At 46.2% G+C, this 96,773-nt stretch carries 105 protein-coding genes, 1 other RNA gene and 3 pseudogenes; 51 read left to right on the forward strand and 58 right to left on the reverse strand.

Annotated features, from left to right (window positions below):
- Positions 1–123: 123 nt before the first annotated feature.
- Positions 124–1,374 (forward strand): DEAD/DEAH box helicase, encoded by a 1,251-nt coding sequence (locus RJ32_RS08865; protein ID WP_011234788.1) that lies wholly within the window; start codon positions 124–126, stop codon positions 1,372–1,374.
- Positions 1,375–1,402: 28 nt separating this feature from the next.
- Here the strand turns inward: RJ32_RS08865 and RJ32_RS08870 are convergent, their stop codons facing one another.
- Together RJ32_RS08870 and RJ32_RS08875 are read right to left on the reverse strand one after the other, a co-directional pair.
- A complete protein-coding gene (locus RJ32_RS08870; RefSeq protein ID WP_011234789.1) occupies positions 1,403–2,314 on the reverse strand; it encodes a M14 family metallocarboxypeptidase in 912 nt (303 codons plus the stop codon).
- Between the two features lie 76 nt (positions 2,315–2,390).
- Positions 2,391–2,705: a YebG family protein gene (locus RJ32_RS08875; RefSeq protein ID WP_011234790.1), complete on the reverse strand. Its 315-nt coding sequence runs from the start codon at positions 2,703–2,705 to the stop codon at positions 2,391–2,393.
- Positions 2,706–2,840: 135 nt separating this feature from the next.
- Between RJ32_RS08875 and RJ32_RS08880 the strand changes: the two genes are divergently transcribed.
- Positions 2,841–4,022: an MFS transporter gene (locus tag RJ32_RS08880; protein WP_011234791.1), complete on the forward strand. Its 1,182-nt coding sequence runs from the start codon at positions 2,841–2,843 to the stop codon at positions 4,020–4,022.
- Here the strand turns inward: RJ32_RS08880 and RJ32_RS08885 are convergent.
- Positions 4,012–4,668, reverse strand: coding sequence for a flavin reductase family protein (locus RJ32_RS08885; RefSeq protein WP_011234792.1), 657 nt, complete (start codon positions 4,666–4,668; stop codon positions 4,012–4,014). The genes RJ32_RS08880 and RJ32_RS08885 overlap by 11 nt on opposite strands.
- A gap of 133 nt (positions 4,669–4,801) precedes the next feature.
- On the opposite strand from RJ32_RS08885, the gene RJ32_RS08890 reads away from it, so the two are divergent.
- A complete protein-coding gene (locus RJ32_RS08890) occupies positions 4,802–5,221 on the forward strand; it encodes a hypothetical protein (protein ID WP_011234793.1) in 420 nt (139 codons plus the stop codon).
- Positions 5,202–5,396 (forward strand): hypothetical protein, encoded by a 195-nt coding sequence (locus RJ32_RS08895; protein WP_011234794.1) that lies wholly within the window; start codon positions 5,202–5,204, stop codon positions 5,394–5,396. The genes RJ32_RS08890 and RJ32_RS08895 overlap by 20 nt, the downstream gene beginning before the upstream one ends.
- Here the strand turns inward: RJ32_RS08895 and arfB are convergent.
- From arfB to RJ32_RS08910, 3 genes are all read right to left on the reverse strand, one after another.
- Positions 5,393–5,803 (reverse strand): alternative ribosome rescue aminoacyl-tRNA hydrolase ArfB, encoded by a 411-nt coding sequence (gene arfB / locus RJ32_RS08900; RefSeq protein WP_011234795.1) that lies wholly within the window; start codon positions 5,801–5,803, stop codon positions 5,393–5,395. The two genes, RJ32_RS08895 and arfB, sit on opposite strands and share 4 nt — an antisense overlap.
- 42 nt (positions 5,804–5,845) lie before the next feature.
- Entirely contained in the window at positions 5,846–6,088 is a 243-nt protein-coding gene (locus RJ32_RS08905) for a hypothetical protein (protein WP_034821363.1), read from the reverse strand.
- Between the two features lie 70 nt (positions 6,089–6,158).
- Positions 6,159–7,541 (reverse strand): serine hydrolase, encoded by a 1,383-nt coding sequence (locus RJ32_RS08910; RefSeq protein ID WP_034821365.1) that lies wholly within the window; start codon positions 7,539–7,541, stop codon positions 6,159–6,161.
- Positions 7,542–7,680: 139 nt separating this feature from the next.
- On the opposite strand from RJ32_RS08910, the gene RJ32_RS08915 reads away from it, so the two are divergent.
- Positions 7,681–8,676, forward strand: a complete 996-nt coding sequence (locus RJ32_RS08915; RefSeq protein ID WP_034821367.1) for a branched-chain amino acid aminotransferase — start codon at positions 7,681–7,683, stop codon at positions 8,674–8,676.
- Here RJ32_RS08915 and RJ32_RS08920 read toward each other — a convergent pair.
- Complete coding sequence (locus RJ32_RS08920; protein ID WP_011234799.1) at positions 8,673–8,987, reverse strand: antibiotic biosynthesis monooxygenase; 315 nt, start codon at positions 8,985–8,987, stop codon at positions 8,673–8,675. The genes RJ32_RS08915 and RJ32_RS08920 overlap by 4 nt on opposite strands.
- Before the next feature lie 16 nt (positions 8,988–9,003).
- Positions 9,004–9,144 carry a DUF3149 domain-containing protein gene (locus RJ32_RS14530; protein ID WP_081423223.1) on the reverse strand — a complete coding sequence of 47 codons (141 nt, stop codon included), beginning with the start codon at positions 9,142–9,144 and terminating at the stop codon, positions 9,004–9,006.
- 234 nt (positions 9,145–9,378) lie between these two features.
- Here RJ32_RS14530 and RJ32_RS08925 point away from each other — a divergent pair, with 234 nt between their 5' ends.
- From RJ32_RS08925 to RJ32_RS08955, 7 genes are all read left to right on the forward strand, one after another.
- Entirely contained in the window at positions 9,379–9,636 is a 258-nt protein-coding gene (locus RJ32_RS08925) for a YqjD family protein (RefSeq protein WP_011234800.1), read from the forward strand.
- Positions 9,623–9,994, forward strand: a complete 372-nt coding sequence (locus RJ32_RS08930) for a phage holin family protein (protein ID WP_011234801.1) — start codon at positions 9,623–9,625, stop codon at positions 9,992–9,994. The genes RJ32_RS08925 and RJ32_RS08930 overlap by 14 nt, the downstream gene beginning before the upstream one ends.
- A gap of 11 nt (positions 9,995–10,005) precedes the next feature.
- The gene (locus tag RJ32_RS08935; RefSeq protein WP_034821375.1) at positions 10,006–10,302 is read left to right on the forward strand and encodes a hypothetical protein; all 297 of its coding nucleotides are present in this window, start codon (positions 10,006–10,008) and stop codon (positions 10,300–10,302) included.
- Positions 10,303–10,374: 72 nt separating this feature from the next.
- A complete protein-coding gene (locus tag RJ32_RS08940) occupies positions 10,375–10,815 on the forward strand; it encodes a BON domain-containing protein (protein ID WP_011234803.1) in 441 nt (146 codons plus the stop codon).
- Between the two features lie 124 nt (positions 10,816–10,939).
- Complete coding sequence (locus RJ32_RS08945) at positions 10,940–11,482, forward strand: PH domain-containing protein (protein WP_034821386.1); 543 nt, start codon at positions 10,940–10,942, stop codon at positions 11,480–11,482.
- On the forward strand, positions 11,475–12,983 hold the full coding sequence (locus RJ32_RS08950; protein ID WP_034821389.1) for a PH domain-containing protein: 1,509 nt from the start codon (positions 11,475–11,477) through the stop codon (positions 12,981–12,983). Before RJ32_RS08945 ends, RJ32_RS08950 begins: the two co-directional genes overlap by 8 nt.
- 1 nt (position 12,984) lies before the next feature.
- Positions 12,985–13,572 carry a DUF938 domain-containing protein gene (locus RJ32_RS08955; RefSeq protein WP_011234806.1) on the forward strand — a complete coding sequence of 196 codons (588 nt, stop codon included), beginning with the start codon at positions 12,985–12,987 and terminating at the stop codon, positions 13,570–13,572.
- 38 nt (positions 13,573–13,610) lie between these two features.
- Here RJ32_RS08955 and RJ32_RS08960 read toward each other — a convergent pair whose 3' ends face one another.
- Entirely contained in the window at positions 13,611–14,237 is a 627-nt protein-coding gene (locus tag RJ32_RS08960) for an OmpA family protein (protein ID WP_011234807.1), read from the reverse strand.
- Positions 14,238–14,395: 158 nt separating this feature from the next.
- Between RJ32_RS08960 and RJ32_RS08965 the strand changes: the two genes are divergently transcribed.
- Complete coding sequence (locus tag RJ32_RS08965) at positions 14,396–15,211, forward strand: NAD-dependent protein deacetylase (RefSeq protein WP_081423224.1); 816 nt, start codon at positions 14,396–14,398, stop codon at positions 15,209–15,211.
- 70 nt (positions 15,212–15,281) lie between these two features.
- Here the strand turns inward: RJ32_RS08965 and RJ32_RS08970 are convergent, their stop codons facing one another.
- Together RJ32_RS08970 and RJ32_RS08975 are read right to left on the reverse strand one after the other, a co-directional pair.
- Positions 15,282–15,851: a LemA family protein gene (locus RJ32_RS08970; protein ID WP_011234809.1), complete on the reverse strand. Its 570-nt coding sequence runs from the start codon at positions 15,849–15,851 to the stop codon at positions 15,282–15,284.
- A 10-nt stretch (positions 15,852–15,861) separates the two neighbouring features.
- Entirely contained in the window at positions 15,862–16,905 is a 1,044-nt protein-coding gene (locus RJ32_RS08975; RefSeq protein ID WP_011234810.1) for a hypothetical protein, read from the reverse strand.
- A 201-nt stretch (positions 16,906–17,106) separates the two neighbouring features.
- On the opposite strand from RJ32_RS08975, the gene RJ32_RS08980 reads away from it, so the two are divergent.
- Positions 17,107–18,042, forward strand: a complete 936-nt coding sequence (locus tag RJ32_RS08980; RefSeq protein WP_011234811.1) for a D-2-hydroxyacid dehydrogenase — start codon at positions 17,107–17,109, stop codon at positions 18,040–18,042.
- Between the two features lie 85 nt (positions 18,043–18,127).
- On the opposite strand, the gene RJ32_RS08985 is transcribed toward RJ32_RS08980, so the two are convergent.
- The 5 genes from RJ32_RS08985 to RJ32_RS09005 form a co-directional block, all read right to left on the reverse strand.
- Positions 18,128–19,852, reverse strand: coding sequence for a toxin-antitoxin system YwqK family antitoxin (locus RJ32_RS08985; RefSeq protein WP_011234812.1), 1,725 nt, complete (start codon positions 19,850–19,852; stop codon positions 18,128–18,130).
- Positions 19,852–22,170: a hypothetical protein gene (locus RJ32_RS08990; RefSeq protein ID WP_034821392.1), complete on the reverse strand. Its 2,319-nt coding sequence runs from the start codon at positions 22,168–22,170 to the stop codon at positions 19,852–19,854. The genes RJ32_RS08985 and RJ32_RS08990 overlap by 1 nt, the downstream gene beginning before the upstream one ends.
- A 126-nt stretch (positions 22,171–22,296) precedes the next feature.
- Positions 22,297–22,647 (reverse strand): hypothetical protein, encoded by a 351-nt coding sequence (locus RJ32_RS08995; RefSeq protein ID WP_011234814.1) that lies wholly within the window; start codon positions 22,645–22,647, stop codon positions 22,297–22,299.
- The gene (locus RJ32_RS09000) at positions 22,648–23,808 is read right to left on the reverse strand and encodes a benzoate/H(+) symporter BenE family transporter (RefSeq protein WP_034821395.1); all 1,161 of its coding nucleotides are present in this window, start codon (positions 23,806–23,808) and stop codon (positions 22,648–22,650) included.
- A gap of 21 nt (positions 23,809–23,829) precedes the next feature.
- On the reverse strand, positions 23,830–24,624 hold the full coding sequence (locus RJ32_RS09005) for a DUF817 domain-containing protein (protein WP_011234816.1): 795 nt from the start codon (positions 24,622–24,624) through the stop codon (positions 23,830–23,832).
- Between the two features lie 249 nt (positions 24,625–24,873).
- Here RJ32_RS09005 and RJ32_RS09010 point away from each other — a divergent pair, with 249 nt between their 5' ends.
- Positions 24,874–25,542, forward strand: a complete 669-nt coding sequence (locus RJ32_RS09010; protein ID WP_034821397.1) for a haloacid dehalogenase type II — start codon at positions 24,874–24,876, stop codon at positions 25,540–25,542.
- Between the two features lie 3 nt (positions 25,543–25,545).
- On the opposite strand, the gene RJ32_RS09015 is transcribed toward RJ32_RS09010, so the two are convergent.
- Both RJ32_RS09015 and RJ32_RS09020 read right to left on the reverse strand, forming a co-directional pair.
- Complete coding sequence (locus RJ32_RS09015) at positions 25,546–27,597, reverse strand: TonB-dependent receptor (protein ID WP_034821399.1); 2,052 nt, start codon at positions 27,595–27,597, stop codon at positions 25,546–25,548.
- A gap of 98 nt (positions 27,598–27,695) precedes the next feature.
- Positions 27,696–28,241: a DUF924 family protein gene (locus tag RJ32_RS09020; protein ID WP_034821400.1), complete on the reverse strand. Its 546-nt coding sequence runs from the start codon at positions 28,239–28,241 to the stop codon at positions 27,696–27,698.
- Positions 28,242–28,385: 144 nt separating this feature from the next.
- Between RJ32_RS09020 and RJ32_RS09025 the strand changes: the two genes are divergently transcribed.
- The 3 genes from RJ32_RS09025 to RJ32_RS09035 are packed head-to-tail and all read left to right on the forward strand — an operon-like array spanning position 28,386 to position 30,509.
- Positions 28,386–29,900: a PepSY domain-containing protein gene (locus RJ32_RS09025; RefSeq protein WP_034821540.1), complete on the forward strand. Its 1,515-nt coding sequence runs from the start codon at positions 28,386–28,388 to the stop codon at positions 29,898–29,900.
- On the forward strand, positions 29,884–30,228 hold the full coding sequence (locus RJ32_RS09030) for a hypothetical protein (RefSeq protein WP_034821402.1): 345 nt from the start codon (positions 29,884–29,886) through the stop codon (positions 30,226–30,228). The genes RJ32_RS09025 and RJ32_RS09030 overlap by 17 nt, the downstream gene beginning before the upstream one ends.
- Complete coding sequence (locus tag RJ32_RS09035) at positions 30,225–30,509, forward strand: DUF3325 family protein (protein WP_034821404.1); 285 nt, start codon at positions 30,225–30,227, stop codon at positions 30,507–30,509. Before RJ32_RS09030 ends, RJ32_RS09035 begins: the two co-directional genes overlap by 4 nt.
- A 51-nt stretch (positions 30,510–30,560) precedes the next feature.
- On the opposite strand, the gene RJ32_RS09040 is transcribed toward RJ32_RS09035, so the two are convergent.
- A complete protein-coding gene (locus RJ32_RS09040) occupies positions 30,561–32,747 on the reverse strand; it encodes a TonB-dependent siderophore receptor (RefSeq protein ID WP_011234821.1) in 2,187 nt (728 codons plus the stop codon).
- Positions 32,748–32,954: 207 nt separating this feature from the next.
- Here RJ32_RS09040 and RJ32_RS09045 point away from each other — a divergent pair, with 207 nt between their 5' ends.
- Positions 32,955–33,395 carry a histidine phosphatase family protein gene (locus tag RJ32_RS09045; RefSeq protein ID WP_011234822.1) on the forward strand — a complete coding sequence of 147 codons (441 nt, stop codon included), beginning with the start codon at positions 32,955–32,957 and terminating at the stop codon, positions 33,393–33,395.
- Between the two features lie 132 nt (positions 33,396–33,527).
- Here the strand turns inward: RJ32_RS09045 and RJ32_RS09050 are convergent, their stop codons facing one another.
- Positions 33,528–34,061 (reverse strand): DUF1543 domain-containing protein, encoded by a 534-nt coding sequence (locus RJ32_RS09050; RefSeq protein WP_034821406.1) that lies wholly within the window; start codon positions 34,059–34,061, stop codon positions 33,528–33,530.
- Between the two features lie 9 nt (positions 34,062–34,070).
- On the reverse strand, positions 34,071–34,286 hold the full coding sequence (locus tag RJ32_RS09055) for a DUF1653 domain-containing protein (RefSeq protein ID WP_011234824.1): 216 nt from the start codon (positions 34,284–34,286) through the stop codon (positions 34,071–34,073).
- Between the two features lie 221 nt (positions 34,287–34,507).
- On the opposite strand from RJ32_RS09055, the gene RJ32_RS09060 reads away from it, so the two are divergent.
- Together RJ32_RS09060 and RJ32_RS09065 are read left to right on the forward strand one after the other, a co-directional pair.
- Positions 34,508–35,311, forward strand: a complete 804-nt coding sequence (locus RJ32_RS09060; RefSeq protein WP_158511976.1) for a serine aminopeptidase domain-containing protein — start codon at positions 34,508–34,510, stop codon at positions 35,309–35,311.
- A gap of 20 nt (positions 35,312–35,331) precedes the next feature.
- Positions 35,332–35,547: a hypothetical protein gene (locus RJ32_RS09065; protein ID WP_016341356.1), complete on the forward strand. Its 216-nt coding sequence runs from the start codon at positions 35,332–35,334 to the stop codon at positions 35,545–35,547.
- 6 nt (positions 35,548–35,553) lie between these two features.
- Here the strand turns inward: RJ32_RS09065 and RJ32_RS09070 are convergent, their stop codons facing one another.
- From RJ32_RS09070 to RJ32_RS09085, 5 genes are all read right to left on the reverse strand, one after another.
- Positions 35,554–36,402, reverse strand: coding sequence for an MBL fold metallo-hydrolase (locus RJ32_RS09070; protein ID WP_034821409.1), 849 nt, complete (start codon positions 36,400–36,402; stop codon positions 35,554–35,556).
- Positions 36,403–36,481: 79 nt separating this feature from the next.
- Positions 36,482–37,846 (reverse strand): cytochrome c oxidase accessory protein CcoG, encoded by a 1,365-nt coding sequence (gene ccoG, locus RJ32_RS09075; protein WP_034821419.1) that lies wholly within the window; start codon positions 37,844–37,846, stop codon positions 36,482–36,484.
- Between the two features lie 81 nt (positions 37,847–37,927).
- Positions 37,928–39,349, reverse strand: coding sequence for a PLP-dependent aminotransferase family protein (locus tag RJ32_RS09080; RefSeq protein ID WP_034821420.1), 1,422 nt, complete (start codon positions 39,347–39,349; stop codon positions 37,928–37,930).
- A gap of 98 nt (positions 39,350–39,447) precedes the next feature.
- Positions 39,448–39,576, reverse strand: coding sequence for a cytochrome b/b6 domain-containing protein (locus RJ32_RS15225; protein WP_353850995.1), 129 nt, complete (start codon positions 39,574–39,576; stop codon positions 39,448–39,450).
- A gap of 4 nt (positions 39,577–39,580) precedes the next feature.
- Positions 39,581–40,600 carry an NAD(P)-dependent alcohol dehydrogenase gene (locus RJ32_RS09085; protein WP_082815453.1) on the reverse strand — a complete coding sequence of 340 codons (1,020 nt, stop codon included), beginning with the start codon at positions 40,598–40,600 and terminating at the stop codon, positions 39,581–39,583.
- A gap of 219 nt (positions 40,601–40,819) precedes the next feature.
- Between RJ32_RS09085 and RJ32_RS09090 the strand changes: the two genes are divergently transcribed.
- The 7 genes from RJ32_RS09090 (at position 40,820) to RJ32_RS09120 (ending at position 47,889) form a co-directional block, all read left to right on the forward strand.
- Positions 40,820–42,808: an oleate hydratase gene (locus tag RJ32_RS09090; RefSeq protein ID WP_034821421.1), complete on the forward strand. Its 1,989-nt coding sequence runs from the start codon at positions 40,820–40,822 to the stop codon at positions 42,806–42,808.
- A 51-nt stretch (positions 42,809–42,859) separates the two neighbouring features.
- Positions 42,860–43,477 (forward strand): TetR/AcrR family transcriptional regulator, encoded by a 618-nt coding sequence (locus RJ32_RS09095; RefSeq protein ID WP_034821432.1) that lies wholly within the window; start codon positions 42,860–42,862, stop codon positions 43,475–43,477.
- A 68-nt stretch (positions 43,478–43,545) separates the two neighbouring features.
- The gene (locus RJ32_RS09100; RefSeq protein WP_051018750.1) at positions 43,546–44,661 is read left to right on the forward strand and encodes an ABC transporter permease; all 1,116 of its coding nucleotides are present in this window, start codon (positions 43,546–43,548) and stop codon (positions 44,659–44,661) included.
- Positions 44,658–45,443 carry an ABC transporter ATP-binding protein gene (locus tag RJ32_RS09105; protein ID WP_034821433.1) on the forward strand — a complete coding sequence of 262 codons (786 nt, stop codon included), beginning with the start codon at positions 44,658–44,660 and terminating at the stop codon, positions 45,441–45,443. Before RJ32_RS09100 ends, RJ32_RS09105 begins: the two co-directional genes overlap by 4 nt.
- Complete coding sequence (locus RJ32_RS09110) at positions 45,433–46,371, forward strand: MlaD family protein (RefSeq protein WP_034821434.1); 939 nt, start codon at positions 45,433–45,435, stop codon at positions 46,369–46,371. The genes RJ32_RS09105 and RJ32_RS09110 overlap by 11 nt, the downstream gene beginning before the upstream one ends.
- The gene (locus tag RJ32_RS09115; RefSeq protein ID WP_034821435.1) at positions 46,368–46,985 is read left to right on the forward strand and encodes an ABC-type transport auxiliary lipoprotein family protein; all 618 of its coding nucleotides are present in this window, start codon (positions 46,368–46,370) and stop codon (positions 46,983–46,985) included. The genes RJ32_RS09110 and RJ32_RS09115 overlap by 4 nt, the downstream gene beginning before the upstream one ends.
- A gap of 214 nt (positions 46,986–47,199) precedes the next feature.
- Complete coding sequence (locus tag RJ32_RS09120; RefSeq protein WP_034821436.1) at positions 47,200–47,889, forward strand: inovirus-type Gp2 protein; 690 nt, start codon at positions 47,200–47,202, stop codon at positions 47,887–47,889.
- A 62-nt stretch (positions 47,890–47,951) separates the two neighbouring features.
- On the opposite strand, the gene radC is transcribed toward RJ32_RS09120, so the two are convergent.
- Positions 47,952–48,425 carry a DNA repair protein RadC gene (gene radC, locus RJ32_RS09125; protein ID WP_034821437.1) on the reverse strand — a complete coding sequence of 158 codons (474 nt, stop codon included), beginning with the start codon at positions 48,423–48,425 and terminating at the stop codon, positions 47,952–47,954.
- Positions 48,426–48,560: 135 nt separating this feature from the next.
- Between radC and RJ32_RS09130 the strand changes: the two genes are divergently transcribed.
- From RJ32_RS09130 to RJ32_RS09140, 3 genes are all read left to right on the forward strand, one after another.
- Positions 48,561–48,773: an AlpA family transcriptional regulator gene (locus RJ32_RS09130; protein ID WP_034821444.1), complete on the forward strand. Its 213-nt coding sequence runs from the start codon at positions 48,561–48,563 to the stop codon at positions 48,771–48,773.
- A complete protein-coding gene (locus RJ32_RS09135; RefSeq protein ID WP_034821447.1) occupies positions 48,763–49,437 on the forward strand; it encodes a hypothetical protein in 675 nt (224 codons plus the stop codon). The genes RJ32_RS09130 and RJ32_RS09135 overlap by 11 nt, the downstream gene beginning before the upstream one ends.
- A gap of 186 nt (positions 49,438–49,623) precedes the next feature.
- Positions 49,624–49,830, forward strand: a complete 207-nt coding sequence (locus RJ32_RS09140) for an AlpA family transcriptional regulator (RefSeq protein WP_034821449.1) — start codon at positions 49,624–49,626, stop codon at positions 49,828–49,830.
- A 194-nt stretch (positions 49,831–50,024) separates the two neighbouring features.
- Here RJ32_RS09140 and RJ32_RS09145 read toward each other — a convergent pair whose 3' ends face one another.
- A complete protein-coding gene (locus RJ32_RS09145; RefSeq protein ID WP_034821452.1) occupies positions 50,025–51,059 on the reverse strand; it encodes a phospholipase A in 1,035 nt (344 codons plus the stop codon).
- A gap of 64 nt (positions 51,060–51,123) precedes the next feature.
- Between RJ32_RS09145 and RJ32_RS09150 the strand changes: the two genes are divergently transcribed.
- The 6 genes from RJ32_RS09150 (at position 51,124) to RJ32_RS09175 (ending at position 59,376) form a co-directional block, all read left to right on the forward strand.
- Complete coding sequence (locus tag RJ32_RS09150; RefSeq protein ID WP_034821455.1) at positions 51,124–51,576, forward strand: GbsR/MarR family transcriptional regulator; 453 nt, start codon at positions 51,124–51,126, stop codon at positions 51,574–51,576.
- Between the two features lie 67 nt (positions 51,577–51,643).
- Complete coding sequence (locus RJ32_RS09155) at positions 51,644–52,762, forward strand: efflux RND transporter periplasmic adaptor subunit (RefSeq protein WP_034821459.1); 1,119 nt, start codon at positions 51,644–51,646, stop codon at positions 52,760–52,762.
- On the forward strand, positions 52,762–55,842 hold the full coding sequence (locus tag RJ32_RS09160) for an efflux RND transporter permease subunit (protein ID WP_034821462.1): 3,081 nt from the start codon (positions 52,762–52,764) through the stop codon (positions 55,840–55,842). Before RJ32_RS09155 ends, RJ32_RS09160 begins: the two co-directional genes overlap by 1 nt.
- Positions 55,843–56,038: 196 nt before the next feature.
- Positions 56,039–57,364 carry a phospholipase D family protein gene (locus tag RJ32_RS09165; RefSeq protein WP_235598938.1) on the forward strand — a complete coding sequence of 442 codons (1,326 nt, stop codon included), beginning with the start codon at positions 56,039–56,041 and terminating at the stop codon, positions 57,362–57,364.
- Positions 57,365–57,511: 147 nt separating this feature from the next.
- A complete protein-coding gene (locus RJ32_RS09170) occupies positions 57,512–57,988 on the forward strand; it encodes a potassium channel family protein (protein WP_235598939.1) in 477 nt (158 codons plus the stop codon).
- Positions 57,989–58,002: 14 nt separating this feature from the next.
- Positions 58,003–59,376, forward strand: coding sequence for a patatin-like phospholipase family protein (locus RJ32_RS09175; protein ID WP_051018756.1), 1,374 nt, complete (start codon positions 58,003–58,005; stop codon positions 59,374–59,376).
- 61 nt (positions 59,377–59,437) lie between these two features.
- Here RJ32_RS09175 and RJ32_RS14540 read toward each other — a convergent pair.
- The 3 genes and pseudogenes from RJ32_RS14540 to RJ32_RS09195 form a co-directional block, all read right to left on the reverse strand.
- Positions 59,438–59,713, reverse strand: a pseudogene (locus tag RJ32_RS14540) (LytR/AlgR family response regulator transcription factor); the annotation flags it as partial.
- A 21-nt stretch (positions 59,714–59,734) separates the two neighbouring features.
- Positions 59,735–60,887, reverse strand: a pseudogene (locus RJ32_RS09185) (IS3-like element ISIlo12 family transposase).
- Positions 60,888–61,006: 119 nt separating this feature from the next.
- On the reverse strand, positions 61,007–61,384 hold the full coding sequence (locus RJ32_RS09195) for a hypothetical protein (protein ID WP_034821469.1): 378 nt from the start codon (positions 61,382–61,384) through the stop codon (positions 61,007–61,009).
- Positions 61,385–61,461: 77 nt separating this feature from the next.
- Between RJ32_RS09195 and RJ32_RS09200 the strand changes: the two genes are divergently transcribed.
- The 4 genes from RJ32_RS09200 to RJ32_RS09215 are packed head-to-tail and all read left to right on the forward strand — an operon-like array spanning position 61,462 to position 64,324.
- On the forward strand, positions 61,462–62,040 hold the full coding sequence (locus RJ32_RS09200; RefSeq protein WP_201029211.1) for a GNAT family N-acetyltransferase: 579 nt from the start codon (positions 61,462–61,464) through the stop codon (positions 62,038–62,040).
- Positions 62,037–62,615, forward strand: coding sequence for a DarT ssDNA thymidine ADP-ribosyltransferase family protein (locus RJ32_RS09205; RefSeq protein ID WP_034821472.1), 579 nt, complete (start codon positions 62,037–62,039; stop codon positions 62,613–62,615). The genes RJ32_RS09200 and RJ32_RS09205 overlap by 4 nt, the downstream gene beginning before the upstream one ends.
- Positions 62,615–63,256 (forward strand): DUF4433 domain-containing protein, encoded by a 642-nt coding sequence (locus RJ32_RS09210; protein WP_034821475.1) that lies wholly within the window; start codon positions 62,615–62,617, stop codon positions 63,254–63,256. Before RJ32_RS09205 ends, RJ32_RS09210 begins: the two co-directional genes overlap by 1 nt.
- Complete coding sequence (locus RJ32_RS09215; RefSeq protein WP_034821479.1) at positions 63,257–64,324, forward strand: macro domain-containing protein; 1,068 nt, start codon at positions 63,257–63,259, stop codon at positions 64,322–64,324. It begins immediately after the preceding gene.
- A gap of 50 nt (positions 64,325–64,374) precedes the next feature.
- Here the strand turns inward: RJ32_RS09215 and RJ32_RS09220 are convergent.
- The 3 genes and pseudogenes from RJ32_RS09220 to RJ32_RS09230 all read right to left on the reverse strand — a co-directional run.
- Positions 64,375–64,560, reverse strand: a pseudogene (locus tag RJ32_RS09220) (tyrosine-type recombinase/integrase); the annotation flags it as partial.
- Positions 64,561–64,621: 61 nt separating this feature from the next.
- Positions 64,622–65,275: a hypothetical protein gene (locus tag RJ32_RS09225; RefSeq protein WP_034821482.1), complete on the reverse strand. Its 654-nt coding sequence runs from the start codon at positions 65,273–65,275 to the stop codon at positions 64,622–64,624.
- A 514-nt stretch (positions 65,276–65,789) separates the two neighbouring features.
- The gene (locus RJ32_RS09230) at positions 65,790–66,701 is read right to left on the reverse strand and encodes a LysR family transcriptional regulator (protein ID WP_034821484.1); all 912 of its coding nucleotides are present in this window, start codon (positions 66,699–66,701) and stop codon (positions 65,790–65,792) included.
- A gap of 118 nt (positions 66,702–66,819) precedes the next feature.
- Between RJ32_RS09230 and RJ32_RS09235 the strand changes: the two genes are divergently transcribed.
- The 5 genes from RJ32_RS09235 to RJ32_RS09255 all read left to right on the forward strand — a co-directional run bounded on the left by RJ32_RS09235 (position 66,820) and on the right by RJ32_RS09255 (position 71,350).
- A complete protein-coding gene (locus RJ32_RS09235; protein WP_007105035.1) occupies positions 66,820–67,641 on the forward strand; it encodes a class III extradiol ring-cleavage dioxygenase in 822 nt (273 codons plus the stop codon).
- Between the two features lie 42 nt (positions 67,642–67,683).
- Positions 67,684–68,481 (forward strand): SDR family NAD(P)-dependent oxidoreductase, encoded by a 798-nt coding sequence (locus tag RJ32_RS09240; protein WP_007105034.1) that lies wholly within the window; start codon positions 67,684–67,686, stop codon positions 68,479–68,481.
- A gap of 63 nt (positions 68,482–68,544) precedes the next feature.
- A complete protein-coding gene (locus RJ32_RS09245) occupies positions 68,545–69,495 on the forward strand; it encodes an aldo/keto reductase (protein WP_007105033.1) in 951 nt (316 codons plus the stop codon).
- A gap of 18 nt (positions 69,496–69,513) precedes the next feature.
- Positions 69,514–70,113, forward strand: coding sequence for a cytochrome b (locus tag RJ32_RS09250; RefSeq protein WP_013786621.1), 600 nt, complete (start codon positions 69,514–69,516; stop codon positions 70,111–70,113).
- Between the two features lie 130 nt (positions 70,114–70,243).
- Entirely contained in the window at positions 70,244–71,350 is a 1,107-nt protein-coding gene (locus tag RJ32_RS09255) for an FUSC family protein (protein WP_007105030.1), read from the forward strand.
- 401 nt (positions 71,351–71,751) lie between these two features.
- On the opposite strand, the gene RJ32_RS15525 is transcribed toward RJ32_RS09255, so the two are convergent.
- From RJ32_RS15525 to RJ32_RS09355, 23 genes are all read right to left on the reverse strand, one after another.
- Complete coding sequence (locus RJ32_RS15525; RefSeq protein ID WP_013786620.1) at positions 71,752–71,892, reverse strand: ATP-binding cassette domain-containing protein; 141 nt, start codon at positions 71,890–71,892, stop codon at positions 71,752–71,754.
- A 256-nt stretch (positions 71,893–72,148) separates the two neighbouring features.
- On the reverse strand, positions 72,149–72,541 hold the full coding sequence (locus RJ32_RS15125; protein ID WP_013786619.1) for a hypothetical protein: 393 nt from the start codon (positions 72,539–72,541) through the stop codon (positions 72,149–72,151).
- Positions 72,525–74,519, reverse strand: a complete 1,995-nt coding sequence (locus tag RJ32_RS09265) for a hypothetical protein (protein WP_013786618.1) — start codon at positions 74,517–74,519, stop codon at positions 72,525–72,527. Before RJ32_RS09265 ends, RJ32_RS15125 begins: the two co-directional genes overlap by 17 nt.
- Complete coding sequence (locus RJ32_RS09270) at positions 74,519–76,270, reverse strand: hypothetical protein (RefSeq protein WP_034821501.1); 1,752 nt, start codon at positions 76,268–76,270, stop codon at positions 74,519–74,521. Before RJ32_RS09270 ends, RJ32_RS09265 begins: the two co-directional genes overlap by 1 nt.
- Entirely contained in the window at positions 76,257–76,736 is a 480-nt protein-coding gene (locus tag RJ32_RS09275; protein ID WP_051018758.1) for a tyrosine-type recombinase/integrase, read from the reverse strand. Before RJ32_RS09275 ends, RJ32_RS09270 begins: the two co-directional genes overlap by 14 nt.
- A 64-nt stretch (positions 76,737–76,800) precedes the next feature.
- Positions 76,801–77,577, reverse strand: coding sequence for an IS21-like element helper ATPase IstB (istB, locus tag RJ32_RS09280; RefSeq protein WP_006954076.1), 777 nt, complete (start codon positions 77,575–77,577; stop codon positions 76,801–76,803).
- A complete protein-coding gene (istA, locus tag RJ32_RS09285; RefSeq protein ID WP_034821505.1) occupies positions 77,561–78,595 on the reverse strand; it encodes an IS21 family transposase in 1,035 nt (344 codons plus the stop codon). Before istA ends, istB begins: the two co-directional genes overlap by 17 nt.
- Before the next feature lie 75 nt (positions 78,596–78,670).
- Positions 78,671–79,510 carry a hypothetical protein gene (locus RJ32_RS09290; RefSeq protein ID WP_034821565.1) on the reverse strand — a complete coding sequence of 280 codons (840 nt, stop codon included), beginning with the start codon at positions 79,508–79,510 and terminating at the stop codon, positions 78,671–78,673.
- A 770-nt stretch (positions 79,511–80,280) separates the two neighbouring features.
- On the reverse strand, positions 80,281–80,637 hold the full coding sequence (locus tag RJ32_RS09295; RefSeq protein ID WP_034821508.1) for a hypothetical protein: 357 nt from the start codon (positions 80,635–80,637) through the stop codon (positions 80,281–80,283).
- A gap of 121 nt (positions 80,638–80,758) precedes the next feature.
- Complete coding sequence (locus tag RJ32_RS15530; RefSeq protein ID WP_370543299.1) at positions 80,759–81,442, reverse strand: tyrosine-type recombinase/integrase; 684 nt, start codon at positions 81,440–81,442, stop codon at positions 80,759–80,761.
- A 165-nt stretch (positions 81,443–81,607) separates the two neighbouring features.
- A complete protein-coding gene (locus RJ32_RS15535; RefSeq protein WP_370543300.1) occupies positions 81,608–81,985 on the reverse strand; it encodes an integrase arm-type DNA-binding domain-containing protein in 378 nt (125 codons plus the stop codon).
- A gap of 252 nt (positions 81,986–82,237) precedes the next feature.
- Positions 82,238–82,774 (reverse strand): hypothetical protein, encoded by a 537-nt coding sequence (locus tag RJ32_RS09305; RefSeq protein ID WP_034821511.1) that lies wholly within the window; start codon positions 82,772–82,774, stop codon positions 82,238–82,240.
- Positions 82,761–83,384, reverse strand: a complete 624-nt coding sequence (locus tag RJ32_RS09310; protein WP_051018759.1) for a type II toxin-antitoxin system MqsA family antitoxin — start codon at positions 83,382–83,384, stop codon at positions 82,761–82,763. Before RJ32_RS09310 ends, RJ32_RS09305 begins: the two co-directional genes overlap by 14 nt.
- An 18-nt stretch (positions 83,385–83,402) precedes the next feature.
- Positions 83,403–83,759: a type II toxin-antitoxin system MqsR family toxin gene (locus tag RJ32_RS09315; protein WP_034821514.1), complete on the reverse strand. Its 357-nt coding sequence runs from the start codon at positions 83,757–83,759 to the stop codon at positions 83,403–83,405.
- 15 nt (positions 83,760–83,774) lie between these two features.
- Positions 83,775–84,875 (reverse strand): site-specific integrase, encoded by a 1,101-nt coding sequence (locus RJ32_RS09320; RefSeq protein ID WP_051018760.1) that lies wholly within the window; start codon positions 84,873–84,875, stop codon positions 83,775–83,777.
- 11 nt (positions 84,876–84,886) lie between these two features.
- The gene (locus RJ32_RS09325) at positions 84,887–85,069 is read right to left on the reverse strand and encodes an excisionase family protein (protein ID WP_034821517.1); all 183 of its coding nucleotides are present in this window, start codon (positions 85,067–85,069) and stop codon (positions 84,887–84,889) included.
- Between the two features lie 3 nt (positions 85,070–85,072).
- The gene (locus RJ32_RS09330; RefSeq protein WP_051018761.1) at positions 85,073–85,414 is read right to left on the reverse strand and encodes a hypothetical protein; all 342 of its coding nucleotides are present in this window, start codon (positions 85,412–85,414) and stop codon (positions 85,073–85,075) included.
- A gap of 80 nt (positions 85,415–85,494) precedes the next feature.
- Positions 85,495–85,746, reverse strand: a complete 252-nt coding sequence (locus RJ32_RS09335; RefSeq protein WP_051018762.1) for a hypothetical protein — start codon at positions 85,744–85,746, stop codon at positions 85,495–85,497.
- Positions 85,747–85,768: 22 nt separating this feature from the next.
- Positions 85,769–87,289, reverse strand: coding sequence for a replication endonuclease (locus tag RJ32_RS14545; RefSeq protein ID WP_051018763.1), 1,521 nt, complete (start codon positions 87,287–87,289; stop codon positions 85,769–85,771).
- A 182-nt stretch (positions 87,290–87,471) separates the two neighbouring features.
- Positions 87,472–87,830, reverse strand: a transfer-messenger RNA (tmRNA) gene (gene ssrA / locus RJ32_RS09340).
- A 101-nt stretch (positions 87,831–87,931) separates the two neighbouring features.
- Complete coding sequence (elbB, locus tag RJ32_RS09345; protein ID WP_034821520.1) at positions 87,932–88,585, reverse strand: isoprenoid biosynthesis glyoxalase ElbB; 654 nt, start codon at positions 88,583–88,585, stop codon at positions 87,932–87,934.
- Positions 88,586–88,620: 35 nt separating this feature from the next.
- Entirely contained in the window at positions 88,621–89,739 is a 1,119-nt protein-coding gene (locus tag RJ32_RS09350; protein ID WP_034821523.1) for an NADH:flavin oxidoreductase, read from the reverse strand.
- A gap of 72 nt (positions 89,740–89,811) precedes the next feature.
- Complete coding sequence (locus tag RJ32_RS09355; protein ID WP_011234894.1) at positions 89,812–90,954, reverse strand: peptidase C39 family protein; 1,143 nt, start codon at positions 90,952–90,954, stop codon at positions 89,812–89,814.
- 121 nt (positions 90,955–91,075) lie between these two features.
- On the opposite strand from RJ32_RS09355, the gene RJ32_RS09360 reads away from it, so the two are divergent.
- From RJ32_RS09360 to purN, 5 genes are all read left to right on the forward strand, one after another.
- The gene (locus RJ32_RS09360) at positions 91,076–92,527 is read left to right on the forward strand and encodes a TrkH family potassium uptake protein (protein WP_034821526.1); all 1,452 of its coding nucleotides are present in this window, start codon (positions 91,076–91,078) and stop codon (positions 92,525–92,527) included.
- 16 nt (positions 92,528–92,543) lie between these two features.
- The gene (locus tag RJ32_RS09365; RefSeq protein ID WP_034821529.1) at positions 92,544–93,575 is read left to right on the forward strand and encodes a DUF4118 domain-containing protein; all 1,032 of its coding nucleotides are present in this window, start codon (positions 92,544–92,546) and stop codon (positions 93,573–93,575) included.
- Positions 93,572–94,285 carry a response regulator gene (locus RJ32_RS09370; RefSeq protein WP_034821531.1) on the forward strand — a complete coding sequence of 238 codons (714 nt, stop codon included), beginning with the start codon at positions 93,572–93,574 and terminating at the stop codon, positions 94,283–94,285. The genes RJ32_RS09365 and RJ32_RS09370 overlap by 4 nt, the downstream gene beginning before the upstream one ends.
- Positions 94,286–94,368: 83 nt before the next feature.
- Entirely contained in the window at positions 94,369–95,424 is a 1,056-nt protein-coding gene (purM, locus tag RJ32_RS09375; RefSeq protein ID WP_011234898.1) for a phosphoribosylformylglycinamidine cyclo-ligase, read from the forward strand.
- Entirely contained in the window at positions 95,424–96,062 is a 639-nt protein-coding gene (purN, locus tag RJ32_RS09380; protein ID WP_011234899.1) for a phosphoribosylglycinamide formyltransferase, read from the forward strand. Before purM ends, purN begins: the two co-directional genes overlap by 1 nt.
- Positions 96,063–96,173: 111 nt before the next feature.
- Here purN and RJ32_RS09385 read toward each other — a convergent pair.
- A partial coding sequence (locus RJ32_RS09385) for a DUF3108 domain-containing protein (RefSeq protein ID WP_034821533.1) occupies positions 96,174–96,773 on the reverse strand: 600 nt, incomplete at its 5' end.

A 96,773-nucleotide genomic window follows, 5' to 3' on the forward strand; every position in this document is an offset into this window, starting at 1 on the left:
GCGGATCAAGAAAAACTTCAGTTTCAGGGTACTTTTCTAAATAAAGGTTTAGTCTCGTTTGTGATACAATGTCGAAAAGCCGCTCATTAGCGCGGTATCTACTATCATAATTCCCGGAGCTTCATGTCCACAGAACAAAACCCATCCTCATTCCAGTCACTCGGATTGAGCGACGATATTTTACGAGCCGTTACTGAATGCGGTTACACCACCCCAACACCAATTCAACAGCAAGCCATTCCGACCGTTATGGCCGGCCACGACTTATTAGCCGCCGCGCAAACGGGTACCGGTAAGACAGCTGGTTTTACGCTACCTTTGCTGCACAAATTGTCGCAGACAAAGACCGACGGAAAGCCTGTTATTAAGGCGTTAATTCTTACGCCAACCAGAGAGCTGGCAGCACAGGTTGAAGACAATTTGAATACCTATGCAAAATATACCGGTCTTAAGTCCCTGGTGATTTTTGGTGGTGTTGGTATTAACCCACAAATTAGTGCCTTGCGTCGTGGTGTTGATATTCTTGTTGCAACACCCGGCCGTTTGCTGGATCACAGTCGTCAGGGAACCGTTGATTTAAGTAAAATTGACGTACTGATTCTGGACGAAGCTGACCGCATGCTGGATATGGGATTTATTCATGACATTAAAAAGGTCATGAAGCTCATTCCTGAAAAACGCCAGACACTGCTGTTTTCAGCGACTTTTTCTAGTGAAATTAAGGCACTGTCTCAGCAGTTTATGCAGCAACCCAAGCTGATTGAAGTAGCACGCCAAAATGCCGCAGCCGATACCATTGAGCAACGTGTTTATCCGGTGGATAAAAAACGTAAAAGAGAGCTACTCAGTTACTTAATTGGCAGCCGTAACTGGCGACAAGTGCTGGTCTTTACGCGTACCAAGCATGGTGCTAACAGACTGGCAACACAGTTAACTGATGATGGCCTCCCCGCTATGGCAATCCACGGTAACAAAAGTCAGGGCGCAAGAACCAAGGCTTTAGCACAGTTTAAAGCCGGTAAATTACGAGTATTGGTTGCAACGGATATCGCTGCACGCGGTATTGATATTGATGAATTGCCACACGTTATTAACTTTGAACTGCCTCAGGTCGCTGAAGACTATGTACACCGTATTGGCCGTACAGGTCGTGCAGGAAGTGAAGGTGAAGCGGCGTCTTTAGTCTGTGTTGATGAGCATAAATTGCTGCGCGATATAGAAAAGCTAACTAAAAATGAGATACCCAGGGAAGTTATTCCGGGTTTTGAACCAGACCCCAGCATAAAGCCGGAGCCGATTCAGAAGCCTCGTACGGGGCGTCCTCAAAACTCTCGTCGTGCGCCTCGCCAGAAGCGCCCGGACACACGACGTTAATTCTACCGCAGACCTGTAGGACCGGACTTTACTTTAAGAAGTCCAGTCCTCCGGTTACCGCAGCAACTTGTGCTTGAATACACTGTTCAGGCGTTGCTTTCGGGCTGTCGGGATACACTTCTGTAGTCGTCGCATACTCTGCTTTGCTAAAGCTAATGCACAAACCCATTTTCGCCGTTGGCAATAAAATAACGCCACGCTGAGCAATATCCTCGCCTATCAGTTTATTTTCGTCGTCGGCATCGGCAATATGAGTGACCTCTTCCACCGAATCTAACACCGCCTTCTGAAACTCAGGATAAGGCTTTTCTGAATTTCCAACCAAATAGAACCCATCCGGAATATTCCAGTTCGTATTCACTTTTCCATCCATCGCCGCTTTGGCCGGACGAAACTCGCTGTTATCCGTATCCGTTGTTTCGTGTAAATCTATGTGGGCCAGAATATCTACGCCTAAGCCAGCAACATAATTCATAATGTGCGCGCATTCCCCGGCAGGAGAATCAGCGACAAAAGAGCGATTAGGATCAATGGCCGCCGGATTCCAACGGTTGATGGTTTCATAGCCCCAGGGACTCAAACATGGCGCTACCACCACATTGAAGTGTGGCTGGTAATCTTTCGCTTTGGTTTCAATAAAGCGCAACGCACCATGGACACCACTGGTTTCATACCCATGTACTCCGCCGGTAACCAAAACCGTTGGCTTCGAGTCATCCCAGTTTTTTGTTCTGACCACAAATAAAGGATAAGTACCGCTGTCGTACGCAAGTTCACCATATTGGTCTACATCGAAATCGCTTTTAAAGGTTTCAATCTTACTAACCACATCATCGAAGTAAGAGCGCTTTTTCGTTTGCTCGGCCAGCCACTGAGCTTTTTCTGTCGCTCCCCATGGGGTGCCCGGTGTTCCGATATGGTAAATCGTTTGTTGCGTCATATTTTAATCCTATTCACTTAAAACAAGGCTGCTATATTAGCAAAGTCTTTGCCGGCACCAAATGAAATACCGGTAGCTAAGCCGCTTTGGTCGATTCCTTATCCGCAGGCTTGGACGCTTCCACTTTTTCTGTCGATGCTTTTTCAGTCTTAGGTTTTTTAGGCTTTTTAGCCCCTAAAGCAATGAGTATATTTTCACGCTCTTTCGCTAAAAACAGAGCCATATCCTCGAGTTGTTGCTCATCAGTGAACAGTTCGCTACTTTTAATTAATGGGTTCAGGGCTTCTGCCATATCCAGAATTTTATCGTGCGCATCGGCTTCGGCTTTTGAAGTGAAGGTCATTTTCTCGGCTCCGTCGCGAATAACTACATATTGGGTTACTACAGCCATGGTATGGTCCTTTGCTGATGTGTAAATATACTGTTTATTTGTACAGTAAAGTGACATAGATTGCAATAGTTGTAGCATTCGCTAAACTGCGCACTCCGAACAGGCCTTCGTTACGACAGGAAGTAAATCCGCCCTATGCAGTTCTCAAAAATACAAGTTCTACTGGCCATTTTTGCAATGGCAATTGGAAGCTTTGCCATTGGTATTGGTGAGTTTGTCATTATGGGGCTGCTGCCCGACGTCGCTGCAGACTTTAATACCGACACCCGGGAAACAGGCCACTTAATCAGTCTTTATGCGCTTGGTGTGGTTATCGGAGCTCCGCTTATTACCATTTTATTTGCCAGGCTGCCACGCAAACCTATGTTACTGGCACTAATGCTGGCATTTTCTCTGGGCAACTTCGCCAGTGCCTCAGCAGACAATTACACATTACTTCAGGTGTTACGTTTCTTAACTGGCCTGCCTCACGGTGCTTATTTCGGGATTGCCTGTTTGGTTGCGGCCGATATGGTTCGTAAAAATCAACGTGGTATGGCAGTAACTATGGTGATGATGGGACTCACGGTAGCTATCCTGGTCGGAAACCCTTTAGCCACCTGGTTAGGGCAGCTTATTGACTGGCGCACCGTATATCATACCGTGGGAGCTCTAGGCTTACTGGCCTTTGTCATGATTTTCATTGTGGTACCCAAACACCCGAATGAAAAGAAAACTTCTGCCCGTGGAGAGATGCAGGCATTACAAAACCCTCAAGTCTGGCTGACTTTAGCCATAGGGGCCATTGGCTTCGGCGGCATGTTTGCGGTACTGAGCTACATAGCTCCAACACTAATAAACGCCACCGGCTTGGATTCTCACTGGATACCTGTTGCTTTATTTATCTACGGACTGGGATCCTTGGCGGGTAGTTTGGTCGGCGGCTGGGCTGCCGACAGAAATCTGAAATTAACCATTGGCGGTTCTCTGGTATGGTCGGCAATTGTGCTGGCAATTTTTCCCTTAACACTGCAGAGTCTCTGGACGGTGATGCCTATGGTGTTATTACTTGGTAGTTCCGCCGCGCTGGTTCCGGCTCTGCAGGTACGTTTAATGGACGTTGCCGGAGAAGCCCAGACTTTAGCAGCATCGTTAAACCACTCCGCTTTTAATGCGGCTAACGCCTTAGGTGCCTGGCTGGGTGGTCTTGCTATTATTTCTCCACTTAGTTGGCAGGGAACCGGCTGGGTTGGGTGCGCGCTGTCGCTGGCCGGTCTGCTACTCTTTTGGGTTACTAAAAAGCACAGTCGCAGAACACCCAACATAGTTAGTCTTTAGGCTCGCCTTCTGCATCTAATTCACTAAGCTCCTCATCGGGTTTCGCATAAGACAAACGCGCAGCCCGCTGAGTGCGATGATACCCATCAAGGCCTGAAATTGTCATTGTGCCGAGCGATTCTATATCAATGAAACCATCGCTTTTCACCGCCTCTTCTTTAACTTCAACCCAACGAACTTCCCCAACAATTAATGCAGTGTCGTTATGTTGTATCGGAATAATTTCAACCTGCTGCATACCTATTCTGAGCGAACTTTCGGCCACATACGGCGCATGAAAACCGTCGACAAATTCGGGCGTCAGGCCACAAGCTTCAAACTCTGATGTTTCTCTGGGATACCGTGCTGAGGTCTGATGTGCTTGGCGAAAAAAATTTTCGTTAACTTGATTAATCGTATAAACACCACTCTCTTCAATGTTTTCCCAGGTGTGTCGGGTTACTGACTGAGGGCGCATAACAAACCCTAACAGAGGTGGGTTACTTCCCAGATGAACAACAGAACTTATCATGGCTAAATTATTTTGCTGATGCCGGTCTCGGGTACCAATGACATTGGCACTTTTAAACCCGGATAAACAATTCACAAAACGTGCGCGATCGCGGTCATTCATTTTCGCTAAATCTTGCTGTTTGTAGGTTTTCATTAAAGCTCCAGTTTATTTTTGTCGGCTATCTATACGTTTTATTTTGCAATTACGATCGTTTACAAATAACTTATTGCGAACTATTATCATTTGCGTTAGCTTGTTTAATCAAAGCCAGAATAAAGGATGCATAATGACTAACGCCTATCAAGAGTACTTTAACTCTCAGGAAAAGCTAAAAATAGCGAGCTCACTGCTCAACCAAAAAGATTATCGCGCTGCAACGACATTTCTCAGTCAGGCACGCGACTCAGCAAAACGGGCCTTCAGTGAACCTGTACTGGTGGGTAATGCCATCCAAAGCTTTACAACCTGTTCTATTTTGTTAATTGCTACCCATATTCGCTGCCAGCAAAAGCTACAGGCGTATGAGTTTCAACAAGAGAGTGTTGAGCAACTAACATCATGGCTTAATCAGGCTAAAACTCAGCCGCTAGAAGAGATATGTCGTTACTGCTATCAACTCCTAATTACCGGTTGTCAGCATTCTCGTTGCCTGGGGCACTGTATGCAACAATTAGAGGAATCCGGTTATGCGCATGAACAAACCTGAACGCTTGCAACTTTCAATGAGTAAAGAGCAACTTAAAAAACTGCTGCTTGAGCAAAAGTTAGTGGCCAGTGATATTCGTTGCAGTGATTACTGCAGTCAGTGCGAGCTTAAACAGCTGATACTTGAGTGCGCCAGAATAAACTGCTCCGGCTCTTTGCAGAACTTCGACGGTTAGAAGTCTTTTTTTCGAAGTGCTTTTTTCTGTCCCTGCTGCTTTTTAGTGGTTAGCCGTCTTTCTTTAGCCGAGCGGCTGGGTTTCGTCGGAATGCGTTTTTTCTGAACCTGAGATGCACTGCGGATTAAATCAATTAGTTGTTCAAGTGCCAGCTCTCTATTACGTGCCTGACTGCGAGTTTCCTGAGACTTAATAATCACCTTTCCGCTTTGAGTAATGCGGTGATCAGATTTTTTCAGTAATCGGCTTTTATAAAAGTCGGGAAGTGAAGAGGCCTGAATATCAAAAATGAGTTGAGCCGCAGTTGCTACTTTATTCACGTTTTGCCCACCCGCTCCACTGGAACGGATAAACTGCCATTCAATTTCGCTATCTGCTAACTCAACTCGTTGTGATATCTGAATCATTTTTCTCTTTATTACCAAAAAAATTAAACGATTTTACCCACATCACTCAGCAGGCTGAATAAAATTATCTATACCTTCTTCTTTCAAAGCGTCGAGGGCTTCAGCAAGCGCATCATCTTCGTTCTCAAACGCATCTTCCCAAAGCGTTGAATTATTATTTTCATCAACAATTTCCAGAATCCAGCCGCTGTCCTCGGTACGGTAAATATCTATCTCTACATTTTTACCGTCAGCGCTGTATTGTTGGGTATGTTTGCTTTGAGTTACTTGCTGTTCTTCGTTCATAATAGAGTCTCTGTATACGTCCGTATGGTGGCAACAGTCTATCACTGTTCGGCTTACTCTGAGGGGATTTTTATAGAGCTTTTAGTACATCCCGCACAAAGTCATGCTCGTTAAATCCTTGTTCACCAGCAATGTCATAACCACGACGAACCACCACTAAATTCTTTGAAGGAATAACGACCAAGAATTGCCCCCGGTTTCCACGGGCAGCAATAGTATCGTCAGGTAGTTCTGGAAAGCGCTCGTTATAAAGCCACCACTGCGCACCGTAGCCCGGAGCATCTTCCGGTGGCTGAGCCGGTGCTGGCATACTAATATAATCCAACCAGCCTTCCGGTAAAATTTGTTCTCCCTGCCATTGCCCTTCCTGTAAGTGCAAAACACCCAAACGAGCTAAGTCACGAGACGTCGTCCACACCTGAGACGATAAAATAAAGTCTCCACGCCAATCGGTTTCGACAAAAGTATGCTGCATTCCTATCTTTTCCAGCAAAGCTTTATACGGAAATTTTAAATACTCTTCAGTTGTATCAAAACGTTCATGCAGCGCCCTTAACGCCAGCATAGTGTCGTTATTTGCGTACTTCCAGCGACTGCCGGGAGCCACTTCAAGTGCCGTTTCTGTTGCCGTGTCACTTACAAGTCCACCGCCCATATACACCCGATCGGTGCGATTCCCCGCTTTATTACTGTCTAAACCAGACGCCATATGCAATAGGTTTTCTAAGGTAATGTGTCCTCGCGGGTCAAGCGGATGTGACCAGTTAGAAATACCGGCAGGAGCATCCAGCTCTATTTTATTTTGCTGAATAGCCGCACCAATAACGCTGGCACCTATGCTTTTTGCAACGGACCAGGTACGCTGTGCCGTCTCAGGGCTAAAGCCTTCAAGATAACGCTCAGCAATAATTTCATCCGGCGTCACAATTAATACTGCCGAGGTACGCGAGCCAGAGCCATACTTCTTGGTAAAGGCCTGCTTTAGTACGGATTCTAACTGAGCATTATCACTTGTTGCATTAACCTCTGCGCGTTTCCCCCAGGGAGCTCCACTGTCCTTATTCGCTGCTTTATCCCCGCGAAAAGGATCAGCAAGAAATTTAGCATCATCAACGGTAGCTCCTACCGGTAAATCGACGCAGCCAAGTTTTGATCGCCAAACTGAAATTCGCTCCCTACGCCCTTCATCATAAGGTACCCTGACCCAGTTATTTTCTTTATTAACTTCGGGGGTCATACCCTTTACGCGCTCAGCAATTAAAGAATAAATTCCACTAAGTTCATGCTCCCGAACTTGCGCCATAGACTTGTTAGCGTTAAGTACGGCACTACAGGTAAAACCCGCAGTATAACCAGCGGCGTAAGCATTTAAGGTTGTTTCAGTTTCTTCCGCCTGAGTGTACCCAGTTGCCAGCAACATGCTGGCCAGAGTTATTTTTAATGTCTTATTCATTTATCACATACCCGTTGCCTCTTTATCACAGTTCCTCAATGTAAGAGCATGATGCGAAAGAAGCAAACCGCCAGAGTCATCCGAATGTTAAAAATTATGGTATATTACTGCGCATTATTTTCTAGATCAGGACAACCCTATGGCAGCCTTTGGCACCGTATTTATGCCACAAATGACGATGGCAACTTTCGAGAATTCAGACTGGAATAAACCTGAATTAGTCTCTTCTGACGCAATACAGTTACACCCCGGAGCTCATGTTCTGCATTACGCCAGCACTTGCTTTGAAGGATTAAAGGCGTTTCGCCATGACGATGGCTCCATCAATCTATTTCGTATGAACCGCAACATTGAGCGCATGCAGCAAAGCAGCCGTTTGCTTTCCTTACCGGCATTTGATGCTGGCTTGCTGCAAAAAATGATTACAGATGTAGTGAAACACTTCAGCGACGAAGTTCCAAAACCACCGGGGTCAATGTATATACGCCCTACTCACATTGGTACCGAAGCGGCTATTGGCAAGGCAGCCTCGCCAACCAGTTCATCAATGCTCTATGTATTGCTATCGCCTGTCGGTGATTATTTTTCCGGCGGCGATAAAACCTTACGCTTATTGCTCGAGGAAGACGGTTCACGTTGCGCGGCTCATATGGGTATGGTTAAAAGCGGCGGCAACTACGCCAGTGCGTTACAACCCATTCTTCAGGCACGGGAATCCGTGAATGCAGATCAAGTTCTGTTCTGCCCTAATGGCGACGTACAGGAAACTGGAGCCGCCAACTTTTTGCTTATTGACGGCAACGAAATTATCACCAAAGCACTGGACAGTAGCTTTCTGCATGGCGTAACCCGAGACTCTATTCTCACCATTGCGCGTGATATGGGAATGACTGTATCTGAACGACAGCTTAGCGTAGATGAACTACTGGAGCGTGCTTCAAAACCTGATTGCGAAGCCGCTTTGTCTGGCACGGCAGCGGTACTTGCGCCAGTTGGTACTTTGATTCATAACGGAAAAGAATTTTCTGTCGGTAGTGGGAAATCAGGCGCTACCACACTGAAATTACGCAAAGCGCTGAACGATATTCAGTGGGGTAAGGCGGAAGATAAACACAGTTGGCTAACTAAAATCTAACCTTCCGGCGGCAACACCACCCATTCAGGATCTCTGAATTCACCTAAAGGTGTTATTTCACAAAATGGGGCAGCACTGCGAATAATCTTAGCCACTTCGGAGTTATGCTGCCCTTCCATAGCGTCGCGTTTTTCCTTGCTGTCCCACGACGCTATGGCTATTAACGTTTTGTCATCACCGATTTTGCGGTGTAACTCCGTACCTCGGGCTCCTGGTGCTTGCTGGATTATTTCACTGGCTTTTACCCAAGCCTCTGCATACTCCTCTGCCGTATGACCTTCTTTGATACGAACCTGAAAAATATACTTCATAGTTCCTCTTTTAGCGCTACTTACGTTTATTCTCTGATTTAACCATTTTTAAGTAAAAGAAAATAGCGTAAAAAACACACATTCCAATAACAATCGCTAAGCCTGTAAAAGAAAAAAAGATGACCGGATCTTTAAAAAACTCTTGCCATAAACTCATGGTTATTCCCCTGTTTGAATTCTTGATTTCAGTTTATTCAAACTTGACAATGACGATATTGATCCCAATCAATAACAAGAATAACACTGATTTTTTTAGGGGCTTTTTAGTTTATTCCCATCGAATACCGAAAAGTATTCATCTTTACAGTTTGTAAAGCAGTGTAAAAAATTTGCGTATATCCGAATTTGCGTCTTTCCTTAATAGGTACATTCAATAAAAACCGAGGGTATTATGAGTAACAATCAAGCAAAAGCAGAAGACGCGGTAAACAAGTCAGCAAATAAAGCTCACGACACCATCGATAAAGTGGCAGACGCAGCGAAACATGCATCTGACAACCTGGGTGAAAAAGGACATAATCTTAAAGAAACTCAGGAAAAATGGCTTTCGACTGCAACTGATTACGTTAAAGATAACCCGATTAAATCTTTAGGTATTGCGGCTGCAAGTGGTTATTTACTGAGTAGGTTGTTCAGTGACCGCTCATAAGCAACCTGAAGCGAACGAAACAGAAAGTTTGCTTGAGCAAGTTCAAGCACTGGAGAGTGAAGTTCGCGGCGTTGTAAAAACACAACTCCAGCTCGCGGGTATGGAAACCCGCAGAGCTGGGGAGAGTTTTGTGCGTATGGTCGCCTTCGCTGTGCTGGCCGCTTGCTTAGCTTTTACGGCGTGGGCTGTTTTAGTTACAGCTGCTGTAATAGCGATTGTAAATAGTAGTGTAATGTCTTTAACAACAGCATTAGTCATTGTTGCCGTCGCTCATTTGGCAGCGGCTTTTTATATTGTCAGATATATAAAACGAAGAAGTCGCGACCTACTGTTTGCAGAAACCAGTAGCAGTCTCTAAGTGGAGGGCTTATGGCATCAGACCTTGATTATCAAATAGCGCAAACGCAAAAAGACCTTCAGCTTCGCAAATTAGCTGTTAAGGTTCGTTCACAAAGCGTTATTTCGACAACTCATGACAAACTAGCCTCTCCCACGGCTCTTTGCGTTGCCGCAGGTGCAGGTTTCTTTATCGGAGAAATGACAAATCGGCCGAAAAAGCAGACAAAGTCTTCCGGTGGGAAAAAATCTGCCACAGATAGAGTTATTAAAGTATTAAGACTTATTGCTGGCGTACAAAGTGCCAGCACTTTTGCAAAACATCTGTAAAGATAACCGTAAACTCACGCAGTTCCAGTTATAGTGAGCGTGGTAATAATTTTTAATAACAGGAGGTTACCCATGAAGAACTTTAAAATGGCACTACCAGCAAGTTTAATCGCAATTTCAATGCTGACACTTTCGGGTTGCAGTGATGCTGAAACAGAAAAAGCAGAGTCGAAAGCTGAAAGCGCTATGCAGGAAGCTGAAGATAAAACTGAAAACGCGATGCAAGAAACTAAAGAAAAAGCTCAGGAAGCAAAAAGCTACACTGAGCAAAAGGCTGAAGACGCGGGTGAATATGTTGATGATGCTGTCATCACCACTAAAGTCAAAGCAGTTATATTCGAAGACGACAATCTGAGCAGCATGGATATCAATGTAGAAACGAACAACGGAATTGTTCAGTTGTCAGGTTTCGTTGAAAGCGATGCCGATATCGACACAGCAGAGAATCTAGCGGCTACCGTAAAAGGTGTTAAAGACATCGAAAACGATATTCAGGTTCGCGAAGAAAATTAATCATATTTTTTAATACTCCCTGATAAAAAGCGGCTTCTTAGCCGCTTTTTTTATATCCTCAGAACTAGAACATCAAGTAAATTACTGATAACTTTACGACATAACAAAAATAAGAATCTAAACTATGTCAAAAGATGAATTTAGCAATCACCCCATAACACCTGAAGAACTTCCTCAGATAAACTCTCAGTCCTTTACACCATTAAGTAATACCTATATTAAGGTCAACCTAATGTGTCGCTTAATTTTTTGGTTGATGGTGGTGAGCGCCTTATTAATTCTTTATTGGCAGCCCTGGGTTGCTCTTCCCAGGCTGCTAGAAGTTTATCTGCCCCAGATACAATTAACCGCAGGAGTTTTTGGCTTATTAAGTTCGGTTTATGGCATTTTAGCTGACAAAAACAAAGGGTACGCCATAAGGGAGCACGATTTTAGCTATCGTAGTGGTGTCATATTCCAGTCAGTAGTCAGCCAGCCTATTTTACGTATTCAGCATGTTGAATTAAAGCATGGCCCCATTGACCGCCACTTTGGACTGGCCAGTCTGGAGATTTTTAGCGCTGGCGGTGCCATGCACACTTTCGCAATACCGGGTTTACCAGAAAAGAAAGCTCGCGAAATCCGTTCCTACGTACTAACCCATAGCGATATTGCAGCAAATGACTAGTTACCAGAATCAATGGCTAAAGCTCTCACCTGTAGCGATTGTTTATTTCGCTGTTCAGTTCATCAAAACCATTGGTAACAACTTATTTTATTTACTGCCGGCTATTTTTGTTGGCTACAATCAGTTTTCAGAAAATGCCTTGATAATACTGTCAGGGCTTGGTGCTCTTTTAGTCTTTGTTGCCATCTCGGCTCTGCTCAAGTTTTATTTCTATCAATACCGGTTGAGCGAAGGTCGAGTTCAGATTCATTCTGGAGTACTCCAGAAAACGCATATCGACCTCCCCTTCGAGCGCATACAGAATGTCCGTTTTGAACAACCCATTTTTTACCGCCCGACGAATCATGTCTGCATGCTTCTGGACACGGCCGGTTCCAATAAACTCGAAGCAAAAATTATTGCTTTACCCAAAAACGTAGCCGAGTCTCTAAAACAAGAAATACTCGCTTATAAAACCGAAGATACTCATGAAACAACAGACCACCAACCTCAATCTAATGAGGAACGCCTGCTAAATTCCCGCTCCATGCGAGACTTAGTTATTCATGGCCTGGCCAGTAATCGTATCTGGATTGTACTGGGTGCGTTAGCCCCTTTCTTTAATTCTCTTTCAGACAGGGTTGTTGAAGGTATAGAAAGCTTCGGAGTGGATGTTGATGCGCTCATGGCCTCTTCACAATACGCATTCTGGCAGTACATATTATTTTTCTTTTCTATCGCCTTTGTTGTTATTGCCCTAATGGCATTAATTTCCGTCTTAGGCTCTGTAATCACCTTCTACGACTTTAAGTTAACCCGCAGCGACGATCGTTATATTCGTCGCAATGGACTTTTTACCCGTCACGAAGTTGTTATGAAACTGTCGCGGCTACAAATGATTGCTTTACAGCAAAACTGGCTTGATCGCGTACTGCAAAGAGTTAACTTGAAATTCGAGCAACTCAATGCCAACTTTGAGCGCCAATCCGCAGGAACTCCGGGCGGGAAAATTATTGTTCCATCAGTCACTCTCGAACAAGCACATAGCTTAGCAACGGAAACCTGGCCTAATAATCAATTAAGCAGCATAAGCTATAACCCGGTCAGCAAGCGACTCGCTATTAGAAACACGCTCATCGCCTTTTGGCTGTTTGTTCCTCTTGCCGCCGTGCTTACTTATTTTGCGAAAACGGAGCTGGCAACAGCTTCAATTGCTGCTTTTGTTCTGTCTACGGCCTTTATCGTTCTAAGCTGGAAACGCCGCGGCTATGCAATTGACAGTAACTTCATTTATCTCAGAAAAGGCCTTATTGGAGTGAATTACCGCTGCTTCCCTATTCATAAAGTTCAACAGACAACGTTCTCGCAAAGCTGGTTTATGCGCCGCTTTCAGTTATGCTCAGTAAAGTTTGTCCTGGCTTCTGGTGGTCAGACTCTGCCTTTTATTAATGCTAGAATTGGTGAAGAACTCATAGACTCCTGCCTTTATCAGGTGGAAGCATTAAAAAAGTCCTGGATGTAATATGGAATTACCTTTCTCGCAAGCCTGTGAAAACAACAAAGATCCAATACTCGAGGTTCTTAAAACGGCGTTTTCAGACTGCACTCGAGTTTTAGAAGTAGGCAGTGGCACAGGTCAACATGCCGTGTACTTTGCCAGCCAACTGCCTAATATTCATTGGCAAGCCAGTGATCAAAAAGAGTACCTGCCGGGAGTAACAGCGCGGATAAAACAGGAAGGCGTAACTAACCAGCCATTACCGGTTGAATTTGATGTATTTGCAGACGCACCGGGGGGAACATTCAACGCTCTTTTCACCGCAAACACCTGCCATATTATGCCCAAAGAGGGGGTTGAAAGGCTCTTCGAGCATTTGGAAGGTGACCTTAGCAGCGTAGAGCGTTTATGCATTTACGGACCCTTTAACGACAATGGCCACTTTACCAGCGACAGTAATCGTGGCTTTCACCAGTCGCTGCAGTCGCGTAACAGCGACATGGGAATACGCGATTGGCAATGGATTACAGAGCTGGCCAATCAGCAAGGCTTTGAGCTGAAAAAGATTCACCCTTTGCCGGCCAATAACCAGCTGCTGGAATTTCAACGTTAGCCCTTTATCAATCAAGGGCTAACGAAGACGAAAAACCGTTATTGAGTATTAGGAACAATACGTAACTCTACCCGACGGTTTAACTGACGTCCGCTTTCGGTATCGTTATCTGCAACAGGCATACTTTCTCCATAACCTTCGGTTGTTACCCTGCGCGAGTCCACGCCGTTACCCACTAAATTATTGCGTACGGCATTGGCTCGGTTTAACGACAGTTGCTGGTTGTATTCCGCAGAGCCGGTGCTATCGGTGTGCCCTTCTATCAGCATGGTAGTTTTTTCATACTTTTTCAGCACACGCGCAACATCATCTAATACTGGGTTGAAGCTTTGAGAAATATTCGCACTCCCGGTGGCAAACGTGATGTTACTGGGCAATTGTAAACGCAGGTTATCGCCGTCGCGTATCACTTTAACACCACTGTCAGCCAGTTCTTCCCTGAACTCTTCTTCCTGCTTATCCATATAAGAACCTATAGCACCTCCTGCTAAGGCACCAACCGCAGCGCCCCAAACATATCGGCTTTTATCATGATCGCCAGTGCCTTTACCAAGCAATGCCCCCGTCACAGCACCTATCGACGCCCCTTTTTGGGTATTGCTCATATTTTCACAACCAACAAGTGCTAACGAAGAAAACATCATAGTCAAAACTAACTTTTTCATACTCTAACTCCATCAAAACAATGAATGCCCTGAAAACTAGCACGCTTTAGTATAGTCACTGATGAGATTTTCGGATTTTTTACGTGACTTATTTTCTCTTAATGCCCAGCAGTGATACCTTATAAAAAGTAGTAGCTGACATACGCGTTTCCATCAATATGACAATAACTGACCCTACCGAGGCTCGTAAGGCTCTAATGACGTTCTTGCGGGACAATGCCCCCGTAACAGTCATTACCGGCGCGGGCATAAGTACAGACTCCGGAATCCCCGACTATCGTGATAATAAAGGCGAATGGAAGCGCACGCCTCCGGTTCAGCATCAGGATTACATGCGCAGCGAGGCGGTACGAAAAAGATACTGGGCCCGAAGCTTATTTGGCTGGCCGGTGCTTTATCACGCTAAGCCTAACTCAGCGCATTACGCGATAGCGGAATTCCAGCAGCAAGGGCTTATTGGCTGTGTTATCACGCAGAATGTGGACGGCCTGCACCAAAAAGCCGGAGCCACTCGTGTCATTAATTTGCACGGATACGCCAACGACATGGTCTGCATGAGCTGTAGGGAAATTACCCCACGGTTGGATATGCATGAGCGCAGTCTGAAATTGAACCCGGACTTTGCTGCTTTAGAGGCAACCGCCGCACCGGACGGTGATGCAGACCTTGAGGCCGACTTTGAACAATTCAAAGTCGCCGGCTGCAGAAGCTGCGGTGGTATTCTAAAACCCGATGTCGTGTACTTTGGCGACAATGTGCCACGCCCGCGGGTCGAAGAAGCTCAAAAGTCGCTAGAGAACAGTAACGCCCTACTCGCTATTGGCACCTCGCTTATGGTCTTTTCGGGTTATCGCTTTGCCCGCCAGGCTCACCAGAGCAATCAACCTGTTGCCCTGTTAACTCTGGGAAAAACACGAGCCGATGAGCTCGCAACGTTAAAACTGAACTGCTCTATAAAGGACGTACTGGCATGAACCAGAAGCAGTTATTCTTTCGAATTAAGTGCCCGTTATGAACTTAACGGGCTTTGGGGAAGCAAGAGTATTAAATATTCGGCTTATACTCAAAACCTTCTTCAGCCTGAGAGTCGGAGAAGGTTTTTATTTTCTCTTTATGGTTCAGCATAGAGTTAACCAATGAATTTGGGAACACTTCAATACCGTTGTTAAAGTCTTCTACGTTCTGGTTAAAGATACGAATTGCCGCACCAATGTTTTCTTGCTGGTCGGTAATTTCTCTCATCAATTTCTGATAAGTTTCTGAGGCCTTCAGTTCCGGGTAGTTCTCGACAGTAACGTTAAGGCTTTTAAGCAGTTCGCCAGTTCTGGCTTCCGCCTGCTCAAGCTTAGCCGTATCGACTTTACCACTATCCAGACCCTGCAGAGCACTACGCAGTTCGGTCACTTTGGTTAAAGTGCCCTGTTCGAACTCTTTATAATCTTTCACGACATCTTCTAAGTGCGGAATAATTTTATTTTTTTGACGCTCTTGTGTAATAACGTTAGCCCATGCTCTCTCGACAGCATTTGCGCGGCTAATAATGGCGTTATATATAGCAATAACGGCTATTACTAAAACAAGGGCTATGCCAATGGCTATCCATGTTCCTGTCATTGTTTTGCTCCTAAAAGTTACTGTCCAGTTTGGTCATTACATAGTGGATAAAATCAAGCGATGTCTTTAATTTTGCAAACTCCTGCTCGCCATCCAAGGCTTCAATAAATGCCTCATAGTCGCATATCTTAGCCTCTTTCGTTGTAGCAATAAGGTCTTTATCCGCAAACGAAAGACACAAGTCACCGGCGTCATTCACCTCGAAATTCACTTGCGATAATACCTCAGAGAACTCTTCAAAAGCGATAACCACGGTTGGTTTCATCGCTTTTGCAGCTTCTAATTCACTGGCTGCAACCACTTTAAATTCTTTGTTAAAACGGTTGGAAGCTGGCTTATAAGTGGCTTTTCCTGCCCCCGGAAGGCCAAAACCTACAACAGCAACATTGCGTAACAAGCCAAAAGGCAAAATAAGCCCGTAGCGATCATAATGATCGTACACTTTCTTTCTGCGTGTTCTTACCTCACCTTTGCTGTCCGTATAGGTTTCAGTGACAATCCGCTCATCAACATAGTGAAAGTGATAATACTGATACTGAAACGAATATTCGCTGCCACTGTAGCTTCCATCATAAAGCGCACGAATTTCACGTTTGTAATTCCCCCGATTAAAATCACTGAAGCGCTGCTGGAACTCATTTGATGCGGCTCTGCTTTCAAATACAGCGGGCGACAAGTCGTTGTCCAGTAAACCATCGCGTTGCAGTAAAGCATGCGACGCCTTTGCCATCAGCCTGCCCGGGTAAAAAGCAGTTATTCCGGCAACCAAAGTTAAAACACTACCTACGGCCAGAATAATCCAGGTACTTTGCTGAAAGCGTTGCCACTGAGACCAGTCCCAGTAAGTTAATGCGGCAGTTGCTAACAAAAACACGGCAAAAGCTATCCAGTAAGCTTTCATATTAAACTGGTAGCTTCCGGAAAAACCTTTCAAGTCATCAATAACCGCGTCGAGATTCTCTCGGGTACGGCTGTTATGCGCCTGCGTTTCAGTGCGCTTTAGCAATTCAATAAGGGCTTTGTTGTTTTTCTGATAGAGCACGGCAATCAACATAGGAATTAGTTAAAAATAGGTGTCCAGTTTAATGCTTCGGTCTTTTCGGTACCAGTTAATATTTGTAAAACCAGCCCTTAACAGACTCATTTTATGAGTGTAAATGGCGCTAAAAAATTAAGCTTAACTAAATGCGCTTTTATAATTTCTGCTAAGATGCTTAGCTCCTATGCAAATAAAGACGCCATTAAGAGGTAATTAATGAAAGCTGTCATACTCGATGCAGAAACCCTGGGCAAGGGAATTGATCTCTCCGCTATTGAAAAGTCCGTCGACGAACTGGTTTTATATGATTCAACAACGACCGAACAGCTTAATGAGCGAATTAACGATGCTGAAATTGTTATCACAAATAAAGTCGTTATTAATGAACAGGCCCTTGAGTCCGCTGAACAGTTAAAGCTAATTTGCGTGTTAGCCACGGGAATGAACAATATCGACTTAGCTGCAGCAGAAAAGCTGAATATTCCGGTTAGAAATGTTGAGGCTTACGGTACACAAAGCGTGGTTCAGCATACTTTGATGATGATGCTTTCGCTGGCGACTAAGCAACCCGTTATGCAAAAACGCGTTGCCGCCGGTGACTGGCAAAGTTCCTCCATGTTCTGCCTGTTAGACCCATCCATTATTCAACTGGCCGGCAAGAAGTTAGTTATTGTTGGTTCTGGTGAGCTCGGCCAGGAGGTTAAAACTATGGCAGAAGCTTTGGGGATGCACGTTGAGTTCTCAGCACGCCCCGGAAAGAAAGATGACCCGCGTCCATCACTAAATGAGCTACTACCTTCTGCAGACGTTATCTCTTTTCACTGTCCGTTAACGAATGACACCAAAAATTTGCTTAACGCAGATAATCTCGAACTTTGTAAAAAAGACGCTCTGATTATTAATAATGCCCGAGGTGGTGTTATCAATGAACAGGATGTAACCGAAGCGCTACGAGCGGGAAAAATTGGCGGTGTTGCCGCTGATGTTTTGCCTCAGGAACCACCTAAAGATGGCAACCCCTTGTTGGATGCGATGAACGAAGGATTAAACCTGATTGTCACGCCTCACAACGCCTGGACATCACCTGAAGCGCGGCAGCGTATTGTAGAGCTTACTGCCGAAAATATTCAGAGTACTCAGGGAAAGAACTAAAACTTGAGTTAACTTCGAATATTAATGTGTTGGCAGCTGTTTTCACGCTGCCAACACGTATTAATCAAGGTTAATAAGCTTTCGTTTAAGGGAATTCACTCAGTTCAAATTCATCCTCAAAGCGCTCCTCTTTCAACCGGCCATCCTCGTAAACCGAGATTGAAAACGGTTGCCCTGACTGAGTATAAGACCAGCTTTTTCCATGTCGCCTGTCTCTCTTATACTCGCTGATATTGTATAACGCGCCTTCATCAGTGAAGTTGACAACAATACCGTCCAGGTAGCCTTCACTATCGAATGACTCAACGCCACGCAAGTAACCTTGTGGAGAGTAAGTACGCCACTCCCCTACTTTAACGCCGTTTTCATAGCTTCCCCGGGATATTTCATAAGGCGCATAGCCAAGAGCAACTTGCCACTCTCCCTCGCGTTTCCCTTCGACATACTTGCCTTCAACAACGATTTCACCGTCGGCGTATTCCTGATAAGTCCCGTCTAACAAGTCGTCTTTATAGTGCTCGCGTAAACGCAAATCACCATTTTCACCATAGACTTCACGGACACCATCAAGCTTACCCTCTTGGTCGTAATGCTCGTTTATCTCACCGTAGCTGTCTTTTGAAACCCATTCACCGACTTTCTTACCATGGTCGTATTCACCGGACGTCGTAACCTTTCCGTCTTTATCCGTTATCGTATAAGGCCCATGCCGTTTACCTTCAACGAAACGAACTTTTTCCAGACCATTTCCATATCGGGAAATATAAAGGCCATGCAGATCGTAGCCTTTAAACTCGCGGCGGTCTCGCACGTTTCCATCTTCGTCATAGCTTTCGTTTAACCGCCAGCTATTATCAACAGCTTGACGATTTAAGCGAGTCAGTTGCTCCGAGTCGTTGTACCATTTTTTCTCTTCGACTAAACCATGCTCAGCGGTTTCAACATGTTCCATTGAGCGTGTTAACTGACCGCTTTCATCATAGCTACGGGATGTAAGCAGCTTTCCATCATCGTTACGCTTTTCATATTGCCTTAGCTCGCCGTTCTCGTAATACAGCTTAGTTTCGCCTACTCGTTTACGATTTTTATATTCTTGCGTTCGTTTAACCGAACCATCCTCATAATAGTCCGTTGACAAACCATTGAGCACACCGTCCTTATAAAAGGATTCTTTAACCAAATTCCCTTCAAAGTCCCAACGTTTTCCTATTCCTTGCTCAACATCATCTTTATATTCAGCTTCATACTTAACCTGACCATTTTCATAATAATGACGCATCAAACCATTACGTTCACCGTCTTTCATGGTTTTTTCGGTCAATAAGTAACCTGTCGACGCATAAGTTCTGTAAGGTCCATTGAGCTCACCATCTTTATAGGTCATCTCACGTTTTTTATGACCATTTTTGGAGTAAACGGTGGTTTCACCTTGCTGTTCACCATTAGTATCCCGCTGACCTTCCGATCTTAAAACACCAGATTCAAAGTAGGTTTTATACGGCCCAATCGCTATGGCCTCAGCAAAATTAAGGGAATCAGCACCGGTTTCATAATAAGGCCCGCCATCAATGTAGTTGATATACAGGCGAAAACCGTCGTCTGTTTTTTCTACTTTATCTAATAAATATTCGGCTTCACTTCTGTCATCTGTTGGCTGTAATTCATCATCCAGCCATTTAATTGACTTCTCAGCTTCAGCCACTGTTTTCGGCACTTCATTATTCTGACCATTTTGCTCGGCAGAAAATGCAAAGGCATTAGACACAATTAAACTGGAAGCGATAGCAAAAAGTACTTTACTGAAAGTCATTAATTGGCCTCCTGTAAAGATTCAAAATCAGGCATAGGGGGCAGTTGGTGAGTCCATTCTTTTGTTACCGGGTCACCTTTAGCAATAAGTTGCTCAACTTTGTCTACTCGCCCACCAATGCGTAAAAAACCGTCATCGGACACAAATTCACTAAACTCTGAATTTAAGTAGTCGACAGAATAGCCTCCATCGTTGTTCTGTGGCAAGACTGCTAACGCTTTCCCGCTATCGTTCAAAAAACGATACTTTCTTAAAAACTCACTCATAGCAACTTCAGCTTGCTGTTCGTCCCAGTCTTCCCCCAGCAAAGATTCAACCGGAATCATCCAGCTCTTTTCACCTAAGGCAATATCGACTGGCTGCCATTCCGGCTCCCCGTCACAACGAAGTTCTAAGGCAACTTCAGTATCATAAAAGAAACGCTGTACACCGTCGTCTGTCATTAATTGATAGACCACTTTTTTCGGCATTTTTAAATGCGAAACAACATTACGTCTATTCGGATCAGCGTTTTCTCTCATGACCAGCTTGTGTTTGTTTACCTTACTTTTGGCCTCGGCATCCAGTTCACAAACACCCGCCTGTTCAGGGCTTAGAGTTAAGTACAGCTGAGGGCGGTCAAAACTGGTAGGCTCTAATTCATCCAATGTCGATGTAGAGAACTGAAGATCACGATCATTAACTGAGACTGCCATCTCATCCGACTTGAACAAAGGAACGGTATCAACCGGGGCAATTGAGGTATCACTTCTAAGGGTTTCCTCATCATAAAAAACAATTTTCTTCTCAGAAGTTTTATTGTCTGTAACACGGTTGAATTTAAGTTCAATTGTCTCAGGCAATTCGTCCTCAAAAGCTATTCTCATAGTTACCGCATAGTCTCCTCGTTTGGCAATAGCTAAAGCGCGGCTCTCTGCACTAGATACCCAGTCAGGTGCCGATGCATCTGTGTCGTAATTTAAAACAGCCCGGCTAACCCCATTTACCTGACTATCGAAATAAGCGTCATTAGTGGCCGTTAATTTCAGTTCAAACTCTTTGTCCTTTTTGGTGGGAGTCAAAATCGCTTTGGCGCCATGCATTTCTATGCTCGAGCCGTCTTTATCTATTGGAAACTCAACAATTTCATAGCTTGTTTCATAGCGTTCCAGAGTCGCTTCTATTGATGTCATTTGCTCAAGATCATCAACGACATCTGTCCAGCCCAAAGGGAGTAAATGTATTAACGTTTCTGATTTTTCGTTACGACTGTCTGTATAGGTGAAAACCCCGTTTTCATGAAGCTTAATATCAAGAGCATCCCCTTTACTATCTTTAGCGATAAGGTCTTTCACTTTTATCGACATCGAGCCCATACTTTCAAAACTTACCCCGGGATGGCTATATGTCAAAGAAATACGACCGCCGTAAAAATCCATTTTTCCTGAGTCATTAGCTAATACTTCTGCATCGGTCGCTTTGTTGTTTGAGTTAAGTTCGCTAAAGTCTGTATTATCGATGGTAAAAGGCTCGTCATAACCTAAATGCTCGAGGTTCTGACCATACAGCCAGTCTTCCGGGAAAATTGACGTCACCATTCGCATTGAGCCATCAGATACCGCAGCTTCTTCAGGAAGAGGCATATCCATAATCATGGTTAAACGCTGAGTCCAGCCAGTGTCACGTTCCAGCACAACGTAGCCGAACACTTTTGCCTCATTATTTTCACCTGAAGCAGATAAGGTCACCGTGCTGTCAGTAAAGTCTTCAACCGTAAAGGTAATTTCAGGTAAAGGACTTTTGAGTTCTAAAACCTGAGTCGCGCCTTTTTCAACTTTTAAGTCATTAATAAAACCCGGGCGCCCCAACTCATCATTTAATATTTCCTGCAAAGGGTCTATTCCCTGCTTGCGGAAGTCCTCAGGCTCTTCATGAATAGTAAAGTCCACCATTGCACTGGTGTCTTTATCAATATCAACCGTGAACCCGGCATCCATCATTTTCCGAATGCTATCGCCAGAACTTCCACGACCGTCATCTTCAAAGCTCGTGAAATCACCCTGAGGAAATTCCATCCTCATATACTGGGGTCTCATTCTTATACTGTAGATATCCGGTTTATCGGACACTTCATAGTCCAGTAGCATCATAGTTTTGAGTCTTTCTGAACGGTTGCCGTAATGCTTACTCTCAACCTTGATGTTGGTATCCGAGTACATTTGATACCGTCGCTGCTCACCGTCATCGGGGTTAAACGATAAGGTCTTTGGAGGGCCGCTTTCAGAACAAGCTACAACAAGAAGAGCTGAAAAAGCCACGAATGATAGACGCCCTAACATAAGCTTCCTTAAAATTTATAAATGAATATGAATAAAGTCATATGATAAGCAGTATTAAATTTTGGCTCAATACAGTCCTCAGGCCTTAACAGATTCTTTACACTGATAACTCAATTAGGTGATTACTTAATATGACCAGTCGCCCTGTTCTTCCACCAATACAGTCTCATTATTTTGAATAACCTGAAGCAAACCTGATTCAAAAACTTTATAAGTCGTATTTCCGTTTTTGAATTGATATCCCTGAAAACGGCAAGGAGTCACTCCGTCAGCACAAAGTGAATGCAGTGTTTTGCCTTTAAGTTCTATGCGGTTACCTGATATTTTCGAGACTCCGACATAACTCACGTTATCGCATGTGACAGAGCCTTCCTGACAGTGACGCTCAATTTCAACAATATAGTGTTCTGTTGTCAGCGTATCTCCAAATGCTGCACCAGATAATATGAATACACTTAATAACATAAATTTTTTCATCTACTTTTCCCTGCTTACATTACTCAGAAAATAATAACCGGCCAAACCAATTAATAAGCCCCAGAATGAACTGTTAATACCTAAGAAATTGATGCCGGATGCTGTAACAATAAAAGCCATAACCGAAGCCAGCAAAGTCTCTTCATGACTAAATGCCTGGCGGAAATTAACAGCAAGCACCGGTAACAAAGCTAAGCCAGCCAGAGCCGATGTCGCTTCGGTTGGTAAAGCCAGAAACAACCCAACAATTAATGACCCGGCAAGCCCGGCAATGATATAGAAGACGCCGGCCGCCATAGCTGCTTTGTAACGCTGACTACGATCGGTATCGGCATCTGCGGTTTGACAAATAGCGGCGGTAATTGCGGCCAGGTTTATTGCGAAAGCCCCAAGCGGAGCCATAATGACACCGAATAATCCGGTCACCCGTAACAGCGGCGACAGTGGCACCGCATAGCCATTACTGCGCAGCATCATAATGCCCGGCAGGTTCTGGGAAACCATAGTGACAACATATAAAGGAATCCCAACTCCAACCAGTAAAGAGAAGTTAAACTCAGGCCATACCCAGACCCAATCGGGGGCGGAGACAATCAACTGGCTTGCATCAAACTGCTTTGTCAGCACCGGCAAGCCCACTGCAGCCAGCAACACCCAGAAAAAAACCAGCTTAGGTGTCAGCTTCCGCATCACAAAATAAACAATGACTAAAGTTGCAGTAATTAAAGGCTGATTATCAAAGGCCGGAACTAAAGCCAACACAAACTTAAGTAAAATGCCGGCCAATATAGCAGCCGCTATTTCGACCGGAATGTATTTTAATAGCCGGTCAGAAATACCGCTTAGGCCACTAAGTAAAATTAAACCCGATGAAAAAATGAAAATGCCGACCGCCTCGGCGACTGAAACACCGGCAAGGGCAATAATGAGCAGGGCAACACCCGGTGTAGACCATGCCGTCAGTATCGGGGCTTTGTACCGCCACGAGAGAAGAATACTGCTTAGCCCCATAGCTAAACCTAAGGCGAGCAACCAGGAACTCTGCAACTCAACCGAGCCATTGAGGCTTTTTACGGCTTCCAGAATTAAAACAACCGCACTGCTGTAACCAACAAAAACCGCTGTCGCCCCAGCCATAATATGAGAAATGGAAAACCTCATGGCACTTCCTTTGTGGTCTGTTTATATCGCTTCGTTTCTTCTGCGTATTTTAATTCTATTAATTGAAGCCACTAATACGAAGCTCAGTAGCATTAATAAAAACCAGGAGCTTAATTTGGCAAGCGGCACCATTTGCCACTCGCCAGACTGGTTCGGATAAATCCAGATATTGGCATAAGTGGCAATATTTTCAGCAAACCAGATAAATAGCGCAACCAGGAACCATCCCAGTAAAATAGGCATACTACGATGTGTGCTGTTGATTTTGTAATAAATAGCTGTCCGATAAAACAGGAAAAAAGTAAAGGCTAATAAAACCCAACGCATATCCCAAATATAGTGATGACTGAAAAAGTTGATATAAACCAGAGTTACTAACACCAAAGTGAGGCTCTTGGGCGGATAATAAGAGTATTCAAATTCGAAGATGCGCCAGACCCGGGCAATATAACTTCCGACGGCACTATACATGAACCCTGTAAATAGAGGCACGTTGGCAATACCAAAGACATAATCTTCCGGATAAACCCAGGCACCTATTGCGTCTGAGGTTTTAAACAACTCCATAATCGTTGCTACAATATGGAACACCAGAATGACAACGCATTCACGCAGAGTCTCAAGCCTGAAGACTAAAAGAAGAATTTGAAAGCCGATGGCGGCCAGGAAAATGAAGTCGTAACGATGTAATGCTTCCAGCGGATACCAGAACTTGGTTATCAACATGAGTGCCAGTAAAAAACCACCGAAAACACAGGCGTAAGCTTGTTTTACACCAAATAACCACAGTTCCTTTGCAAACGTTTTGATGTCCATATCTTCTATCCAGAGAGTTCAGAACAGGTAAGGCACTGAATAATAATGCCTTACCTGCCGACAATTTAGAAGCTAATGGTAACACCAAACCAGAAGTTTCTGGCTTTATCTTTCACCTTGTGAACATCCATAAAAACAACTTCACTAAAGGTACCTGGTCGATGACATACTCAAACAAATTAAAGCGAGCTAAATCCGTATTTTTTTCGTAGAAGAAGAACCTGTATTTAAAGTATCTGGAGTGTAGTTTTGACGAATTTGGCTTTTGACGTTTATGGCACGCTTATCGACGCACAAGGTGTGGTTTCAACATTAAGTTCATACCTTGGCACAGACAAAGCAGAGAGTTTTTCCAGTCGTTGGCGTGATAAGCAATTAGAATATTCTTTTCGTCGCGGGCTTATGCGGCAATATCAGGACTTTGCAATTTGCACTAAGGAAGCCTTGGAGTTTACCAACAACGAATACGGTTCACCTTTAAGTGAAGAGCAAAAAGAAGACTTGCTCGATACCTATACGCGTCTGCCCGCATTTGATGATGTCAAGGCGGCGCTTAGCAAGTTGAGCTTATCGGGCATGGGTTGCTTTGCTTTTTCCAATGGCAGCCAGGAGGCCGTTTCCGGGTTACTGGAGAAAGCCGAATTAAGCAGCTATTTTAATGAGGTTATAAGCTGCAAAGACATTAAAAGCTTCAAGCCTGACCCAGAGGTTTATCAATATTTTCTTGATAAAACGGGCGGTCAGGCTGAGAGCACCTGGCTTATCTCCAGTAACAGTTTTGACATTATTGGAGCTAACGCCGCTGGCTGGAAAACCGCCTGGGTAAAACGGACTAAAGAGGCTCAGTTTGACCCATGGGGAGTCGAGCCTACTATTACCGTAAGCTCGCTTTCACAGCTGATTGAAAATATAAAGTGAGGTTTAAAACTCGTACGACAGTTCAAAGCGAACGGTTCTTGGCTCCATTACATGATAATGCAAGTCTTCCACACCGGTTGCCGACTCGCCCGGCAACCGCGATGCATAAAAGTAGTCTATGTCGTGATCATTGCTATCAAACAGATTAAGAACCTGCAGGTTCATCGCCCAAGCGTTCCATTTCTTGCCAACCATAAAGTTTACAACCGTCGAGCTATCGGAACGTTCTGAGTTGTCTTCAACCAACGGACGCTCTCCCAAGTAGCGTAGACGAACCGTTGAAAACCAGTTGTCATCAAAGCGTTTTGTCACGCCCAGTTGAAGAATGTCTTCCATAGCACCAGGTATTTCCTGTTCAAGCACATTGCTGTCATCAAACTCAGCATCGGTATAAGCGTATTCAAGATCAAAACTTAGCTGGTCACTGTAATTGTAATAAGCAGCCAGTTCGATGCCCTGGCGTTTTGATGGACGGCTGGCCTCTGTATTACCAGCGTCTCCCACAAACAATAACTCGCTGTCCTGTTCTAATGACCACAGTGCCAGTGAACTGTTAAATTTGGCATTAGGCCGCCAACGCACGCCCACTTCGTAACCAAAGGTTCTGACCAACGGATCAACCGAATCAACAGCGTCACCATTATTTGGGTCAACAGTTGTTACCGTGCCTCTTGCATCGTTGGAATGAAAACCCTGCCCGGCTGACAGATACAACTCCGCATCGTCAGTTAATAAGTAGTTCGCACTTCCTTTAAAAGACCAGAGGTCATCCGAAGTTTGACCGTTGTTCGGAGTAAGTGCCACGTTATAGATATTGGCATCAACTAAAGAGTTAACGCCAAAATCAAAGTAGTCATAGCGCAATGAAAGGTTGGTTCTCAGCCTGCTGGTCCACTGATAGTCGTAACTGGCATAAACGCCGGTGCTCCATTCGTTAACCTGGTCGCTTCTTACTGTACCCAGTCGTTCTCGTTGCTGCGACTTGTGCAGGCCAACTTCGCCAATGTCGTCATAGCGAGTTGAGAAGCCCAAAGTCAGGTTGTTATCCGGATGCCAGCTACCTGATGCTCCGTAAATTTTTCGGTCATCAACCTGTTCAAACTGGTCACCCAGAACAGGTTCATCAAGGTAATACGTGAAGTTCGAAAATAACGACAATTCGTAGTCGATAACATAGGCGGTTAGCGCGTAATCGGCGGTCGTGTATATGGCATTAACACTGTAGCGGTGGGTTTTGCCGCCCAGAGTGTCATCAATTGAACCCAGCTCATCAATAATACCCTGGTTAACCGCTCGCGCAGGAATTTGGTCAGCACTGTTCCACTCGTTTTCGTAACCCATAGCTCCGAAAGTAAGCACGCCCTCAGCAGTACGGATACTGTGACGTACTACCGCATTGATTTTATCAACGTCCTCGTCAATATCCGTCCAGGGACCATCATAAGTCTGGTACTCAAGCCCGTATAATGTCGTGTTAGTAAGGTTCTGTGAAACGCTGTCAGCCAGCAAAACCCGCTGGTAAGCGTCTTCACCCAGGCTCACTTTTGCAAGGCCTTTTTTCCGCTTCATCTGGGTACTAAAACCCACGCTACCGGCACTGGAAAAGTCGCCCACGTCGCCGTGATAAGAGCCTTTCTGATAGGTCACCTGTTCAATCAGCTCAGGAATAAGAAAGTTAATATCGGTATAGCCGTGACCGTGTCCATGAGTTGGCATATTCACCGGCATACCATCAACATAAGTGGCGAAATCGGTGCCGTGGTCAAGGTTGAAGCCACGTAAAAAGTACTGGTTCGCTTTGCCGCTGCCACTGTGCTGAGTTGCACTCATTCCTGGAATAAGCTCCATTAACTCGCCGGTGCGCAACATAGGCCGAATTTCTATTTCAGGTTGCCCCAGCACACCTTCAGAAGCCGACATGGCCTGCCCCAGCAAATTCGCCTGATGCCCAGAAACTAATATTCGTTCAATACCATCGTGCGCCTCTACCTGCGTAGAGTTAAACAAAGCACCTGAAACAACCACAGAAAGAAATGCGAGCTTAAAAGTCTTCATTGACGGAGTTATCCCTTCTCAAAATTTTTCGCAGTTTACCTTACAGAAATCGCTCACAGTTAAAATTTGAGAGCAAAAGGCTAAATCTGGCGACAAAGTTAAAAACTGGAGCCCGGTTGCTTAAGGAAGGCTTCCTCATCAGCGGTAGATTCACGACCCAATATGGCATTTCGGTGCGGGTAGCGGCCAAAACGATCAATAATTTCTTTATGTCTCACTTCAAACTGATAGTTGTTTTCCAGGCCTGGTTGGTCGAAAAGCTCAATAGCCTGCTTGTGAATCAACTTCGACTCACTGTGCATATAGGGCATGTATAAAAAAGATTTCTCCTGGGGCTCTAAGGATTCGTCTGCGCTCTGAGCTACAGCTTCCTGCGCCAGCACCAAAGCTATAGCGTCCTGTGCAAAGGCTTTCGGGGTATCCCGATAGATATTTCGTGAAAATTGATCGAGTACAATAATTTCGGCTAAACGCCCTTTTTCAGTCTCACGCCAATACCAAAGCTCTCCTTTTTCAGCAGCTTCCAGGGTGGAAGAAAATCGCTTCTTAATCGATTTATCCAGCTCGTCACTTTTGACGAACCATTGCTTTGGCGTCAGTTCATTGAACCAGAATTCGATAACCTCGTTCGCTTTAGCAACCATATAAAGTCTCCAAAAAGTTAAGTCAAACACCGATAACGCAAATGATAATGGTTTTCATTAATGTATTTTTTGTGGTTTAATACGGCTCTGACAAAAACTAAACAAATCACCTTTACTATCATGAAAGCACGATTCAGAGACAGTATGACCTGGCTCCATACGTGGGCTGGATTAGTTGTAGGCTGGATACTGTTTGCGGTTTTTCTTACCGGAACATTAGCCTATTTCCAGTTCGAGATTACACAATGGATGCTGCCCGACGCAAAGCAAAATGCTACTCCCGAACAGGCAGTGGCACAAGCGCAGGGATACCTTCAGGAACACGCTCCGGACTCACCAGGCTGGTCTATTACTTTGCCCGACGAGCGTTCCACTACCACGACAATATTCTGGCGTGACCCGAATGCCAGTAATGGCCGTGGTTTTGAGTTCGCCGTACTTGATGGTGATGGTAAAAAAATTGAGCAACGTGAAACTCGCGGCGGCAACTTCCTTTATCGCTTTCACTTCGACCTGCATTATATGCCAGTATTTATTGCCCGCTGGCTGGTCGGCATATGCGCCATGCTTATGCTGATAGCCATAGTTACCGGCGTGGTCATACATAAAAAAATATTCAAAGACTTTTTCACTTTTCAGCCCGGTAAAGGGCCACGCAGCTGGCTAGACGGGCATACTATTACCTCGGTATTAGCTTTACCTTTCCATTTTATGATCACCTACACCGGCTTAGTCACATTAATGCTAATGTATATGTCCTCGGCCGTGTCGTTAAGCTATGGCGACAGAGGTGAGTTTTTTAACGACCTACAGTCCCAACCCCCTGCACTACAGGCAAGTGGTGAAAGTGCAGATTTAGCTGACTTGCAGGAGCTTTACTTTAAAGCGCGGGAAGACATAAAAGGCAACCCCATTCGTTTAGCGCAAATTAGTAACCCCGGAGACAAAAACGCCGTGGTCGCTTTTTACGAAGCACCGACCCAGTCACTTATGTCAGATTATACGACGCTGACTTATTCAGCTGTTAGCGGTGAGCAACTGCATGCTCAGCCCGTAGAAAATAGCGCAGAACTGACACGGCGCACCATGATAGGCCTGCACGCCGGCCGTTTTGCAGACACCCAACTACGTTGGTTGTACTTCTTTTCAGGAATTCTGGGCACCTTGATGATAGCCACAGGTCTGGTCTTATGGTTTGAGAAACGCAGAAAGAAACTGCAAGCCAATGGCAACCTGTCATTCGGCCATTATCTAGTCAGCGGATTAAATGCCGGCTTTATTATGGGCCTTCCACTTGCCGTTGCCACCTACTTCCTCAGTAATCGTTTGCTGCCCATCGCAGCCGACAACCGGGCTGAGCTTGAAATTGCCTGGTTCTTCTTTGGTTGGCTGTTAATGGTCTGCTATCCGCTGCTTCGCGGCGCCAAAAAAACCTGGCGAGACGGCGCACTGCTTAATGCTCTTGCTTACCTGAGCTTGCCCTTTATCAGCATTATTACTGTCGACCGCCACCTTATGAATTATCAGTACCCGCGCGACTGGCCTTTATTTGGTATGGATATCAGTTTCATTTTAACGGCAGCCGCGTTTTTAGGACTCACTTGGTACCTGTTCCGCAAATGGAATTCAAAGGAGACGCAAAATGATGTTGAAAGATAAAATAGCAAATGCGCCATCCAAACTGACTGTAAGTTATCGAGTTCTGCTAGCGACAGTCGGTGGGTTTATTTTGACACTTATTTTTACAGTCTTCATGCCTGAACTGTTTTTATGGTCTTTTGGCTGGAATAAAGCCACAAGCTTAATGTGGATGATGTTACTGAGTTTCGGCGTTTACTGCGGCCTAATTATGTGGATTATCGCCACTCGCAAATTACTGAAAACAAGTCTCATACTGTTGCTGTGTGGCATTGCTCTGACTATTGGCTTTACGCAACTGCAGTCACATAATTCAAACCAGCCAACCTCAACAGAGGTGACATCATGATATCGATTATCCTTTGGCTTCTGAGCATTACGGGCTTTTGGTTATTGTGTATTGTCACAGCCCGGCACCGAAAGCTATTTCATTTAAAGCCGTTAAGCCAGCGTGCCGAGCGGATCTACAAAATTGCAGGCTTTATATTGCTCGGTCTTGCTCTCGCCTGCACAAGCTTAATGCCGAACCCTGTAGACGGAATACTGGCCTGGTTTGGTATTCTGACTTTTGCCTCACTGTTTATTTCTGCTCTAATAGCCTTACGCCAGCAACGTAAACGCAGGGCATAAAAAAAGCCGGTGCTTTTTAAAGGCACCGGCTTAGTCACTCTCTCTGATCAATTAGAACTTGTAGTTAAAGCTCAGTGTGTAATCACGTGGTGTGCCATAACGGTAGCCATAGGCAAACCCAGCCTGACTGTAATATTTCTCATCAAATAAGTTCGCTACGTTAAGTTGTAGGCTCATGTTATCTGATAACTTGTAACGTGCCATCAGGTTCACTAACCAATACGCGTCCTGAGTGAATGTTTCCATTTCAAGAGTAGCAGGGTTCATTCCAGTCGAATAAACATCTCCCTGCCAGTTCGCGCCACCACCAATAGTCAGCTCAGGCAAAAACTCAACAAACTGATAGGTAGTAAACAACTTGAACAACTTATCTGGAGTATCCGTGTTGACCAGCATTCCGTTAGCGTTTTCTGCTTCATGCTGAGAATATCCGGCAGAAATATTCCAGCCATCAACGGGTTGACCAACAATCTCAGCTTCAAACCCTGTACTCTCGGTACCTTGTTCAGCAATATAAGCGGTTTGCAGTTCTGGCGTTGACTCATGATTAGGATCGACAACAGCCAGATTATCTTGCTCTATTTTGAAAACGGCAATTGAAGTATGCAGTCGGTCATTTAAGAAAGTACTTTTAAGCCCTAACTCATTACTTTGACCTTCTAGAGGATCCAGAAAATTTCCGTTCGTATCTTTACGATTCTGAGGATTAAAAATCTCTGTAAAACTCGCATATAAACGGTGATTATCCGTTAAGTCATAAAGCAACCCTGCGTAAGGAACAAACACTCCAGAATCACCATAGTCAACAACCGTTCCGTAACTAACCCCATCACGATCCCAGCTTGAAACACGGCCACCAACAACAAGTTTTAAGCTGTCAGAAAGTGCCAGGCGAGTAGCCGCATAAAAGCCTTTTTCTTCAGTAGCAGTATCTTCACCCGGAGTAGGTTCGTCCGACCACTGAGGTTCCTCTATGTTAGGCCACTCATAAAAATTTCCAACCGGCACCTGATCGTAAGTGCCATCACCACCTAGTGGTTGCGGATTAAAAGTGTGCGCGAATTTGTCATGTTCACTGTATAAAGCACCAATTACAAGGTCATGTAAACGGCCAAAACCAGAGAATTGCCCTTTTAATTGCACGTCAAAGCTATTCTGACTATTTTCACCATCGCTGTTATAGCGTTGAGCTTTTAACCCCGTGCCAGTTTCTTTGTCTAGCAAATTTTGAGAGTCACTTCCGTTGATATAAAGTAGCTTGGATGTTTTATCAGCCTTTAAGCCGTTATAATTAGCTAGAAGCTCCCAACCGTTATCAAAAACATGATTCAGGTTGACAAAATAATTGGTACTGGTTGTTTCCCAGTTAGTCCAGTCAGCTCCGGTTGTTTTCGAAACATCCCAGTCTGTGTAGGTACCATCAGAATAAAATGCAGGAAGGAATCCCCACATAGCGCCCTTAGGCTCATGGTGTTGATAACTCCCCCCAACTCTTAATAGAGTAGAATTTGTTATATCGGCCTCAACAACACCGTAGAAAACTTCCTTACTTTCTTCTAAGAAATCGACATGCGATTCGCTGTCATCAACTTTTATCACAGCACGACCACGAATACTGCCGCTAGCATTTAATGCACTGCCAACATCAGCAGTTACCTGCTTACTGTTCCAGCGACCCACAGAAGCATTAATATAGCCTTCAAACTCTTTACTAGTAGCGTGCTTACGGACTAAGTTGATTGATGCTGAAGGATCTCCAACCCCCGTCAATAAGCCTGTCGCCCCACGTACGAACTCAACACGCTCGTAAATCGCAACATCCGCGATGGTCTCACCCGCATCACCGGCAATACTCCATGAGGTAGGTACTCCGTCAATTTGATAATTACTGATTTCGAACCCGCGTGCATAAAAGGTATTACGAACATTGTCCATTTCCGATGCAGAAACACCCACCGCGTTATTTACAACTTCAAGCACGGTATCGATATTCTGATCGAACATTCTTTCATCAGTCATAATACTGACCGACTGAGGTGTCTCCCGCAGTGTTAAACCAAGTCCGGTCGCGGAATCAAGATTCTGGCTGACAGTGTACTTGCCAGTTACTTTAATCCGCTCAAGATTTTCATCTTTCGCCGGTTTTTCTTTATCCGCATTTTGTGGTGTTGCAGTCGCTGCAAGTGGACTTAATGCCATTGCGATAGCTGCTGCAAGCGGAACGACACGTGCGTTCATACCCCATGTACTCCTTCGCTGTTAGTAAGGAGCAAAAGATAACACAACTACGAATCGTTATCATTTATATTTGTCGTGTTTTTGATGCTTGTCCTGAAATAAACATAAAGTTATGTTTTACTCTCAAAAACCAAACACAAACTATAACCTTTAAAGCTTATGCGTCGTTTACTTTGTCTTTTAATTTTCGTTAGTACTTTCACTACTATGGCATTTGCAGACACTTATACTCTTTACTTTACTCGTCACATGGAGAAAACCGATAAAAAAACTGACCCCGAACTGAGTATTGCGGGTCAGCAGCGGGCGCACATGCTGGCTCAAATACTAAAGAATAGCGATATTGAGGCTATATTTTCTACCAATTTTAAACGCACAAAACAGACAGGCGAGGCTCTCGCGAAGCATCTTGGCCTCTCCGTTCAGAGTTACCCCTCTAAAGATTTTGATGGAATAATAGCCAGCATCAAAGGCCTGAAAAAGAATGCTCTCATTATCGGTCACAGCAACACGGTATCGGAGTTAGTAAAAGCCGCAGGCGGAACCGCCAAAACACTTGAAGAAGATGACTACGGTGACTTATTTCAGGTTGTTGTTAACGGTGACAGCGTAGTGACAAACAGGCTTTATGTTCCGGCCGTAGAATGAAACTCGTACGACCGGCCATGCAGTTGATGAAGAGTTTATTCCCAGTTAGCTCTGAACCAGGAAATCATTTCGTTCCTTATTTCTTTTTGTTTAGGCAAACAGCGATGTTCTGGCACTTCATATATCGACAGTTTATGGCAGTGGCTGATACCCTTTCCAGTCGGGTACCAAAGGCTGTTGTTCACCGTCAAATTCAAGCGTCACATAGTGGTTATCCACCAAATCGACGCACAAGCAGTCGTCCACCGCCAGTAAGTCGTCTTTATGAATTTGCTCAGCGTCCGCTAAGCCGGCTTTGGAAACTTGTGCGCGAGCCAGTTGTTTTGCGGATTGCGGTGAGTCTGCGACCACCACAGTAAAGTCATGATACTCGGCCAGCTTATTCGGAAAATAGCCACCGAAGTTAACAAAGTACAAGCGTTTCTCCTCGGGTTTCTCATGCGCTTCAGAGGTAAGATGAATGCGGTAGCCATCCACATGGTGCAAATGAACAAAGCTATCCAGGTGCAGTCCTTTTTGCGTGCCGAACCACCCTTTTCGAATAGCCGGATAAGTCTCTTCCATGCTCGGCCCCACTACAAAGCGGATATCATGCAACTCAATGTTGGCACCAGGCGCTGTGCCGCCAACATAAACTAGAAAGAGTTTGTTATCGATTTCGTTCATTGTCTTCCCTTACTCACTGCCAATAAAACGGAATCGGGGTACGTCATTGCCGTCTATGTTCACCGTTTCCGCGAACATGTCAAAAGGGCGAACCCAAAGCTTTTGTTCACCGTAAAGGGGCTGATAAAGCACCATCCACTCTTCAGTTTCGCTATGACGGGCGATATCAATAACGCGGTAACGTCCGCCTTTGTAGTGTTCGTAAATACCCGACTTTATGGTCATGTTGGTTTATTCCAATGCTTATGGTTACTAAAATACTTTGAAAGCATGTTACCAAAAGTTGTCGTTTAGCGGATAATCTCCTTTGTAATGGAAAATTAACCGGTATTTAATTCATGCGCAGCTTTAATCTATTTCTCTTTTTTACATTTTTGACCCTAAGCGGCTATTCAGTGGCTGCGTCGAAATTAACGTTTGAGACAGAGACGCTTCAGCGGCAATTAATGCCCGACTCTAGAATCACCTATCACCTTGGTTCAAGAGCAAAGCCAGCAAATAATCTACTGCTTATATTGCAAGGTTCCGACTGCCGGAGTTCATTAACAAACCATTCTATTAAAGAAGTTTTACCCAAAGTACGACTCGACGCCGATGTTCTGCTCATTGAGAAATGGGGACTGACACCAGAAACCAACGAATGCCCGCAAACCTACATCGACAATGACTCACCATCGCAGCGAGTAAATGATGCCAGGCAGGTGCTGGAACACCTTAACGAAACTAAAAGTTATCAGTCAGTTTACGTTCTCGGTGGCAGTGAAGGAGCCGTTATTGCCGTCATGCTGCGCGAAGCGTTCCCCGGCATTAGCGCCACTATCGCATTTAACGGTGGCGGTAATTCATTTCAGAACGACATTGAGCACAATATAAAAGCATCGACACCCGCAGAGGTTAGAGCATCGGTACTTGCCGAGTTTCACGAGTTTGCGAAGCAAATAAAAACATCAAATGAGCCCTTTTCTGTTAACTCAAGCCAGCATGGCTACAAGTGGTGGAAGGAAATGCTTACCCTCGAGCAAACCAAAGTCATCGAACGCGGGAAAACACCTCTGCTTATTATTCAGTCGAGGCAGGACGCTTCAGTAGACCCAGAGCAAACCCAGGTAATGATAGAAAACCTGAGTAGCACGGAGAACGTTGACTATCAGTACTTTGAAGAGCTTAACCACGGCCTAAGAAAAGAAAATGGCGACAGTATTGATGACTCCGCACTGGCTGCCATGCGAGGATGGTTTCAGAAACACTGAGAACGGTATGAGCTGCAGATATGAAAACAGATAATAAAATACTTTCGACCATATACTTGGCGCTGGTTTTGATTGGTGGTTACCTTGTGGGCGGTACCATCGTCAAGTCCTTTCAAGCGAGTGAGCTCACTCTACACAGTACAGAGTTTAAAGATTTTCTCATAGCACTACTTATTTCATCGCTTTACCACTGGTGGACAGCGCGTAAAGATAAAATCAAAAACGAGCGGCTTTAATTCTGCCTAACGGCGATCAAAGTAAGACTGCTCATTAAGCGTTTTATAAACACCTTCTATATTCTGAGGCAGCCACTCGTTGTACATTTTTAAATCGGAAAATTCATCAAGCTTTATGTCCTGCTGAAGTGTTTCCAAACTTTTGCCAGCCAACATACCGTCGCGAACCTCAGCATATAAGGCTTCCAAATAGCTCAAATAGCGCTCGACATCCTTACCCGTTCCCATTTCTGCATGAGCACCAACAAACACATCAAATGGCTTTTCCTCTAACACGGCTTTTGTCGAGCGTATCATTCCGTGAATGTCATAGCCCGGAAGCGTTTGGTAAGGCATGCGATCCAGCACAATCCAGTCAGCCACAAAGAGTACATTCTCAGGCATAAACCGCATGCTGACAGAACCACGCCCATTGTTTGGTCCGTAATATTTCATTTCCACAGAATGTTCGCCGAGTTTTACTGTCAATTCATCGTTAAAGGTTATTGTTGGCAGCGCGGTTGGCGTTTGACTCCAACGTAAATCTTCATCCGCATACTCATGCGCAATCACCTCTACCTTATCCTTTGCGATAACATCACCGCCCAGGGCGTGATCAACGTGGTTATGACTGTAGGCTAAGTATTTAACTGGTTGCTCAAAACGCTCGTTGAGTTCCTTTATAAGGTAAGCTGCCGCATCCGCATTAATAGGATCAGTAACAAAAATCCCCCGCTCCGTTACCATAAACACCGAATGGTAATGCCCGGCAGAAAACCGATAAACATTACCCTTAACCTTCTCTATTGAATACTCGGTTGCCGCCAAAGCCCCACAAATACCGAGCCATAAAATCAGACTAAACAGTACTTTCATAAATTACTCCTGGTTTTATCTATTAAATACCTACGTCTCAGGAAGCAATTAAGAGCACTTTAAAACTAAGCGTTAAGCATCACCCTGAATAAAACATAGTTTCATGAACAACGGTTTCTTCAGACTCCCGAGACTCAATGACGAAATCAAAATGTGAGATTGTAGTCTGCGGTTCTTCTTCCGTCGTTAATGTCAGTACAACACTTCGCTTCTCTCCAGGACCTACAGCAAAAGGCCCGGTATCTGAAAGTTGAGCGCCTGCCAGCCCGGAAGCCGTTACGTCGAAGGTTTTTACGTAGCTGGATTTATTCAGCAAAGTGACGGTGTAAGCGTTTTCAACCAGCCCCTCGTTATTAATGCGATACAGAGCCTGACGGTCTCTTATCACGCCTACTTCAAAACTCTGCCATGTCAGCATCCAGACAATTATCCCGGTAATGATGAGCGCAGACACCACGCCATATAACCATTGCCCGCCGCCATTGCGTGCAGACTTTTTCTCACTACGAAAGCCAATGAGCTCCCTTTCATAACCAAAGTTATCCATCACTTTATTGCAGGCATCCACACACAAACCGCAGTTAATACACTCATACTGCAAACCATTGCGAATATCGATACCTGCCGGGCAAACTTGTACGCAGAGCTTACAATCGACGCAATCACCCAACTCTGAAGGAGCGCTGCCTCTTTTCCTTGGGCCTCGGTCTTCACCGCGGGTAGCGTCGTAAGTCACGAGTTTGGTGCCGGAATCAAACATTGCAGATTGAAAACGGGCATAGGGACACATGTGCTGGCACATTTTTTCACGCAACCAGCCCGCATTGCCGTAAGTGCAGGCAGCCAGAACCAAAACCCAGCCGTAAATAAGACCCGAGCTTGAAAGGGTAAAAAAGCCGGAATAAAGTTCTTTTACGGGAGTAAAATAGGACATAAAAGTTAGCGAAGTCAGTAAAGCAACTGCCGCCCAGATGAAGTGTTTAAATCCTTTTTTAGCGACTTTTTCAACGCTCAGAGGCGCTTTATCTAATGCTCTACTCTGGTTCGCTGTGCCTTCAATGCGCCGCTCAATCCAGTTGAACATCAACATCCATACTGTCTGCGGACAGGTAAAGCCGCACCACACCCGGCCATAACGCACAGTCACAGCAAATAAGACAAACGCAGAAAGGATAAATATTAAACTGAAAATGATTAAATCCTGCGGAAACAGCTTAATAGAGAAAAAGCGAAGCGTTTGCTGTGCTACGTCGAACAAAATCGCTTGTTGTCCGTTGTATTGAATAAAGGGAATACAAACAAAAAGAAGCATAAGAAACACGTTCAGGTAACGGCGATTTCGCTGATACTTGCCCTTTTCTTCTTTTACGTAGATTTTTCCATCCGGTACACCAGTCTGAAAAATCACATCCTTTTTTGAAACTTGTTTAACCGTCACCGTCATCACTCCGCAAAAAACAACACAGCGCGATTCTAATGACTCTCGTTTTATGAGGTAGATACAGAAAGGTGGTAAAAAGCTAGATCAGTCAGCAGAACGGCGAGCGATGTGTTCCCTCAGGTGGCGGCAAAGTTGTTGCAGAAGCTGTTTGTTGGCGTCGGTTAGTTCAAAGGAGGCATTCACCCGTAAACAATGATTAAACTCATTCTGTAACGCGAACAGTTTGCCCGGAGCCAGCGTAATATTTTTATCCAGCGCCTCCCGGTATAACACCGTGGTATCGACGCTGGCGTCAAACTCCAGCCACAAAAAATAACCGCCACTATGGTTATAAATTTTGGCAATGTCGCTTAGCTGTCGCTGCAAAAACTCGTGCATTTTACGTTTTCGGGAAGCCAGCGTTTTGCGTAATTCTTTAAGGTGCTTCTCGTAATTTTTTGTCGACAGATATTCCACTAAGGATAACTGAATAGGCGCGCTGGTCGCTAGGGTGCTCATTAGCTGACGTTTTTGTACTTCCAGTGCGCGGTTACCGGCGGCCACCCAACCAATACGAAACCCGGCTACAAGCGATTTAGAAAATGACGAACACAGCATCACGTTATCGCTGTTATCAAACTGTTTTACCGCCAGCGGTGCCGTGTCTCCTTCATACAACTCGCTGTACACATCGTCCTCAATTAACACGACGTTGTACTTTTTCAGCAGTTGCGCCACCTGCGACTTCTTTTCATTGCTTAGCGAATAGCCCACCGGGTTTTGAAAATTAGACATTAACCAGCAGGCTTTAACGTCATAGCTCTGAAACGCCCGTTCCAGAGACGACATATCCAAACCATGCTCAGGATCAACCGCCACAGAAATAGCTTTAAGACCAAGCCGCTCTAGGGTCTGCATCGCACCATAAAACGCAGGTGCTTCAATCACCACCCAGTCGCCGGATTCAGTAGCAGCCTGAAGACTCAAACTCAGCGCCTCCAACGCCCCTGCTGTTATTACAATTTCATCGGGCGAAATATTAATTCCCCGCGCCGCGTAACGCTTAGCAATTAGATGCCGCAGCTCTTCATTACCGGGGGGCAGATTATCTAATGCGGTCATTAAAGAAGACTGTTTTGCCGCAGAACCAACCGCCTTATTCAGTTGGTGACGCGGAGACAACGAAGGATCCGGATACGCAAAGCCTAAACTTAACGTATGAACGTTACGAGATGCCTGCAGCACTTCAAAAACAAAGTCGTTCACACTAACCGCTTCGGTTGGTTGAATAGAATGAGACTGATTTTGAGGAGATTTTACCGAAGCAGAAACACTGTAGCCTGAGCGTTCACGCGCTGCAAGAACACCTTGAGATTCGAGCATTTGATAAGCGTGTAAAACCGTCATCAGGCTATAGCCTGACTGTTCCGCCTGTCTTCTTAAAGAAGGCAGTTTTTCACCGGGTAACCATATGCCTTTCTCAATTTGAAGCCTTAGCTGATTTGCCAGTAGCTCATACTTTTTCATGAAAATACTCTGATGAACCGAACGAGCTAAATAATAACAGATTATTGTTTTAACTGTTATAGAAAGCCCGTTACGGCAAAATCAAAGCAGCAAGGCTTTTACATCATCCGCTTTAGCGTTCCATCTTTTATAATAAACTGATGAATGAAAGCCATACCGATATGACCTGCAACTAGAAACAATAAGCCCCAGGCTATGTAAGAATGCAGATTACCAATGTTTATCAGCCAGCTAAAACTCTATGCAAATTTTACCGAAGTGCTTGCCGGACTCTTCATAACGGAATGCATCCGCTAATTCATCCAGATCAAAAATTTTATCAATTACCGGCTTCACACCATTGGCTTCCAGGGCTCGCACAAAGTCTTTCTGGTTGTCGCAGCTGCCAACAATTAAACCCTGTAACCGGGCTTGCTTGGCCATTAATTTAGCAGTTGGGACTTCACCTTCATTTCCGGTCAGCACACCAATTAACGCAATGTGTCCCGCTATCGCGACCGCGTTAATAGACTGCGGCAAAGTGCCAGGACCGCCAACTTCAATCACATGATCAACACCACGGCCATTGGTTAATTTACGAACCGTTTTGCCCCATTCAGGGTCTTCTTTGTAGTTAATCAAATGATCTGCCCCCAGCTCCTTATACTGCTGGAGTTTGTCATTAGACGAGGATGTCGCAAATACAGCCGCCCCCAGGCTTTTCGCTAATTGGCAGGCAAATACTGATACGCCACCACTGCCAAGCACAAGCACCGTATTGCCCGGCTTAATGCCACCGTCCACGACCAAAGCGCGCCAGGCCGTCAACCCCGCAGTCGTCAGCGTTGCCGATTCAGCATGGCTGTAGTTTTTAGGCTGATGAGTGAAAAACTGAGTCGGGCGCACGACAACTTCTCGGGCGTAGCCATCAATGCCATCACCCGGCGTATTGCGGAAATCGCCGACTGGCGCCGGCCCACTTTGCCAATACGGGAAAAATGTAGAAACAACATTGTCGCCTACCGCGAATTCTTCCACTCCTTCGCCAACGGCTTCAACAACGCCTGCACCATCAGACATTGGAATGCGTCCATCTTCTGTTGGGATAAACCCGGCAGCTACGCCGTAGTCATGAAAATTAAGCGAACTTGCTTTAACTTTAACGCGAATTTCTCCCGGCCCGGGCTGGCCAGGGTCTTCCATTTCGGTTACTTGAATATTGTCCAGCCCAAACGGTTTTTTTAGCCGTAGCGCTTTAATTTTCTCAGTCATGTTGGTAGTCCTTTAACTAGAGTGTGTGTTCAATTGTAGTTCTTATGAGGGGGATCGGATCAAATACACTGAACTTGCACAATATTGATCTACGACAAGCTAACCTTAAATATCAATCGAAATTCAAATATCAATTGATATCCAAAAATCATAAGCTACTCTTAAATTCAAGGTGTTTAGACATTCAGTCTAAAATCGTTACAAAAAAGGATATAGCTCATGGTCAACTCAAATATTCCAGGCTTCGAGATCAGCAAAACTGCACCCGAGGGATTCGAGCACGAACCCGACGCAACTTCCGGCTACTGGCATCATCGACCACAAAACACGTTGCCACCGCATGATTTCATCGGCCCCTATGCAAGACATCGCCCCTTGCCTACCCCGGGCGTGGAAAAACGAAAAGCCTATATCGTTGGGGGTGGTATTGGTGGTCTGGCCGCTGCCTTTTACTTAATCCGGGATGCACATATGCCGCCAGAAAACATCACTATCCTGGAAGAAATGGCGGTCGAAGGTGGCTCCATGGACGGTTCTGGCAACCCGGAAGACGGTTATATCGTTCGCGGGGGTCGTGAAATGAACTGGAACTACGACACTCTGTGGGATATGTTTCAGGACGTACCCGCGGTTGAATTGCCTGAAGGATATTCAGTCCTCGATGAGTACCGAATGGTTAACGACAACGACCCCAATTACTCGAAAGCCCGGTTAATGCGTAACTGCGGAGAGATCATGGATTTCACCGACTTTGGTCTCTCGAAATCCCAGCAGCGTGAAATGATACGGCTGCTCCTTAAACGCAAAGAAGAGCTCGATGATATCACCATTGAGGAATACTTCAGCACAGGCTTTCTTGAAAGCAATTTTTGGTCGCTTTTCCGCAGTATGTTTGCCTTTAAGAACTGTCATAGCTTATTAGAAACTAAGCTCTACATGCATCGTTTCCTCGATTCCATTGACGGATTTGGTGACATGTCGGTTCTTGTCTTCCCGAAATACAACCAGTTCGATACTTTCATTAAACCGTTAGCTAATATGCTACGCGACCAAGGGGTTAAGTTTCAGCTTGAAACTCGCGTATATGACCTCGAGATGGCGGAGTCTAGCGACAAAAAAACAGTTACGGGGATACTCTGTGCCGTAGCAGGCGAAGAGCAACGCATTGACGTGGCGGATGGCGACTTGGTCTTTGCACTCACCGGGTCAATGACAGAAAACACCGCCTATGGTGACATGAATACTGTGCCAGATTTGAAGGTAGACCGTCATGATCCAGGCGAGAACAGCGGTTGGAGCCTCTGGAAAAATCTTGCCGAAAAATCCCCCGTATTTGGTAAACCAGAGAAATTTTACGGTGACGTTGATCAATCGATATGGGAATCCGCAACGCTAACCTGTAAATCCTCTCCTCTGGTGGATAAATTGACGGAGCTTTCGGTCAATGATCCTTATTCAGGGCGAACAGTGACAGGTGGGATCATCACCTTCACCGATTCTAATTGGTTTCTGAGTGTCACCATCAACCGTCAGCCACATTTCCCGGGTCAACCTGAAGATACGTTGGTAGTTTGGGTATATGGTCTGTTGATGGACAAAGACGGAAACTTTGTGAAAAAACCGATGCCGCAATGCACAGGTAAAGAGATTCTCGCGGAACTCTGTCATCATCTCGGCATAGAAGACGAACTGGAAGCAGTTGCGGCCAGAACAAAAGTCCGCACCGCCCTCATGCCCTACATTACCGCTCAATTTATGAAACGTGCAGCCGGAGACCGACCTCAGCCAGTACCTGAAGGGTGTACCAATCTGGGTCTAGTCGGGCAGTTCGTTGAGACTCGAAACGACATTATTTTTACTATGGAAACATCCATTCGCACGGCACGTGTTGGAGTCTATAAGCTACTCAACATTCCTAAACAGGTACCGGATATTAGCCCAACACAATATGACATCCGAAACATGATTAAAGGTGCAAGGGCGATGAATAATGGTAAACCCTTTATGGGTGAACGTCTGTTACACTGGTTTCTGGATAAGACTTATTTTGCTCATATCCTGCCCCCTTTACCAGATTCTGAGAGCTCTAAACATGAAATGCTGGCACAGGAGGTCGGAGAGATTCTGAGTAAAGGAAGCGAGGCAGTCAAAGGGGTTGGAGCTTGGATTACCAAGCTTCGCGGGAGCTTTTCTAATAAAGACAAGTAAACAAAACGATTACGACGCGCCAAAATGCGCGTCGCTTGAGAGGATTTAAAAATGACGTATACGGCTCGGCGCCTAACGAGGCGTGAACAACAAGAGCAAACCCGTGTTCGCCTAATTGACGCCGCCAATCGCATGTTCGCAGAAGTAGGAATAATTGCCGCCTCGCTGCGAAACCTCTGTGCACGTGCAGGTTTTTCTCAGGGAGCGTTTTACTCGAACTTTACGAGCAAAGACGAACTCTTGCTCTCAGTCATCGAGAGACATATCCAACAGGAAGTCTCACTCATGCAAGAGCTAGTATCTAAATCAGATAGCGAGGGTATTGATGGAGCATTGGATCGATTAGCCTACCGCTTGTCGGAGCTGGCGCGTGATCCACAATGGTCGCTTCTCTCCGTTGAACTACAACTTCATTCCCGACGCGACCCGAGTTTCGCTGAGCGTAGTGAAAAAGTTAAAATGGCGAGTCTCCGAGAATTTTCCGTTCTGTTGGAAAACCTGATTAATCGTCACAATCTGGCCCCAGTTATGCCAGTTTTTGATCTCGCAAGAGGTCTTTACGCACTCTGGTCCGGACTAGCATTACAAGGATCGATTAAGGAAGCGTTGCCCCGAGATCAGGTGTTCCTCTCTTTTTTACGTAACATGATCGTCACGCCGAGCACTTAAAGCGGTTTGCGATATTAAAACGGGCCTGAGGCTCAGCCTAATTTTAATACAAGGTTTAAACTTTAAGCATGCAGGAAAACGGCTATATTCATTTTAATCAGGCTGAAGGTCGCGATTGTTTAACCTTGGGCGGAGACTGGACAGTTGCCCATTACATTGACCTAAAAAAACAGCTGGCTAACCTGGGTGACGTACCGCAGTCAGTAACTTGTAATGTTGAGTCGATGAAAAAACTCGATACTGCGGGAGTACAGTTATTATACCGCGCCTTAGGTGAGCACAAGTTACGCCAATTGCCTTTAACTGAGCAACAACACAATCTGATTGATACAGTTATTAATGCCTGCAGTAATCAGGAGCCGCCGTCGCCACCCAAAAGTAACGGCTTTGTCAAAATGCTTGAACGGATCGGCATCTTCAGCTCAAATCTCTATCGCAACCAGCGCGACTTACTCGGATTTATGGGCGCTACCCTGCAAAGCGCCGCTCAAGTGATTGGGCGTCCGTCACGTTGGCGAGTAACAGCTTTTGTGGCGCAGCTAGAGGAAACCGGTTTAAACGCGTTGCCTATCGTAGCGCTATTAACCTTTTTAGTCGGCGCGGTAGTTGCTTTTTTAGGTGCAACCGTGCTCAGCGATTTCGGTGCCAGTATATACACCATAAATCTGGTCGGCTTTTCCTTTTTACGCGAATTTGCTGTTTTGCTTACCGCAATTATGCTTGCCGGGAGAACAGCCAGTGCTTTTACCGCTCAGCTTGGTTCCATGAAGGCCAACGAGGAAATTGATGCCCTGCGTGCACAGGGCCTGAATCCGCTTGAACTCCTCGTGTTACCACGGGTACTTGCTATGCTTGTGAGTTTGCCGGCTTTGACTCTTGTTGCGATGGCGTCGGGTATTGGCGGAGGTATGGTCATTTCCGCTCTGACATTGGATATTTCTCCAGCACTTTTTCTCCATATATTTGAGCGCGATACCGGAATAAATCACTTCTGGGTAGGAATGATCAAAGCCCCAGTGTTTGCCTTTGTAATTGCTATTATCGGCTGTAACGAAGGCTTTAAAGTCAGCGGCAGCGCGCAGTCAGTTGGGGAACACACAACCTCCAGTGTGGTTCAATCAATCTTTATGGTAATTTTGCTCGACGCTCTGTTTGCCCTTTTCTTTATGGAGATTAACTGGTGAGTGACATAGCTATAGCCGTGCGCAACCTGCGCAATCAGTTTGGCCAACATGTGGTACACGAGGGGCTTGATCTCGATGTCTATCGAGGCGAGGTACTAACAGTGGTCGGCGGCTCTGGCTCGGGCAAATCAGTGTTAATGCGCAGCATTTTGGGGCTAACCCAACCGACGGCTGGCAGCATTCAAATTAATGGCGAGGATGTACTACAACTTTCTGCTGCTGAGCGCCAACAAGTCGATAGAAATACCGGGGTACTCTTCCAAAAAGGCGCGCTTTTCTCGTCATTAAATGTGCGTGAAAATATCGCACTGCCCTTGCGTGAACACCTAGGAATGAACGCCAATGACGCCAGCGATATCGCCTCGCTTAAACTGGCTCTGGTCGGGCTTGATGCACAAACAGCGGAGACGATGCCGCAATCATTATCCGGTGGCATGATAAAACGAGTTGCCTTAGCCCGCGCACTCGCTCTGGATCCGGATATTTTGTTTTTAGACGAGCCTACAGCAGGGCTTGACCCTATTGGAGCCGGTGAATTTGATTCACTGTTACAGACACTGCAACAAGCACTTGGATTGACTGTGTTTTTGGTCACTCACGATTTGGATAGTATTTATCAGGTTAGTGATCGAGTGGCGGTATTGTCGCAGAAAAAAGTACTGGTAGTGGATACTCTTGATAAAGTCACCGCGTATCAGGATCGTTGGGTACAAGCTTATTTTCACGGTCCGAGAGGCAGAGCTGTGAGTAATCAACAAATGAGACCAGAACATGGAAACTAAAGCACATCATGTGTTAATCGGCAGTTTTGTGCTGATTATAAGCGCAGCTTTTATCAGTGTTGTTCTATGGCTGGGTAAAGCCAGTATCGACAGTGATTACGCCTATTACGAAGTTGTTTTCAACGATGAAGTTAGCGGCTTGAATCCCGGTAGTGCGGTGGAATACAGCGGTATTAAAGTCGGCGATGTGGTTAATCTGCGCTTGGATCCTAACGACCCAAGAGTGGTACGTGTACGCATTCGGGTGACTACAGATACCCCTGTTAAAGATGACACCGGCGCGCGACTGGGTCTGGCCAATATTACCGGTAATGCACTTATTCGCTTATATGGCGGTTCGCCAGACAGTTCTCCCTTAAAAGGTACCGAAAAAAAACCCGCGTTGATTGTGGCTGACCGCTCGGCACTTAACAAATTATTCGCTAACAGCGAAAGCCTGCTCCAAAATGTGAATTTGTTTGTCCAGAACATCAATAGTATGTTCTCTGAAGAAAATACCCAGCGCGTGGCGGCAACATTAAGTAACGTAGAATCTATCACAACGGCACTGGCCGCTCGAGAAGATGATTTACAGGGTATAGCGGAAGGCTTGCACCAGACCATTGAAGAGTCGCGCAAGAGCATGGCCGCATTCACACGCTTTGCAGACCAAGGCCAGCAGTTGCTCGATAGGCACGGTGACGAAACCTTTATTGAGATGCAAAAAACGCTTCAGGCAATGCAAAAAGGAAGCAAAGAGCTGACTCGTATTATGAATGATAATGAAGAATCGTTGGAAGAAAGCGTCCGTGGATTGAAGGAAGTTGGACCAGCGGCGCAGGAATTGCAACGAACCTTAAGTGTTATTAATCGTATTGCGGAGCGACTAGAAGAAGAGCCTGGGTCATTTCTGCTGAGGCGCGGACAGGTCGAGGAGGTTGAGAAATGAAATTGTACCTGAGGCACATCATGCTGAGTCTTATAATTACTTCATTAGGAGCATGTTCGGTGCTACCTGAAGCCGAGCAAATTAAAATCTATCATTTACCTATTGATGGTTCCCTAAAAACTATATCAGAACCAAGACTAAACACGGCGCTAAGTGTAGCGGAACCCGACACGCTACGTTCGCTCAATACCTCGCGTATTAGTGAATTCAGTAATGGTCAGATCCAACGATACTACGCCGGAGCGCGCTGGGCCGATCGAGCACCAACCCTGGTGCAGCAAAGTATGATGCAAACCCTGCAAAGTACTGACTTGTTTTCGCAGGTAGTAAATGAAGAAAATGACTTGTCCGCTGATTATCTTATTCACAGCAACCTGCGAGCTTTTCAAATAGAAGATTCCGAAGCAGGTGAGAAAGCTCACGTAATCTTGCATGTCACTCTGGTTAGCCAACTTGATCGACAAGTATTAGGAAGTACATTATTAGCAGAACAAGTTCCAGTAGCCGGCTCTTCAATGCAAGACGCCACCGCGGCCCTGGGTGAAGCTATGGATAACATAAACACCGCACTGTCTGAGTGGATCTATATGCTTCTTAAACCGAAATCGGACTAAGTTCGTGATTCTGCGCTTCTGAACGGTACCATGAGCTAAAAATGCGTTGTGGGCTGGCAAAACAAGAACAGCAGTTTAGTGCGATTTTAAACCCTCCGTGATGACGGGGTAGAACCCCAGAGATGAGGTAAGCCCCAAAGCTTACCGTCTGACTCATGGTTAAAAATTACAGGATCAGATCTCCTATGACTCAACAACGATCTAGGAGGTCAAAATGAATCAACCCAAACGCAGTAAATACAATCCTAACCACATCCTTTGCTACGGCTCCCGATATAAAGGCTTCGATATGTGGAAGCAGAATGCCCCTTACATTGAGCAGTACCTGGATAAGTTGTACGAGGTGTTCCAAAGAAGCTTTTACAATCATCCTCGAACACTAGTGGTGTGTTTTGACTTGCACTTACCTTTCTACAGTCAGCATAGCTTGGTTCGGAATCCAATAACGGAGTTCATTGAGAACATCAAACGAGGCATCAAAAGTTATCAACTAAAGCAGCAACGGGAAAAGAAACGGATACACCATACGCAAATCGAGTATGTCGCCAAGGTAGAGCAAACCATTGAGAGCCCGCTAGAGCATTACCACGTCGTTTTGTTCCTCAACAAGGATACCTTTTACAATGTCGGTAACTTAAGCCATGAGGACAGGACTCAGCTCGGTAGAATCATTCGTCATGCTTGGTTGAAAGTACACGGGATATCCACTGATTCAACAGCGGCGTTACTACATGCTTCAAATCCCGTCAGTTATTCATTGGAAGGACCGTTAACCTGCCTTAATAAGCAACACGAGGTGGTGTTTAAGCGTATCAATTATCTGTGCAAAGAAGCGACAACCAAGTATCAGGGACGACACCAGTCGTTTTACAGCAGTAATGCAAAAAATAAAGCGCCAGCATAAGCCATTAAGCAACGTAGAAAAGGCCCAGGGAAAACCTCTTCTACGTGCTTAGCGACATTCACCTACAATAATCCCCTTTCGGCAAACGAAACCGTGTCTTGGCCTACTACAATGTGGTCAAGCACGGGGACGTCTATGTGATTGAGCGCGTCCTTGATACGCGTCGTCACACGCTTGTCAGCTACCGATGGCTCAGTCACACCCGATGGATGGTTGTGTGCCAGGATCACAGCAGCAGCGTTTTGCTGAAGCACTTCTTTCATCACTTCACGGGGATACACCGGTGCAGCGTTAATCGTCCCAAAGAACAGTTCCTTGTACTCAATCAGGCGATGCTGTGAGTCCATCAGCAGTATGGCGAACACCTCACGCTTTTGATGCGCCAGCTTGTACCTAAGGAAGTCTTTTGCTGCAGACGGGCTGGTAAAGCCCTCCCCCTTCAAAAACTTCGTCTCCAAGATCTCAGACGCTTTATTCAACACATCAACCTCAGTCATCGGCCCATTCGTTACATACTCAGCGTTTTGCTCGTGCATTTTGTGTCTCCATGTTTTCGATTCTTGAATGCACGTGCGTGATATAGGCCTGAAATCGGTTGGAATCTCAGTCCATGGTTATTTCTTACAGGATCAACTCATCCCATGAGAGAAACCAAGATATGGAGAAAACTCATGCGATTACTACGATTAAACCAAGTCAAAGCCAAAGTTGGTCTAAGCCGCTCAACAATCTACCGACTGATGCAGGAAGATAGCTTTCCTAAGTCAATTATCCTGGCAGGCCGGTCAGCAGCTTGGATTGAATCAGAGATTGATGATTGGATTTTGCAGCAGGTTCGCGAGGTTCGTGGATCAGACTGGGAGGAACCACGTCATGCGGTTTGATTTTACAACAGGATACACCGATACCATTCGTAAATTAGGTATTTGCACCGTCAGCCAACGCGACCCATTAACGGGTCGCACTAACTCAGTTCAAATGCACGAAGTGTATGACGAGCAAAGGTTTAGGCAATGGTTAAACATGCCGCCAGTAACATTCGAGCTGCTTGACTCGATACTGGCAACAACCCATATCAACCAGTGGAGCGAGGCTAACGACCGCAAGCTTCGACAATACATGTTACCCATCGTGATTAGCAGCTTTAAGGTCGCTGCCCACGCGGGCGACCCAACGCTTCACATTGCATCTACTGCGAGGGAAATATATTACTTTGTCTCCAGCGATAACGAAGACGATAACAAGGAGCTGGCGCTATTTATCGGCAAGCTAATAACGGTCTACCTCAGAGCTCAAGGGCAAAACATGCCCAAAGTAGTCCGGCCTGAGCTGCTTGCAGCTATTCAACGCCAGGAAGCCGGTATCATTCATCGTGTCATCAAGTCGAACCTATTAGGTATCAGTCCTCATGCACATGGCAAGTACGTAGGAGAGACCAAGCGGCAGGTAATTAGCGATGCACATGAAACCAACGAATGCGATGACTCAAACCACATAACGGCTCAAATAGCAGTGCATATAGCCACTGACATCACATTCAACGTCTAGTCCCCAACATACCCTTAACTTGCATGACAACACCTGACAGGTACGCCTTTGCGTGCCTGTTGGGTGTGGGAGCTGGGTTAGTGGAAGCGCCTACGCTCCATCGTGACCGCAGTTTTTGTGGTCTATTGTTCGTACTCATTCATCTCAATTCTTACTAATGCTATGACACAAAAGAAGGAGGAGCACATGAGGTTTCTAAGGTTAAACGAGGTTCAAGAGCGCGTCGGGCTGGGACGCACCTCAATTTACAAACTGATTGGTGAAAGCAAATTCCCCAAGCCTGTTCATATCCTGGGTAGGAACGTCGCCTGGGTAGACTCGGAGATTGATGAATGGATGATGGACCGTATTGATGAAAAGCGTGGTCTATCGGTGCCAAACATCAGGTATTAATATCTGTGCTGGTACACCACTTTCGAAGCCTAGGAACACCACCAGTATAAAAACTCCAAAAGGAGCTATTAACAGCTGCAATAGTTTCATGAGTAATTAACTTGTGTGAATAAGCGCGCTAAAGGCAGTGGTAAAGGCCTGATAAAACGTACAACTTGATAGCCGATTTTAAGTGGACGAATTTCGTCCACGCACTACAAAAGGTTATTTAAAGCTATTCCCAAGCCAAACCGTGTTTGCTTATGATTATAGTCAATTAAACTCTCACCATAGCCAGTGAAAACGCTCGCGTACCCATAAAACTTACCCCACAAAGGGAATGAAAAACTTACTTCTACGGAGCCTCGACCAGTCTCAATCGCATGATTTAATCTAAAGCCGTATTCAAATTGACCATCATTATACCCAGCCGAAAACTCATAGTTTCCGACATAATCTTCTATATTCGGGTTATCGTCGCCTCGTGATGCTATTGGATTTTCTTTAGCGTCCTCTTGCAACCGAACCCACGGTTTAAGCGAAAATACCCAGCTCCCTTTTTCAACCACGAACTGTGTATACAGGCGATTCCAGCTACGAGACAGTAACTGGCTCCGACCGTTTGACAAATGCTCTGCGCCAAAAATAACACCGGTATTAGCGTTAAAAGGCTCCCAGTCGGTCTTAATGGCATACACTATTTCCGGCATATAGTTCGTTTCCCGAAACGGCTTGGATATGCCGTCAGAGTAGATCTGCCACCATGACTGAATAGTAAAACCAAAATATAGTTTGTCCTCTTCAAATAGCAGACTAGATTTGCTTAAGGGAACTTTTAAACTCAGTTGAAACTTAGCTTCATAATCTTCCAGATTCCTCTCATAACCTTCAATTTGAGCGTATTGCTCGTGGTTGATGTCATTTGTAGTAAGCATGGGTTGAATATAATTTCTGCGATGGGGAGTAATAACATAAGGTTCAAACTCCGTCTGTTGCTCTTCCCTCAAACGCTGAGTTAATACGCCGTTCTCTCTTTTAGGAACATCCACACTTGATAAGTTCTGTCTTTTGTCGTTTTCAACATGTTTACGACACTCTTTTTTTATAGCTTCAACAGTATCGATAGAACCGGAGCCCTTCACTCGATCTAAAATGCAGAGTTCATATTCACTAAGTTGCTCACCATGACAAATAGGTATCGCGAACAACGTTAGGTTAAGAATTGAAAATACTGAAAACCGGTTAATCATCACTCTAATATCTCTTGAAAAAGTTTGTTTAGCCTTAAATTATCCAAATTAACAAGTTTTTACTATGAATAAGCTTACCGAAGCAGAATTACAGTTTATTACCGATATGGGCATGCACACTCAGGGCTATGGTCTTTCTCGCATTGCCGGGCAAATAATTGCGGCTCTTATCATATCTGATGCCCCACTAAATACAGCCGATCTCATGAGCTTACTTGAAATAAGTAAAGGAAGTGTCAGCACCAATATTCGCTTTTTGGAAATGCTCCAGCTGGTCGAACGCAGAGCGCTGCCTGGTAAGCGCCTAAACTATTTTGTAATGCGTACCAACCCTTATGATTCGCTGCTGGAATTAAAGATAAAACAGCATGAAGAAGCGAAAAAGATAATAACGGAAGCCAAAGCAAGTATTAAGAATTCTAAAGCTCAGGAGAAAATTACTGAGCTGGAAAGGTTTAATACACTCTACGATGAAAGCGTGAAAAAGTTGCTGTTGGAGTTGAAATCCGAACGCTAAGCCATGCTCAATAGTCAGAAAAATTGACGTTTGACGAAAACATTTAAATAATTTAGGTGCAACATCAATGACCTCATCATCATGTGGCTCACTGCACAAGCAGCAAGGCCGAATCAGTAGCTCTACAGCCGTATTTATTGCCATCGTAACCTTGGTTTTCTTGTGGATAGCCAGTGGTTTCATCTTCAGAGGCGATACCGAAAAGACAAACGCAACTAAGAGCAATTTACCGTCAGTTGCAGTAAGAAATAGTCAAGCCCAGCTTGTGGCTCGCGAGTTGACACTAAACGGCGAAATTAGACCAAATCAGCAACTTAATATTCGAGCACGTACTGACGGCATGCTCGAAATGATTGCCGACAGCGGTGCTGAGGTTAGCCAAGGTGATGTCATTGCAAAACTTTCTATTGATGATCGCGAAGTTCAACGCACTCAGGCAGAAGCTCAAGTAAAAAAAGCACAAAGCGACTTCAATGCGACGAAAAAGCTCATCGAACAAAATTTGTCGTCCCAGTCTCAACTCCAGGCGTTGGAAGCACAACTAGAAGCAGCACGAGCACAGCTTCGCCGTATTACCTTCGATATTGAAAATACTGAATTGACAGCACCGGTCAGCGGCGTTATCAATCAACGCTTTATTGAGCAAGGTGCTTATGTGTCAGCCGGCAACCAAGTACTAGAGCTTATCGATAACGATCCGTTAATCGCCATTATTAACGTACAACAAAGTCAAATTCACAGGCTCAAACTCAACATGCCCGCGACGGTCAAACTTATCGGTGGTACTGATCGTCAGGGACAGGTCAGCTTTATCGCTCCTATTGCCGATCCGCAGACCCGGACATTTCGCGTTGAAATAACCATCCCAAACCAGAACGACCCTATCCCTTCCGGTATGAGTGCCGAAGTCGTTATTGAAACCAACAACGTTAAAGCACACAAAATTTCTGCGGCCCAAATCAAAATAGATGCGGCTGGCCGCATGGGTGTTTTAACCATTAATGACAATAACGAAACACGTTTTTCTCCAGTTACTGTGGAGCGGGCAGACGTTAATGCCTTATGGGTCAGCGGGCTGGATGACGAAACGCGTTTAGTCATCATTAGCCATAGTTCGTTGACCGCCGGTCAAAAAGTTACCCCCAAACCCGTACCTGCTGATTATGACAAAGGCGAGGAATTATAATGAAAGCCTTTATTGCCGCCGCTTTCTCACGCAATCGCGCAGCGATACTGTTACTCGCTGTATTGTTGATAATGGGCAGCATTGCCTACGCCACAATTCCTAAAGAAGCTGCACCCGAAATTGACATTCCGGTATTCACCGTCACCGTAAGCTACCCCGGCATTTCAACGGAAGACAGCGCACGTTTATTAGTCGAGCCGCTTGAGCGAAAATTACAAAGCATCGACGGTTTAGATACTTTAACCGCTCAAGCCGGTGAAGGCTTTGCCATGTTACAACTGGAGTTTGCCGCAGGCTTCGACAATGAAAAAGCACTACGTGATGTAAAGGACGAAACTGAAAAAGCAGAACAAGATTTACCGTCCGATGCTGAGAAGCCCACGGTGCAAGAGGTTGATCTGTCTTTATTCCCCATTTTAACGGTTGCGCTCTCAGGCAATATTCCCGAACGGGACTTAATCCAACTGGCACGTAATTTAGAAGATAAACTTGAAACACTTAATGGCGTACTCGAAATCGATATGTCAGGTGATCGTGAAGATCTGTTAGAGATCATCATTGAACCATTAGCTATGCAGTCTTACAACATTTCATTAGCGGAGGTGTCGCAGGCTATTAGTAATAACAACCTTCTGGTTACCGCGGGTGCAATGGATACCGGGGCAGGACGCATTAGCGTCGCCATCCCTGGCACCATTGAGAACATTGTCGATGTACTCGAGATGCCGATAAAAACTACGCCCAATAATGTCGTACGGGTAAGCGATGTCGCCGAAGTCAGGCGAACTTTTAAAGACCCCGTCAGTTACGCCCGCATTGATGGTCAACCGTCGATAGCACTCGATATTAAAAAACTGAGTAGCGCTAATGTCATTGACGTTGTCGATCGTGTAACCCAAATGGTCGAGCAGCAGCGCACTGAATGGCCGACAACCGTTAATGTCGCTTATATGCAAAACCAGGCAGACGATGTTAAGCAATTTCTGGGCGACCTTGAAAACAATGTCATACTCGCCATTATTCTGGTCATACTAACGATCGTGGTGGCTTTGGGTGTAAAAGCTTCCCTGCTCGTTGCTCTTGCTATTCCAGGCTCATTTCTTGGTGGCATTTTAACGCTGCAATTGCTGGGTATTACACTGAACATCGTGGTCCTGTTCGCACTCATTTTAGTTATTGGTATGTTAGTGGATGGTGCCATTGTCGTGGTCGACCTTGCAGAGCGCTATCGTCGACAAGGACAAGACCGATTACAAGCTTATCTGGCAGCTTCCCAACGCATGGCGTGGCCTATTATTGCGTCGACAATGACCACCCTCGCCGTATTTATACCACTGCTCTTTTGGCCAGGTATGGCCGGGCAATTTATGTTTTATCTGCCCGCCACTGTTATCATAACACTGCTCATGTCTTTGCTCATGGCACTGGTTTTCGTTCCGATAATTGGCTCCTCAGTAAAAAGCAAAGTATCAGTGACCTCACAATCAGCAAATGCAGCAGACAACGGTTCAAAACTCCAGTCTTTGGTTAGCTATATGGTGGATAAGCCGTTACTTGCTTTGCTGGTCAGCCTGTTTGTCTTATTACTTTCATTTTTCCTCTACAGCAAGCTCGGGCAAGGCATAAACTTTTTCCCTGACATCGAGGCCGATCGTATACAAATACAAGTTCAAGCCGATGGTAATTTATCAGTAAGTGAAGCTGATAATCTGGTTAAGCTCGTCGATAAGGCCGTTGAGCCGGTCGCGGGCATTGAACGCATTTATTCTCGTACCATCGGGTCAGTTGAGGAAAGGCTGAAAGCCAACCTGGACTCAGAAATTATTGGTACACTACAAATTGATTTGCTGGATTGGCAGGAGCGTGATTCTGCCACAAAAATTATACAAAACATTCGTACTAAAACAGACAACTTACCCGGGATAGCGCTAAAGATTGAAAAACAACAAAGCGGTCCGTCCTCTTCTCGTCCGGTCTCTGTAGAAGTATCAGCGAAAGATCGGAGCTTATTGCCTGAAGCCGTAGACAACTTGCTCAAAATGATGAAAGAATCAGATGAATTTATCGATACATCCAGTGACATGGCGACCCCTAAGCCACAGATAAAAATTGATGTGGACCGCGAAAAAGCTGCCGAGTATGGCGTCGATGTCGCGACCTTAGGTACCTTAGCGCGTCTATTGACCGACGGTGTCTTAGTTGGTACTTACCTTCCTGAATCGGCGCCAGAGCAGGTTGATATTCGTATACGCTATCCCTGGGAAGAGCGCTCAATGGCCGACCTAGCCAATTTGCGCATCCCCGCGAGCCGGGGTCTGATGCCGATAGAGAACTTTGTCCAGTTATCGCCGAGTTTAAGTCCAACAATTATAACTCGTGTCAATTCGCGCAATGTACAAACTGTAGAATCAGGCCTTGTTCCCGGGGTTACCGTCGTCGAAGCAACGGAAACGTTGCGACAAAAAATCAAGCAGAGTGATTTTGCCAAAGGTGTGGAATTTGATTTTACCGGAGAGCTTGACGACCAAAATGAAGCCATGAGCTTTTTACTATTGGCATTTGCCTTAGCCATTTTCTTAATGCTCTTCGTTTTACTATTACAGTTGAATAGCTTCTTCCAGAGTGCTTTAGTGCTATCCGCTATTGTATTCTCTTTAGCTGGCGTGCTGCTTGCATTACTCGTGCGGCAAGAGCCCTTTTCTGTAGTAATGAGCGGAATCGGCATTATGGCTCTGGCGGGTATTGTAGTGAATAATAACATCGTTCTAATCGACGCATATAACGAGTACCGCTCGGATGGGTTATCGCCGATGGAAGCTGCGGTAAAAGCAGCAATGCAACGTTTAAACCCGGTACTTCTCACCGCGACAACGACGATAGTCGGATTGTTACCTATGGTGTTGGGGTTAACCGTCGACTTTTTTGAGCGTGATATTTTTATGGGAGCACCTTCGGGACAATACTGGATCCAGTTATCTACCGCACTGGTTGGCGGACTGTTAGTTGCGACCTTTATTACGCTTCTATTAACTCCGGCAATGCTTGCCTGGGACGGCCAAAGAAGGGAGAAAGCCAATTAAACTTGGCTTTATTATGCGCTTACACCATATCGTTTTAATGGTCATTATTTGTTCTAGCTGTATCGCCTGCAGCAGTCTGCCCGACTTAGAACAGCGAACGCCAAGCTACTCTGTGCCAGTTTCAAAAACTCAAAGCACTCGGCTTGGTCAGTTCTTATCTCCGATACTTCGAAACTCCCCCGAAAGTACCGGTATAATGCCTTTAGCCGAAGCAGAGCCGTCCTTAGATGCCAGGCTGATATTAATCAACAATGCACAAGTTGCACTGGACATTCAATATTATATCTGGCGTGACGATAAGTCTGGGCAACGTTTAACTAAAGCCATTTTCCAAGCTGCTAATCGTGGTGTAAAGGTTAGGTTGTTATTGGACGATCTTCACTCCCGGGATATTGACGAGTCCTTACAAAGGCTAAACGGTCATCCTAGTATAGAAGTGCGATTATTTAACCCATTTCTCCCCAGAAGCTCTCGAGTACTAGGGTTTATAACCGACTTCCCACGAGCAAACAGACGCATGCACAACAAGTCTCTTACTGTGGACAATCAAGCTACGATAGTCGGGGGAAGAAACATCGGTGATGACTATTTTTACCGCTCTGATGGTATTCTTTTTGCTGATCTGGATGTTCTTGCGATAGGAGATGTAGTTGCGAAAGTATCCAGCGATTTTGACGCTTTTTGGAACAGTAACTCAGCTTACCCCTATGAACTTATTTCTCAATCAACGACGCCATCAGACTCCTCTTTATTTATTCATCAAACTAATATTGATCAACCATCCGATCTCAGTGAGTTATTGGATAACGATTCAATTATTTGGGCTGAAACTCAAATAGTGAGTGATAGCCCGCTTAAAGCCTTAGGTAAAGCGGAGCCGGATCAACTCATTGTTCACGCACTCCGAAAGATAATTGGTCAACCTAAAAAGCAATTATTACTGGTTTCTCCCTATTTCGTACCAACCCTGTCGGGAGTAAAAGCGCTAGAGAGCATTGCGGAAAACGGGGTGAGTATTAGTGTGTTAACAAATTCCTTTGCCGCTACCGATGTTGCCGTTGTGCACTCGGGATACGCAAAGTGGAGGAAACGTCTCTTAGAAGCTGATATACGCTTATTTGAGATGCGCCCAGGTACTGTTGGCACCGATACCACTATCTATGAATCTGTCGAAACAAGTTTCTCCAGTTCAGCAAGCAGCCTTCATGCAAAAACGTTTGCCGTTGACGGACAACGTGTTTTTGTTGGCTCATTTAACTTTGACCCTCGCTCAGCAAGGCTCAATACTGAGCTTGGCTTTGTTATTGAGAGCCCCGAAATAGCATCAACGATGGCAGATGTCTTTATCGAAGAAGTCCCTTACAGCGCCTATGAAGTGCGCTTAGCTCCATCCGGTTCGCTATACTGGCTTGAGCAAAACGGCAGCCATCATCGCCGATACGATACAGAGCCAGGAACAACCTGGTTTCAAAGGTTTTCGGCCGGATTTTTTTCATTGTTACCCATTGATTGGTTGCTTTGAAAAGTGAGTTGGCTTACTCGGTAAAGCGCCATTTTTTCTTAATCACTTTATGTACGAACCATGGTCATATTAGTCGGTTTTTTTGTTGGAATGCTATAGGTCATAAAAATGCTAAATAGAATACTAAAGTATCTAGGTATAGCGTGGATGGTTATTATTTTTGTTTTTGTTCCCATTGCTTATACCGCATTACTATTCGCCTCTGATGCAGAAATAAATATGTCGGTCACTATTTTTTTTATCTCTACAGTATTCATCACTTCACTTTGGAATATCTTCAAAAAGTATCGCGAGTACAAGGTTGGGCTCCAACTTAGCAAGATGTTTTTAGCCATCTATGTAACTATTTTTGCGTTTGCCACTCTTTATCAAAGAGCTGGGATTTTATACGGTCAGGAAATCTCTTTTAGTCCTGTTGACGCCCTGTACTTTTCAGTAGTGACATGGACCACTTTAGGTTATGGAGACTTTCAACCCACTGAAAGCTTGCGCTTATTGGCCGCTTTCCAGGCGTTATTAGGAACTTTCTTTATACCAATGCTTATAGCGGCAGTGCTATTCTCATTACAACTAAAGTCTCAAAAGCACAGTTTGCAAAAAAACACTAACGGTTCAAAACCATAGAGCGAATAGTTTAAATGAAGCTTCTTTTTTATAAAATTAGACTTCTCGTAATCCTATCAGCTTCTGTTACCAGCTTAGGCTGCAGCACAATAGGGCAAATTAAAAATGAGCCTATTTCTGGAAAAAATGATACTGAATTAACTTCTGGTACATTATTCTCAGCGGCTCGAGCTGGAAACCCCAAGGGAATAACTCTTATTTTGGCTTTTTCCGGAGGTGGAACACGGGCTTCTGCTCTGTCTTATGGCGTATTAGAAGAACTAAGAGATACTAATGTCACTATAGGTGGCAAATCGACAAGACTTTTAGATGAAGTTGATTTTATTTCATCTGTTTCGGGCGGCAGCATAACGGCGGCTTACTATGGTTTGTTTCGAGACAAAATTTTTTATGATTTCAAAGATAAGCTTCTAACACGGGATTTAAAGGAGCAAATAATCTCAACAGTTTTAAATCCTCTTCGTTGGTTTTCAAATTTAGGAATAACTGATCATACTGTCGGAATATATGCTGATGCAGGATTTGGAGAATATACATTTGGCGACATGCTCGAAAAAGGTCCGCCCTATATAGCCATCAATGCCACAGACTTATCTCAAGGTGCTAGATTTTCCTTTCTACAGGACTACTTCAATTTAATATGCTCAGATCTATCTACCTTCCCCGTAGCCAGAGCAGTAGCAGCTTCAGCAGCTATGCCTTTACTATTCGACCCCATCGTACTGAAGAATTACGATACATGTGACATTAAGGATTCCATCAACTTTTTATCCAGTAAAACTTCCATTGGGAAACACAGTATTCGGAATACTGCCTCTGCAGCACTTTCTTATTCCAATAAAAAAGAACGTCCTTTTGTTCACCTCGTAGACGGAGGTGTATCGGACAATTTGGGTCTCAGGATTATAACTGACCCTGTTGAGCTAACAGGAGGTATAGTAAATTACTTTAGCATGATCCATGGAGAGGATAGTTATTCAATCCCACGACATTTTGCCATCATAGCCGTAAACGCATCAGTAAAAGTCGACTCAAGCATGGATAAGAGTTCGACCCCTCCATCAATGCGTCAAACGTTAAACGCGGTTACTGATGCGCAACTTCAATTGTACAATAATGAAACAACCGATTTAATAAAGCTTAAATTAGAGCAGTGGGTCGATGAAACAAAAACACAAGGAATACCTGTCGAAGCGCACCTAATATCTATCGAATTGAAATCGGTATCATCAGACCGTCTAAGAAATCGCCTCAATTTAGTCCCGACAACTCTCGGCTTACCAGAAGAGGAAGTTGAGTTGCTTATTGGTACAGGCCGAAAGCTACTAAGGGAAAACCCTCAATTTCAAAAATTACTAAAAAGTATCAGCTCTCATAAGACACAATAAAAACAACTAAATATCGAGACAAAAAATAAGCCCAGGGGTTGGTATTCCCTGGACTTACCCATTACAAGCCAATATCAAACATTAGCTGGCGCTTGTAGTGGCCGCCCAACGGGAGAACCGTCTCGTCAGCTAATTCTACTTCCTGGTATCGGCCTAGCTCCGACAGAAGCTTCCTCAATTGGTCGCGCTTTACGATGTGACTGCGATGGATGCGAATGAATCTATCTTCCAGTAATTCTTCCATATCAGATAGCGTTGCTCGATGCAGCACCCGTTCATTGCCAAAGTAGATCTTCACGTAGTTACCAAACGCTTCCACACGTTCTATGGAGGCTACCGCAACAAAACGAACCGGGTTCTACCCCTTTATCACGGACGGTTTAAAATCGCACTAAACTGCTGATCTTGTTTTGCCAGTCTACGACGCATTCTTGGATTATGAAACCGTTCAATATAATCAAAGATGTCTGAACGTGCTTCATCTCTTGTTCGATAGCGGCGGTAATTCACTCTTTCACGCTTCAGTATTCCAAAAAATCCTTCACAGGCAGCGTTGTCGCTGCAATGACCGACTGCGCTCATACTGCTGATCAGGTTATTAAATTTGAGAGCACGCTGATAATCACCACTGGTAAATTGAGACCCGCGATCTGAATGTAAAATCACGGGCTGATTGCCTGTTCGTTGCCAGACGGCCATTTCCGCTGCGCGAATGACCATGTACCGATCCTGACGGTGATGCATGGACCAGCCCACTATCAGCTTGCTGTACAAGTCGAGCACAACGCACAGAAACAACTTGCCTTCGGTGGTTGTCACTTCGGTAATATCGGTGACCCATTTAGTTTCAGGCTCTGCCGCTGTGAAGTCACGTGCCAGATGATTTTTAAGGCCAGCGGGCCTGGCGGCCTGTCGCTTTCGGCCTCGTCCTTTCTTACGAGGCCAGCCCTGAACGCCATTGACGGCCATTAAGCGGGCAACCCGATTCAGACTCAGTCGTTCACCTTCAATAGACAGATCTTCATGCATACGTGGTGCGCCAATGACACCACCACTGTCCTCGTGGATCTCCTTAATGCGGGTCAGAATGCGCTGATTTTCCACATCACGGGCACTGGGCGGTCGTGCTGCCCAGGCGTAATATCCGCTGGGTGACACTTGCAGGCATCGACACATTAAGCGTATCGGAAATTTATCGCGGCAACGCTCTATCGCCTGATATCTCAGGACGACTCTTTTGCGAAGAACGTTGCCGCTTCTCGCAAAAAATCCCGTTCCTTTTTAAGCCGGGCATTCTCGCGTTTAAGCCGCGCCATTTCTTCGTCGCGGGGGTTACCTGAGCCTTTGAAAGCTTCTTTAGAGGATGGCTCGGCTTCACGCCGCCAACGGCTGAGCAAATTGGGGTTAATACCGATTTCTATAGCCACCTGGCGACAACTTACACCGGGCTGTTTTGTCAACGCTACGGCTTCACGTTTAAACTCTGGGCTGTACTTTTTTCGTTTGGTCATGAACACTCCTTATGGGCATATTATGCCTCTTTATGGATGTGTCCGTAAAATCTGGGTAGAACCCACCTCACCAGGACGCGTTTTAACGGCAATAATGTTTCGTCTCATGCACCCCATACCTAGTCCCTCTCCATAACCAGGTCGGCATCGATGCTATTACCACCAGCAAGTCGAATCGACGTTCGTCCTTTTATTGAGTAGTCATTGTAAATAGCAAACAGCAACGTTGTGCTGAGCCCTATCGCTACGATGGCAGTGATCAGTGAGCCAGTAGATAAGGTCCCGATAATACCTGAGCCCCACCCCAACGGATTCCAGAAGTTGGTAGCAAAGACTCCAGCTGAGCCAACAGCTAGCGCAAAAGCACCAGACGATGCTGACTTCAATGTTTTCACGTCATCAGCCAACGACGCGCTTTTTACGGCTATCGTTTTGTCTTGCCTTTCGATAGCTCGCTCGAGCTCTGACTTGGTGTATACGACCGTTACATTCGACATACATGTTCTCCTAATTGACAGTTAATTAACTGCAGCCGTAACTGCCATTAGGTGATATAGGTTTGTGATTTCGTAAAATGATGGGTAATCTGGAGCAAACGGCTGATATAGGGAAATATACCGTGCTCAAACTTGACCTACCCAACCCAAAATTTGAATCGAGTTATCGCGATTACATTGACGAACTTGGCGACGAGGAACGGTACCCTTTCCCGCTTGATTTCGATCACACTGATTTCCTTGGAATGCTAGATCGCATCGAAGGTTTCAGATCCGGTGAAACCGTTCCAGTAGGTATGGTAAGTAGTTCAACGTTTTGGCTAATTGATAATAACGAAATACTTGGCTGTACCAATATTCGGCACACACTCAACGAACAAATAGAGCATGCCGGCGGGCACATAGGCTTAAGTATTCGACCTTCATACAGAAGCAAAGGGCTAGGAAAAATATTGCTCAACATGAGTCTCAACAAGGCACGAGAACTTGGCATTAACGAAGTTCACATTCATTGTCACTCGACGAATAGTTCATCGAAAGCAATGATAGAATCATGTGGAGGAGTACTAGATTCAACAGTTAAGGTGGGTGACGAAGAAATTAGTCGCTATTTAATAAGTCCGTCCAGGCCAACCTCTACCGAGGGCGATTTATGAGCATCCGTAATGGAAGGCTTCTCTACCACCTAACATCTATCGATAACATCGAGGGAATAATACGCCATGGGCTTATCCCCCGAGCAGAACTCGACAACTTTGACGATGTTGCTGACCGAGAGATCATAGGCCATCGTCAGTTACATCAGCTTGATAGCAAGGTTCCTTTTCATTTTTTTGCTAAAAACCCTTTTGATGGAAACGTGCAGGCAAATAACGCTGAAAAAGCATTCGTCCTTATTGCTGTTCACAGAGCCTTAGCCCAGAAGAAAAATTGGCAGATAATACCTCGTCATCCTCTTGCTCAACCTTTCGAAATTTATGAATTTGACCAAGGAATGGAAGTTATTGATTGGAATACAATGGATCGACGTGATTATTCCGACCAAAACTGCAAAAATATATGTATGGCAGAGTGTTTGGCTCCAGCAACAGTTGAGCCTCGATACTTTGCGAGTATTTACACTAAGACGCCGGAGCAAAGGCAACTAGTTTCTAGCTTGGCCGAACAATACAGATTAAATATTCATGTAAACCTAAATCAACAAATGTTTAGTGCTGGACAACGTACCTAATGTATAAAAACCTAAATCCTGACAAGGCGCTAATATGGCGAATTGTTCATCGAGATAATCTAGACTGGATTCTTGAACACGGTGTTTATGCTTCAAGCAGCAATCACCGATCAGATGACTGGGTGAGCATAGGTAGTGATGAACTAATTGATAAACGGTCTCGACGTGAAGTTCCAGTAGCACCGGGAGGAACACTGAGTGATTACGTTCCATTTTATTTCACCCCCTTTTCACCAATGCTCTACAACATAAAGACAGGCCGTGGCGGTGTGATTCGGCGCAATAACGAAGAAATTGTAATACTCGTTTCTAGCTTGCATGACGTTTATCAGGCTGGGTTAAGCTATGTTTACACTGACTGTCATGCTTACTCCGCCTTAGCTAATTATTACAATGAGCCGGACTCATTATCGGAGATTGATTGGGAGCTGATTCAAAAGCGGGATTTTAAGAGAGCACCTGATGATCTTGGCAAGTTAGACAGATATCAGGCAGAGGCTTTGATACACCGACACTTCCCTACCTCGCTGTTAAAGGGTATTGTGTGCTTTAATGAAAGCGTAAAACAGTCAGCTGAACAAAAAGCAGACAAGCACGGTCAAAACCTAAAGATAATAGCTCGTTCGGAATGGTACTTTTAAATGTTAAATTTTAAGACAGGAAACCTCTTAGAGTCTGATGCTGAAGCCCTCGTCAACACCGTCAATACAGTCGGTGTCATGGGTAAGGGGATCGCTTTGATGTTTAAAGAACGGTTCCCTGCAAATATGGAAGCCTACGCTCGAGCTTGTAAAGAAAACAAAGTAGCCACCGGCAAAATGTTCTTTACCCATAGTAATGAACTGGTTACCCCCCAGTGGATCGTCAACTTCCCTACCAAACAGCACTGGCGAGCCAAGTCGAAAATTGAATGGATCGATGAGGGGCTTAAAGATCTTCGAGCATTCATTGTTAACAATAACGTTCGCTCTATTGCTATCCCCCCTCTTGGAGCTGGAAACGGCGGGTTAAGCTGGAATTCTGTTCTCCCATTGATTGAACAGCATTTAGCTGACCTGAGCGATGTTGATATTCAAATTTATCAACCAACCGAGCAGTATCAGAATGTCAGTAAGCAAACCGGTGTAGAGCAATTAACAGCAGCCAGAGCCATGGTTGCTGAGTTAATCAGACGCTATTGGGTACTTGGCAACGAATGCACTTTGCTAGAAGTACAAAAATTAGCATGGTTTCTGCAGCGTGCACTGCAAAAAGAAGGAACCGCTAATCCGTTAAAGTTGGACTTCCAGCCAGAGAAGTTTGGCCCGTATGCCAACAACCTAACTCACTTATTAAACCGGCTAGACGGAAGCTATTTGCAATCTGACAAACGTATTCCAGATGCAAAACCAACAGATATCATTGCATTCAATGATAACAAACGCCAAACAGTCGAAGCTTACCTAAAAACTGAAGCCATGGAATACGATAGTGCATTGAGAAAAGCAACAGACGTCATTGAGGGATTTGAGTCGCCATACGGACTAGAACTACTTGCAACCGTTGACTGGCTCATAACAGAAGGAAGTGTAGAGCCCAACCCTGAGAAAGTCCTTGCAGCATTACGTCAATGGCCTGCGGGCGAACAGTGGGCACAACGCAAACTCAATATGTTTGATCACAAGGCTATATCCGTAGCCCTCGATGCATTAAACAGTAAGTTGCATTAACTCAAACCTTTTTAACCAAACAAAAAATAAAATAGGGGCTTACTAGGCCCCTATAGTTCCAACTCCACAAAGTCACGGTCAACATCTTCCTGAGTAATGCCAATATAACGCAGCGTCACAGCCTCAGAGCTATGACGTAGCATCTTCATTACCCTGGCGATGTCGTTGGTGTTCTTGTAAAGATGATAACCTCGTGTCTTCCGCATTGAGTGAGTACCCAGTTTAATGCCAACCTCGAAATTTCGCAGTACTCTTCTTTCTCAGCTAGGCAGCCAGTATTCAATACTCTCAAGCCAATTAATCGTTTGACCACGTGATATAGCTTTCAATATCTTCTATTTCAAGTAACCTTTTCATTTCCTGTTCGGCTTTATAGCGTATCCCTTTGTCTCGAGTATCGAAATCCGATAGGCGGAATGCGTCCCGGTAGTAATAAAATGCAGTACCAATATCTCCTGTTTTCTCGATAAGCTGACCCAAGCGGTAAAAAGCCTTATTCCTTATATTCTTTAGCTCGTTGGCTTTCTCAACATAGGCATCGTGAGGACCTGCTATATCTTCTTGAACGAAGCTATACTTGTAATTTTCCCTGTAGTACTCATTATATTCCTCTTGAATATATGACACGAAGTTAGATGCCTTGTTAGCTCTGTTGGCTATCGATTTTAGTTCATCAACCGAAATCTTTTCTTTGTCTAACAGACTTTTACCTTCTCTAAGTACTGAATCTACATTTGTAAGCCCTTGAGAAGCCCACATTTTTATCAACTTATCACGTTCAATATCAATCTCTTGTTCGGTAGTAACTGCGGAATTATCTTTTTCTTGTCCCGGCTCTGATGCCTCTTTTTCTTCCGCAGCCAGAACCTCCTCTTCACTTTTTACTTCTTCACTTTTATAGAGTGGATATAAAGTTTTTATACCAAATACTAAAAGACTAATAATTAGCAAGTTAGATATAAGTTGTAACTACGAATGATCCAATTATGGACATGACTTTAAACTGAGCATAACAGGGCTTTCACTATATGGCCTCGTGTCCATGGCGAACGTCGATATAAGGCCCTCTTCATACACTTTTTTGTCCATGCCATTGATGGATTGGTATTTCGTACCCCAAAAACGTAGCCCACTATTGCGGTCTAAAGGCACTGCCTGTTAGAACCATCAATTGACAGCTACGAGGAAAATAAAATGTCCGGGCCTAAACAAAAGGAAACACTCAATGGACTTATGGCCTCGATCCCATTTCGGTTCCGCAAATGAGATTTTCCTTGTTGACGACAATATTTGAACAACCATTGGTTTCGGGATCTTAAAAAAGCAGATGGAAAAGGAGAAGGTGGCCGCGATCCAGAAGCCGACATAAAGCTTTTGGCCTGGAGCGGGCTAACTTCGAACTAAGCCTGACTGTTGGAACAGTTTACAGGTGTAGAGAGGGGGCCTTGGTAAGAAAGGATAAAATTTACGACGGTCTACATGGCGAATTCTCAAAAACCTCAACCAAATAGTCGATCATCGCTCTTACTTTGAGGGGTAACCGACGATCCGGCGCGAACAGCACATGCAGGCCGCCGAGATCCAGTGGAGGGTGATCCAATTCGAAAGCAACCAGAGCGCCACTGGCCAATGCCTCGGACACGATAAAGTTGGGCTGATATATGATCCCTTGGCCCTTAACGGCGGCAGCAAGAAGTGCGTCGCCATTGTTGGACATGAGGTTGCCTGTTACGGGCACCTGGATCTTACCATCTTGGCCGAATGCCCAGGTGCCGCCGCGTTGCGCTGAGGAAAGGCTGTAGCTCAGGCAATTGTGGTTTGAGAGCTCGGCAACACGGTTAGGGGTTCCATGTTTTTTCAGATACTCAGGCGAGGCACAAAGTCGCATCGGGCAATTGCCGAGACGGCGGGCCCTGAGGTCGCTGTCAGCGAGGTGTCCGATGCGGACAATCAGGTCCCAGCTCTCTTTCAGCAGATCCTGTTGAGTGTCGCTCAGGCCAAGATCCACCTCCACCAGTGGGTAACGATGGGTGAATTCCGGTATTAACGGTGCAATGAAGCGTGTGCCAAAGGATAGCGGTGCATTCAGACGTAATCGACCCATGGCCTGATGCTGCTGGGAAGATACTTCGGACTCCGCTTCTTCAAGATCCTGAAGAATGCGCTGACAGGCCTGCAGGTATTCCCGTCCGGCATCTGTCAGTGATAACTGTCGAGTGGTGCGATGAAGCAGTTTCGTGCCGAGCCTGGTTTCCAGTGAATCCACATGTTTTGTGGCCATTGCCGGCGACATGTTCAGCTCCCGGCCGGCGGCAGACAGACTACCTCTGGACGCTGCCTGAACGAATACCTGCATGCTTGTGTATCGGTCCAGCATTTTATTTCCTACCTTTAGTTAAAACAGTTCCTTTTTTAAGTCCGTTCTCCTTTCCTGAGTATCAGTATAACCTGTTCATTGTGATATCTGAACTATTCAAACCTATGGAGGTATGTCGATGTCCACGCAGCCAAGAGTGCCTACCAGACAACCGGTATTTTTTATTCCCCACGGCGCTGGCCCTTGTTTCTTTATGGACTGGAGTCCCCGCAATACGTGGGACGGTATGGCCGACTTTCTTCGAAGCGTCATCGGGCGTTTGCCAGAAAAGCCGACGGCCATCCTCCTGGTATCCGCCCACTGGCGCACTCAAGAGTTTAGTGTGACCGCCGGCAGCCAGCCCGATCTCATTTATGACTATTTCGGTTTTCCGGACCACACCTATAAATTGACTTATCCGGCTCCAGGAGCGCCGGCATTGGCGCATCGCGTGAGTCGTCTACTGGTTGGGGCACAACAGAACACCCTGGAGGATTCCGGGCGTGGGTTTGATCACGGTATGTTTATTCCGCTCAAGGTGATGTTCCCCGAGGCAGACATTCCTGTGGTTCAGCTGTCGTTACGGCAGGACCTGGACCCCGAAGCACACCTGCAGGCAGGCAGAGCTCTGGCGCCACTGCGTGACGAAGGTGTGCTGATTCTCGGCAGTGGCATGAGCTTCCACAACATGCGTGGCTACGGCGACAAGCGGTTTACACCGCTCTCCGAGGCGTTCGATGACTGGCTGACGGACACTGTCGAAGGTGACTCCGGAATTCGTTATCAGCGATTGAGGAAATGGGTTCAGGCACCCCACGCCCTCGATTGTCATCCGCATGGAGACGAGGAACACCTGATTCCATTGCTCGTGGCAGCGGGTGCAGCGGGCGAGGAGCCCGGCAAGAAGGTTTATTCCGAACGGGTGATGGAAACCCAGTTATCGGCGTTTCAATTTGGTTGAGTGGGTGACGTCCCCTCAAAAATCAATGGCAAGAGGAATTAAATGATGAAAATTGAACTCACGGGCAAACAGTCGTTGGTCACCGGCTCTACCGCGGGCATCGGTTTGGCCATTGCCCAGGGGCTGGCCGAGGCCGGTGCCTCGGTAACTATAGTGGGTCGTGACCAGGCCAAAGTGGATAAGGCGCTGGCCGAGATAGCCAATGCCAGCGGTCGGGACGATGCAAAAGGCATTATCGCGGACCCGGGTACCGCGGAAGGTTGCCGGACCATCATCGAACAGCTGCCCGAGGTGGATGTTCTGGTCAACAACCTGGGTATTTATGGCGGCGTTCCATTCTTCGATATCGACGATGCTGCCTGGGAAGAGATTTTCCAGGTCAACGTGATGAGCGGTGTTCGACTTGCCCGGCATTACGCAACTGGCATGAAGGCTCGGGGCTGGGGGCGTATCCAGTTCATCTCTAGTGAATCGGCGTTGAATATTCCATCGGAGATGGTGCACTACGGGGTGAGCAAGGCGGCGCTTCAAGGTGTATCCCGGGGTCTCGCCAAGGTTCTTGCCGGAACCGGTGTGACCGTGAACAGCATCCTTCCCGGTCCGACCCGTACTGAAGGAGCCAAAGCTATGATGGCTGACCTGGCGGCTGAGCGGGGAGTCTCCCCGGAAGCAATGGAAACCCTGTTCCTGGACGAAAACCGGCCTTCCACGCTGCTCCGACGTTTTGCCGAACCGGAAGAGGTCGCCAGCCTCTGTGTCTACGCTGCGTCTCCCCAGGCCAGTGCCACCACAGGCGCCGCCCTGCGTGTTGAAGGTGGCATTGTGGAAAGCATTGCCTGAAATCGCCGGCCGGGACCACCCGGCCGACTCACCCACTGACAGTTGTTTTTTGAGGGAGGCATCATGAGTCTTCAGAAGAAACCCCTTGGGAAGTCCGGTTTGGAGATAGCCCCACTGGTATTTGGCGGAAACGTGTTTGGCTGGACAGCCGATGATAACCGCTCTTTTCAGCTACTCGATCGGTTTGTGGAGCAGGGCTTCAGCGCCATTGACACGGCCGACGTATATTCTGCGTGGGCACCGGGCCTTGAAGGTGGCGAGTCGGAGGCAGTTATCGGACGATGGCTGAAAAAGCGGGGACGTCGTGATGACGTCATTCTCATGAGCAAAGTCGGTATGCTGGAGCGTCGTAAAGGGCTATCTGCAGCCAACATCGAAGCTGCAATTGAGGATTCCCTGTCACGTCTGGGCACCGATTACCTCGATGTATACTTCGCCCACATTGATGATCAGGAAGTCCCCTTGGAGGAAACATTGGGCGCGTTTGACCGGCTGATCAAGGCCGGTAAGGTGCGGGCCATCGGCGCCTCCAATTATTCGTCCGATCGATTGGAACAGGCGCTGGCCGTGTCTCGTGATCATGGGTTCGCGCGCTATGAGCTGATCCAGCCCCTCTACAACCTGCATGACCGGGCCGATTTCGAGTCGTCGCTGGCGAAAGTCGCCAGCGAGCACAATCTTGGCGTGGTGAGCTACTTTTCTCTGGCCAGTGGATTCCTGACTGGCAAATACGCTCAGCTTTCAGACCTGGAAGGCAACCCTCGGGCTGACTTTCTCAACGGTTATTTCAGCGATCGTGGTCAGCGCATTCTGGATACCCTGATGGCCGTTTCGCAGGAGGCTTCAGCAAAACCATCCCAAGTGGCACTGGCCTGGCTGCTCCACCAGCCAGAACTGACCGCACCGATTGTCAGTGCAACATCGCTGTCTCAACTGGATGAGATATTGGCTTCGGTGAAATTGTCACTACCGGAAGAGATGCTTTCCAGGCTGGACGCCGCCAGTAGGCAGTGATATGAAGATGAGGCTGGAATGAGTGTGCATTCTGGCTTCATCCTCTTTGGTAACACCTTCAATGGTAATGAAACCCGCAATACGGAGAACCCAATCATGATCCACGATTCTCGTGAGCGGTATGGCGCTCTCACCAAACTGCTGCACTGGTCGATGGCCCTACTGGTGTTCTGGCAACTGCTCAAGTTTGGTGATCGAATCTTCGACGGAGAACACTGGGTCGGACAAACGCTGGTGCCCTGGCATGTCTCTATAGGTTCGCTGATGTTGCTGCTGATTCTGGTACGCTTGGCCTGGGCCGCTGGCCAGCGTCATCAGCGCCCGCAGCAAGATCCGGCGCAGGCTCTGCTGGTCAAGGCCGGTCATGGGGCGTTGTATCTTGGCCTGTTGCTGATGCCGATAACCGGGGTAATGGTCATGCTGGGTGGTGGCCACGGGATTACGGCTTTCGGTATCGAGCTTTTTGCTGAAGGCGAGGAAATTGCCTGGGCCCAAGCCCTGGGACAGCTCCATTCGCCAATCGCATGGATTTTGACCGTTTTGATTGTTGGTCATATTGGTATGGCACTGATTCATCACTTCGTGAAAAGAGACGATACGCTTAAACGTATGGTGTGATGAGGCAATCTCCAAAACCAAAAATTCTCGTTATTTCGCGACTTGATTGCGGAAACTCCGAATAGATCAATGAGGCAAACGGTTATTAGGCTAACTATATCTTAAGCTATCCAATTTTGTCGGAGGTCAAGTGCATCAGCGCTTATCCAGAGTAAAAAGTCGATCAGCTGCAATCCGGTTTCTGCTATCGCGGGCACAGTTCAAAGAGTGCTTTGCCGTAGTTAATCAGCCTGGCTTCAGGAACTCGGCACTGGCCGGACTACAGGTGGCTATCGCGGCGCTGGTTGTGCTTCCGCTGATCGAGCTATCCGACTTTTCGCACCTGATTGGATTTGCTTCGCTGGGTACATTGGTGGCTTTGTTTGGCCGTTTTGCGGCCCCGGAACGCCGGGGCTTTACGGTTTTCCTTTGTTTGCTCTGCCAAACCGCAACCGTTTTTGTGATGTCCCTGGTGGCCTGGCTGGAGTTGCCCATGGTTGGTCAGCTGGCCATTCTGGCGCTGTTGTGCGGTACGCTGTTTTACATCGTCACCGTTGGTGATTTCGGTCCGCCAGGTGCATTGATCTTCATATTCGCCGCCAGCGTTTCAATGGGCCAAGTGGATACCTTTGCCTCTGTCCTCGAACGTACGACTGCGACCGCAGTGGCCGCTGCTCTTGCCTGGCTAGTGGTGATGATCACCGACGTGTTCCGCCACGATACACCGGCGGCACAGGATTGGTTCAAAAGCCGGCCCGCCAGTCACAAGTTGATCGCCGTCGCGCGCATGGTGTTGGGCTCTGCCGTGGCGGCTTATGTTGCTTATGCGTTTGGCGGTCAGCACGCCGGTTGGGCGGCCATGGGCGCTGTCGCCGTGTTACAGGGTAGCCATTTGCATATCAGTATGAGCCGAGCCCTACAGCGCACCATAGGCAACGTACTCGGCGCTCTCCTTGTGGCTTTGGTGCTGCTAAGCCAGCCCTCTGTGTGGACCATTATTGGGCTGGTGGCGTTACTGTCGTTCGCTACCGAGACCATCATCGGATCGAATTATGGACTGGGCCAGGTTCTGGTTACGCCCATGGCTCTGTTTATGAGCTATCTGGCGGCACCAGACCTTGCTGGCATGGCGATGGTGCAGGAGCGGGTAGTAGATACCCTCATAGGGACCGCTGTCGGGATCTGTTTTGCGATTCTGTTTTCGACCCTGGACGACCGAGCTCATTTGCTAACTCATCACATAAATCGCGGAAGGTAAGTTGCAGTCACGGGCTGTTGGTTCTCGAACGCCTATCAAAACCTTGGTCTGTCCCAGATGCAAGAGAGCCAGTTTATGGGTAGTTCATGGGCCCTGAGTATCACTGAGAATGAATCGGACGCGGCGTTTTGGATTAGAGACCGCAATACGAGTGTGGGTTTAAGAATACGAGCGGGAGTGCCAGTTACTGGATCGGGAAAGAGATCACGGCGGCTTCAGTTGACCGATTCAATAAGCTCCCTTGTCACCACATCTTGGGGCTGATCTCAGCATAAATACAACCTTCCCTCATCACTACAATGTGGTTGGCACAGCGACAGGCGTTGGCGAGATCGTCGATAGCTATGGCAATGGTTTTGCCCCCGGCGACTCAGTTCCCGGATAAGATCGAACCCCTCGACCTAGCGGCCAAGATCCAGGGCTAAGGTCGGTTCATCGGGAAGGACCAATTGCGTTTCCTCGACAACGGTCATGGTAATCCAGACCCTTTGCTTCGGGCCTCCGGATAGCGCGTCCAAAGGGCGCTCTATCGGTTCTGACATGTTCACAACCCCGACTGAATCCGAGAATTACCCCTTTAAGCACGACATGCCCCTCAGCCTCAATGGACTTACCCCGATGCGTGTGACACACCGTAGCCTCAAATTGAACCCCTCGGACTCGGCCCTGAATGTTCGCTTTGCGACCCGAGCGGCCAAATTGTGGTAGCATCATTTGGGTAGCAAATCGGAAAAGCGTAACCTGCTATGCGTCATTGAATATCATGAGCTTACCGGAATATTACGTGTAACCGGAGGGCTAAAAGCGTGACACCCTCCCGGCCTTCAACCGCTCAATCTCATCCAGAAGCTCTTCGATAGTCGAATTCTGCGCCGCCACAATAGAACTCAGGCGATCAATCTGCTTGCGATAGTCTGCGATCTTCTGCTTATCGGTTCTTGCCCTGTTGTCTGTAGTACGCTTGCTGCTCCTCTTTTGCTCCGACTTAGAAGTTATGTAGGCTTGAACCTCAAGTATCAGCAAAGGGTACCTGTCCTTTTTCAAAGCTGAGGGATCTCGTCCCGCTTCTCTCGCAACGTTGTTTTGGGTAACAGCTGCCCCCAAAGGAAGGCGGATTGTCTTACCTTTTTTCAGCCGATCAAATGCATCCCTGAACTCTTGCTCTGCCGATTTCTTAACCGTTGACGACACTGAGATACACCTCTATCGCATAGATTTCTTTTTTCAAAGCGTTGAAACGTGGACTCTCGGAGGTCAGCGACTCGATTTTCTTTTCGTGAGCAGCCTTTAGTCGTCTCAAGGCTGGCCCATTTTCACGCTTAAAAATCGCATCTGTGCAGATGCCTCCGCCATCAGCCCCAGCACACTGCGCCATTGACTCAATACCACCATACTCACAGACCCCAGCCTTCATGCAGAATCCGGCCAGTGTGCGCCGACAACCAATATCGCCTTTGGCTATTAACTTCGTAAGCTGTTTTTCCTCCCCAGCTTCTACAAGATTGACAACCTTAATCGGGATCATCTGCTTAGAATGAGGGCGCACATTCTCAAAGCTATCTTCCACCACACTTGCAATCTGCCGGTAAATTGCCTTGTAGGACTCGACTATGACGGAAGTTTCAGCATCCGAGTTGAGTCTCAAATTAGTGAAATTGCGGCCATAGTAAAGCGTCATTTTTTGACTCACATGCTTCATGAGCCACTGTAAGCTTTGATCAGAAACCATGTTGGAGGCGAACATATTGACGTTGGTGGTGCGTCGCAACTGATGCGCCGCTAAAGGCCATTGAAGCCCGATGCCAAATCCTTCTCTATTGCCAATATTCGGGGTCATAGACACCGCAATTTTCCAATCCTCTTCTGTCACTGCCATCTCTTCTGGATCGAAAAAAAGCGGATAGCGATCAATGAAGGGACCCAGCCTTAATTGCCCTATAAGTTCGTTCTTGGAGTTTCGGTTGTTACCCTTTACTGGAAGCCACGGCTCCGTTCCGGCCAACGCGAGCGGCACAGAAGAACTATCCCATTCAGGCGCAGACTCACCCCCTGGGAAATACTTCAGCCTCCATTTAGCAATGGTGCTCGCCGCATCAACAGCCTTCTTAACGGTGCTGGGCACAACCCATCGAGCATCATCATCAGGATCAGTTTTCGTGGTTTCCCCAACCAACATTGCGATATCCCCCAACCTCTCGTCACGCTCGATGAGAAAGCAATCAGACCTGAGCGAGTTCACCTCATTCAGGCGCTGAAGGGAGAAGCTCATGATGTAAAATAGAGCCGCCTCTTTAACCATATTGAGATAGGCCGTAAAGCGGGTACTCCTGTAGATGAGAGGCGGTACGCCCAGCCATTTCTCGAAAAGCCCTGAAAGTCCATACTCCACAGAAAATCCTTCAAACCCTCCTGCAAACAGCACTCTTTTTTTGTAAACGTGCGGCTCATAAAAGGGTGAATGGTATTTAACATCCTTTACGCAAGAGGCGTTATACGTATACGCTTCTGATAACCAGCTGAATGCGCTTCCCAGCGCTTGCTCATGCTCGAAAAAATCGTCCAGGCACTCATTCAACCTCTTAACCTGGTACGCCCATATTCTGGGTGGAATATATGGAGTTTGAACCTTCTCATGACCTTTTATCTGCGACGCCAGGAGCGCCAAACCTCTCCCTCCGAATACCTCAAAGCCAAGAACATCTGATTGCAATCTCAATCTATGTAGAAAGTTGACGTAAACCTTAAAACTGGCGCACTGAAGAGCATCAGCAATCTCCTGATGAATCGCCGGAAACCTCTCAACGTCCGAGATCAGCACTCCCTTACTATCGCAGACGCTTGCAATCTTTGTCAGGGCTCCAAACGAGTAAACACAACTCCTAATTCGCCCAGGAAAAAGTCGCGGATGATAAAGCACCAAGAGCACAACCTGCTTGACAAGAAAGACATTCTCATCAGAAATCCCGTCCTTTTTAAAATTGAAGGTCGCAGAGCGCTCGAACGCCCGAAAGTCCCAGAAATCATCACCATATAGGGACAGCGGGGCACCTTCGCTGTCGACCGATACCGCCCAATCTCTGGGTGGCGGAAAGCATGGCGGTCGATACAACGGCGAGTCGACCGTAACCAACGTGGATGGCGACATAAAGCGCAAAGTGTCAGCGTTCATTACTGCTCCAGAAGCTCAATAATTGGGGCCCAATTAGGGTGGTAATCACCCTCTTCAATCCGCTCCTGCGCTTCTGACACCCAGCCAGCACGCCTGGAACTAGAGTTCTTAAACCACGACAATTTTTCGGATAACCGATCAACTACGACGTCAGAGGGCACCTCTTCACGACTCAGCGTCATGCTTGCCTCAATCGTCTTGAGATGCCGAAAGGAGGAAATGGACCAGATATAGTCTTCACTATCTACATCGCGATGATGCTTGCACCACAGGCAACCAGATGGATTGACACAGTTAGGTTCAACTATCCCCCCAGGTCTATCGGCCACCGATTCTGGGTCACCATTGCAACTGCTGGAAATCACCGACGCCTTGAGATCCTTTTGCTTGATAGGGTCGTGCTTGCTCCAAAACCGGGCAACCTCAACCATAGCTCGCTGCTGACTAGGTCGCTCGTATTGGTCCTTTAACACCTCCCGAGTATGCTGAGCCATATCTGCCGTTAATTCAGGGTCTCCTGAGCGGCGCAAAAGCCAATTCACCCTGGTGTTTCTCAGTTCTCGTGGTGTAACCCAAGCAAGTCCATGTGCTTCAAATAACTGCCGAAACGCCACAAAGTGAGTAAGCCCCGTTCTCGACACACTCTCTCCCTTGCCATAATTATCAAACTGAGGGAAAAAGTTTGGAGAATCAGGAAAGAAATGGTTCACAAAGGCTCGAAATCGCTCAAGAAAGGGCTTGTAAGACTTGTAAATTCGAAAGCTTACCTCACCTCCTCTCCTGTTCTTGTAACACCTTACCTGCCAGCTATCGCCGAGCGGCTTATACTTCAAGGCTCCGCGCCCCAACTCTCTAGCCTGAGTCAAATTCATGCCTGTCTGAGCAAGGAAAATCAGAAACTCTGCCTGGACTCGCAGGTTCACCAGGTGCCACCTTTTCGCTCCGCCCCTCCGGGGAGAAATATCACTGACCGCCTCTCGTCGCTTTAACGCTTCCCGATAGAGGACCTTTTTCTGATATGCCCAGCCAGGCTTGGGAGTAGCTGCCAACTCAAGCTCTTGCAATCCCGCATGGAGCAACACCTCATTGCCCTCAACCAGACCGGCTCGGATTGGGATCTCTAGGGGCAGGGGCCCATAAACAGCTTCCTTAGACAATCCTTCCGCGATATCGACCAGGAAATTCCCCTGCTTGAAGGTAGCCTCCAAGTTTTGCTTCTCAGCAATCCGACTGACCGCTTTTGGCGCTTCCTTGACGGCACGAAGGCGAGTCCTATTAATGAGGCGGACGGTTTCCGGTATGGAAAGAATGGAACCAAAAATCGACGACAGCGTCGCAGCCTTTATGTAGGCTGACTTCGGGCTCAACTTCGAACCCTTCTTCCTAGACTTAATGAACAAATACTCGGCGTACTCCAGGAAGTTGAATTCCAGCTTTGCAAGACTGAACGAGTGCTGGCCCTCATCCAGGAATCTCATAAATCCCACGAACGTAGCAAGGTAATGAGGCACCGACTTCTCCGATCGGCCAGCGTAAAGTCTATTCTCAAGCTCTTCTTTAACAGCTTGTAAAAGCTCCAACCTCTCTGTTCGAATCGCCCCTAGCGCTCCCACGGCAATTTTTTTGAACGCCAAATCCGCTCTCAAGCTCGCGCCGCCCCGATAAAGGAACCGTGTTAAATCTGACCTTGAACCATATCGGGGCGCATTCTCCTTATCTAGATACTGGATCAACAAATCAGGCGTCGTCATTGAATGTAACCTTATCGATTAATGTTTCGACGTTGCCAACTTTGCCGACATACAAATTGAAAAATTCGTCCGACAGCGCCTCCTTTACAGGCTCTTTTTCGATGAACTTCACATATTTCCAAGTTGTCGCCTCATCCTTGTGGAGCATGGCATCCCTAACAAAAACGATGGCATCGACCTGGCTCGGAAGGGCGCTCATTGCGAGTCGCATTAACTGGGTGCCAAAAGTGGCTCGTGTTTGGTGAAATTTAAAATCCCTAAATTGATCAAGCCCTGCCTCAGCCAGCTTTTCACGCAGGTAGCTGATTAGTTTTGTAAAGGACGTCTCGGAGTAGGCGTTTCCTCGCTCAGACAGAAACAGCAAGGTTCGATCTTCTTCGGAGGCCCTCGCCTGTCGACCAAGGCGTCGCGCTGAATAAGCATATCGCTCAAGCTGACGAACAAGCTCGGCAGGAAAGAGTGTCAACGGCAGTTTAAATTTGACCCCCTTTGGGGTTAATTCGGCAATCTAGTTTTGACCCCCCTTGGGGTTAAATTTCACCGATTATCGGTGCAATGCCTATCTTCTTTTTGTCCTTCAACCGGTAGCTCTCACCACTTATTTGGATTACATGGCAATGGTGCAGCAGGCGGTCTAACATCGCAGCCGTTAATGTGGTGTCGTTCGCGAAGGCACCCGCCCACTGGCTAAATGGTAAGTTGCTGGTCAGTAATGTGCTGCCACGCTCATAGCGTTTTGCGACCACGTTAAAGAACAGGTTTGCTTCCTCGCGGCCAAACGGCAGGTAGCCGATTTCATCGATGATGAGTAGCTTTGGACTCATTACAACGCGCTGTAGGTAAGTTTTCAGCTTACCTTGGTTGTGTGCTGTCGCCAGTTGCAGCATCAGATCTGCTGCCGTAATAAAGCGCACTTTAGTGCTGGCCATGATGGCTTTGTAACCAAGCGCAATAGCTAGATGCGTTTTACCCACACCACTGGGACCAAGCATCACAACATTCTCGTGTCGTTCGATAAAACTCAGGCCTGACAGCTCCGTCAGCTGTGCTTTGGGCACGCCGCTGGCGAAGTTAAAGTCATACTCCTCAAGCGTTTTAATGTTTGGTAAACCGGCGAACTTGAGTAGGGTCGCCTTGGTGCGCTGGGTTTTTGCTTTCAGCTCTTCAGCTAAGAGCTTCTCAATGAAGTCCGCATACGAGCCTTCCTGCGCGAGGTGATGCTCAGCAATGGATGGCCAGGCTTCAGGCAATGCGTATAAGCCAAGTTGCCGACAAGCATCGGCAATGCGTTCAGACTGTAAGTTCATGCGCACCTCGCAACATCTGGTCATAGACACTGAGTGGATGTTGCAAGCTCTCGTATGGTGTTGGCACACGACGCGATGCTTGCGGCTGGTACACGCTGCCGATCTTCATCGGCAACGGCAACAACGCCTCTTGCTCCGTTATTAAGCGCTGGTTTGGTACGTCTCCGGTCGTACCGTGCACTCGAGCATTCGCCACCTGCGTCAGCCAGCGACCGACATAGCCATTCGCAGTCTGCACATCTAAACGTAAGCCTGAGGTTCTTAGCGTTGCATGCAGAGGCACGACGAAGCTTGATTTAAGGTAACGGTTAAAGCGTTCAACCTTGCCTTTAGTTTTAGCCCGATAGGGGCGACAAACACGAGGATGAAAGCCGAAGTCCTGTGCGGTTGATAAAAGCTTGGGGTTCCAGCGATGCTCACCATCCGCGTAGGCATCGCGCTCAATCATGATGGTCTTAGCATTGTCGAACAGTACTTCGTGTGGCACACCACCAAAGAAGTCAAAGCTGTGCTCAAGGCCGTCAATCCAGGCTTCTGTGCGCTCGTTATCGTAAAACCGCACATAACTTGCACGTGAATAACCCAGCGTCGCCACGAAGGCTTTGAGGGCATAGGTTCCACGGCGAATAATGGTGAAGTCCACCTGCAATTGCTTACCTGGCTCGGTTTCAAATCTTACGAGTGGATCGGCTGCCTGCTTAGGTTTGAACGTGGCGACGTACTCGCTGAGTATTCGGATTTTGCCTTGGTAGCCACGGGCCAAGATCTCTTCATAGAGCACGGCTGCTGGTATCCAATCTGGATGAGCCGCTTTGATGCGCGCCTGAATATAATCTTTGAAGGGGTCAAGCTTGCTCGGACGCACAACGCTGCGTTGATAAACCGGCGTACTCTCGGTTTGCTGCAAATACTTTTTAACAGTGTTGCGGGCCAGGCCTGTTTCGCGCGCTATCCCTTTGATCGATTTACCTTGGTGCTTAAGTACTTTAATGGTCACAACCATCTCCTGAGTTAACATCGAAAGCGGCCTCTTGAGAAAAACCGCTAGTTTACTTCAGGGGGTCAATTTTCAATTGCCGTTAGGGGGTCATTTTTACACTGCCGGTAACAAGAGCAGCGCACCACTCACATCGTACTTGGTTTCAACACCTGTTCCAGGCCCCACCGCAATGCGCTTCATTGAGGGAATTGTCGGATCATCCAGGGCGTTATCGATGCTTGATAGACGCAGGGTGCGAATGGTCTCACTCCGAGCCCCAGTAAAGAAGCCAATCATGGTCATCAGGTAAAGCTCTACTTTCCCACGCTCGAAAAGAAAAGTAAGTAGCGCCGCTCGATTCTCATCCGTTAGAGGGGTCAGCCCATCCTCCAATGCCGCACCAACCCGCCTTCGATTCGGAATGGCCAACTCGCTTGAAGTCACAGACATCGTCCGAGAGAAGCCGACAGAGGTATAGAACTGGATCGTTTTAGACTGATCCTCCCACATGGACTTACGGTCAACCCAGCCATAAACCTGGGCCCAGCGGTAGAATTGAATGATCGCGCCCATTCTCGATGTGGCGGTGCTGGAGCTAACCAATCCGGCCTTCCGCTGTTCAATGAGAAATCCTCGGTACTGGAAAAGACAACGATCTTTCTTTCTCTTCGGAAAGTGTCGCCAATCCACCCCATGATCTTCTAGCCAGCAAGCGTAGGCTTTTAGGTGACTCATGTTTGAGGCCACTGTTTTGATATCGTTTCCTACAACGGAGTCTAACTTGTGGAGTGCATAAGCATTGGCCGCGAGCCAAGGCTCTCCGTCATCGAAGAATATGTGTGGCACCTTTGGCACTGGCTTTGAGCGACTGACCGGAACCCAAGAAACCTCCTGAGAACCCTTGTCGGTATCGAGAGCCATAGGCGTAATACTGACTCTTTCGAGCATCGCCATAATGAAGTCCTTGGTTGATCGATTGCCTACCCAATCCGGCTTGCAGCCAGAAATGTCGCATCCAGAGTCTTAAAAGTTCGCAGACTTACTCTTTGAAAGTCGAGCACCTCACAGCCGCCACCCTTTCGCGAAAATTGCAGCACCAGCCTTCAACCAGGGGCGCTCTGGTGATCATTACTGACTTCAGATTTCCGCAATCAAACAGCAACCGAATGTCCGCCTCTTGCATTTTCCCTATTTCGCCTCATCACTTTTCTGGTTTTGAATATTCCCAAGAGACGCCAACAGGCCCCGAATAGATCGAAGACCTAATCGCACCTCTCTATCGGCTCTGAGGTTTGCCTTAAGGTTGGGGAGATCACAGGGCTTTGGGAGCTGAACCCCAAGAACTCGGGCTACTTTAAGGGATAGGGTTTCCTGTTACCTGGCAGATCTTTGATAGCTTTTATAAGCCGTGACTCACCGAATCGCTGTAAAAGGTACAGCCACTCTCTTTGCCCTCTTTCATTGGTAATCAGAGCGGAAATTCTTCCTACCAGGGGCGGGCCTGAGGGCCCTCTGGCCGTGAGCGGCTAGCCCACTTCCTTGTCTATTTCTGGAAAGAAACTTAGGGTAGGCTCATTCCAATGTCAATAGTTACCACAGTATTTTGTATTCGTCATATGCTAGCATTCGTATGTATATTGTCGTTATTTTTAAGATACGGTCCATGTTTAAATTCCTGTTTATAAGATAAAAATAATGGGCTGGATAAACTATCCACCGCAAAACTAGTCCACATAATCAACTCTTCCGGAAACGTATATTGAGTAGTTCGCATCAATTACGTTTCTCGTGGAGTCAACTGTGAGCTCCGAGCGTATTATCGGACTAATCTCTCTATCCTTTTTTGATGCTATTTTAGTTGCAATATCCTTAAAGTATTTTATCGCTTCCAGGATGTTATCGTCTGGAGATGGAGCGAAACTGTATGATTTGAAGAAAGTATCCAAGTGAAATCCATCATCATCTTCAGCCTCGACAATGTAACCACCATCCTCAGAAATAGAAGGCTCTTTCACATACCTATCAGGCACTGATGTGCAGCCAGTCAATATCAAAACAGCAAATATCAGTAATATTCTCATTATTGTGCCTAGCAATTAGCATTTAAAACATCACAAGAATATACGTAATATTAGTTTGTTAATCAAATGCTGTTAAAATCAGAACTTATTTGTCGTTGTTACACCTTACCAACTAACCAGTTCAGATTTTTAGCTCTAAAGAGCGTTTAAAAGCCTCATCCAAATAATCACCCCACCAATGCATCAGCTCGCGGCGACGTTCTAAATAATCCGCACGGTTATAAGCGCTGCGTACCTGGTTAGGGTCGCCATGCGCCAGTGCTGATTCTATCAAGTCGGGATCTTTGCCCTCCTCGTTCATAATAGTGCTTGCTAAGGCTCTTAAACCGTGGCTAACGAGTTTATCCTGGTAACCCATACGTCTTAACGCCATATTGGCTGTTTGACTGTTAATGGACGTTTGTGGCTGTCGCAGTGAGATAAATATATGTTCGTACTGATCGCTTATGCTCTTCATGTCCTCCAGCACCCTCAATGCCTGTTCACACAGGGGAACGGTGTGCTGACGACGCTTTTTCATCCGTTCAGCCGGAATCATCCAATTCGCTTGGCCGTCATCAAGCCATTGGATCTCGCTCCATTTAGCGCCAGCAGCCTCAGATGGCCTGGTCATTGTCAGCAACTGCCACTTAATAACCTGGCGAGTAATATAGGTAACATTGGTTTCGTGAAGCTTTTTTAAGAAGTCAGGAAGCTCTTTTGCCGTGATTGTCGGTAAATGCTGCTTTTTAGGCTTTTTAAACGCAGATTTTATGGCAACGATTGGGTTGCCGGTGATTAAGTTTTTAATGACGGCGTAATTCATGATCTCGCTTAATCGTTGAATCACACGCTTAACGGTCTCCAACCGCCCTGTTTTTTCAACTGGTCGCAATACATCAATGACCGTTTGAGCGCTTATCTGACTAACCGGCGTTTCACCTAAACGGTTAAATACATGTAGCTCTAACGACCGCCAAATATCGTCAGCCTAGTCAGCAGTTACCTCACTTTTTTTAATCTCGAACCATTCTTCAGCAACTTTTCTCAAAGTCGCGTTCTCTGAGTAGCGTTGTGCTGCTCTTTCTTCCTCTCTGGCAAGCTTAGGGTCTACCCCTTCAGCAACTTGGCTTCTAGCAGCTTCTGTGAGCTCACGAGCTTTTTTAAGGCTCATGTCGGGGTAACTACCCAACCCCATATTCACGCGTTTCTTTGTCGTCGGGTGAATGTAATTGAAGTTCCAAAGCTTAGAACCATTCACTCTCACTCGCAGCTGTAAGCCGTTCCCATCGGACTTAACGTAGTCTTTGTCTTTAGGTTTGAGTTGTCTGACGGCTGTATCCGTGAGCCCAATAGTAGAGCGCGCCATAAGCAGATCTCCCTTCGATGTATTCCAAAGAGTTTACCCAAAATCGTTTGGAATACAAATTGGAATACTAAAAACTCAGGCTGGAGCTGGTTTTCTTGGGATAAGCTGGGAAAGGAAATATCTATGAAAGCCTTACTTTACTTGGCTTAGAAAGAAAAAAGGGGATGTCGTGAGACATCCCCTTTTATGGAATTGGTGGAGCTGGCGGGAGTTGAACCTATAAAAAAATCTTTATTATTAAGGAGATCCCATTTAGTTGTCATTTTGGTCATCTACGAAAAAAGTTGGAATATCAAACTTTGGAACTCTTGCTTTGGCACATGAACTATAAACATGCTCTCTCCAGAAAGGCCAAATATAATTCAATACCTTAGACCTGCAAAAACGCTCGAAACCTTCCATCGATAAATCAAACTCTCGAGGAGCAATAAAATCGACGCAATATGAAGCGGTAATTTCCAGAAGAACAATTTTATCATCATCTACTTCCGAAGCAGGTGTTCGAAAAAGAAATTCCTGCTCTTTTTTTCCAACTTTGTCTGCGTCAGTAATAAATCTGTTACCCAAGTTAACCAGAACTTTTATAATCGTACGAGTATCTTTCTCGTCTCCTTCCTCATTAATAACTTCTTCAACTGTGGCTGCACGTAAAGACTGGCTGTCTTGTTGAATAAGATCCTGAGGAAAGTCGTTCGAAGTACCCACTGTACCACGCATAATCTGTGAATCTATCAGATACACATCATTAAAAATTAATTCTTTAGCGAAATCTAATTCAGTGGTAGACATACTCATCCTCTGCAACGCTGAAATTACTAACGATAGCCATATTTTTGTCGAGTCCACTCAACTTAACCACATCACCCTTCAACTGATAAGTGTTGGTTTCCTTTGGTTTGCTAACAAACACATCATAGTCGAATTCAACTGAGCGTTGATGAAGTCCAAAATGAAAATGGAAAGACTTATCAGGTGTTTCTATGGCTTTTTTCGGACTGCCATCTATAGCCTTGAGTATCTCCAAATTATGGGGGTTCAAATCTACCAATCTCAAAAGCTTATCCATTGCTTTACTTTGCAGAACTTCGCCTCTCTCGTATTTGGAAAATGCATTCTTTCCACCACCAAATAGCTTACTAGCATATTCTTGAGTAAGTCCATGTTCCGCCCTAATATGCTTAATTTTCACAGAGGTAAGCAAGGATTCTGCGCTTCTTTTCAAGTCGGCTTTAATCCCTTCTTCTCTTTTTTTGAAATTAAAAGGAACAAACTCAAACTCGCACTCATGACATTCCACATAATTTGCAGTGTAAGCAACTTTGTCACCTTTATATTCAAAGGTTCTTTCCTCACTTTTTACTACTGTGTTGTCACTACCACACATACTACAAATATGCATGCTCACCTCCATATATCGTCATAATTGCTTAAATGACGTAAGTAATACTATCTTCTTGATACCTTGAACTTCTCTTACAGCGAGCTTCACGTATAAATCAATGGGATCAACTTCTGGTTCATCCCACTCGTTTATAGTCTTAAAGTAATAGGTAGTTTTATATACATCGGCTACGAACCTCGTATATGAAATAGACTTATGAAAGTCATCCAACTTAATGCTTTGAATCGCCTCAATTAGATTTTTAGTTCCGAAACCTGTTGCGTCACAAAGATCATCAAAGGTCTTCTCGGCATTGCGATCGAATTCAATCGACTCAGCTTGTACAAGCTTTTTTACTTCCTTTAAGCAATAGTGTGGCACGGAGTTTCCCATTATTCCAATACAAAATCAACCATTATGGTTAGTCGCATCCTTCAACCAACGACCATATATTTTTCTTATCATACCCCAATCTTTATGCCCCAACTGTTGTGCGACCCACATAGGGTGCTTGCCATCTGATAACATGGTCGACGCATAAGTATGCCTGCAACAGTAAGGCCTTAGATATCGCACATTAGCCTTTTTGACCGCTTTTGTCCAAAACCTCTCCCGTGGTACTCCATCATTAACCCAGCGACTTAAAAATCTAGGATCAAGAAATACATAGCCTTTTTGCCTGCCATATCCAATAACTCTATCGAGCACTTTCAGTGCTTTTTGATTGAGTTCATGAGTTCGATTACTGCCTTTTGTTTTAGTACCTGCTCTACGCCCTTTCACAATAGATTCTCGAATAAAAATGACCTTTCGTTCTAAATCTACATTTTCCCACCGTAACCCTATTTGTTCACCAGTCCGAAGCCCAGTCCAGAATGCGAATTCATAGAAGTCTCGGGCATACCCCTCCGGCAAGGCCAACAAAATTTTCTCACGTTCTTCAGGCGTAAAAGGCTGCACCTCTTTTGTTTGGTGCTTTAAGCGTCTAACACGCTTCATTGGGTTCTGGTCGATAATGTCATCATAAACCAGAAAATCAAATGCCTGACTCAGTAGCGAATGGACTTCATTAACAGTCTTTGCACTTACTGTTGCTGTTCGCTGCCACTCTCTAAACCTTGACGGTGTAAAGTCATCAACTATGATTTTTCCGAAGTTTGGAATGACGTGGTTATCCATACGCCCGCGATTCGCTTTTTCGGTACTGAATGCCCAATTTTTGTAACTTTGTTCATACCATCGAGTCATCATCTGCTCTATGGTGATGTGGGCGGCTTTTTTATCGCTAAACTGCAAAGCGTTTTTTGATTCAGGAAAATACTCGAAGTAATCAAACTTACCGATTTTTATCGCCATCCGGACTTCTTCCAAGTGATCGCGAAGTCTTCTCAAATTACTTTCAGTTGGCCTAACATGAATGGTTTCACGGCAGCGTTGATGTCGATAGATAAACTCCATCCGCACCGCATTTTTTCCAGCATAAATCCCTGTATACTGTGTCGCTTTCATAACTCAACACCTTATCCGTTACTTTCCACCCAGCGATAATAAGCATCTAGGTTTATGAAGTACTTTCCATTTACCTTTCGATACTCTCTAGCGAGCATCCAACGCCCCCGTTGAGCGTATGCATAAACTGCCTTTGGTGTGATTCCTGTTAATTCAGAAAAATGTTTCAATTTAACCCAGCGTGGTTGTGTCATGGTTTATTCCTCCCCGTTGTCGATTTCAGCTTTACGATCGACTTTCTGGCGACCCATGACGACATCCCAGTACTTCCCTATTGTCTGAGCAAACCGAAAACCAATGTTCCGTTTACTGTACTCAGTACTTTCAGGGCAAATATCTTCGTACTTCAGGCCAATGGCTTTTTCATATTTCTTCATGGTGTTCGCGCTATGCACCATACGCAAAACGCGCCAACCATATTTTTGACCAACTACAATGGCACCGATTGCGGTTTCAATGGTGCTGATATGACCCCGATAACTCTCGATAGAATCAATCAGCACTTGGTTTTGTTCGTCAGTAAGAAACTTAAACGTCATATTTAACCTCATATTTTATTTAACCTGAAATTAAATATATACTTGAAGTTAAACTTTGTCAAACTTGAGATTAAACTTTTTTACTCTGGAATACGCTCCTCTACGTAATTCAAACCAAGTTCTGAGCGCGTGAATTGACGTAACTCATTGTGAAACTTAACAATAACTTCGACTTCTTCATTCATGCAGAGAACGCCCACAATCAAACCAATATCTTCGAATCTTGGTGTTTTCAAATCGGCACGATGAATGGCCATATTCAGAAGTGATACAGCTTCGTCTATCTCAAATTCTTTCGTTTTATCTTTATCTACTATCAATTTTTGTTTCATGTTTTATGTTCCGTACAGTTATTTACACAAGTCCAAGACCACCGGTTCTAATGGGCTCCCCCTGTCGGGGGAACCCATTAGACTGCGGCGGTGAAGACACCACTTCCCAACCCTCGGAGCGAGTTATCAGAGCTTGGTGGCCTATTCTGATCCCTTTCATACTGGGTTGTTTGGGTTCACCGTATTTATTGCAATTACGGGAGTCGTTAGGAGGAATAATCTCACCTGTCGATTTATCAATGATTTCTGATTGCTCATAAATGGGTTTAATCAGATGATCTTTACGTGAGGTCTTAAAGCCGCCCATGACACGCCAGTACTCTGCCCAGTCGGCAGCGTCAGCGGCGATTCGGGCTGACTCTAAAATAGAGTTGTTACTTGCTGCTTTCAGACGTCGTAACTCGCGATAAACGCTGACACTCGGGCCACCAAACTGTTGAAACTGTCTAATGTGGTGGGCTGACGCCCACGCTCGGGTGCAGTCCGCGGCTAAATCGCCTGCATGCCTGCACCCCTCGCCCTCTTCTTTTAATCCTGTCATGCCTTTTGCCAGATATTTAGCTAGGTAGGATGCAGCAGAGCCGCGTTTACGGTCTATATCTTCGAATTGAACCCTGTGCTGTTCTGCTCCTTTCTCGTTGGCTGACTCTTGCAATGCATAGTGTTTAAAAACTTTTTTTATGTATTTCGCATGGCGTTTTTCGCAGTTCAGCAACAGATGCCAATGAGGTGTGCCGTCATGGTGAGGTTCAACAACTCGCATTCCATAGAAATCAATTCTTTTACGTTTCAACTTAGCGCGGATGCGTGACCACTTCGTATTAAAGTGCTCCATGCACTCTTTTACTGTCGCCCCACAATACTTTCCGTTAATTCGTCCTGTCTTTTTCAGGGTCGCGTGCATGTAGCCAGGCACGGTCATCGAGACCATCATTGAATGATGCCCCTGCTCTTGAGCAACTATATCGAAGCCTTTTACGCGACTTATCCATTCGCAGAAGCGAACGTAAGGATTTGAAACGTTATGCTCGGATATTTCTTTAAGGGAGACTTTTTTACCGTCTGGACTCTGCAAATAGTGACGCTCTAAATACTCAATAGCCTGTTGCTCACTGACTTTGTAATCTGAGTAGGTAATGTCACCGCAATACTTTTGGGTTCTCGCGGAGACAAGACCCATAGCCCTCTCTACTTCAGCAATGACTTGTTTGCGCTCACGGCGAAGTAGGCTCAGCCAAAATTCTTTATTGCTCAGACGTGTCCTGAGTTCTTTCGGAGTATAGTTGAGCTTAGCAAACCCATACGATTCAAACTCGCTTACCGCTTCACTGGAAGTAAGTTTTTCAAACTCGAAGACCAGCTTAGTTGCTATTGCTTTAAATCCACCATCAGCCAACAAGTTAATTTCTTTACGGTGGGTAAAATCTCGTAGGTGCTGGAAAAAGTAATGTGCTTTTTCTTCTTCAAATTCCTGCTGTGGTTTAAGTACTTTATTCAGCAGTGATAGCTCGGTGAACTCGTAGCTATCCCCAAAAGTTTGCATAACGCTTCGCCAGTTTGCAGGCAAAAAGTTGGCGCCCCGTTGGCAAAAGTTGGCTTCAGGTTGGCAAAATTGAGGGTATTTCTGAGTACTTGAGAGTAATTGACGAACAGAGTCGGTTAAGCTGGAGAGCTTGCCATACGTGGGAAAGAAAGAAACGGCGCGGTGTGCGCCGTTCTCGGAATTGGTGGAGCTGGCGGGAGTTGAACCCGCGTCCGCAATACCTACATCCTCGGTCCTACATGCTTAGTCAGTCTTTTAGTTAATCAGTGTGACGCCGACTGACAGGCTTCACAACTGACGAGTCCGATTGGTTTTAACGCTTCAGCTCCGGACAAAGCCTCCACGCGAGTCTACATTAGTTTGAGCCATCCTGGTCCGGTCTCGCAGACAAAGCGCCGGGGGATGGGCTTAGCGGGTTATTAAGCCGCTAGAGCGTAGTTGTCGTCGTTTGCAACTATTAGGTTGAGGCTTTTTACGAGGCCTGCCTCACCTCGGCATGCACCTTGGGTTTCGTGTATCCCGTCGAATCCAGATCAGCCCCAAAGCTATTACTTACGTAACTTGTGTACTATAACTCAGACACCGCTTAAGTGCTATAAGTTCTGCACTCAAGCGGTTATTTATTGGACGTTAAGTCAGGTATTAGGCCGCCATATACAAAACTTTTTCAACCAGCTTGCGAATGCCCTCTTCGGCATCAGGCAGGTTTTCAGCCAGCATATAAGCCGGAGTGGTAACTAGCTGGTGCTTGTCATCAACAACAATATCACGAACACCACAGTTGACGTGCTCACCGCCCATTTTATTAATGGCACTGGCAACTTCTCCGTCGTTACCAATAGTCACTTTCACACCCTTTCCGTAAATGTGCGGCAACAATACAGGGGAAATGCACATATAGCCCGCGGGTTTCTTCGCTTCAACAAAGGCTTTTCCAACTTTCAACACCTGGTCGTTTACCGTCATATCGGCACCTTTAACGGCAAAATCACAGAAGTTTTTGGCAACACCAAAACCGCCCGGCAATATTAACGCGTCAAACTCTGCTGAATCTAAATCAGTTAAAGGTTTGACCTCACCGCGGGTAATACGTGCAGCTTCTTCCAGAACATTGCGCTTATCGCCGCTTTCCTCACCCTTAAGGTGGTTAATGGTGTGCATTTGTTCAATGTCTGGTGCAAAGCATTCGTAGCTGGCACCCTGCTTTGCTATGTGCAATAGGGTTAATACAGCTTCGTTCACTTCGGCTCCGTCAAAAACACCAGAGCCGGATAAAATAACTGCTACTTTTTTCATAGTCGAAACCTCCTGTCCGCTACTTAAAATTCGCTTTAATCCTGTTCAATGTGCGCGTCGTTTTCATCGCGCCACTTCCACTCATTCTCAAGTGTAGCGGTTGGTTGCAGCATGGCAAAATCTAACTGGCGTATTGGCTCGGAAGACTTAATGCGAATTGGAAAGTCCGGATTCGCTAACGACGTTTTCGCCATAGCCAGCAAAGCATTAGGATAATGCCCCGCGACATGCTCATAGTTTTTCTCGCTAATACCGCCATTTACAATTAACGGAATGTCCGAAAACTCCTGCACAATGTCGCCCAATGACTTATTACTGCCACCTTTAAATGGCTTACGCATTACGTCCGTATCTGTTGTGTGAATGTAATCCACTCCAGCTTTCTCCATCGCCTTCACCACTTTTATCATGGCGTCCTCGCCTTCCGGCCACTGATAATCAGAGTCAGTCACGGTAATTTGGCTTAAACGCACACCGACAATGAAGTCGTCGCCTGCGGCGGATTTCGCGGCCTTAACCACTAATTCCAGAAAATGCATGCGTTTTGCCATGTCTCCGCCCCACTGGTCAGGGCGCTGGTTAAAGTAGTCACTTAAAAACTCATTCAGTAAGTACCCATTAGCTGCGTGCAACTCAACCCCGTCAAAACCGGCCTCTTTAGCCCGGTTTACGGCACCGACAAAACCGTTCATAACGGCATCAAAATCGGTTTCATCCATGGCTTTCACTTCAGGCCAGCCGTCGGTTTTGCCATACAAATCCAGCGGTTCACCTTTAGGCTTTACTTCGCTGGGCGCAATGGGTGTATCGGTGTATTCATTGTGCTGGAACTGAGCGCCAGCATGCATCAACTGCATAATGAACTTGCAGTCATGTTTGTGTACTCGTTCGACAATTTCTTTCCAGGCGTCGGTTTGTGGTGCGTCGGTAATGCCCGGCTGATTTTCATACCCCTGGCTTGCCTGCCGGTCTGTGTATACGCCTTCGCTGATGATCATACTCCAACCACCTTTCGCGAAACGCTCGTAATACTCGCCCATTAACTCCGTTGGCTTGCCCTTCTTGTCGGCACTGGTTCGTGTCATGGGAGCCACAACAAAACGGTTTTCAAGCTTGTGGCCTTTTAATTCAAAATCATCAAATGCTGAACTCATACGGAATTCCTTTTTCATCTAATACTGTTATATGACTTTGAGCATAATTACGCAGAATTCAAGGGGAATTGATCACTTTGTTGTTAAATCAGCTGAAAGTACAACCGCTGCTTTTTGCTTACGACCACCGTAGCCAAAGGCTTTGCTGAAGGTACTTATAGGCACAGGTAAATACTGACGTTCGGTAGGAGATTCCCAGGGTAAAGTGTCGTAATCGGGGTCGTTTATGTAGATAAAGTCATCGTCGGCCGCGCAAATTAAGACCCAATGCGGTGCCCTAATACCGTCAAACTGATAAGTAGAGATAAGCACCATAACCAGACAGCCCTGGCTTAAGTCCTCTTTTATTAACGTCACGTCATAGTCGCGTACAACAATGGGAACACCATGTTTTTCCAGGTAGGTCATATCGGCCTGCTGTATGCGCTGCATAACCGTTTTTTTCTGCTCTTGACGAACCGAATCCACAAATAGTGGCTGGTCGGTATTCACTTCCACCCGAACTTTCAGGCCACGCTGAAACGCCGCCCGCGCCAGCCCATGAGGGCCACAGCCGCCGTGCCCGGAGGTCATATAAATGGTCGTCGCCTGACGCCAAATTTCCAGCTCTTCGGCTTGCGGGTCGCTACTGGGCCGGCCGAAGTAGTCCATAGCCATTAGCAGGCTTGCGGGGCCGCAGGTAAACTCCGTCGACTGGGTCAGCATAGGAACGTATTCTTCGGTTGCTCCCACGCCCGCATCTTCGCCCATTTCGTAACGAGGCAACAGTTTTTGCAGAACCAGAGCATCTGTCGATTGCGATGCAGAAGGCGGGAAATAGGCTTCGCGCAGCTCTATTGCACGGAAGCCTTCGCTGTTCATCAGCTGTTGCCCTACTGTATTAGAGGTTGCTACCTCGGTACGTAAAAACAGGGAGTGTCGTTCATCGGCCAGGTCTTCTGCAGCTTGCAACAAACGTCGACCATAGCCTTTACTACGATGTTCCTTTTCGACAACCAAAGCATAGAGTCGAGCCAGATTTGTATTATTTCGGTACAGGACAACGGTATAACCAATGACCTTTTCGTTCAGCAGTAACACCTGAAAATCGGCGCTAGGCGACTCAATAAACCGCCGAAAACTGCGCTTACTGATCGCATCTTCGGGGAAAGTGACAGCTTCTAGCGCCGCTACCGCGTCTAAATGCTCATTACGTGCCGGTTGAATACTGGCCATAAAATAAACCCCTTAATTTTACGCAGATTTTACGCCTAAAGACGCTTTCGGTATAGAGATTTTACGCCCTGCAGAATTACCCTTAGCAATAGAAAAAGTCGGTTCGTCGCATGAGGTAACAGTGAATCTAAAAGCAACGTTGCGCCTATTAACCTGGCCTATGATCTGGATTGCCTCAATTCAGTGTTTTTTTGGTTTGCTTTCGGTTTTTGTCTTTAGGGACAAAACCTTTACCGACTTTATTTATTCCTCTTTGCTCTGCCTTGTTCTCGCGCTCTTTCTATTCATACGCACTAATAACGGCGAGCAAAAGAAAATCTTTTTCCGCGAAGCCTTGGCGTTCGCTTCATTCACCTGGATTTTAATAGGCGTTCTGGGAGCATTACCCATTATGTCCGTTACCGGGGTTAGCTTTACCGACGCAGTATTTGAGTCGGTCAGCGCTATGACCACCACCGGTGCCACCATTCTCACCGGCCTTGATGAAATGCCCAAAAGCTTTTTACTGTACCGCCAGTTTCTGCAATGGATGGGCGGGCTCGGTATCGTGATTTTTGTAGTCGCCATTCTTCCCATGCTAAACGTGGGTGGCATGCGCCTGCTTAAGGCTGAAACTCCGGGTCCCATTAAAAATGAGAAGTTAGCACCACGTGTTGCGAGTACAAGCCGTTACCTCTGGTTAGTTTACCTGTGCCTGACAATAGGCTGTGCCGGCAGTTACTGGTTGGCCGGAATGTCTCCTTTCGATGCCATAGCCCATAGTCTGACGACCGTATCAACCGGCGGGTTTTCGCCCTACGACGCCAGTATGGGCCACTTTCAGCAACCAATTATTCTTATAGTTGCCGATGTGTTTATGATTCTGGGGGCTATCAGTTTTGCCCTGCACCATAAACTGTTTACAGCCAGAGCCATAAGTGGCTACTGGAAAGACGAGGAAACTCGCTGGTTTTTAATTGCATTGGCCGTTTTCAGCGTTATTCTTACCGCTCTGGCATTTAACGCTCAAACTCATCATTCCTTCGGGGAGTCTCTGAATCAGGCGGTTTTTCATGTCGTTTCCTTTATGACCAGTACCGGTTACGGTGCCGATGACCTCTCTGCCTGGCCTGCGGCTACCGCTGGCTTTTTAGTGGCAGCCAGTTACCTGGGCGGCTGCGCCGGGTCAACTGCCGGAGGCAACAAATTTATCCGTAATGTCATTACCTTACGCATCCTGAAACACCAAATGCTACAGGCCATCCACCCGCGTGCCATTCTGAAAGTGGTGTATCAGGGAAAAGCGGTGACTAACGACGTGATTCAGGCGGTAATGAGCTTTATGCTAATGGTCGCAATTAGTTCCATGGTGCTTACCCTCATACTGATGCTGACCGGGCTGGATTTTTTCTCGGCATTTACCGCCGTTTCGGCGTGTCTGAACGTACTTGGTCCGGGTTTTGGCGAAGTTTCCAGTAACTTTATTCCGGTATCAGACACCGGAACCTGGGTACTGACGTTAGCAATGATTTTAGGACGCCTTGAATACTTTACTTTGCTAACATTGTTACTTCCTCAATTCTGGCGGGACTAGCACATGAGATTAGAACATGAGTAAACAGCCCTGGTTAGGTTACCTGGCCTCCGTTGCCATCACCGGCACCGCGGCGGGTCTTGCTTACCTGCTCGATCACTGGTTATTGCCCACCTCCGGCACGGTACTCATTCTGCAACTGGCGGTGTTGCTTATTGCATTTTTAACCAATTTTCGCGCGGCACTACTTGCCGTTGTTCTGGCCTTGCTGCTGTTTAATTTTTTATTTACAGAACCGCGCTATTCGCTGCACATGACTGACATAGACGAAATGGTTACTGCAATTGTATTTATTGCCGTGGGCGTTATTACCAGCCACTTAGTCACCTTGTTCAGAAACCAAAAAGAAAGCTTACGTCAGGCCCAGCTGCGCTCAAACATTCTACTATCGGTTTCACACGACCTGAGAACCCCGCTGGCCAGCGTCATTGGCAATTTAAGTACATTGCAGGCGTATCAGGAGCGTTTGCCGGAACAAGAACGGGCCGAACTGTTGCAGGGGGCGCTGGATGAAAGTGACCGCCTGCATCGTTATATCGAAAACCTTTTACAGGCCACACGACTGCAGCACGGCGAAATTCGTCTGACTCATGCAGTGCAGGATATTCGTCCGGTTATCAGTAAAACGCTTTCGCGCTTTGCTTCACAAGAACGGTTACTGGTTAAAGATAACCTGCAGCACGCTATGGTTGAGGTTCAGTCCTCGCTGCTGGAGCAGGCATTGTTTAATGTCATTGATAACGCTATGCGCTTTTCCGGCGAGACAGCGCCGGTTACTTTGTCACTGTCAGAAACTGACAAGTTCATTGTCATTGATATTAAAGATGAAGGCCCCGGCATAGAAACCAGTAAGCGCTCGCTTGTATTTAATGTTTTTTATTCGTCGCGCGAGAAAGACTCAGGCACTGGCGGAACCGGTCTGGGTCTGTCCGTTGCTAAAGGAATAATCGACATTCATAACGGCCAAATAAGTATTGAAGAAAGCTCTGATGGCTGCCTTGTCCGAATTAAATTACCACGCGCCAACATCACAGAGGAAGTCTCATGAATGCACAAGCCCGCACCGACGGCCCCCGCATTTTAGTCATTGATGACGAACCACAGATACGACGCTTTATGCGCGCCTCGCTCACCGCCGAAGGTTATACCTACCTGGAAGCGGCGACAGCCGGGCAAGGGATAAAGCAGATTACCAGCCAGAACCCGCATTTGGTTATTCTGGACTTAGGCCTGCCTGATGCTGACGGCTATCAGGTTATGCGACAGCTGCGCGAATGGAGCCAGGTGCCGGTACTGGTGCTGACAGCGCGTGATGACGAACTGCAGAAAGTGAAACTACTGGAAGGCGGTGCTAACGACTACCTGACCAAACCCTTTGGTATTCGGGAGCTTATGGCGCGTATTCATGTTTTATTGCGCGACCTCTCCGATCAACAACCCACAGCAGAAGCCCAGCTTCGTTTTGGTGAGTTAGTCATCGACCGCGAGCAGCACAAAGTGTTTCTGCAAAACGAAATAGTTAACTTGTCCCGTAAAGAATACGCCTTACTGGATTTCTTAGTCAGCCACCCGCAAAAACTCGTTACTCAGCAACAGTTGCTGGAGAAAATTTGGGGCCGAACGCACCAGGAAGACACCCACTATTTGCGTATTTTTGTCAGCCAGGTACGTAAAAAGCTCAAAGATGACCCGACACAGCCAAAGTATATAGAAACAGAACCCGGTGTCGGCTACCGGTTTATCGCAGAGAAATCCTGACACAATAGTGTAGTCATAAGCTACCTTTTGCAGCCTAAATCGTGTTAAACTTGCGCGCAAATTTTGCCAGTCGGGATTATTCTGTGAGCGATAAAAAACCTTCTTTAAGTTATAAAGACGCGGGCGTCGACATTGACGCTGGTAATGCATTGGTTGAACGTATTAAAGGCGTTACCAAGCGCACGCACCGGCCTGAAGTCATGGGTAACATTGGTGGGTTTGGTGCTCTGTGTGAAATTCCGGCGGGTTATAAACAGCCGGTTTTGGTGTCCGGCACCGACGGTGTAGGTACCAAGCTGCGTTTAGCCATAGACCTTAAGCGCCACCGCGGTGTGGGTATCGACTTGGTTGCCATGTGCGTCAACGACCTTATTGTACAGGGTGCTGAGCCGCTGTTTTTTCTCGACTATTATGCAACCGGCAAACTGGACGTAGACGTAGCAGCTGACGTGGTTGCCGGTATCGGCGACGGCTGTGAACAGTCGGGTTGTGCTCTTATTGGTGGGGAAACCGCAGAAATGCCAGGCATGTACGAAGGCGGCGATTATGACTTAGCCGGTTTCTGTACCGGTGTGGTGGAAAAGTCTGAAATTATTGACGGCACCAAAGTTGCCGACGGCGATGCCTTAATTGCTCTGGCTTCAAGCGGACCTCATTCAAATGGTTACTCGCTTATTCGCAAAATTATTGAAGTGAGCGGTGCCGATTTAGAGTCTCATCTGCAAGGCAAAACACTGGCTGATCATTTATTAGAACCTACCCGCATTTACGTTAAACCGGTTCTGGAGCTGATTAAACACGTACCTGTACATGCATTGTCACACATTACCGGTGGCGGCTTCTGGGAAAACATTCCACGCGTTTTACCGAAAGGCAGCAAAGCCGTTATTGATGGCAACAGCTGGGACTGGCCAGTTATTTTTGACTGGTTAAAAGAGAACGGCAATATCAGCATGAAAGAAATGTACCGCACCTTTAACTGTGGTGTGGGTATGGTTATTGCGGTACCCAACGAGCAAGCAGATAAAGCCATTCAAATTCTGACAGACGCCGGTGAAGACGCCTGGAAAATTGGCCGTATTGCAAACGCGGCTGAAGGCGAAGAGCAAGTCGACATTCTGGCCGACGAGACTCACTAATGAAACGTATTGTTGTACTAATTTCAGGTACCGGTAGTAATATGCAGGCCATTCAACAGGCCTGCGAAGATGAAAAAGTAACAGGTGAAATCGTTGCGGTTATTTCCAATAAAGCCTCGGCTAAAGGCCTGGAAAAAGCTGCTGCTAAAGGCATTGATACCGAGGTATTGAGTCATAAAGAGTTTGACTCTCGCGAGGCTTATGACGCCGAACTGAAGTCGCTGATTGACAGTTATCAGCCCGATTTAGTGGTTCTTGCTGGCTTTATGCGCATTCTGACGGGTGAGTTTACGCGCCACTACGAAGGCCGCATGTTCAACATTCACCCTTCTCTTCTTCCTAAATATAAAGGTGTGAATACGCACCAGCGGGCATTAGACGCGGGCGATACCGAACACGGCGTGAGTGTGCATTTTGTGACAGAAGAACTCGACGGTGGCCCAGTGGTATTGCAGGCTAAAGTACCTATTTTTGAGGGCGACACAGTGGAAGAAGTTCAGGCTCGCGTGCACGAGCAGGAACACCGTATTTATCCGCTGGTGGTTAACTGGTTTTGTCAGGAGCGTCTTAAGCTGCAAGGCGGTCGCGTTACACTAGACGGCGAAGTCCTTGGCGCTCAAGGCTACGCAACCGAATAATTGCGTAGCCTGACATTTATGTCAGGTGAGGTATTGAACATTGAACCTGACATGAATGTCAGGCTACATAAATGCCAGACCAGATACATATCGTGTCAAACAAGCACTAGTTTACATAGACAAGCTTTTCAGTGACATGGTGGCCTGCTCGTCACCTTCTTTAAACTGCTGCATTTTAACCATGACGTAATTTAACTCCGGCGCGAACCAGAAAAAGGTCTGGCGCCGGTTATTGTCTCTTATGCGCCCAACTTTTATTGCTTCAACCTCACCGTAAGGCAACGACAACTCTTCTGTTGTCAGCACCTCAAAACGGTATTCGTCTTCTTGACCTTTTTCATCAACCAACCGGTACTTAAAAGTTTCAGCTCCGCTGGCCAAATCTACACGTAATTGTTCGGTCACATTGGCTTCATCAAATAACGCGTCTTCCCAGTTCACACCCAGCATGCGTCCGGTGTCCACATTACGAACCTTTTTCTCATTCGGTTTGAATTCACCATGAAAGGACTTATCCGATCCGGTGCCGGTTCTCATGTAAATAAATTCGCGAGGCTCCAACCGGCTATTCTCTTCATCCACAATAAATACTGAACGAGCTTCACGGGTGTCCGACAAAATAAACCAGGAAATATCCGACTTTGTTCGCAGTTGCCATTCGTCCTCCGGCGACACCTCAAGATAACGGTAACCTTCCCCATACTCGCTGTC

This window comes from Idiomarina sp. 28-8, from assembly GCF_000320945.2.
Taxonomy (GTDB): Bacteria; Pseudomonadota; Gammaproteobacteria; order Enterobacterales; family Alteromonadaceae; genus Idiomarina; species Idiomarina loihiensis.

What these genes read in the sequence shown, in the direction of transcription:
- RJ32_RS08985 (WP_011234812.1), bottom strand. Translation starts at nt 19,852, where the DNA reads ATGACTTTCAGTAAAGTACTTTTTGCTATCGCTTCCAGTTTAATTGTG.
- RJ32_RS09230 (WP_034821484.1), bottom strand. Translation starts at nt 66,701, where the DNA reads ATGCTGGACCGATACACAAGCATGCAGGTATTCGTTCAGGCAGCGTCC.
- RJ32_RS09080 (WP_034821420.1), bottom strand. Translation starts at nt 39,349, where the DNA reads ATGAAAAAGTATGAGCTACTGGCAAATCAGCTAAGGCTTCAAATTGAG.
- RJ32_RS09025 (WP_034821540.1), top strand. Translation starts at nt 28,386, where the DNA reads ATGACCTGGCTCCATACGTGGGCTGGATTAGTTGTAGGCTGGATACTG.
- RJ32_RS09365 (WP_034821529.1), top strand. Translation starts at nt 92,544, where the DNA reads ATGAGTAAACAGCCCTGGTTAGGTTACCTGGCCTCCGTTGCCATCACC.
- RJ32_RS09000 (WP_034821395.1), bottom strand. Translation starts at nt 23,808, where the DNA reads ATGAGGTTTTCCATTTCTCATATTATGGCTGGGGCGACAGCGGTTTTT.
- RJ32_RS15535 (WP_370543300.1), bottom strand. Translation starts at nt 81,985, where the DNA reads ATGGCGCGCTCTACTATTGGGCTCACGGATACAGCCGTCAGACAACTC.
- RJ32_RS09165 (WP_235598938.1), top strand. Translation starts at nt 56,039, where the DNA reads ATGCCTTTAGCCGAAGCAGAGCCGTCCTTAGATGCCAGGCTGATATTA.
- elbB (WP_034821520.1), bottom strand. Translation starts at nt 88,585, where the DNA reads ATGAAAAAAGTAGCAGTTATTTTATCCGGCTCTGGTGTTTTTGACGGA.
- RJ32_RS09050 (WP_034821406.1), bottom strand. Translation starts at nt 34,061, where the DNA reads ATGAACGAAATCGATAACAAACTCTTTCTAGTTTATGTTGGCGGCACA.
- RJ32_RS08885 (WP_011234792.1), bottom strand. Translation starts at nt 4,668, where the DNA reads ATGAAAACCTACAAACAGCAAGATTTAGCGAAAATGAATGACCGCGAT.
- RJ32_RS14545 (WP_051018763.1), bottom strand. Translation starts at nt 87,289, where the DNA reads ATGCAAACTTTTGGGGATAGCTACGAGTTCACCGAGCTATCACTGCTG.
- RJ32_RS08980 (WP_011234811.1), top strand. Translation starts at nt 17,107, where the DNA reads ATGAAAGCTGTCATACTCGATGCAGAAACCCTGGGCAAGGGAATTGAT.
- RJ32_RS08970 (WP_011234809.1), bottom strand. Translation starts at nt 15,851, where the DNA reads ATGACAGGAACATGGATAGCCATTGGCATAGCCCTTGTTTTAGTAATA.
- RJ32_RS09330 (WP_051018761.1), bottom strand. Translation starts at nt 85,414, where the DNA reads ATGACGTTTAAGTTTCTTACTGACGAACAAAACCAAGTGCTGATTGAT.
- RJ32_RS09100 (WP_051018750.1), top strand. Translation starts at nt 43,546, where the DNA reads ATGCAGGAAAACGGCTATATTCATTTTAATCAGGCTGAAGGTCGCGAT.
- radC (WP_034821437.1), bottom strand. Translation starts at nt 48,425, where the DNA reads ATGCACGAGCAAAACGCTGAGTATGTAACGAATGGGCCGATGACTGAG.
- istB (WP_006954076.1), bottom strand. Translation starts at nt 77,577, where the DNA reads ATGAACTTACAGTCTGAACGCATTGCCGATGCTTGTCGGCAACTTGGC.
- RJ32_RS09355 (WP_011234894.1), bottom strand. Translation starts at nt 90,954, where the DNA reads ATGGCCAGTATTCAACCGGCACGTAATGAGCATTTAGACGCGGTAGCG.
- RJ32_RS08880 (WP_011234791.1), top strand. Translation starts at nt 2,841, where the DNA reads ATGCAGTTCTCAAAAATACAAGTTCTACTGGCCATTTTTGCAATGGCA.
- RJ32_RS09070 (WP_034821409.1), bottom strand. Translation starts at nt 36,402, where the DNA reads ATGAAAGTACTGTTTAGTCTGATTTTATGGCTCGGTATTTGTGGGGCT.
- RJ32_RS09120 (WP_034821436.1), top strand. Translation starts at nt 47,200, where the DNA reads ATGAATCAACCCAAACGCAGTAAATACAATCCTAACCACATCCTTTGC.
- RJ32_RS09030 (WP_034821402.1), top strand. Translation starts at nt 29,884, where the DNA reads ATGATGTTGAAAGATAAAATAGCAAATGCGCCATCCAAACTGACTGTA.
- RJ32_RS15525 (WP_013786620.1), bottom strand. Translation starts at nt 71,892, where the DNA reads ATGTCAGAACCGATAGAGCGCCCTTTGGACGCGCTATCCGGAGGCCCG.
- RJ32_RS09250 (WP_013786621.1), top strand. Translation starts at nt 69,514, where the DNA reads ATGAGTGTGCATTCTGGCTTCATCCTCTTTGGTAACACCTTCAATGGT.
- RJ32_RS08910 (WP_034821365.1), bottom strand. Translation starts at nt 7,541, where the DNA reads ATGAATAAGACATTAAAAATAACTCTGGCCAGCATGTTGCTGGCAACT.
- RJ32_RS09020 (WP_034821400.1), bottom strand. Translation starts at nt 28,241, where the DNA reads ATGGTTGCTAAAGCGAACGAGGTTATCGAATTCTGGTTCAATGAACTG.
- RJ32_RS09095 (WP_034821432.1), top strand. Translation starts at nt 42,860, where the DNA reads ATGACGTATACGGCTCGGCGCCTAACGAGGCGTGAACAACAAGAGCAA.
- RJ32_RS09160 (WP_034821462.1), top strand. Translation starts at nt 52,762, where the DNA reads ATGAAAGCCTTTATTGCCGCCGCTTTCTCACGCAATCGCGCAGCGATA.
- RJ32_RS09205 (WP_034821472.1), top strand. Translation starts at nt 62,037, where the DNA reads ATGAGCATCCGTAATGGAAGGCTTCTCTACCACCTAACATCTATCGAT.
- RJ32_RS08945 (WP_034821386.1), top strand. Translation starts at nt 10,940, where the DNA reads ATGTCAAAAGATGAATTTAGCAATCACCCCATAACACCTGAAGAACTT.
- RJ32_RS09240 (WP_007105034.1), top strand. Translation starts at nt 67,684, where the DNA reads ATGATGAAAATTGAACTCACGGGCAAACAGTCGTTGGTCACCGGCTCT.
- RJ32_RS09060 (WP_158511976.1), top strand. Translation starts at nt 34,508, where the DNA reads ATGCCCGACTCTAGAATCACCTATCACCTTGGTTCAAGAGCAAAGCCA.
- RJ32_RS08925 (WP_011234800.1), top strand. Translation starts at nt 9,379, where the DNA reads ATGAGTAACAATCAAGCAAAAGCAGAAGACGCGGTAAACAAGTCAGCA.
- RJ32_RS09090 (WP_034821421.1), top strand. Translation starts at nt 40,820, where the DNA reads ATGGTCAACTCAAATATTCCAGGCTTCGAGATCAGCAAAACTGCACCC.
- RJ32_RS08920 (WP_011234799.1), bottom strand. Translation starts at nt 8,987, where the DNA reads ATGAAGTATATTTTTCAGGTTCGTATCAAAGAAGGTCATACGGCAGAG.
- RJ32_RS08995 (WP_011234814.1), bottom strand. Translation starts at nt 22,647, where the DNA reads ATGAAAAAATTTATGTTATTAAGTGTATTCATATTATCTGGTGCAGCA.
- RJ32_RS09055 (WP_011234824.1), bottom strand. Translation starts at nt 34,286, where the DNA reads ATGACCATAAAGTCGGGTATTTACGAACACTACAAAGGCGGACGTTAC.
- RJ32_RS09150 (WP_034821455.1), top strand. Translation starts at nt 51,124, where the DNA reads ATGAATAAGCTTACCGAAGCAGAATTACAGTTTATTACCGATATGGGC.
- arfB (WP_011234795.1), bottom strand. Translation starts at nt 5,803, where the DNA reads ATGATTCAGATATCACAACGAGTTGAGTTAGCAGATAGCGAAATTGAA.
- RJ32_RS08875 (WP_011234790.1), bottom strand. Translation starts at nt 2,705, where the DNA reads ATGGCTGTAGTAACCCAATATGTAGTTATTCGCGACGGAGCCGAGAAA.
- RJ32_RS09350 (WP_034821523.1), bottom strand. Translation starts at nt 89,739, where the DNA reads ATGAGTTCAGCATTTGATGATTTTGAATTAAAAGGCCACAAGCTTGAA.
- RJ32_RS09130 (WP_034821444.1), top strand. Translation starts at nt 48,561, where the DNA reads ATGCGATTACTACGATTAAACCAAGTCAAAGCCAAAGTTGGTCTAAGC.
- RJ32_RS09200 (WP_201029211.1), top strand. Translation starts at nt 61,462, where the DNA reads ATGATGGGTAATCTGGAGCAAACGGCTGATATAGGGAAATATACCGTG.
- RJ32_RS09065 (WP_016341356.1), top strand. Translation starts at nt 35,332, where the DNA reads ATGAAAACAGATAATAAAATACTTTCGACCATATACTTGGCGCTGGTT.
- ccoG (WP_034821419.1), bottom strand. Translation starts at nt 37,846, where the DNA reads ATGACGGTGACGGTTAAACAAGTTTCAAAAAAGGATGTGATTTTTCAG.
- RJ32_RS15530 (WP_370543299.1), bottom strand. Translation starts at nt 81,442, where the DNA reads ATGAATTACGCCGTCATTAAAAACTTAATCACCGGCAACCCAATCGTT.
- RJ32_RS14530 (WP_081423223.1), bottom strand. Translation starts at nt 9,144, where the DNA reads ATGAGTTTATGGCAAGAGTTTTTTAAAGATCCGGTCATCTTTTTTTCT.
- RJ32_RS08865 (WP_011234788.1), top strand. Translation starts at nt 124, where the DNA reads ATGTCCACAGAACAAAACCCATCCTCATTCCAGTCACTCGGATTGAGC.
- RJ32_RS09295 (WP_034821508.1), bottom strand. Translation starts at nt 80,637, where the DNA reads ATGAGAATATTACTGATATTTGCTGTTTTGATATTGACTGGCTGCACA.
- RJ32_RS09245 (WP_007105033.1), top strand. Translation starts at nt 68,545, where the DNA reads ATGAGTCTTCAGAAGAAACCCCTTGGGAAGTCCGGTTTGGAGATAGCC.
- RJ32_RS09320 (WP_051018760.1), bottom strand. Translation starts at nt 84,875, where the DNA reads ATGAAAGCGACACAGTATACAGGGATTTATGCTGGAAAAAATGCGGTG.
- RJ32_RS08915 (WP_034821367.1), top strand. Translation starts at nt 7,681, where the DNA reads ATGGCAGCCTTTGGCACCGTATTTATGCCACAAATGACGATGGCAACT.
- RJ32_RS09155 (WP_034821459.1), top strand. Translation starts at nt 51,644, where the DNA reads ATGACCTCATCATCATGTGGCTCACTGCACAAGCAGCAAGGCCGAATC.
- RJ32_RS09265 (WP_013786618.1), bottom strand. Translation starts at nt 74,519, where the DNA reads ATGAACGCTGACACTTTGCGCTTTATGTCGCCATCCACGTTGGTTACG.
- RJ32_RS09270 (WP_034821501.1), bottom strand. Translation starts at nt 76,270, where the DNA reads ATGACGACGCCTGATTTGTTGATCCAGTATCTAGATAAGGAGAATGCG.
- RJ32_RS09005 (WP_011234816.1), bottom strand. Translation starts at nt 24,624, where the DNA reads ATGGACATCAAAACGTTTGCAAAGGAACTGTGGTTATTTGGTGTAAAA.
- purN (WP_011234899.1), top strand. Translation starts at nt 95,424, where the DNA reads ATGAAACGTATTGTTGTACTAATTTCAGGTACCGGTAGTAATATGCAG.
- RJ32_RS09015 (WP_034821399.1), bottom strand. Translation starts at nt 27,597, where the DNA reads ATGAAGACTTTTAAGCTCGCATTTCTTTCTGTGGTTGTTTCAGGTGCT.
- RJ32_RS09110 (WP_034821434.1), top strand. Translation starts at nt 45,433, where the DNA reads ATGGAAACTAAAGCACATCATGTGTTAATCGGCAGTTTTGTGCTGATT.
- RJ32_RS08935 (WP_034821375.1), top strand. Translation starts at nt 10,006, where the DNA reads ATGGCATCAGACCTTGATTATCAAATAGCGCAAACGCAAAAAGACCTT.
- RJ32_RS09195 (WP_034821469.1), bottom strand. Translation starts at nt 61,384, where the DNA reads ATGTCGAATGTAACGGTCGTATACACCAAGTCAGAGCTCGAGCGAGCT.
- RJ32_RS08965 (WP_081423224.1), top strand. Translation starts at nt 14,396, where the DNA reads ATGACAATAACTGACCCTACCGAGGCTCGTAAGGCTCTAATGACGTTC.
- RJ32_RS09215 (WP_034821479.1), top strand. Translation starts at nt 63,257, where the DNA reads ATGTTAAATTTTAAGACAGGAAACCTCTTAGAGTCTGATGCTGAAGCC.
- RJ32_RS08990 (WP_034821392.1), bottom strand. Translation starts at nt 22,170, where the DNA reads ATGTTAGGGCGTCTATCATTCGTGGCTTTTTCAGCTCTTCTTGTTGTA.
- RJ32_RS09290 (WP_034821565.1), bottom strand. Translation starts at nt 79,510, where the DNA reads ATGGCGATGCTCGAAAGAGTCAGTATTACGCCTATGGCTCTCGATACC.
- RJ32_RS09040 (WP_011234821.1), bottom strand. Translation starts at nt 32,747, where the DNA reads ATGAACGCACGTGTCGTTCCGCTTGCAGCAGCTATCGCAATGGCATTA.
- RJ32_RS09325 (WP_034821517.1), bottom strand. Translation starts at nt 85,069, where the DNA reads ATGACACAACCACGCTGGGTTAAATTGAAACATTTTTCTGAATTAACA.
- RJ32_RS09035 (WP_034821404.1), top strand. Translation starts at nt 30,225, where the DNA reads ATGATATCGATTATCCTTTGGCTTCTGAGCATTACGGGCTTTTGGTTA.
- RJ32_RS08950 (WP_034821389.1), top strand. Translation starts at nt 11,475, where the DNA reads ATGACTAGTTACCAGAATCAATGGCTAAAGCTCTCACCTGTAGCGATT.
- RJ32_RS09135 (WP_034821447.1), top strand. Translation starts at nt 48,763, where the DNA reads ATGCGGTTTGATTTTACAACAGGATACACCGATACCATTCGTAAATTA.
- RJ32_RS09210 (WP_034821475.1), top strand. Translation starts at nt 62,615, where the DNA reads ATGTATAAAAACCTAAATCCTGACAAGGCGCTAATATGGCGAATTGTT.
- RJ32_RS08940 (WP_011234803.1), top strand. Translation starts at nt 10,375, where the DNA reads ATGAAGAACTTTAAAATGGCACTACCAGCAAGTTTAATCGCAATTTCA.
- RJ32_RS09370 (WP_034821531.1), top strand. Translation starts at nt 93,572, where the DNA reads ATGAATGCACAAGCCCGCACCGACGGCCCCCGCATTTTAGTCATTGAT.
- RJ32_RS09170 (WP_235598939.1), top strand. Translation starts at nt 57,512, where the DNA reads ATGGTTATTATTTTTGTTTTTGTTCCCATTGCTTATACCGCATTACTA.
- RJ32_RS08905 (WP_034821363.1), bottom strand. Translation starts at nt 6,088, where the DNA reads ATGAACGAAGAACAGCAAGTAACTCAAAGCAAACATACCCAACAATAC.
- RJ32_RS08955 (WP_011234806.1), top strand. Translation starts at nt 12,985, where the DNA reads ATGGAATTACCTTTCTCGCAAGCCTGTGAAAACAACAAAGATCCAATA.
- RJ32_RS08895 (WP_011234794.1), top strand. Translation starts at nt 5,202, where the DNA reads ATGCGCATGAACAAACCTGAACGCTTGCAACTTTCAATGAGTAAAGAG.
- RJ32_RS08960 (WP_011234807.1), bottom strand. Translation starts at nt 14,237, where the DNA reads ATGAAAAAGTTAGTTTTGACTATGATGTTTTCTTCGTTAGCACTTGTT.
- RJ32_RS09175 (WP_051018756.1), top strand. Translation starts at nt 58,003, where the DNA reads ATGAAGCTTCTTTTTTATAAAATTAGACTTCTCGTAATCCTATCAGCT.
- RJ32_RS09315 (WP_034821514.1), bottom strand. Translation starts at nt 83,759, where the DNA reads ATGGGAAACTCCGTGCCACACTATTGCTTAAAGGAAGTAAAAAAGCTT.
- RJ32_RS09335 (WP_051018762.1), bottom strand. Translation starts at nt 85,746, where the DNA reads ATGAAACAAAAATTGATAGTAGATAAAGATAAAACGAAAGAATTTGAG.
- RJ32_RS08870 (WP_011234789.1), bottom strand. Translation starts at nt 2,314, where the DNA reads ATGACGCAACAAACGATTTACCATATCGGAACACCGGGCACCCCATGG.
- RJ32_RS09140 (WP_034821449.1), top strand. Translation starts at nt 49,624, where the DNA reads ATGAGGTTTCTAAGGTTAAACGAGGTTCAAGAGCGCGTCGGGCTGGGA.
- RJ32_RS09310 (WP_051018759.1), bottom strand. Translation starts at nt 83,384, where the DNA reads ATGCATATTTGTAGTATGTGTGGTAGTGACAACACAGTAGTAAAAAGT.
- RJ32_RS09305 (WP_034821511.1), bottom strand. Translation starts at nt 82,774, where the DNA reads ATGTCTACCACTGAATTAGATTTCGCTAAAGAATTAATTTTTAATGAT.
- RJ32_RS08890 (WP_011234793.1), top strand. Translation starts at nt 4,802, where the DNA reads ATGACTAACGCCTATCAAGAGTACTTTAACTCTCAGGAAAAGCTAAAA.
- RJ32_RS09235 (WP_007105035.1), top strand. Translation starts at nt 66,820, where the DNA reads ATGTCCACGCAGCCAAGAGTGCCTACCAGACAACCGGTATTTTTTATT.
- RJ32_RS09145 (WP_034821452.1), bottom strand. Translation starts at nt 51,059, where the DNA reads ATGATTAACCGGTTTTCAGTATTTTCAATTCTTAACCTAACGTTGTTC.
- RJ32_RS08975 (WP_011234810.1), bottom strand. Translation starts at nt 16,905, where the DNA reads ATGTTGATTGCCGTGCTCTATCAGAAAAACAACAAAGCCCTTATTGAA.
- RJ32_RS09115 (WP_034821435.1), top strand. Translation starts at nt 46,368, where the DNA reads ATGAAATTGTACCTGAGGCACATCATGCTGAGTCTTATAATTACTTCA.
- istA (WP_034821505.1), bottom strand. Translation starts at nt 78,595, where the DNA reads ATGTTAACTCAGGAGATGGTTGTGACCATTAAAGTACTTAAGCACCAA.
- RJ32_RS09085 (WP_082815453.1), bottom strand. Translation starts at nt 40,600, where the DNA reads ATGACTGAGAAAATTAAAGCGCTACGGCTAAAAAAACCGTTTGGGCTG.
- RJ32_RS09045 (WP_011234822.1), top strand. Translation starts at nt 32,955, where the DNA reads ATGGCATTTGCAGACACTTATACTCTTTACTTTACTCGTCACATGGAG.